The 115,026-nt window shown below is 74.2% G+C and carries 99 protein-coding genes (2 of these 99 running past the window's edge); 41 read left to right on the top strand and 58 right to left on the bottom strand.

Annotated features, from left to right (window positions below; all coding sequences use genetic code 11):
* A protein-coding gene (locus I4I81_RS02155) for an isopenicillin N synthase family dioxygenase (protein WP_218602854.1) crosses the window boundary here: on the top strand, window positions 1–954 show its 3' portion. The gene continues 63 nt to the left of window position 1, outside the view; only the last 954 of its 1,017 coding nucleotides appear in the window; its start codon lies off the left edge, out of view; its stop codon occupies window positions 952–954.
* A gap of 80 nt (window positions 955–1,034) precedes the next feature.
* Here the strand turns inward: I4I81_RS02155 and I4I81_RS02150 are convergent, their stop codons facing one another.
* The 6 genes from I4I81_RS02150 to I4I81_RS02125 are packed head-to-tail and all read right to left on the bottom strand — an operon-like array spanning window position 1,035 to window position 7,548.
* Entirely contained in the window at window positions 1,035–2,015 is a 981-nt protein-coding gene (locus tag I4I81_RS02150) for a 5-oxoprolinase subunit C family protein (protein WP_218602855.1), read from the bottom strand.
* Window positions 2,012–2,884 (bottom strand): 5-oxoprolinase subunit B family protein, encoded by an 873-nt coding sequence (locus tag I4I81_RS02145; RefSeq protein WP_218602856.1) that lies wholly within the window; start codon window positions 2,882–2,884, stop codon window positions 2,012–2,014. The genes I4I81_RS02150 and I4I81_RS02145 overlap by 4 nt, the downstream gene beginning before the upstream one ends.
* Window positions 2,881–4,215: an acetyl-CoA carboxylase biotin carboxylase subunit gene (locus I4I81_RS02140; protein WP_218602857.1), complete on the bottom strand. Its 1,335-nt coding sequence runs from the start codon at window positions 4,213–4,215 to the stop codon at window positions 2,881–2,883. Before I4I81_RS02140 ends, I4I81_RS02145 begins: the two co-directional genes overlap by 4 nt.
* A complete protein-coding gene (locus tag I4I81_RS02135; protein WP_218602858.1) occupies window positions 4,212–4,454 on the bottom strand; it encodes an acetyl-CoA carboxylase in 243 nt (80 codons plus the stop codon). Before I4I81_RS02135 ends, I4I81_RS02140 begins: the two co-directional genes overlap by 4 nt.
* Before the next feature lie 8 nt (window positions 4,455–4,462).
* Window positions 4,463–5,182 carry a LamB/YcsF family protein gene (locus tag I4I81_RS02130; RefSeq protein WP_218602860.1) on the bottom strand — a complete coding sequence of 240 codons (720 nt, stop codon included), beginning with the start codon at window positions 5,180–5,182 and terminating at the stop codon, window positions 4,463–4,465.
* The gene (locus tag I4I81_RS02125) at window positions 5,182–7,548 is read right to left on the bottom strand and encodes a xanthine dehydrogenase family protein molybdopterin-binding subunit (protein ID WP_226363697.1); all 2,367 of its coding nucleotides are present in this window, start codon (window positions 7,546–7,548) and stop codon (window positions 5,182–5,184) included. Before I4I81_RS02125 ends, I4I81_RS02130 begins: the two co-directional genes overlap by 1 nt.
* 215 nt (window positions 7,549–7,763) lie before the next feature.
* Here I4I81_RS02125 and I4I81_RS02120 point away from each other — a divergent pair, with 215 nt between their 5' ends.
* Window positions 7,764–8,234, top strand: a complete 471-nt coding sequence (locus I4I81_RS02120; protein ID WP_218615766.1) for a DnaJ family domain-containing protein — start codon at window positions 7,764–7,766, stop codon at window positions 8,232–8,234.
* A 72-nt stretch (window positions 8,235–8,306) separates the two neighbouring features.
* Here I4I81_RS02120 and I4I81_RS02115 read toward each other — a convergent pair whose 3' ends face one another.
* From I4I81_RS02115 to I4I81_RS02100, 4 genes are read right to left on the bottom strand one after another with little or no spacing between them, the layout of a single operon-like run.
* Window positions 8,307–9,236: an EamA family transporter gene (locus tag I4I81_RS02115; protein ID WP_218616513.1), complete on the bottom strand. Its 930-nt coding sequence runs from the start codon at window positions 9,234–9,236 to the stop codon at window positions 8,307–8,309.
* 2 nt (window positions 9,237–9,238) lie between these two features.
* A complete protein-coding gene (locus tag I4I81_RS02110; protein WP_218603449.1) occupies window positions 9,239–9,676 on the bottom strand; it encodes a GlcG/HbpS family heme-binding protein in 438 nt (145 codons plus the stop codon).
* Window positions 9,673–10,101: a nitroreductase family deazaflavin-dependent oxidoreductase gene (locus I4I81_RS02105; RefSeq protein ID WP_226363696.1), complete on the bottom strand. Its 429-nt coding sequence runs from the start codon at window positions 10,099–10,101 to the stop codon at window positions 9,673–9,675. The genes I4I81_RS02110 and I4I81_RS02105 overlap by 4 nt, the downstream gene beginning before the upstream one ends.
* Window positions 10,102–10,109: 8 nt before the next feature.
* Window positions 10,110–10,808: a M50 family metallopeptidase gene (locus tag I4I81_RS02100; RefSeq protein ID WP_218603450.1), complete on the bottom strand. Its 699-nt coding sequence runs from the start codon at window positions 10,806–10,808 to the stop codon at window positions 10,110–10,112.
* 61 nt (window positions 10,809–10,869) lie between these two features.
* Between I4I81_RS02100 and I4I81_RS02095 the strand changes: the two genes are divergently transcribed.
* A complete protein-coding gene (locus I4I81_RS02095; RefSeq protein WP_218603451.1) occupies window positions 10,870–11,754 on the top strand; it encodes a helix-turn-helix domain-containing protein in 885 nt (294 codons plus the stop codon).
* A gap of 10 nt (window positions 11,755–11,764) precedes the next feature.
* On the opposite strand, the gene I4I81_RS02090 is transcribed toward I4I81_RS02095, so the two are convergent.
* From I4I81_RS02090 to I4I81_RS02050, 9 genes are all read right to left on the bottom strand, one after another.
* Window positions 11,765–12,403, bottom strand: coding sequence for a LysE family translocator (locus tag I4I81_RS02090; protein WP_218603452.1), 639 nt, complete (start codon window positions 12,401–12,403; stop codon window positions 11,765–11,767).
* Between the two features lie 32 nt (window positions 12,404–12,435).
* On the bottom strand, window positions 12,436–15,459 hold the full coding sequence (locus I4I81_RS02085) for a bifunctional [glutamine synthetase] adenylyltransferase/[glutamine synthetase]-adenylyl-L-tyrosine phosphorylase (protein ID WP_218603458.1): 3,024 nt from the start codon (window positions 15,457–15,459) through the stop codon (window positions 12,436–12,438).
* On the bottom strand, window positions 15,447–16,592 hold the full coding sequence (locus I4I81_RS02080) for a glutamate-cysteine ligase family protein (protein WP_226363695.1): 1,146 nt from the start codon (window positions 16,590–16,592) through the stop codon (window positions 15,447–15,449). The genes I4I81_RS02085 and I4I81_RS02080 overlap by 13 nt, the downstream gene beginning before the upstream one ends.
* Window positions 16,593–16,656: 64 nt before the next feature.
* Window positions 16,657–18,066, bottom strand: a complete 1,410-nt coding sequence (locus I4I81_RS02075) for an RNB domain-containing ribonuclease (protein ID WP_218603453.1) — start codon at window positions 18,064–18,066, stop codon at window positions 16,657–16,659.
* 162 nt (window positions 18,067–18,228) lie between these two features.
* The gene (locus tag I4I81_RS02070; RefSeq protein ID WP_226363694.1) at window positions 18,229–18,942 is read right to left on the bottom strand and encodes a maleylpyruvate isomerase family mycothiol-dependent enzyme; all 714 of its coding nucleotides are present in this window, start codon (window positions 18,940–18,942) and stop codon (window positions 18,229–18,231) included.
* Window positions 18,939–19,766: a fumarylacetoacetate hydrolase family protein gene (locus tag I4I81_RS02065; RefSeq protein ID WP_218603454.1), complete on the bottom strand. Its 828-nt coding sequence runs from the start codon at window positions 19,764–19,766 to the stop codon at window positions 18,939–18,941. Before I4I81_RS02065 ends, I4I81_RS02070 begins: the two co-directional genes overlap by 4 nt.
* Window positions 19,767–19,849: 83 nt before the next feature.
* The gene (locus I4I81_RS02060; RefSeq protein WP_218603455.1) at window positions 19,850–21,004 is read right to left on the bottom strand and encodes a serine hydrolase domain-containing protein; all 1,155 of its coding nucleotides are present in this window, start codon (window positions 21,002–21,004) and stop codon (window positions 19,850–19,852) included.
* 267 nt (window positions 21,005–21,271) lie between these two features.
* Window positions 21,272–21,508: a hypothetical protein gene (locus I4I81_RS02055; protein ID WP_218615765.1), complete on the bottom strand. Its 237-nt coding sequence runs from the start codon at window positions 21,506–21,508 to the stop codon at window positions 21,272–21,274.
* 33 nt (window positions 21,509–21,541) lie between these two features.
* Window positions 21,542–23,887 carry a xanthine dehydrogenase family protein molybdopterin-binding subunit gene (locus I4I81_RS02050; protein WP_218615764.1) on the bottom strand — a complete coding sequence of 782 codons (2,346 nt, stop codon included), beginning with the start codon at window positions 23,885–23,887 and terminating at the stop codon, window positions 21,542–21,544.
* 182 nt (window positions 23,888–24,069) lie between these two features.
* On the opposite strand from I4I81_RS02050, the gene I4I81_RS02045 reads away from it, so the two are divergent.
* Window positions 24,070–25,722 (top strand): fumarate hydratase, encoded by a 1,653-nt coding sequence (locus tag I4I81_RS02045; RefSeq protein ID WP_218605421.1) that lies wholly within the window; start codon window positions 24,070–24,072, stop codon window positions 25,720–25,722.
* 9 nt (window positions 25,723–25,731) lie between these two features.
* Here I4I81_RS02045 and I4I81_RS02040 read toward each other — a convergent pair whose 3' ends face one another.
* On the bottom strand, window positions 25,732–26,385 hold the full coding sequence (locus tag I4I81_RS02040) for an aldolase/citrate lyase family protein (protein WP_226363693.1): 654 nt from the start codon (window positions 26,383–26,385) through the stop codon (window positions 25,732–25,734).
* A gap of 238 nt (window positions 26,386–26,623) precedes the next feature.
* On the opposite strand from I4I81_RS02040, the gene I4I81_RS02030 reads away from it, so the two are divergent.
* Window positions 26,624–26,887, top strand: a complete 264-nt coding sequence (locus tag I4I81_RS02030; RefSeq protein WP_225924460.1) for a hypothetical protein — start codon at window positions 26,624–26,626, stop codon at window positions 26,885–26,887.
* Between the two features lie 52 nt (window positions 26,888–26,939).
* Window positions 26,940–27,515, top strand: a complete 576-nt coding sequence (locus I4I81_RS02025; protein WP_218615763.1) for a hypothetical protein — start codon at window positions 26,940–26,942, stop codon at window positions 27,513–27,515.
* Between the two features lie 6 nt (window positions 27,516–27,521).
* On the opposite strand, the gene I4I81_RS02020 is transcribed toward I4I81_RS02025, so the two are convergent.
* Genes I4I81_RS02020 through I4I81_RS02010 form a run of 3 tightly spaced genes read right to left on the bottom strand, consistent with a single transcriptional unit; the run spans window position 27,522 to window position 32,355 of the window.
* Complete coding sequence (locus I4I81_RS02020) at window positions 27,522–30,254, bottom strand: bifunctional acetate--CoA ligase family protein/GNAT family N-acetyltransferase (protein WP_218615762.1); 2,733 nt, start codon at window positions 30,252–30,254, stop codon at window positions 27,522–27,524.
* A gap of 26 nt (window positions 30,255–30,280) precedes the next feature.
* Complete coding sequence (locus I4I81_RS02015; RefSeq protein ID WP_218615761.1) at window positions 30,281–31,453, bottom strand: acetoin utilization protein AcuC; 1,173 nt, start codon at window positions 31,451–31,453, stop codon at window positions 30,281–30,283.
* Complete coding sequence (locus I4I81_RS02010; RefSeq protein ID WP_226363692.1) at window positions 31,450–32,355, bottom strand: sulfurtransferase; 906 nt, start codon at window positions 32,353–32,355, stop codon at window positions 31,450–31,452. Before I4I81_RS02010 ends, I4I81_RS02015 begins: the two co-directional genes overlap by 4 nt.
* Before the next feature lie 90 nt (window positions 32,356–32,445).
* Between I4I81_RS02010 and I4I81_RS02005 the strand changes: the two genes are divergently transcribed.
* Together I4I81_RS02005 and galE are read left to right on the top strand one after the other, a co-directional pair.
* Window positions 32,446–33,153 (top strand): iron-dependent transcriptional repressor DtxR, encoded by a 708-nt coding sequence (locus I4I81_RS02005; RefSeq protein WP_185718924.1) that lies wholly within the window; start codon window positions 32,446–32,448, stop codon window positions 33,151–33,153.
* Between the two features lie 51 nt (window positions 33,154–33,204).
* Window positions 33,205–34,167, top strand: coding sequence for a UDP-glucose 4-epimerase GalE (gene galE / locus I4I81_RS02000; protein WP_218615760.1), 963 nt, complete (start codon window positions 33,205–33,207; stop codon window positions 34,165–34,167).
* Between the two features lie 5 nt (window positions 34,168–34,172).
* On the opposite strand, the gene I4I81_RS01995 is transcribed toward galE, so the two are convergent.
* On the bottom strand, window positions 34,173–35,168 hold the full coding sequence (locus tag I4I81_RS01995) for a DUF4192 domain-containing protein (protein WP_218615759.1): 996 nt from the start codon (window positions 35,166–35,168) through the stop codon (window positions 34,173–34,175).
* Between the two features lie 197 nt (window positions 35,169–35,365).
* Here I4I81_RS01995 and sthA point away from each other — a divergent pair, with 197 nt between their 5' ends.
* Window positions 35,366–36,790: a Si-specific NAD(P)(+) transhydrogenase gene (gene sthA, locus I4I81_RS01990; protein WP_226363691.1), complete on the top strand. Its 1,425-nt coding sequence runs from the start codon at window positions 35,366–35,368 to the stop codon at window positions 36,788–36,790.
* Between the two features lie 55 nt (window positions 36,791–36,845).
* On the opposite strand, the gene I4I81_RS01985 is transcribed toward sthA, so the two are convergent.
* From I4I81_RS01985 to I4I81_RS01960, 6 genes are all read right to left on the bottom strand, one after another.
* On the bottom strand, window positions 36,846–37,634 hold the full coding sequence (locus tag I4I81_RS01985; RefSeq protein ID WP_226363690.1) for a M23 family metallopeptidase: 789 nt from the start codon (window positions 37,632–37,634) through the stop codon (window positions 36,846–36,848).
* A gap of 538 nt (window positions 37,635–38,172) precedes the next feature.
* Window positions 38,173–41,598: an indolepyruvate ferredoxin oxidoreductase family protein gene (locus tag I4I81_RS01980; RefSeq protein ID WP_218605163.1), complete on the bottom strand. Its 3,426-nt coding sequence runs from the start codon at window positions 41,596–41,598 to the stop codon at window positions 38,173–38,175.
* A 56-nt stretch (window positions 41,599–41,654) separates the two neighbouring features.
* Window positions 41,655–42,509, bottom strand: a complete 855-nt coding sequence (locus I4I81_RS01975; RefSeq protein WP_225924458.1) for an IclR family transcriptional regulator — start codon at window positions 42,507–42,509, stop codon at window positions 41,655–41,657.
* A 51-nt stretch (window positions 42,510–42,560) separates the two neighbouring features.
* Window positions 42,561–43,613, bottom strand: coding sequence for a histidine phosphatase family protein (locus tag I4I81_RS01970; RefSeq protein ID WP_218605164.1), 1,053 nt, complete (start codon window positions 43,611–43,613; stop codon window positions 42,561–42,563).
* Entirely contained in the window at window positions 43,610–44,539 is a 930-nt protein-coding gene (locus I4I81_RS01965; RefSeq protein ID WP_218605165.1) for a catechol 2,3-dioxygenase, read from the bottom strand. Before I4I81_RS01965 ends, I4I81_RS01970 begins: the two co-directional genes overlap by 4 nt.
* Window positions 44,536–45,465: a catechol 2,3-dioxygenase gene (locus I4I81_RS01960; protein ID WP_218615758.1), complete on the bottom strand. Its 930-nt coding sequence runs from the start codon at window positions 45,463–45,465 to the stop codon at window positions 44,536–44,538. Before I4I81_RS01960 ends, I4I81_RS01965 begins: the two co-directional genes overlap by 4 nt.
* 114 nt (window positions 45,466–45,579) lie before the next feature.
* Here I4I81_RS01960 and I4I81_RS01955 point away from each other — a divergent pair, with 114 nt between their 5' ends.
* The 6 genes from I4I81_RS01955 to I4I81_RS01930 all read left to right on the top strand — a co-directional run bounded on the left by I4I81_RS01955 (window position 45,580) and on the right by I4I81_RS01930 (window position 49,429).
* The gene (locus I4I81_RS01955) at window positions 45,580–46,278 is read left to right on the top strand and encodes a hypothetical protein (protein WP_226363689.1); all 699 of its coding nucleotides are present in this window, start codon (window positions 45,580–45,582) and stop codon (window positions 46,276–46,278) included.
* Window positions 46,279–46,402: 124 nt separating this feature from the next.
* Window positions 46,403–47,191, top strand: coding sequence for an IclR family transcriptional regulator (locus tag I4I81_RS01950; protein WP_218615757.1), 789 nt, complete (start codon window positions 46,403–46,405; stop codon window positions 47,189–47,191).
* Window positions 47,192–47,279: 88 nt separating this feature from the next.
* Window positions 47,280–48,062, top strand: coding sequence for a 2-keto-4-pentenoate hydratase (locus I4I81_RS01945; protein WP_218602133.1), 783 nt, complete (start codon window positions 47,280–47,282; stop codon window positions 48,060–48,062).
* On the top strand, window positions 48,059–48,799 hold the full coding sequence (locus I4I81_RS01940) for a 2-keto-4-pentenoate hydratase (protein ID WP_218602134.1): 741 nt from the start codon (window positions 48,059–48,061) through the stop codon (window positions 48,797–48,799). The genes I4I81_RS01945 and I4I81_RS01940 overlap by 4 nt, the downstream gene beginning before the upstream one ends.
* Window positions 48,693–49,076, top strand: coding sequence for a 2-hydroxymuconate tautomerase (thmT, locus tag I4I81_RS01935; protein WP_218602135.1), 384 nt, complete (start codon window positions 48,693–48,695; stop codon window positions 49,074–49,076). Before I4I81_RS01940 ends, thmT begins: the two co-directional genes overlap by 107 nt.
* Window positions 49,073–49,429 (top strand): Rieske (2Fe-2S) protein, encoded by a 357-nt coding sequence (locus I4I81_RS01930; RefSeq protein WP_218602136.1) that lies wholly within the window; start codon window positions 49,073–49,075, stop codon window positions 49,427–49,429. Before thmT ends, I4I81_RS01930 begins: the two co-directional genes overlap by 4 nt.
* Window positions 49,430–49,691: 262 nt before the next feature.
* On the opposite strand, the gene I4I81_RS01925 is transcribed toward I4I81_RS01930, so the two are convergent.
* Window positions 49,692–49,919 carry a hypothetical protein gene (locus I4I81_RS01925; protein WP_218602137.1) on the bottom strand — a complete coding sequence of 76 codons (228 nt, stop codon included), beginning with the start codon at window positions 49,917–49,919 and terminating at the stop codon, window positions 49,692–49,694.
* A 159-nt stretch (window positions 49,920–50,078) separates the two neighbouring features.
* On the opposite strand from I4I81_RS01925, the gene I4I81_RS01920 reads away from it, so the two are divergent.
* Entirely contained in the window at window positions 50,079–51,548 is a 1,470-nt protein-coding gene (locus tag I4I81_RS01920) for a phosphatase PAP2 family protein (RefSeq protein ID WP_218602138.1), read from the top strand.
* A 130-nt stretch (window positions 51,549–51,678) separates the two neighbouring features.
* Here the strand turns inward: I4I81_RS01920 and I4I81_RS01915 are convergent, their stop codons facing one another.
* Window positions 51,679–52,956 carry a Rieske 2Fe-2S domain-containing protein gene (locus tag I4I81_RS01915; protein ID WP_218602139.1) on the bottom strand — a complete coding sequence of 426 codons (1,278 nt, stop codon included), beginning with the start codon at window positions 52,954–52,956 and terminating at the stop codon, window positions 51,679–51,681.
* Between the two features lie 72 nt (window positions 52,957–53,028).
* On the opposite strand from I4I81_RS01915, the gene I4I81_RS01910 reads away from it, so the two are divergent.
* Complete coding sequence (locus tag I4I81_RS01910; protein WP_218602140.1) at window positions 53,029–53,790, top strand: IclR family transcriptional regulator; 762 nt, start codon at window positions 53,029–53,031, stop codon at window positions 53,788–53,790.
* 235 nt (window positions 53,791–54,025) lie between these two features.
* On the opposite strand, the gene I4I81_RS01905 is transcribed toward I4I81_RS01910, so the two are convergent.
* Both I4I81_RS01905 and I4I81_RS01900 read right to left on the bottom strand, forming a co-directional pair.
* Window positions 54,026–55,105, bottom strand: a complete 1,080-nt coding sequence (locus I4I81_RS01905) for a PEP/pyruvate-binding domain-containing protein (protein WP_225924457.1) — start codon at window positions 55,103–55,105, stop codon at window positions 54,026–54,028.
* Between the two features lie 14 nt (window positions 55,106–55,119).
* Window positions 55,120–56,868: a PEP-utilizing enzyme gene (locus I4I81_RS01900; protein WP_218602142.1), complete on the bottom strand. Its 1,749-nt coding sequence runs from the start codon at window positions 56,866–56,868 to the stop codon at window positions 55,120–55,122.
* A gap of 169 nt (window positions 56,869–57,037) precedes the next feature.
* Between I4I81_RS01900 and I4I81_RS01895 the strand changes: the two genes are divergently transcribed.
* From I4I81_RS01895 to I4I81_RS01875, 5 genes are all read left to right on the top strand, one after another.
* On the top strand, window positions 57,038–58,276 hold the full coding sequence (locus I4I81_RS01895) for an aromatic ring-hydroxylating dioxygenase subunit alpha (RefSeq protein ID WP_218602143.1): 1,239 nt from the start codon (window positions 57,038–57,040) through the stop codon (window positions 58,274–58,276).
* A complete protein-coding gene (locus I4I81_RS01890; protein ID WP_226363688.1) occupies window positions 58,273–58,437 on the top strand; it encodes a hypothetical protein in 165 nt (54 codons plus the stop codon). The genes I4I81_RS01895 and I4I81_RS01890 overlap by 4 nt, the downstream gene beginning before the upstream one ends.
* Window positions 58,437–59,090, top strand: coding sequence for an HAD family hydrolase (locus I4I81_RS01885; RefSeq protein ID WP_218602145.1), 654 nt, complete (start codon window positions 58,437–58,439; stop codon window positions 59,088–59,090). The genes I4I81_RS01890 and I4I81_RS01885 overlap by 1 nt, the downstream gene beginning before the upstream one ends.
* Before the next feature lie 82 nt (window positions 59,091–59,172).
* Window positions 59,173–59,898, top strand: a complete 726-nt coding sequence (locus I4I81_RS01880; protein WP_218602146.1) for an SDR family oxidoreductase — start codon at window positions 59,173–59,175, stop codon at window positions 59,896–59,898.
* A gap of 65 nt (window positions 59,899–59,963) precedes the next feature.
* Window positions 59,964–61,373 carry a Dyp-type peroxidase gene (locus tag I4I81_RS01875; protein ID WP_218602147.1) on the top strand — a complete coding sequence of 470 codons (1,410 nt, stop codon included), beginning with the start codon at window positions 59,964–59,966 and terminating at the stop codon, window positions 61,371–61,373.
* Here the strand turns inward: I4I81_RS01875 and I4I81_RS01870 are convergent.
* Window positions 61,366–61,776, bottom strand: coding sequence for a tautomerase family protein (locus tag I4I81_RS01870; RefSeq protein ID WP_218602148.1), 411 nt, complete (start codon window positions 61,774–61,776; stop codon window positions 61,366–61,368). The genes I4I81_RS01875 and I4I81_RS01870 overlap by 8 nt on opposite strands.
* Before the next feature lie 63 nt (window positions 61,777–61,839).
* Window positions 61,840–62,298, bottom strand: coding sequence for a MarR family winged helix-turn-helix transcriptional regulator (locus tag I4I81_RS01865; protein WP_218602149.1), 459 nt, complete (start codon window positions 62,296–62,298; stop codon window positions 61,840–61,842).
* Window positions 62,299–62,362: 64 nt separating this feature from the next.
* On the opposite strand from I4I81_RS01865, the gene I4I81_RS01860 reads away from it, so the two are divergent.
* The 4 genes from I4I81_RS01860 to I4I81_RS01845 all read left to right on the top strand — a co-directional run bounded on the left by I4I81_RS01860 (window position 62,363) and on the right by I4I81_RS01845 (window position 66,249).
* Window positions 62,363–63,451, top strand: coding sequence for a substrate-binding domain-containing protein (locus tag I4I81_RS01860; RefSeq protein ID WP_225924456.1), 1,089 nt, complete (start codon window positions 62,363–62,365; stop codon window positions 63,449–63,451).
* A gap of 101 nt (window positions 63,452–63,552) precedes the next feature.
* On the top strand, window positions 63,553–63,801 hold the full coding sequence (locus I4I81_RS01855) for a zinc ribbon domain-containing protein (RefSeq protein ID WP_218602150.1): 249 nt from the start codon (window positions 63,553–63,555) through the stop codon (window positions 63,799–63,801).
* A gap of 81 nt (window positions 63,802–63,882) precedes the next feature.
* Window positions 63,883–65,136 (top strand): formamidase, encoded by a 1,254-nt coding sequence (gene fmdA / locus I4I81_RS01850; RefSeq protein ID WP_218602151.1) that lies wholly within the window; start codon window positions 63,883–63,885, stop codon window positions 65,134–65,136.
* 9 nt (window positions 65,137–65,145) lie between these two features.
* The gene (locus I4I81_RS01845; protein WP_218602152.1) at window positions 65,146–66,249 is read left to right on the top strand and encodes an urea transporter; all 1,104 of its coding nucleotides are present in this window, start codon (window positions 65,146–65,148) and stop codon (window positions 66,247–66,249) included.
* Here I4I81_RS01845 and I4I81_RS01840 read toward each other — a convergent pair.
* The 9 genes from I4I81_RS01840 to I4I81_RS01790 all read right to left on the bottom strand — a co-directional run bounded on the left by I4I81_RS01840 (window position 66,239) and on the right by I4I81_RS01790 (window position 79,218).
* Window positions 66,239–68,200: a cyclic nucleotide-binding and patatin-like phospholipase domain-containing protein gene (locus I4I81_RS01840; protein WP_218602153.1), complete on the bottom strand. Its 1,962-nt coding sequence runs from the start codon at window positions 68,198–68,200 to the stop codon at window positions 66,239–66,241. The genes I4I81_RS01845 and I4I81_RS01840 overlap by 11 nt on opposite strands.
* Window positions 68,197–68,952, bottom strand: a complete 756-nt coding sequence (locus I4I81_RS01835) for a MinD/ParA family ATP-binding protein (RefSeq protein WP_218615756.1) — start codon at window positions 68,950–68,952, stop codon at window positions 68,197–68,199. Before I4I81_RS01835 ends, I4I81_RS01840 begins: the two co-directional genes overlap by 4 nt.
* Window positions 68,949–69,674 (bottom strand): response regulator, encoded by a 726-nt coding sequence (locus I4I81_RS01830; RefSeq protein WP_218615755.1) that lies wholly within the window; start codon window positions 69,672–69,674, stop codon window positions 68,949–68,951. The genes I4I81_RS01835 and I4I81_RS01830 overlap by 4 nt, the downstream gene beginning before the upstream one ends.
* The gene (locus tag I4I81_RS01825) at window positions 69,671–69,847 is read right to left on the bottom strand and encodes a hypothetical protein (protein WP_218615754.1); all 177 of its coding nucleotides are present in this window, start codon (window positions 69,845–69,847) and stop codon (window positions 69,671–69,673) included. Before I4I81_RS01825 ends, I4I81_RS01830 begins: the two co-directional genes overlap by 4 nt.
* Window positions 69,848–69,857: 10 nt before the next feature.
* Window positions 69,858–72,893: a hybrid sensor histidine kinase/response regulator gene (locus tag I4I81_RS01820; RefSeq protein ID WP_218615753.1), complete on the bottom strand. Its 3,036-nt coding sequence runs from the start codon at window positions 72,891–72,893 to the stop codon at window positions 69,858–69,860.
* 199 nt (window positions 72,894–73,092) lie between these two features.
* The gene (locus tag I4I81_RS31120) at window positions 73,093–75,780 is read right to left on the bottom strand and encodes a helix-turn-helix transcriptional regulator (RefSeq protein WP_218601595.1); all 2,688 of its coding nucleotides are present in this window, start codon (window positions 75,778–75,780) and stop codon (window positions 73,093–73,095) included.
* A gap of 83 nt (window positions 75,781–75,863) precedes the next feature.
* The gene (locus I4I81_RS01800; protein ID WP_218601596.1) at window positions 75,864–77,282 is read right to left on the bottom strand and encodes an aldehyde dehydrogenase; all 1,419 of its coding nucleotides are present in this window, start codon (window positions 77,280–77,282) and stop codon (window positions 75,864–75,866) included.
* Entirely contained in the window at window positions 77,282–78,316 is a 1,035-nt protein-coding gene (gene dmpG / locus I4I81_RS01795; RefSeq protein ID WP_218601597.1) for a 4-hydroxy-2-oxovalerate aldolase, read from the bottom strand. The genes I4I81_RS01800 and dmpG overlap by 1 nt, the downstream gene beginning before the upstream one ends.
* Complete coding sequence (locus I4I81_RS01790) at window positions 78,313–79,218, bottom strand: acetaldehyde dehydrogenase (acetylating) (RefSeq protein WP_218601598.1); 906 nt, start codon at window positions 79,216–79,218, stop codon at window positions 78,313–78,315. Before I4I81_RS01790 ends, dmpG begins: the two co-directional genes overlap by 4 nt.
* Window positions 79,219–79,332: 114 nt before the next feature.
* On the opposite strand from I4I81_RS01790, the gene I4I81_RS01785 reads away from it, so the two are divergent.
* Both I4I81_RS01785 and I4I81_RS01780 read left to right on the top strand, forming a co-directional pair.
* On the top strand, window positions 79,333–79,869 hold the full coding sequence (locus I4I81_RS01785; RefSeq protein ID WP_218601599.1) for a YbhB/YbcL family Raf kinase inhibitor-like protein: 537 nt from the start codon (window positions 79,333–79,335) through the stop codon (window positions 79,867–79,869).
* A 41-nt stretch (window positions 79,870–79,910) separates the two neighbouring features.
* Window positions 79,911–81,086: a hypothetical protein gene (locus I4I81_RS01780; RefSeq protein WP_218601600.1), complete on the top strand. Its 1,176-nt coding sequence runs from the start codon at window positions 79,911–79,913 to the stop codon at window positions 81,084–81,086.
* Between the two features lie 270 nt (window positions 81,087–81,356).
* Here I4I81_RS01780 and I4I81_RS01775 read toward each other — a convergent pair whose 3' ends face one another.
* Both I4I81_RS01775 and I4I81_RS01770 read right to left on the bottom strand, forming a co-directional pair.
* On the bottom strand, window positions 81,357–82,295 hold the full coding sequence (locus tag I4I81_RS01775; protein WP_218601617.1) for an NADP-dependent oxidoreductase: 939 nt from the start codon (window positions 82,293–82,295) through the stop codon (window positions 81,357–81,359).
* Window positions 82,296–82,359: 64 nt separating this feature from the next.
* Window positions 82,360–82,767, bottom strand: a complete 408-nt coding sequence (locus tag I4I81_RS01770) for a YkvA family protein (protein WP_226363687.1) — start codon at window positions 82,765–82,767, stop codon at window positions 82,360–82,362.
* A 43-nt stretch (window positions 82,768–82,810) separates the two neighbouring features.
* On the opposite strand from I4I81_RS01770, the gene I4I81_RS01765 reads away from it, so the two are divergent.
* The 3 genes from I4I81_RS01765 to I4I81_RS01755 all read left to right on the top strand — a co-directional run bounded on the left by I4I81_RS01765 (window position 82,811) and on the right by I4I81_RS01755 (window position 85,702).
* Entirely contained in the window at window positions 82,811–83,278 is a 468-nt protein-coding gene (locus tag I4I81_RS01765; protein WP_218601601.1) for a hypothetical protein, read from the top strand.
* 6 nt (window positions 83,279–83,284) lie between these two features.
* Complete coding sequence (locus tag I4I81_RS01760) at window positions 83,285–84,868, top strand: thiamine pyrophosphate-binding protein (protein ID WP_218601602.1); 1,584 nt, start codon at window positions 83,285–83,287, stop codon at window positions 84,866–84,868.
* Window positions 84,869–84,985: 117 nt separating this feature from the next.
* Entirely contained in the window at window positions 84,986–85,702 is a 717-nt protein-coding gene (locus I4I81_RS01755; RefSeq protein ID WP_218601603.1) for a PadR family transcriptional regulator, read from the top strand.
* Between the two features lie 87 nt (window positions 85,703–85,789).
* Here the strand turns inward: I4I81_RS01755 and I4I81_RS01750 are convergent, their stop codons facing one another.
* From I4I81_RS01750 to I4I81_RS01740, 3 genes are all read right to left on the bottom strand, one after another.
* On the bottom strand, window positions 85,790–86,179 hold the full coding sequence (locus tag I4I81_RS01750; protein ID WP_218601604.1) for an SCO5389 family protein: 390 nt from the start codon (window positions 86,177–86,179) through the stop codon (window positions 85,790–85,792).
* A 9-nt stretch (window positions 86,180–86,188) separates the two neighbouring features.
* A complete protein-coding gene (locus I4I81_RS01745) occupies window positions 86,189–87,142 on the bottom strand; it encodes an ATP-binding protein (protein ID WP_218601605.1) in 954 nt (317 codons plus the stop codon).
* A 474-nt stretch (window positions 87,143–87,616) separates the two neighbouring features.
* Complete coding sequence (locus tag I4I81_RS01740; protein WP_218601606.1) at window positions 87,617–88,936, bottom strand: MFS transporter; 1,320 nt, start codon at window positions 88,934–88,936, stop codon at window positions 87,617–87,619.
* A 100-nt stretch (window positions 88,937–89,036) separates the two neighbouring features.
* Between I4I81_RS01740 and I4I81_RS01735 the strand changes: the two genes are divergently transcribed.
* The gene (locus tag I4I81_RS01735; protein WP_218601607.1) at window positions 89,037–89,978 is read left to right on the top strand and encodes a proteasome assembly chaperone family protein; all 942 of its coding nucleotides are present in this window, start codon (window positions 89,037–89,039) and stop codon (window positions 89,976–89,978) included.
* A 64-nt stretch (window positions 89,979–90,042) separates the two neighbouring features.
* Complete coding sequence (locus I4I81_RS01730; RefSeq protein WP_218601608.1) at window positions 90,043–91,314, top strand: patatin-like phospholipase family protein; 1,272 nt, start codon at window positions 90,043–90,045, stop codon at window positions 91,312–91,314.
* A 7-nt stretch (window positions 91,315–91,321) separates the two neighbouring features.
* Here the strand turns inward: I4I81_RS01730 and I4I81_RS01725 are convergent, their stop codons facing one another.
* Window positions 91,322–92,404 carry a calcium-binding protein gene (locus tag I4I81_RS01725; RefSeq protein ID WP_218601609.1) on the bottom strand — a complete coding sequence of 361 codons (1,083 nt, stop codon included), beginning with the start codon at window positions 92,402–92,404 and terminating at the stop codon, window positions 91,322–91,324.
* 139 nt (window positions 92,405–92,543) lie between these two features.
* The gene (locus tag I4I81_RS01720; RefSeq protein WP_218601610.1) at window positions 92,544–94,808 is read right to left on the bottom strand and encodes a thiamine pyrophosphate-binding protein; all 2,265 of its coding nucleotides are present in this window, start codon (window positions 94,806–94,808) and stop codon (window positions 92,544–92,546) included.
* Window positions 94,809–94,906: 98 nt separating this feature from the next.
* Between I4I81_RS01720 and I4I81_RS01715 the strand changes: the two genes are divergently transcribed.
* Window positions 94,907–95,368: an Lrp/AsnC family transcriptional regulator gene (locus I4I81_RS01715; RefSeq protein WP_372453532.1), complete on the top strand. Its 462-nt coding sequence runs from the start codon at window positions 94,907–94,909 to the stop codon at window positions 95,366–95,368.
* 153 nt (window positions 95,369–95,521) lie between these two features.
* Entirely contained in the window at window positions 95,522–97,246 is a 1,725-nt protein-coding gene (locus I4I81_RS01710; RefSeq protein WP_218601612.1) for a BCCT family transporter, read from the top strand.
* On the opposite strand, the gene I4I81_RS01705 is transcribed toward I4I81_RS01710, so the two are convergent.
* A complete protein-coding gene (locus I4I81_RS01705) occupies window positions 97,243–98,199 on the bottom strand; it encodes an NADPH:quinone oxidoreductase family protein (RefSeq protein WP_218601613.1) in 957 nt (318 codons plus the stop codon). The genes I4I81_RS01710 and I4I81_RS01705 overlap by 4 nt on opposite strands.
* A 70-nt stretch (window positions 98,200–98,269) precedes the next feature.
* On the bottom strand, window positions 98,270–98,572 hold the full coding sequence (locus tag I4I81_RS01700; RefSeq protein WP_218601614.1) for a hypothetical protein: 303 nt from the start codon (window positions 98,570–98,572) through the stop codon (window positions 98,270–98,272).
* An 82-nt stretch (window positions 98,573–98,654) separates the two neighbouring features.
* Between I4I81_RS01700 and I4I81_RS01695 the strand changes: the two genes are divergently transcribed.
* Entirely contained in the window at window positions 98,655–99,233 is a 579-nt protein-coding gene (locus I4I81_RS01695) for a class I SAM-dependent methyltransferase (protein WP_226363686.1), read from the top strand.
* A 52-nt stretch (window positions 99,234–99,285) separates the two neighbouring features.
* Window positions 99,286–100,944, top strand: a complete 1,659-nt coding sequence (locus I4I81_RS01690) for a hypothetical protein (RefSeq protein ID WP_218601615.1) — start codon at window positions 99,286–99,288, stop codon at window positions 100,942–100,944.
* A gap of 21 nt (window positions 100,945–100,965) precedes the next feature.
* Here the strand turns inward: I4I81_RS01690 and I4I81_RS01685 are convergent, their stop codons facing one another.
* A complete protein-coding gene (locus I4I81_RS01685; protein WP_218615752.1) occupies window positions 100,966–102,444 on the bottom strand; it encodes a serine/threonine-protein kinase in 1,479 nt (492 codons plus the stop codon).
* 70 nt (window positions 102,445–102,514) lie between these two features.
* Here I4I81_RS01685 and I4I81_RS01680 point away from each other — a divergent pair, with 70 nt between their 5' ends.
* Complete coding sequence (locus I4I81_RS01680; RefSeq protein ID WP_218606271.1) at window positions 102,515–103,498, top strand: alpha/beta fold hydrolase; 984 nt, start codon at window positions 102,515–102,517, stop codon at window positions 103,496–103,498.
* Here the strand turns inward: I4I81_RS01680 and I4I81_RS01675 are convergent.
* The 3 genes from I4I81_RS01675 to I4I81_RS01665 all read right to left on the bottom strand — a co-directional run bounded on the left by I4I81_RS01675 (window position 103,419) and on the right by I4I81_RS01665 (window position 107,667).
* On the bottom strand, window positions 103,419–105,011 hold the full coding sequence (locus I4I81_RS01675; protein ID WP_226363685.1) for a serine/threonine-protein kinase: 1,593 nt from the start codon (window positions 105,009–105,011) through the stop codon (window positions 103,419–103,421). The genes I4I81_RS01680 and I4I81_RS01675 overlap by 80 nt on opposite strands.
* 6 nt (window positions 105,012–105,017) lie before the next feature.
* The gene (gene pgm, locus I4I81_RS01670) at window positions 105,018–106,643 is read right to left on the bottom strand and encodes a phosphoglucomutase (alpha-D-glucose-1,6-bisphosphate-dependent) (RefSeq protein WP_218615751.1); all 1,626 of its coding nucleotides are present in this window, start codon (window positions 106,641–106,643) and stop codon (window positions 105,018–105,020) included.
* 526 nt (window positions 106,644–107,169) lie between these two features.
* On the bottom strand, window positions 107,170–107,667 hold the full coding sequence (locus tag I4I81_RS01665; RefSeq protein ID WP_218615750.1) for a hypothetical protein: 498 nt from the start codon (window positions 107,665–107,667) through the stop codon (window positions 107,170–107,172).
* 197 nt (window positions 107,668–107,864) lie between these two features.
* Between I4I81_RS01665 and recC the strand changes: the two genes are divergently transcribed.
* The 3 genes in view from recC to recD are tightly spaced (each overlapping or abutting the next) and all read left to right on the top strand, a layout consistent with a single transcriptional unit that may run on beyond the window.
* Window positions 107,865–111,086, top strand: coding sequence for an exodeoxyribonuclease V subunit gamma (recC, locus tag I4I81_RS01660; protein WP_218602240.1), 3,222 nt, complete (start codon window positions 107,865–107,867; stop codon window positions 111,084–111,086).
* Window positions 111,083–114,385, top strand: coding sequence for a UvrD-helicase domain-containing protein (locus I4I81_RS01655; RefSeq protein ID WP_218602241.1), 3,303 nt, complete (start codon window positions 111,083–111,085; stop codon window positions 114,383–114,385). Before recC ends, I4I81_RS01655 begins: the two co-directional genes overlap by 4 nt.
* Window positions 114,382–115,026: the 5' end (the start) of an exodeoxyribonuclease V subunit alpha gene (recD, locus tag I4I81_RS01650; protein WP_226363684.1), read on the top strand. It continues 1,161 nt past the right edge of the window; the window shows 645 of its 1,806 coding nt (coding positions 1–645); it begins with the start codon at window positions 114,382–114,384; its stop codon lies off the right edge, out of view. The genes I4I81_RS01655 and recD overlap by 4 nt, the downstream gene beginning before the upstream one ends.

The raw sequence follows: 115,026 nt of genomic DNA, 5'->3' as shown, positions 1-115,026 counted from the left end.
CCCGGCTTCCTCGACGGCCTGCGCGGCCCCCTGCACGAGGTCGGGTTCCTGCAGCTCACCGACTTCGGGGCGGCGCCGGGGCAGGTCCAGGAGCTGACCGCGCTGTGCGACCGCTTCTTCGCGCTGCCGATCGAGGACCGGCTCGCCCTGGACAACCGGCACTCCCCGCACTTCCGCGGCTACACCCGGCTGGGCCACGAGATCACCGCGGGCCACCCCGACGCGCGCGAGCAGCTCGACTTCGCCCCCGAGCAGCCGGTACGCCCGCCCGGGTCGTGGGACGCGCCGTTCCGGCTGCTGGAGGGCCCCAACCAGTGGCCGTCCGCGCTGCCGGAGCTGCGGCCCGCGGTGCTGGCGTGGACCGACCTGCTCGGCCGCGTCGGCGTCGAGCTGACCCGCGCCCTCGCCGTGTCCCTCGGGCTCGCCGAGGACCACTTCGACGCCCTGTTCGCCGGTGACCCGCACTGGTTCGGCAAGGTCATCCGCTACGTCGGCGGCACCGGGGACGCGCAGGGCGTCGGGCCGCACGCCGACTGGGGCTTCCTGACGCTGCTGCTGCAGGACGGCACCGGCGGCCTGCAGGCGCGGCTGCCCCGGACGCGGGAGTGGGTGGACGTGCCGCCGCTGCCCGGCGCGCTCGTCGTCAACGTCGGGGAGATGCTGGAGGTCGCCACCCACGGCTATCTCGCCGCCACCGTGCACCGGGTGCTGCCGTGCGCCCCCGGCGCCACCCGGCAGTCGGTCGGGTTCTTCTGGTCGCCGCGCCTGGACGCCGTGCTGGAGCCGGTGCCGCTGACCCCCGAGCTCGCCGCCCGCGCCCCCGGCGTCACCGAGACGGAGCAGAACGCCCTGCTCCCCCGGTTCGGTGACAACGCGTTGAAGGGCTGGCTCCGCTCCCACCCCGAGGTCGCCGCCCGGCACCACCCGGACCTGGTCGGTGCGCCGGAGCGGTAGCCCACCCGCGCGCACCTTCCCGCATCCCGCGCACGCCCGGACGTGCGCGAGGCACGAGTAGGTGCGCGGAACCGGCCGCCTCAGGCCAGCGCCTCCCGCAGCCGCCCGTCCCGGGCCCGCCGCTCGGCCCGCAGCGCGAGGGCGCCGTCGAGGTCGACCTCCACGAACCGGGTGCGGGTGCCGGGTGCCGACTGGGCGACCACGTCGAGGTCACCGGACAGCACGGTCGCGACCATCATGTAGCCGCCGCCGGACACCGCGTCGCGGTGCAGCACGATCGGCTCGACGCTGCCCGGCACCTGGATCGACCCGATCGGGTACGGGGCGTCGACGATGTTCGACGGGTCCTGCCCGGCCCCGAACGGCGGCTCGCGGTCGACGGTCTCCAGCTCGGCGCCGGAGTAGCGGAAGCCGATGCGGTCGGCGACGGGCGTGAGCTTCCAGGTGGTGTCCAGGAACGTCGCGCGGCCGCCCGCGGTGAGCCGGTGGTCGTAGAGGCCCATCATCACCCGCACCTCGACGTCCTTCGAGTACGTCGTGCGCAGGTCGGCGGGCACGCTCCGCCCGGCCACGACCTCAGATCCAGGGCCGGACCCGGAGCCGACCGGGAGCACGTCCCCGGCGGCCAGCGGCCGCCCGGAGAACCCGCCGAGCGCGCCGAGCCCGTAGGTGGAGCGGCTGCCCAGCACCACGGGCACGTCGACGCCGCCGGAGACCGCGACGTAGGCCCGCGCCCCACCGGTGAGGTAGGCGAAGGACAGCACGTCCCCGGCGTCGACGGCGAAGGACTCCCACTGCGGGCGCTCCTCCCCGTTGACCTTCGGCACCATCGCCGCACCCGTCACCGCGACGACCGCGGCGGCGGTGAAGACCAGCTCGGGGCCCATGTAGACGCACTCGAGCACCGCGTCGCCCTCGGCGTTGCCGACGAGCAGGTTGGCCGCGCGCAACGAGTACTGGTCGAGCGCGCCCGACGGCGGGATGCCCAGGTCGTAGTAGCCGGTGCGGCCGGCGTCCTGCACCGTGGTCGACAGACCGGGCTTGCGCACCTCGATCGTCATGCGAGCACCTCCAGCAGGCGGGCGTTGTAGCCGTCGGGGTCGTCGAGGAACGGGGCCAGCGCGAACTCCACCGGCGCCTGCCGGATGCGGAACGTGCCCGCCTCCACCTCCGCCAGCTGCGCGTCGTACTCGTCGCGGTCGATCGGCCGGAACTTCACGATGTCGCCGGGGCGGAAGAACACCATGAAGTCGGTGAAGTCCGGCAGCGACTGCGTGGGGTCGTAGATCGGGGCCGCCGTGATGCCGAACATCTGGTAGCCGCCGGCGCCGCGCACCGAGTAGATGCAGGAGAAGCAGCCGCCGTAGCCGACCGTCTGCTTCGGCGTGTCGGTGCGCGGGCGCAGGTACTTCGGCACCACGATCTGCCGGTCCCGGGGCACCATCTGGTACTTGAACGGCAGGCCCGCGACGAACCCGACCATCGAGGTGAACCACGGCGACCCGGAGTGGGCGGCGATGAACTCGTCCTCGGAGGCGTAGCCGTTGATCCGCGCGGCGTAGGAGATGTCGGTGCCGTCGGGGTCCTGGTGGCGGTCGCGGAACCGCATCAGGGTCTCGGTCGTCCACGGGTCGCGGTAGAGCACCGGGATCTCCAGCACCCGGGTGGGCAGCGCGACGTCGGACGCGTCGCCCACCTGCTCCTCCAGCTCCTGGAGCTGGGCCATCAGTGCGTGCGGGTCGAGCACGTCCGGGTCGTAGCGCACCTGGTAGGAGGCGTTGGCCGGGCAGATGTCGACCAGCCCGTCGGGGCGCTGCTCGCGCAGGGCGTTCGTGATCGCCATCGCCCGGAAGTTGGCCTGCAGGCTCATCTCCTCGGCGAGCTCGACGAAGACGAACTCGTCGCCGCCCCAGCTGTAGCGCGCGCTCATAGCCACTCCTCCAGCGTTCCGGTGTGGAACTCCCCCGCGGCGAACCACGGCTCGTCCAGCAGTGCCCGGTGCATCGACGTCGTCGTCGGCACCCCCTCGACCTCCAGCTCGGCCAGCGCGCGGCGTGAGCGGCGGATCGCCTCGTCGCGGTCGGCGCCCCAGACGATGACCTTGGCCAGCAGCGAGTCGTAGTACGGCGAGACGGTGGAGTCGGACTCCAGCCAGGTGTCGCTGCGCACCCACGGACCGGCCGGCAGGTGGACCCGCCCCACCTTCCCGGGCTGCGGCAGGAACCCCTTGTCCGGGTCCTCCGCGCAGATCCGGAACTCGATCGCGTGCCCGCGCGCCACGACGTCGTCCTGGGCGAGCCGCAGCGGCTCCCCCGCGGCGATCCGCAGCTGCTCGGCCACCAGGTCGACGCCCGTGACGAGCTCGGTCGTCGGGTGCTCCACCTGGATGCGGGTGTTCATCTCGATGAAGAAGTACTCGCCCGTCTCGTCGTCGACGAGGAACTCGACGGTGCCCGCGCTGCGGTAGCCGCACTCGGTGGCCAGCCGCACCGCGGCCTCGGTCATCGCCGCGCGCACGTCGTCACCGATCCCGGGGGCGGTGGCCTCCTCGACGACCTTCTGCCTGCGGCGCTGCAGCGAGCACTCGCGCTCGAACAGGTGCACCGCCGACCCGCCGTCGCCGAGTACCTGCACCTCGACGTGCCGCGCCCGGCGGACGAACCGCTCCAGGTACATGCGGCCGTCACCGAACGCGGTGGACGCCTCGCGCGACGCCTGCGGGAAACCCTTCCGCAGCTCCGCCTCGTCCTCGACGACCCGGATGCCGCGCCCGCCCCCGCCCGCGGCGGCCTTGAGCATCACCGGGTAGCCGACCTCGTCCGCGGCCGCGACCGCGGCGTCGACGTCCTCGACGCCACCGGGCGTGCCCGGCACGGTCGGGACGCCCGCGTCGCGCGCGACCTCGCGCGCCGCGACCTTGTCGCCCATCCGCTCGATCGTCGCGGCGTCGGGGCCGACGAACGTCAGCCCGGCGTCGGCGACGGCCGCCGCGAACGACGCCCGCTCCGAGAGGAACCCGTAGCCGGGGTGCACCGCGTCGGCGCCGGACTCCTTCGCCGCCTCGATCAGGCCCTCGATGACGAGGTAGCTCTTGGACGCCTGCGCCGGTCCGATCGCGACGGCCCGGTCGGCGCGCCGCACGTGCGGCGCGTCGACGTCGGCGGCGCTGTGCACCGCCACCGTCTCGATGCCGAGGTCACGGGCGGCGCGGACGATCCGGACGGCGATCTCGCCGCGGTTGGCGACGAGCAGCCGCCTCACGCCTCGATCACCGCCACGGCCTGCCCCGCGTCGACCTCGGCCTCGTTCTCCACCAGGAACTCCACCACGGTGCCCGCCGCACCGGCCGGCACCTCGTGGAAGGACTTCATGACCTCGACCAGGCCGACCGGGTCGTCGGCGCCGACGGTCTCCCCGGTGTCGGTGAACAGCGGGCTGTCCGGGTCGGGGCGGCGGTAGAACACGCCGGGGATGGGTGAGACGACCTCGTGGCGGGCCATGGGATCTCCTACAGGTGGGGGGCGAGTGCGGAGCGGACGGCGGTGGCCAGCTCGACCGCGTTGGGGGTGTCGGAGTGCACGCAGACGCAGTCGGCGCGGACGGGGATCTCCGAGCCGTCGACGGCGGTCGCGACGCCGTCGGTGACGGCCCGCACCGCCCGTTCGGCCGACCGGGCCGGGTCGAAGGCGTCGTGCTTCCGGGTGATGATCAACGAGCCGTCGGGGCGGTAGTCCAGGTCGGCGTAGTACTCGGAGATGAACCCCGCGTCGCGCTCGCCCCAGACCTGCTCGTGGACCGTGCCGGCCATGCCCATCAGCGGCACGCCGAACACGTCGGCGGCGTCGGCGATCGCGCCGGCCACCTCCTCGTCGCGGGCGGCCATGCCGTAGAGCGAGCCGTGCGCCTTGACGTGGTGGAGCTCCATGCCCTCCGCACGCAGGAACGCCGCCAGCGCCCCCACCTGGTAGAGCACGGCCGCGGTGAGCTCGGAGCGGTCCATCTTCATCTCGCGGCGGCCGAAGCCCTCGCGGTCGGGCAGCGACGGGTGCGCCCCGACCCGCACCCCGTTGGCCTTGGCGAGCTTCACCGTCGACGCCATCACCGACGGGTCGGAGGCGTGGAACCCGCACGCCACGTTGGCCAGCGTGATCAGCGGCATGAGGCCCTCGTCGTCGCCGCAGCGGTAGATCGAGAACGCCTCGCCCATGTCGCAGTTGATGTCGACCATCACCGCGCCTCCTTCAGCGCCCGCCACACCTTCTGCGGCGTGGCCGGCATGTCGATGTGCGTCACCCCGAGGTGGGCCACCGCGTCGATCACGGCGTTCACCACGGCGGGCGACGAGCCGATCGCCCCCGACTCCCCGATGCCCTTGACGCCCATCGGGTTCGTCGGCGACGGCGTGACCGTAGCGCCGAGCTCGATGTGCGGCAGGTCGGAGGCCGCGGCGAACTGGTAGTCGGCGAGGGTGGCCGTGGTCGGGTTGCCGTCGGCGTCGAACGTGGCCTCCTCGAACATGGCCTGCCCGATCCCCTGCGCGATGCCGCCGTGCAGCTGCCCGGCCACGATCTCCGGGTTGACGACGTGCCCGCAGTCGTCGACCGCGACGAACCGGCGGATCCGCGAGAACCCGGTCTCGGTGTCGACCTCCATCACGCAGATGTGCGTGCCGAACGGCCACGTGAAGTTGGGCGGGTCGAACGCGTTCTCCGCGGTGAGCAGCGGCTCCATGCCGTCGGGGAGGTTGTCGGCGAGGTAGGCGGCCATCGCCACCTCCTGGATCGTGATGCCCGCGTCGGTGCCGCCGACGGCGAACCGCCCGTTCTCGAACGACAGGTCGTCCTCGGAGGCCTCGAGCAGGTGCGCGGCGATCGTCTTCGCCTTGTCGACGACCTTGTGCGCGGCCAGGTGCACCGACACGCCGCCGACGGGGAGGCTGCGCGAGCCGTAGGTGTCACGGCCGAACGGGGCGATGGCGGTGTCGGAGTGCAGGACCTCGACGTCGTCGGGGTGCACGCCGAGGGCGTCGGCCGCGATCTGCGACCACGCCGTCTCGTGCCCCTGCCCGTGCGGCGACGTGCCCGTGACGACCTCGACCTTGCCGCTGACCAGCATCCGGACCGTCGCGGCCTCCCAGCCGCCGCTCTGCAGACGCACGCCCGCGGCCACCTTCGACGGCGACAGCCCGCCGCTCTCGGTGAAGTTGCCGATGCCGATGCCGATCTGCACCGGGTCGCCGGACTCGCGGCGCTGCTTCTGCTCGGCGCGCACGGCGTCGTAGTCGACCAGGCGCATCGCCTCGCGCATGCAGGGCTCGTAGTCGCCCGAGTCGTACAGGACGCCCGAGGGGACGGTGCGCGGCTCGAGGAACTTCGGGTGCAGGTTGATCAGCCGCACCTGCGCGGCGTCCATGCCCAGCTCGCGGGCCAGGTCGTCCATGATCCGCTCGTGGGCGTAGGCGGCCTCGGAGCGCCCGGCGCCGCGGTAGGCGTCGGTCGGGGTGAGGTTGGTGAACACGCCGCGGCAGGTGAAGGAGTAGGACCCGAAGTCGTAGAGCCCGCAGTAGGTGAACGCGCCGAACACCGCGATGCCCGGGGTGAGCAGCTGCAGGTAGGCGCCCATGTCGGCCAGCAGGTCGACCTTCATCCCGAGGATCTTGCCCTCGCGGGTGGCCGCCACCGACATGCGCTGGACCTGGCCGCGGCCGTGGGTGGTGGCGATGTGGTGGTCCGAGCGCGACTCGGTCCACTTCACCGGCTTCTTCAGCCGCCGCGCGAGCGCGAGGGCCAGCGCCTCCTCGGCGTAGACGTTGAGCTTGGCCCCGAACCCGCCGCCGACGTCGGGGGCGATCACCCGCAGCTTCGAGTCGGGCATGCCGACGACCATCGCGCCGATGTCGCGCAGGAAGTGCGGCACCTGCGTCGAGGAGTAGATCGTGAACCCGCCGCCGACCGGGTCGGGGCTGACGAGGACCGCGCGCGGCTCCATCGGCGAGGGCAGCACGCGCTGCTGCAGGTAGCGGCCCTCGACGACGACGTCGGCCTGCGCGAACGCCGCGTCGACGTCGCCGGTGGCCAGCGGCCACGTGTAGCAGTGGTTGGTGCCCAGCGCCTCGTGGACGAGCGGGGCGCCCGGCTCCAGCGCGGCCTCCACGTCGAACACGGCCGGCAGCGCCTCGTAGTCGACCTCGACCAGGCCGAGCGCGTCCTCCGCGATCGCCGCGTCGGTGGCGAGCACGACCGCCACGCCGTCGCCGACGTGGTTGACCTCGTCGACGGCCAGCGGCGGGTGCTCGGGGATCTTGATGTCCTCGGTGACCGGCCAGCCGCAGGGCAGCCCGATCGCGAACTCCGAGGCCAGGTCGGCCCCGGTGAACGCGGCGACGACGCCGGGGAGGGCGAGTGCGGCGGTGAGGTCGACCGAGGTGATGCGGGCGTGCGCGAGCGGGCTGCGCAGGACGGCCAGGTGCAGGGCGCCGGGCATCGCGATGCCGTCGGTGAACGTGCCCTGACCGGTGATCAGGGCGGCGTCCTCGCGCCGCAGGATGCTCTGGCCGACGAACTTCTCTGTGGACTTCTCGGTGGTCGCGGTCACGTGTGCGGCTCCCTCGGACGAGGCTGCTGACGGGTGGGACGTTGACGGTTCTCCGCGGTGGTCGTTCGGGATGGTCCCCGACGCTAGCGGCCGCGGAGGATGTCCGGAATAGTCCGATGATCCGGAAGATCACGACTCGGATCGCGGGACGGAACCGTACCCGCGGCCCGGATGCCCGTGGCACGACGCCGGTGCGGCCACTACCGTCGGACAGCGTGGCGCAGGTGCGGGACGGGGAGCGGCCGTACGAATCGGCGATCGACCGGGCCGTCCGGGAGGGGGCGGAGCGGGGTGCGTTCGAGAACCTGCCGGGCCGCGGCAAACCGCTCCCGCATCTCGACGACCCGTCGGAGGACTGGTGGCTGCGCCGCTACCTCGACCGCGAGGGGATCTCGCGGGAGATGTTGCTGCCACCGTCGGTGCAGCTGCGCAAGGCGATCGACCGGCTGCCGGAGACCCTCGCCGCGCTGCGTACCGAGCGCGCGGTGCGCGACGCCGTGGCCGAGCTGAACGTCCGCATCGTCGAGCACCTGCGGTTCCCGAGCGGCCCGCGGATCAGCGTGCAGCGGATCGACGCCGACGCCGCCGTGCAGCAGTGGACCGACGCCCGCACGCCACCCGCTCCGCCGGAGCCACCCGCCGCTCCCCCGCCCGCACCGCGGCGGCGGGGATGGAGGTGGTGGTGACGCGCACCCCGACCGCAGGAAGGCCACCTGCACGCCATCCGGTTGCGTGGAGGTGGCCGTCCTGCGACCCGATCAGCCCGGCTCCGCCAGCGCCGCGGGCCGCGCGGTGTTCGTCAGCGCCACCCCGGCCAGGATCAGCGCCCCGCCCACCGCCTGCACCGGGGTCAGCAGCTGCCCGAGCAGGAACCAGGATGCGACCGCGGAGACCAGCACCTCCAGCAGAGCGACGAGCGACCCGCGCGTCGCCCCGATCCGGCGCAGCGCGGCGACCCCGGTGAGGTAGGCGACCACCGTCGAGACGACGACGAGCAGCCCCGCCGCCACCGGCCACCCGACGTCCACGCCGGCCAGCACCACCCCCGTCACCGACGGGTCGACGAACACCGGCAGCACCCCGACCAGGCCGAGCACCGCGATCAGCACGGCGCCGACCGTCATGCCGACGCCCGCGAGGACGAGCGGCGGGGTGGCGTTGCTCGCGCGGTCGGCGACGAGGAAGTACGCGGCCTGGCAGACGGCGGCGACCAGCCCCCAGACCAGCCCCTCGACGCGCAGCGCGGCACCCGACCAGATCTGCACGACCAGGGCGAGCCCGACGAGGGCGACGCACGCCCCGAGCACCGTCCGTGGCGTCGGCGGGGACCGCCGCACCAGCCACACCCAGGCGATCACGAGGATCGGCCCGAGGTACTCCAGCAGCAGCGCGATCGCCACGGGCAGGTACTGCAGCGCACTGAAGAACGCGAGCTGCACCCCGGCCATCGCGAGCACGCCGTAGAGCAGCAGCGCGGGGGCGTCGGCGCGGATCGCGGCGAGCATCCCGGGCCGGGTGACGGCGAGCAGGACCACCAGGATCGCCGCCGCACCGCCGAGGCGCACCAGCACCGCGCCGGATGCCGACCAGCCCGCCGCGGTCAGCGCTCCGGCGAACGGCCCCGAGAGCCCGAAGGAGACCGCCGAGGCCAGCGCGAGCCCGAGGCCCGCGCCGGCCCTGCCCGGCAGGGTCAGTCCTCCGCCCCGGTGCGGGCGACGAGCCCGGCCGCCGCGATCCCGGCGAGCGCCGCGGCCTCGTCGTTGGCCGAGGCGTCACCGGTCACACCGACGGCGCCGAGCAGGGCGCCGCCCGCGTCGTGCACGAACACCCCGCCGGGAGCCGCCACGACCTTGCCGCCGGTCAGCGTCGCGAGCGTGGTGAAGAAGTCCGAGTCGTCGGCGACGCGGGCGGAGATCGCGCGGTTGGTCATGCCCAGTGCGAGCACGCCCGACGCCTTGGCCGTGGCCAGGTCGGGGCGCAGGAAGCCGGAGCCGTCCTGCCGCGCCAGGGCCACGAGTGCTCCACCGGGATCGAGCACGGCCACCGTCAGCGGTTTGAAGCCCTGCTCGGTGCCGTGCGCCAGTGCGGCGTCGACGATGCTGCGGGCCTGGTCGAGGGTGATCGTCACGCGGCGGAGTCTAGGCGGGAGAGCACGATCAGGGGGATCGTGCGGTCGGTCTTGCGCTCGTAGTCGGCGAAGCCGGGGCTCTTGGCCTTGATCGCCTCCCAGACACCCGCGCGCTCGTCGCCGACGATCTCGGACGCCTCGACGGGGTAGGTCTCGGTGCCCACCTCGACGGCGAACCGGGGGTTGGCCTTGACGTTGTGGTACCAGTCCGGGTTGGTCGGCGCACCCGCCTTCGACGCGACGATGACGGTCCGGCCGTCGGCCTGCGGGAAGTGCACCAGCGGGGTCACGCGCTCGATGCCGCTCTTCGCGCCGACGTGGTGGACCAGGATCATGTCCGCGCCCTCGAAGGGGCCGCCGACCCGGCCCTCGTTGGCCCGGAACTCCTCGATGATCTTCGCGTTCCAGTCGTTCATGTCGCTCATCGCGTTCCTCATCCCAGTAGCACCCATGCCGCGGTGATCACCGCCACGCCGGAGATCAACCAGAACAACCCGGCCCACATTCCGCCCGCGACGCCCGTCAGCCGGGCGAGCATGTCGGCGTCGGACGAGCCGCGGCGTCCGCGGCGCCGGCTGCGCTGCAGCTCCCGCACCGCCCGCAGGCCGCCGAACAGCAGGAACCAGCACAGCGCGGTGGCGAAGCCGTCCTGCAGGCGTGGGCTGCCGGCGAACGAGACGACCGCGACGAGCACCCCGGTGGCGACCACCGAGATCACCCCGAAGAGGTTGCGGACGTGCACGAGCGTGGCCGCGAGCAGCACCAGCGCGATCCACAGCGCCCACTCGGCGCGGTCGGCGGCGACGAGCACCGCCCCGCCCAGCCCGAGCAGCCCCGGCGCCGGGTAGCCGCCCAGGAACGTGAACACCAGCCCAGGCCCGGCCGGGGCGCCGGTGGACACGGTGAGCCCGGAGGTGTCGGGGTGCAGCCGGATGCCGGTCAGGCCGCGCCCGGCCAGCACCGCGGTGATCGCGTGCCCGCCCTCGTGCGCGATCGTGACGACGGTCCGCGTCCAGCGCCACGACGTGGACCACAGCACCGCGACCAGCGCGAGGACGAGTGCGAGGAGCACCGTGGGCCGCTCGTCGATCAGCCGCGTGACGACCGCGGTGGCCTCGTCGATCAGCTCCATGCCGCCATCCTGCCGAATCGGGTTTGACCCTCCACCGGGTGGAGGGTCCAGGCTCACCGGCATGACGAAGCTGACCATCGGGCAGCTCGCCGCCCGGTCGGGCGTGCCGGTCCGCACGATCCGGTTCTGGTCCGACGAGGGCGTGCTGCCCGAGACCGACCGCACGGACGGCGGCTACCGCCGCTACGACGCTCAGGCCGTCGCCCGCCTCGACCTGGTCCGGACGCTGCGCGAGCTGGGCATGGGCCTCGACGAGGTGCGGCTGGTGCTGGACCGCCGCCGCAGCGTCGAGGACGTGGCCGCCGCGCACGTCCGGGCCATCGACGACCGCATCCGTGTCCTGCGGACCCAGCGCGCCGTGTGCACGCTGCTCGCCCGCGGGGCCCCCTCCCCCAGGAAGGCCGCCCTGATGAACGACCTCGCCCGCCTCTCTGCCGCCGAGCGCCGCCGGATGATCGACGGGTTCGTCGACGCCGCGTTCGCCGGCACCGACCCCGCCTCACCCGGGGCCGGCATCGCCGACGCCATGCGGACCCTGCCCGCCGAGCTGCCCGACGACCCGAGCACCGAGCAGGTGGAGGCGTGGGTGGAGCTGGCCGAGCTGGTCGCCGACCCCGCGTTCCTGGCGCGGGTGCGGGAGATGACCGTCGCCGGGTCCGCCGCGGAGCGCCCCGAGGGCATCGACCCGGCCCTGGTCGCGGAGCACGCCGGGGCGGCGCTGGCCGCCGGTACCGCCCCGGACTCCCCCGAGGCCAGCGCGGTCGTCGACCGGCTCTCCCCGCCCGGCTCCGACCGGGCCGGGCAGGCCGCGGTGATCGACACCTTCGCCGACCGCCGCGTCGAGCGCTACTGGACCCTGCTCGGTGTGCTCAACGGCTGGGACCCGTTCCCGCCGCAGGTCCCGGCGTTCGAGTGGCTGGCCGCGGCCCTGCGCGCCCACCCCTGACCCGCGTGGGTCAGTCCTTGCGGCCACTCACGGCCAGTCCGACGCCCATCGCGATCATCGTGAGGCCACCAGCCCCGCCCAGGCGCCGCAGCCGGGCCGGGGAGGTGGCGAACCAGTCGCGGGCCGTGCCGGCGGCGAGCCCCCACATCGCGTCGAGCCCGGCGGCGATCACCGCGAACAGCAGGCCGAGCACCAGCATCTGCGTGGTGGCGTCGCCCGCGCCGGCGTCGACGAACTGCGGCAGCACCGCGGCGAAGAAGATCAGCACCTTCGGGTTGGTGGCGCCCACGACCACGCCCTGCCAGTACAGGCGCCGGTCGACCGCGCCCGACGCGGCGCCGCCGAGCGCGGCCGCGAGGTCACCGCGGTGCCGGAACGTCTGGACCCCGAGGTACACGAGATAGGCCGCACCGGCCAGCTTCAGCACGGTGAACACCGCGAGCGACTGCGCCGCGAGCGCCCCGAACCCCAACGCCACCACGACGACGACGAGCGCGGCGCCCGTCGTGTTGCCGGCCACGCTGGTCAGGGCGGCGCGACGGCCGTGGGCCAGCGCGCGGCCCACGATGAACAGCACGCTCGGTCCGGGGATCACGACCAGGACGATCCCCGCGAGCGCGAACGTCACGAGGGTCTCGACGGAGGGCATGCGCCCACGCTACGACGGCCGTCACCCCGATATCACCAGCCGTAGAACACCCGCTCCACCACCGCGCGCGTGCGGCGGGTGACGCGGCGGTAGTCGTCGAGGAAGACCCCGGAGTCGCCGTCGGACGGGTACCCCAGCGCGGCGGCGACCGCGGCCAGCTCGCGGCCCGACCGCGGGAGCTGGTCGCCGGGCTTGCCGCGCACCAGCATCACCGCGTTGCGGGCCCGGGTGGCGGTCGTCCACCCGGCGGTCAGCGCGGCCACGTCGTCGGCGGTGAGCAGGCCGGCCTCCCCCGCCTCGCGCAGCCCCTCCAGGGTCGACGTGGTGCGCAGCTCGGGCAGGTCGCCGGCGTGCTGGAGCTGCAGCAGCTGCACCGTCCACTCGACGTCGGCGAGCCCGCCGAGCCCGAGCTTGGTGTGCAGGCTGCGGTCGGCGCCGCGCGGGAGCCGCTCGGCGTCGACGCGGGACTTGATCCGGCGGATCTCGGTGACCGCGGCGTCGGACAACCCGTCGGCCGGGTACCGGATCGGGTCGATCAGCTCGACGAACCGGCGCCCCAGGTCGGCGTCGCCCGCGATCGGGCGCGCCCGCAGCAGCGCCTGCGCCTCCCACTGCTCCGACCAGCGCGCGTAGTAGGCCGCGTAGGAGGCGAGCGTGCGCACCAGCGGGCCGGAGCGGCCCTCGGGACGCAGGTCGGCGTCGACGACGAGTGCCGGGTCGGGGCTCGGCGACCCGAGCCGGCGCCGCACGGTCTCGGCGACCGTGGTGGCGTACTTGACGGCCTCCTGGTCGCTCGCCCCCTCCACGGGTTCGCAGACGAACAGCACATCGGCGTCGCTGCCGTAGCCCAGCTCCGCACCACCGAGGCGGCCCATGCCGATCACGGAGATCCGGGCGGGGCGGTCGGTCGGGCCCAGTGCCCGCTGCACCGACGCGAGCGTCGCCTCCAGCACCGCGACCCAGATGCTCGACAGCGCGGCGCACACCTGCTCGGTGTCGAGCTCGCCGAGGAGGTCCGCGCACGCGACGCGGAGCATCTCGTGGCGGCGCGTCGAGCGGGCGGTGGCCGCGGCGGTGTCGGGGTCGCTCTGCCTGGCCACCGACGTGCGCAGCGACGCGGCGACCTCCGCGGGGTCGCGGGTGAGCTCGTCGGCCCGGCCCGCCGACGGTGCGGCGAGCAGGCGCAGCACCTCCGGGGCGCGCACGAGCAGGTCCGGGACCAGCGCGGAGGTGCCGAGGAGCTTCATCAGCCGGGAGACGACGAGCCCCTCGTCGCGCAGCAGGCGCAGGTACCACGGGGTGGCGGCGAGCGCCTCGGAGACGCGGCGGTAGGCCAGCAGCCCGCGGTCGGGGTCAGGGCTGCCGGAGAGCTCCTCGAGCAGCACCGGCAGCAGCGTGTGCTGGATCGACGCGGCGCGCGAGACACCCGCCGTCAGCGCCCGCAGGTGGCCCAGCGCCCCCTCCGGCGACGCCCAGCCCAACGCCGCGAGCCGGGCCTTCGCCGCGGGCTCGGACAGCCGCGCGGTGTCGGCCGGGAGCCGTGACACCGCCGTGAGCAGCGGGCGGTAGAACAGCTTCTCGTGCAGCCGGCGCACCCGGCGCGCATTACGCGTCCACTCGGCGAGCAGCACGCCGACGACGTCACGACGGCCGTCGGGGCGCAGCCGTGCGGCGCGGGCCAGCCAGCGCAGCCCGTCGGTGTCGTCGGTGGCGGGCAGCAGGTGGGTGCGGCGCAGCTTCTGCAGCTGCAGCCGGTGCTCGAGCAGGCGCAGGAAACGGTAGGACGCGGCGAGGTTCGCGCCGTCGTCGCGGGCGACGTACCCGCCGTCGGACAGGGCGGCCAGCGCCTCCAGCGTGCAGGGCGAGCGCAGCGCCTCGTCGGTGCGGCCGTGGACGAGCTGCAGCAGCTGCACCGCGAACTCGACGTCGCGCAGTCCACCGCGGCCGAGCTTCAGCTCGCGCTCGGCGATCTCGGGCTTGACGTGGTCCTCGACCCGGCGGCGCATGGCCTGCACGTCGGCCACGAAGTCGTCGCGCTCGGCGGCCTTCCACACCATCGGCGCGACACCGTCGAGGTAGGCCGCGCCCAGCTCCGGGTCGCCCGCGATCGGACGGGCCTTGAGCAGCGCCTGGAACTCCCAGGTCTTGGCCCAGCGGCGGTAGTAGGACACGTGCCCGTCGAGGGTGCGGACGAGCTCGCCGTTGCGTCCCTCCGGGCGCAGGTTCGCGTCGACCTCGAAGCACGCCTCCCCCGCCACCCGCATCATCCGGGCGGCGAGCTTCGCCGCGCGCGCGTCGGCGGGCTCGGCGACGAACACGACGTCGACGTCGCTGACGTAGTTGAGCTCGTGCCCGCCGCACTTGCCCATCGCGATGACGGCCAGGCGTCCCTCGCCCGCGTCGCCCCGGTTCGGGAACGCCTCGGCCGCGGCCACGGCGATGGCGGCCTGGAGCGCGGCGGCGGCGAGGTCGGACAGGTGCGCGGCGACCTCGTCGACCTCCAGCACGGGCAGCTCGGGCTCCCCGACCGCGGCGAGATCGGACCCGGCGAGCACCAGCAGCTCGTCGCGGTACGCGGTGCGCAGCGCCTCGATCGCGGCCGGGCCGGTCAGCGACGCGCGCCCGCCCTCGGCGGAGCCCGCGGGCGGCGCGTCCGGGTCGGCCCCCACCGCGGTGAGCAGCGCCGCCGGGTAGGACGCGGGGTCGGGCCCGGAGCCGCCGACGAGCCGGTGCCAGCGGTCGGGGTGGGTGATCAGGTGGTCGGCGAGCGCGGTGGAGCTGCCGAGGAGCCCGAACAGCCGCCCGCGGAACGCCGGGTCCTCGCGCAGGGCGGCGTCGAAGGCGGGTCGGTCGGTGAGCTCGGCGGCGAGCCGCTCGGCCGAGCGCAGCGCGAGGTCGGGGTCGGGGCTGCGGGCCAGCGACCACATCACCCGCTCGGCCCCCGCCACCGGCTTGTCACCCGCCCACCACCCCAGCTCGCCGAGGGTGGCCTCGGCCCAGGGCTCAGTGAGCCCGAGCCGGGCGAGGGAGGTGCCGGTGCGCGTCACAGGGCTGATCCTGCCTCACGGGGGCCGACCCGTGCCCGGCCCGCGTCGCAGCTCGGCCGGCTCCGACGCAGCCCCACCACCGGCTCCCCCGCCTCCCAGCACGCCAGCAGGTCCAGCGCCGGGCACCACCGCCGCTCCCACCGCTCCCGCAGCGACTCCACCCGGTCCAGGTCGGCCGGCCGCCCCGCCAGCGCCCGTGACGCGGCGTCGAGCAGCGCCCCGGTGCCGGCGTGCACGGCGTCGTCGGCCAGCCCGACCTCCGCGACGTGGCGGTGGGCGGCCGCGTCGGGAGTGGTACGCCTGTTCCGGAGCGTGTCGTCGAGGGCCAGCCCGGTGAGCAGGCTGAGCAGCTCGCCGTAGAGGTCGAGGTCGGGGCAGGCGTCGAACGCCTTGAACTCGATGCGCCCGATCTCGGCGGGCAGGCGCGCCACCTGCGTCAGCGACGGGTCGCTGGGCACGTGCCCGACCTCGGAGGCGAGGAACACCAGCGCCGCGGGCCGGGCACCGGTGCGCAGGTGCGTGCGGGCCGACAGCCCTCCCCACGGCCTGCCGTCGCGGAACGGTGAGGAGAACGACAGCGGCACCAGCCACGGGCTGTAGTGGGTGAGCTTGCGGGCGAGGTCGACGGGATCGGCGATCTCGTCGCCCGACAGGTTGAGGTCGGGGCCGTAGGTGAGCATGTGCAGGTGCGCCGTGCGCTCCTCGGGCGAACCCTGCCGGTGCTTCTCCTCCCACGGGTTCAGGGGCGGCTCGATCGCGTAGTCCGACCGCACCGGGTTGAACGCGACGACGCACGTGCGCAGGTCGCCGTCCGCCAGTGCGGCGTCGAGCAGGTGCTGGTCGGCCCGCAGCGCGGCGACGGTGTCCTCGACGCTGTCGTGGATACGGGTGCGGATCTCCAGTCCCTTGGGGTCGCAGCGGACGAGCTCGCCGCCGTCGTCGAACCGCTCGTAGCCCTCGACGTACCACCGCTTGTGCTTGATCCCCTGGTCGCCGACGCGCAGGTCGGGGTAGTCGGCCGCGTCCTCGGGCAGCCCGTCGACGACGGACTGCACCTCGGTGTACGCGACGTCGGTGAAGTCGGCGAAGCGGCCGTCGGCGCGCAGCAGCGCGACCTCGTGCTCGATGCCGTAGCGGAACACGCGCGGACCTCCGGATCCTGGCGGACCCTCGTACCGCCGAGGTGAGGGTACGCTCAGTCACCGGTCAGCTACGTGCGGCCGAGAAGGTGATGCGCCCGGTGGCGGGGTCGGCCTCGGTCAGCCGGACGGACGCCGTGACGCCCGCCCGCAACGGTCCCTCGCAGCGCGCGAGCACCGGCGGGTCGACGAGGTACACCTCGCCCGCCGCGCCGTCCTCGGCCGACGGCCGCAGCACGATCACCTCGAACACGTCGCCGATCCGCCCCGCGAGCAGAGCGGCCTCGGTGCGGTCGACGCAGGCCCGGTCGACGGCCGCGGCCGTGGCGTCGGACGCGCTCATCACCTCCGGCAGCGTCGGCAGGGCCGCGCGCAGCCGGCCCGGGAGGTCCTCCCCCGCGGCGAGTGCGAGGCAGACCTCGGTGCCGAACCGGTCGACCAGTCGCCGCAGCGGCGCGGTGACGTGCGCGTACGGCGCCCCGATCCCACCGTGCCCGGGGTCGGCGGGCGCGGCGACGCCGTCGCCGAAACCCGTGTAGCCCGCCCCGCGCAACAGCGTGGTGGCCGCGCGGCGCAGGGCCAGCGCCGGGGCGTCGTCGTGCGGGAGCCCGGCCAGCAGGGTCGCGACGGCGTGCACCGTCGGCTCCACGGTGAACCCCAGCCCGGCGGCGGTCCTCGCGAACGACCCCAGCGCACCCTCGTCGGGCGCGGGCAGCGTGCGCAGCAGACCCACCCCGCCCTCCAGCATCATCGCGCCGGCCGCCATACCGATGAGCAGGGAGATCTCCGCGTTCCAGTCCTCGACGTCGACGCGCCGACGCACCTGCACCGTCCAGCCGCCGTCGCCGTCGGGCAGCACCTCCTGCTCGGGGAGCTCCAGCTCGATCGCGCCGCGCGCGACGGCCAGCGCGCGTCGCAGCGGCCCCAGCTCGGGCAGCGCGGCGATCGCAGGGTGCACCCGCCCGCTGTCCACGTCCGCCTGCACGCCCGCGTAGTCCAGCCGCGCAGCCGAGCGGACGACCGCGCGCCGCACGTCGACCGAGGTCACCTCGCCCACGGCGTCGAGCCCGATCGTCCACAGCACCGCGGCGCGCGGGCCGTCGGGCAACAGGCTCGCGGCGTCCTCGGACAACACCGTCGGGTGCAGCGGCACCGAACCGTCCGGCAGGTACATCGTCTGGCCGCGGCGCAGCACCTCGCGGTCGAGAGCACCGCCCGGCTCCACGACGGCGCCGAGATCGGCGATCGCGTAGTGGACGCGGAAGCCGTCGCCGTCGCGGGCGACGCCCACCGCCTGGTCGAGGTCCTTCGACCCCGGGGGGTCGATCGTGACGAGCAGCAGGTCGGTCGCGTCGAGCCGGCCCGGCGACGGCGGACGCGCCGCCGCCCGGGCGGCCTCGGCGAGCACCGCGGGCGGGAACACGTCCGGGAGACCGAACTCGGCACGGACGGCGGCGAAGTCAGGACGGGCGGTCACTCGGGCAGCCTGCCACGGCCGGGTGCGGCGCGACTCGCGGGCGGGAATCCCGCGACTCGCGGGCCGGAATCCCGCGACTCGCGGGCGTGGGAACCGCGACTCGCGGGCGTGGGAACAGCGACTCGCGGGCGTGGGAACGGCGACTCGCGGGCGCGGCGGCGGTCAGAGCCAGCGCGGCAGGACCGGGGGCTTCTTCCCCTCCGACGTGCGCAGGTCCTTGCCGCGCGAGCGGCCCAGTGCCCAGGCCGCGAGCGAGGCCGCGGGCCCCTTCAGCTCGGGTCCGCTGCCGTCGCCGAGGGTCCACCCGTGCTCGGCGTCGGAGGCGACCAGCCGCAGCGGCGGGCAGTTCGGCTTCGCGCCGACGACCCGCACGACGTCGCCGACGAGCTCCACCAGCATCGGGACCGGGAGGTCGGTGAGCGAGGCCCCGACGTCGAGGTCGACGGCGTGGATCCACATCTCGCGTGCGCGCAGCCACGGGATGTCGGTGGCCGGGATCTCCACGCCCTGCACGTTCTTCACGTGCGCCGACCAGGCCTGCTTCGGCATCTCGCGCACGGCCAGCGCGAGCCGGTCGGAGGAGTCGACGACGTCGTCGCGGATCGCCGCGGGGCTGCGGGTCGCGCCGGCCTCGATGTCGGCGTTGCGCGCCTCGACGCTCGCGTACGCCGGGGTGGGCACCCCGGTGCGCGCCCACGTCAGCAGGTTGATCATGCCGTCGGCGTTGCGGGCGACGTGGGTCAGGACGTGGGCGCGGCTCCAGCCGGGCAGGCCCGACGGGGCGGCGAACGCGTCGTCGCCCATCCGGGCCATCAGCCCGCGCAGGTGGGCCGCCCCGTCGCCCGCCCAGGCCAGCGTCTCGTCGAGACGCGTCACCGCTTCTCCTTGCGGCAGGTGTTGCGCAGCTCGCCGACCCCGGCGATGGAGGTGACCAGCTCCGCGCCGTCGGTGAGGTAGCGCGGGGGCTTGCGGGCGTGGCCGACGCCGCCGGGCGTGCCCGTGGCGATGACGTCGCCGGGGTTGAGGGTGAGGATCGCCGAGAGGTACACGACCAGGTCGACCGCCCCGAACACCAGCTCCGAGGTCGAGGAGCTCTGCATCGTCTCGCCGTCGAGCGTCGTGGAGATCGCCCAGCCGCCGTCGGGCAGCTCGTCGGGGGTGACCAGCCACGGCCCGATCGGCGTCGAGTGCTCGAACGTCTTGCCCTGCAGGAACTGGCTGCTGCGACGCTGGAAGTCGCGCACGCTGACGTCGTTGACGACGGTGTAGCCGGCGATCGCCGCCTGCGCCTGCTCGCGGTCGGCGTGGCGCACCGGGGTGCCGATGACGACGGTCAGCTCGGCCTCCCAGTCGACCTTCTCCGACGCCGCGGGCAGCACGATCTCGTCGTGCGCGCCCACCAGCGACGGCGCGTACTTGGCGAACAGCGTGGGGTACTCGGGCAGCTCGTTGCCCATCTCCAGCACGTGGTCGCGGTAGTTCAGGCCCACGCAGACGATCTTCTCCGGCGACGGGACCAACGGCGCGTAGTCCAGGCCCGCGACGTCGTGGGACGGGCCGGCGGCCGCCGCGGCGTGCGCGGCCCAGTCCGGGCGCTCCAGCAGCGCGCGGACGTCGGCGTCACCGGTCTCCACCGCCGTCGTGTCGTCCACCCGCACCGCACGGTGCCCCGTGGCGGTGCGGATCGTGGCCAGCCTCATCGTGTCTCCTCCGTCGCGGGTGTCACGCCGGAAGTCTCGCCCAGCCCGCCCCCGGGGTGCATCCGGGGGCGGGCGGAGACCGGTCAGAGCGAGGCGTAGAGGGCCTTCTCGTAGTCCGCGTAGAGCTGCAGCGCCTCCGGCGGGACGAACGGGAGGAAGTTGGAGTAGATCGAGCCGCAGATGCCGGTGGTCGGGTCCACCCAGAAGTGGGTGTTGCACAGACCCGCCCACGCCCCGCTGTACGCGCGGCGCATGCCCGGGACGTCCTGGGTGTTGAGCAGCAGCCCGAGGCCCCACTTGTAGCCGGGTCCCGCGTTGAACTCGTACGTCGAGGCCGGGTCGGCCGTCGGGATCGCGGCCGGGAAGTCGAGGTCGCCGATCTGGTTGGTGAAGGCCTGGTCGACGGTGGCCTGCTGCAGGATCCGCACGCCGCCGAACTCGCCGCCGCCGAGGAGCGCCTGCTGGAACTTGATGTAGTCGCGCGGCGTGGAGTACAGCCCGTGGCCGCCCGCCCAGTACTCCGGCGTCTGGTTCAGCTCGATGCCCGAGTCGATCCACTTCCCGTCCTCGCCCTTGACGTGGACCGGCGTCGTGGAGTCCTTCCAGCCCTCGTTCAGCGCGAACGCGGTCTCGTTCATCCCCAGCGGGCCGGTGATCCCGTCCTTGATCGCGACATCGAGCGTGGTGCCGCTCGCGGCCTCGACGACCTTGCCCAGCCAGTCGGTGTTGATGCCGTAGATGTAGGCGGTGCCCGGGTCGGCGAGCAGCGGTGCGGTGAAGACGACGTTGGCGCCGGAGAGCACGTTGGGCGTGGAGGTGGCGGCCTCCCACTTGACCAGGTCCTCGCTCCAGAACCAGTAGCCCAGGCCCGAGGTGTGGGTGACGAGCTGCTTGACCGTGGCGGCGCTGGCGGGCGCGCGCAGCCGAGGGGTGTCGCCGTCCCAGCCGTCGAGGACCTGGACGTCGGCGAACTCGGGGCAGTAGTCGGCGATCGGGGCGTCGAGGTCGAGCGTGCCCTTCTCGACCTGCTGCAGCGCGGCGGTGGTGGCCACCATCTTGGTCATCGACATGATCCGGAAGTGGGTGTCGACGGTGAGCGGGTCGTCGCTGCCGGCCGCCTTCGGGCCCGCCGCGCCCTCGTAGATGACGCCGTTCCGGTCGGCTGCGATCGCCGCGACGCTCGGTACGGCTCCGGCGTCGACGGCGTCCTGCAGGACCTTGTCGATGGACGAACTCACGGGATCGACTCCTCATGTGGACTGCGTGTGGGTCGCGTCACACCCTTCTGGAGCCACCGCGACGCGTCAATGAGCAGCCACCCGATCGCGGTCCGCACCTGGCGGAACGGAGGGGGTCACCCGCGCTGTAGCGCCGCATCGCCTCGGCGACGCCGCGCAGGTAACGGACGACGACCGCGGCCTCGGCGCCCACCGCCCAGGAGCTCGGCTCGGCGCTGGGCATCGCGGTGCTCGGGTCGGTGCTGTTCACCGAGCCGGGCCGGAGCCTCACCGCACGGCTCGGCGCGGCGCGGCACGGTCGGGCCCGTCGACGCCGTGCGGGAGAGCGGGCGGGGCCGTCGCCGGGCTCGCCCCCGACCCGGCCACCGCGGCCGTCGCCGCCCTCGCCGACGGGGCCCGCACCGCGGCGCGGACGGCCAGCGCGTTCCTGGCGCTGGGCCTGGCGGCGAGTCTGCGTCTGCGCTCGGGCTCCCCCCGCGACGCCGCCGCGTCGCCGTCACCCACGTGCTGACCCCGCTCCACCGCCGCGGCCCGCCCTCAGATCTCCCCGCCCTCCGGGGCCGCGGCCCTTCCCCCGCGGACCGGGAGCGTCGCGAAGATCGCCGGAGGCTCGCGCCACGGGTCGGGCAGGGTGCCCGCACGGGCGTCCTGCACCGCCCGCCAGACCCGCTCCGGGGTGCACGGCAGGTCGACGTGCCGCACCCCGAGCGGGGTGAGCGCGTCGACGACGGCGTTCTGCACCGCCGGGGTGGCCCCGACCGTCGCGGACTCGCCGATCCCCTTCGCCCCCAGCGGGTTGAGCGGCGTCGGGGTCTCGGTGTTGGCGGTCTCGAAGGTGAACAGGTCGGCCGCGGTGGGCATCCGGTAGTCGGCGAGCGTGGCCGTCAGCGGCTGGCCCTCGGCGTCGAACACGACCTCCTCGTAGAGCGCCTGCGCGACGCCCTGCGCCAGCCCGCCGTGCTGCTGCCCGGTGACCAGCAGCGGGTTGAGGATCCGCCCGCAGTCGTCGACCGCGACGTGGCGCAGCGGCGTGACCTTCCCGGTGTCGGTGTCGACCTCCACGACCGAGACGTGCGCGCCGAACGGGAACGTGGCGCCGTCCTGGCGGAAGTCGAGGCCGGCGTGGATCTCCTCGCCCGCGCTCGCGACCTGTGCCCAGGTGACCGTGACGCTCGGGACCCCGGCGACGCCGAACTCGCCGTCGGGCGTCAGCTCGACGTCGTCCTCGGCCGCCTCCAGCAGGGCTGCGGCGCGGCTGCGGGCCTGCTCCAGGACGTCGTCGGCCGCGACGAGCACCGCGTTGCCGCCGAGCTGCAGCGACCGCGAACCCCCGGTCCCGCTCCCCCGCGGCACCAGCGCGGTGTCGGACTGGACGAACGTGAACTTCTCCATCGGGATGCCGAGGCGGTCGCTCGCGAGCATCGCGAACGCCGTCGGGTGGCCCTGGCCGTGCCCGGACGTGCCCGCGGAGATCGTCGCCGTGCCGTCGGTGTGGATCGTGACGGAGCCGAACTCCGATCCCCCGCCGCCCGCGGTGATCTCGACGTAGACGCACACGCCGATGCCGAGCTGCACCGGGTCGCCGCTCTCCCGGCGGGCGGCCTGCTCCTCGCGCACCTTGTCGACGTCGACCAGACGCAGGGCCTCGCGCAGCGGCAGGTCGTAGTCGCCGACGTCGTAGCGCGCTCCCGAGAGCGTCGTGTGCGGGAAGGCGGCGGGATCGAGGAAGTTGCGGCGTCGCAGCTCGACCGGGTCGATGCCCAGCTCCACGGCCGCCATGTCCATGATCCGCTCCAGGTGCGCGGTGGCCTCCGGGCGCCCGGCGCCGCGGAACGCACCCATCGGCGTGGTCGTCGTGAGCGCGGCGGCGGCGTCGTAGCCGATCGTCGGGATGTCGTAGACACCCTGGCTCATCGTGTACGTCGGGCCGAGCGCGAGCGCGCCGCCGAACCCGGCGTACGCCCCCGAGTCGGCGACGACGCGCGCGCGCAGGCCGGTGATCCTGCCCGCGCGCGTCAGCCCCAGCTCGTAGTAGGCGATCTGGCCGCGGCCGTGCGGCATCGAGACGAGGTTCTCCGAGCGGGTCTCGACCCAACGCACCGGACGGCCCAGCGCACGGGCGACGGCGATGGCCGTGGTGTGCTCGGCGAGCACCCCGGCCTTGCCGCCGAACCCGCCACCGACGTGCGGCGCGATCACCCGCACCCGCTCGGGCTCCAGCCCGAACAGTGCCGCGACCTGGGTGCGGAACCCGTGCGGCATCTGCGTGGACACCCAGATCGCCAGGTCCTCGCCGTCGGGGCGGACCGCGATCGCGTTGCCCTCCATCGGCATGACGGCCAGGCGCTGGTTGACCATCCGGGCCCGCACGACCACCTCGGCGTCGGCGAGCGGGTCGGCGTCGCTGCGGGCGCCGCCGGCCAGGTTGTCGGTGCGGCCGGGGTACTGGATCGGGGCGTCCGGGGCCAGCGCTTCCTCCGGGTCGACCGCGGCGGGCAGCGGGTCGTAGTCGACCTCCACCAGCTCCGCGGCGTCGACGGCCTCCGCCTGCGTGCCGGCCACCACGACCGCGACGGCCTCGCCGACGAACCGCACGCGGTCGGTGGCCAGCGGCGGCCGGGGCAGGTCGGGGTTGAGCACCATCAGCCCGTGGTGCGCGGGGAGGTCGAGATCCGCGGCGGTGTACACGGCGACCACACCGGGGGCCTCCGCCGCGGCGGCGGTCTCGATCCCGGTGATGCGGCCGTGAGCCAGCGGGGAGCGGACGAAGGTGAGGTGCAGCATCCCGTCGAGGACGAGGTTGCCGACGTAGGTGCTCGCTCCGGTGAGGAGGTCGATGTCCTCGACCCGCCGAACGGACGTACCGAGAATCGATCCAGGCATGAATCCCACGCTAACGCGTCGTCGACCCGGTCGCTCCCTGTTGACGGGACCTCCCCGTTCGGGGAGGGTCTCCACCCGGAGACCCCGCGTCGAGGGACCTCACGGTCCCGCTGCGCGTTCCCCGGGGGGTCGGACTGGTCGGGGGCCGGTCCGGCCTCCCGACCAGTTTGTAGGGTGGTCGTGTGACCGAGTTCCGCCACACCGAAGTGCTCCCGCTCGGCCCGGACTCCACGGAGTACCGGCGCCTCGACCTCCCCGTCGGGGAGGTGGTGACGGCTGCGGGGCGTACGTTCCTCGAGATTCCGCCGTCCACCATCACCGCACTGGTGCGCGAGTCGGTGCACGACATCCAGCACTACCTGCGCTCCTCGCACCTGCGACAGCTCCGCGCGATCGTCGACGATCCGGAGGCGTCGCCCAACGACCGGTTCGTCGCCACCGACCTGCTGCGCAACGCCTGCGTCTCCGCGGGCGGGGTGCTGCCGATGTGCCAGGACACCGGTACGGCGATCGTCATCGGCAAGCGCACCGAGACGGTGCTGACCGGCGGCGAGGACGAGGAGGCCGTGTCCCGGGGCATCTTCGAGGCCTACGACACGCTCAACCTGCGGTACTCGCAGATGGCGCCCACCTCGTTCTGGGACGAGCGCAACACCGGCACCAACCTCCCCGCGCAGGTCGAGCTGTACTCGGTGCCCGGGCAGGCGCCGAAGTACGAGTTCCTGACGATGGCCAAGGGCGGCGGCAGCGCCAACAAGACCTTCCTCTACCAGGAGACGAAGGCGCTGCTGAACCCGAAGAAGCTGGCGTCGTTCCTCGACGAGAAGCTCCGCTCGCTCGGCACCGCGGCCTGCCCGCCGTACCACCTCGCGGTCGTCGTCGGCGGGATGTCGGCGGAGTACACGCTCAAGGTCGCGAAGCTGGCCTCGGCCCGCTATCTCGACAACCTCCCCGCCGCGGGCTCCGAGCTGGGGCACGCGTTCCGTGACCACGACCTGGAGAAGCAGGTACTGGAACTCACCGCGCAGTTCGGCATCGGCGCGCAGTTCGGCGGCAAGTACTTCTGCCACGACGTGCGCGTGGTCCGGCTCCCCCGCCACGGTGCCTCGCTGCCCGTCGGCATCGCCGTCTCGTGCTCGGCCGACCGCCAGGCCAAGGCCAAGATCACCCCCGAGGGCGTGTTCCTGGAGCAGTTGGAGCGCGACCCGGCGCAGTTCCTGCCCGAGGTGAGCGACGAGGGCCTGTCCACCGACGTCGTGCGGGTCGACCTCAACCGGCCGATGAACGAGATCCGCGAGCAGCTCTCCGCGCTGCCGGTGAAGACCCGCCTGTCGCTGACCGGCCCGCTCGTCGTCGCCCGCGACATCGCCCACGCGAAGATCGCCGAGCGGCTCGACGCCGGCGAGGAGATGCCCGGCTACCTGCGCGACCACCCCGTCTACTACGCCGGACCGGCCAAGACCCCCGAGGGTTACGCGTCCGGGTCCTTCGGGCCCACGACGGCGGGGCGGATGGACTCCTACGTCGCGCAGTTCCAGGCCGCGGGCGGGTCACTGGTGATGCTGGCGAAGGGCAACCGCAGCCAGCAGGTCACCGACTCCTGCGCCGCGCACGGCGGCTTCTACCTCGGCTCGATCGGCGGACCCGCCGCCCGCCTGGCCCAGGACTGCATCCGCAAGGTCGACGTCCTGGAGTACGCGGAGCTGGGCATGGAGGCGGTCTGGAAGATCGAGGTGGAGGACTTCCCCGCGTTCGTCGTGGTCGACGACAAGGGCAACGACTTCTTCTCCGAGGTCAGCGCCCCCACCCTGCAGATCGGGTTCCGCCGCTCCTGACCGGGCGGGTCAGGGGGGCGGGGCGCGGCCGAGCGTCACCTGCGCCATGCGGACGTGGACGTCGTCGACCATCTCGCCGTCCACCATCCCGTCGCCCTGCTCCGAGGCCACCGGCACGGGCGTGGGCGGGCTCGGTCTCGGCCTCGGTCGGGGTGAACGCCTCGTGGGCCAGCGCCACCTGGGCCGGGTGGATGCACAGCTTGCCAGGTAGCCGAGGTCGCGGCCCTGCGCGGCGTCGCGGCGGAACGCGTCGTCGTCGCGCACGGCGGTGACGACCTCGTCCAGCGCGGCGACGGCCGCGAGGCTCGCCGCCGGCACCACCCGGCTGCGGGCGTAGAGCACCTCAGAGCCCGCGGCGGTGCGTCGCCCGCCCAGGTCGGCGATGCAGTCCTCGACGCCGACGTAGGCGGCGACGTAGGCGGCGACGTAGGCGGCGACGAGCCCGCCGGTGGCCCCGGCCGACAGCAGCGACCGCGCGTCGGCCACCCCCGCGGCCGACTCCAGCCCGCCGACGATCACGGCGTCGTCGTGTCCGCGCGCGTTCAGCTGCGACCTCAGCTCGACGAGCTCGATGGTGCGTTCCGGCTTGGGCAGCACCACACCGTCGGCGCGGGTCTGTGCCACCGCGGCGACGTCGTCGAGGAACCATCCCACCACTCCCACGCGGGCCGACGCCCCCAGCGCGCCCGTGTCCTCGCCGCGTCCGTCGAGATCCTCGGCACGCGCGGGTACCGGGCCACGTCGACGAGGTCGCGGCCGGTGTCGGGCTGTCGAAACCGACGCTCCACCACTACTTCCGCGACAAGGAGGAGCCGCTCGTCCGGGTCTACTCCGACGTGCTCGACGGGAGCCTGCGGATGGCTCGGGAGACCGTGGCCGCCGCCCCACCCCGCTCGACGGGTTGCACGACCTGCTCGTCTCCCGCGTGGTGCACACCTGCGAGAACCGCGAGCTGCTCAAGATCTGCTTCGAGGAGGGGGACGAGCTGCGGCGGCGCCTGTTCGAGGACGTGGCCACCTCGACGCTGGAGAGCCACCTCGCCGCGCACCCGCAGGTGGAGCCCGCGATGTCGCCGAAGGTGTTCGTCGACATGTGCCTCGCCGCGGTGAACTGGACCTACAGGTGGTTCCGCCCCACCGGCCCCCGCTGGGCTCATCAGAACTGATGATGTACCGCCGAACGGAGTAATGGGCCCGTCGGCGGGGCGATGACCGGGCATGACCGCTGACCTCGCCGGACCCGGCGCCCCGCTCGACCCGCCCACCGTCCACATCCCCGCGCAGCGCTCCGCGTCGTTCGCGGGTACCGCATCGCGGTCCGGGATGCCCTCCTTCACCGCGCCGACCGGACTCCCGCCCGCGCCCTCGCCGCGGCGCGGCGGCGCCCGGGTGGTCGGCATGGGCGTCGCCGCCGCGGCCGTGGTCCTCGGTCTCGGGGTGGCACTCGCGTCGGTGGCCGGCACGATCTCCTCGGGCGGCTCGTTCGCGCTGACCGGCGAGCTGAACCTGGCGGGCGAGGGCGGCCACGGCTCCGGGAGCTGCGCCGGCTACGGCGGCTACTCCGACATCGGGGCGGGCACGTCCGTCACCGTCGCGGACGCGACCGGCACGGTCGTCGCCACCGGCCGGCTGGACTCCGGGCGGAGCAGCGCGGGCGACTGCGTGTTCCCGTTCTCCGTCGCCGAGGTCCCCGGCGACAGCGACTTCTACCGCGTCGAGGTGAGCCACCGCGGCGAGGTGACCTTCAGCCGCGACCAGCTCGACACCGCCGGGGCGCTGCTCAGCCTCGGCTGAGGTCGATCAGCCCAGCCGCCGGGGCCCCCCGTCATCGCGGGTGGGTGGGGGTCCGAGCACGATCCGGGCGCCGGTGACGAACGCGCCCGACGCCGAGGCCAGCACCGGGTCGAGTGCGAGCGACCGCACCTCCGGCAGCTCCTCCGCGATCTTCCCGACCCGCAGGACCAGCTGCTCCAGCGCGGCGAGGTCGGTGGGTTCGCTGCCGCGATAGCCGGCCAGCAGCGGCGCCGCCCGCGGGCTGCGAACGAGCGCGGCGGCGTCGACGTCGGAGACCGGGACCACCCGGAACGCGCGGTCGCCGAGCAGCTCGGTGGCCACCCCGGACAGCCCGAAGGACAGCAGCGAGCCGAACGACGGGTCCTCGACGACCTCCAGCACGCACGACAGCCCCTTGGTGGCCATCCGCTGCACGTAGACCTCGTCGTCCCCGGTGAGGGCGACCAGGTCGTCGACGGCCCGGCGCACCCCCGGCCTGGCGCCGATGTCGAGACGCACGCCGACGAGGTCGGTGCGGTGCCGCCACCGGTCGCCCACCGCCTTGATCGCCACCGGGTAGCCCAGCTCGTCGGCCGCGGCCACCGCCGCGTCGGCGCCGCGCACCCGGCGGAACGGGGTCACCGGGATGCCGAAGCAGTCGAGCAGGGTCACCGCCGACTCGTCGTCGAGCCGCCCGGTGGGCAGCGTCGCGACGAGCTCGCGGGCCCGCTCGATGTCGAGCCCGTCGGGCGTGACGAACTCCCCCACCGGCCGCGAGCGCCAGCGGGCGTAGCGCGAGACGCGGGCGAGCGCCGCCACCGCCCGCTCGGGGCTCGGGAAGCTCGGCACCGACCCGGCCCCTGGCGAGCCGTCCGGACCCGGCAGGGCGAGCTCCGCCGGTACCCCCTCGACCGCCAGGAAGACCGCGACGACCGGCTTGCCCGAACCCTCCACCGCCGCCCGAAGCGCGCGGGCGTACTCCGCACCCGGGGTGGCGATCGGCGGGACGAAGACCGCGACGAGCGCGTCGCACTGGTCACCCTCCACCGCCGCCGCGACCGCCGCGGCGAACTGCCCGGGGGTCGCGGCCGCCCCGACGTCGACGGCCCCGCCCGCCGGGTCGAGCCCCGAGTCGAGCAGCCCGTCGGTGACGAGCAGCCCGAGCGCGGTGGAGTTGCCGACGACCGCGACCCGTGGGCCGTCGGGCAGCGGCTGGTAGGCCAGCAGCAGCGCGGTGTCGAACAGCTCGGAGAGGGTGTCGACCCGGATCACGCCGGACTGCTCGAACAGCACCTTGACACTGGCGTCGTCGATCGGGGCGGAGACCTCGGCGTGCGCCGCGATGGGCGCCGAGTGCCGCCCGCTCTTGACCGCCACGATCGGCTTGGTGCGGGCCAGCCGGCGCGCGAGACGGCCGAACTTGCGCGGGTTGCCGAAGGTCTCCAGGTAGAGCAGCACGACGTCGGTGGCCGGGTCGGTCTGCCAGTACTGGAGCAGGTCGTTGCCGGACAGGTCGGCCCGGTTGCCCGCCGAGACGAACGTGGAGAGCCCGAGTCCGCGCTCCTTGGCCGCCGCGAGGATCGCGATGCCGAGAGCGCCGGACTGGGAGAAGAAGCCGACGCGCCCGCGCCCGGGCAGGGTGGGCGCCAGCGTGGCGTTGAGGCGCACGTCGGGATCGGTGTTGGCGACGCCGAGCGCGTTGGGCCCGATCACCCGCATGCCGTGCGCGCGCGCCTCCTCCACCAGTCTGCGCTGCGCGCCGGAGCCGTCGACCCCGGCCTCGGCGAACCCCGCGCTGACCACGACGAGCGCCTTGACCCCCTTCGCCAGGCAGGAGTCCATCACCTCGTCGACCCCGGCGGCGGGCACCGCCACCACCGCCAGGTCGACGTCGTCGGGGATGTCGGTGACCGACGGGTAGGCGCGGACCCCGCGCACCGAGCGGGCCTCGGAGTTGACCGGGTAGACCGGGCCGGTGAAGTTGCCGCGCAGCAGGTTGGAGAACACCGCGTGGCCGATCTTGGACGGGTCGGTGGACGCTCCGATCACCGCGACGGACGTGGGGCGCAGCACGTTGTGCACGCTGCGGGCCTCGGCGCGCTGCTCGCGGGAGTCGCGCACCGCCAGCGACTTCTCCGTGGGGTCGATGTCGAACTCCAGGTGCAGCACGCCGTCGGCGAACGCCCGGCTCACCTGGTAGCCGGCCTGCCGGAACACCCGCACCATTGTGTGGTTCTCGACGAGCACCTCGGCCTCGAACCGGCGCAGCCCGTTCTCCCGCGCGGCGGCGGCGAGGTGCTCGAGCAGGATCGACCCCAGCCCGCGGCCCTGGTGGGTGTCGCGGACGACGAACGCGACCTCTGCGGTGTCGATGGCCGCTGTGCCCGTCGTGCCGCCCGGCCCGCCGTCGCCGGGCAGCCCCTCGTACCGGCCGACGGCGATGATCTCGTCGCCGAGCAGGCAGATGAACGCGACCCGCGCGTGGTGGTCGACCTCGGTGAACCGCTTCAGGTCGCGCGGCGCGATGCGCGGGTAGGGCCCGAAGAAGCGCAGGTAGCGGGTGCGCTCGGAGAGGCTGTCGTGGAACCGCAGCAGGGCGTCGGCGTCGGCGGGCATGATCGGGCGCAGGTGCACGATCCCGCCGTCGGAGGCGACGACGTCGGCCTCCCAGTGCCGGGGGTAGCCGGGTACGGGAGGGCCGAGGTCGGAGGGGGGCAGGGCTTCCGCATCGGTCGGCGGGGCGCCCGGGGAGCGGGTCATTGCGGGGTCCTGTCCGGTGGGCCGCGTCAGTCGCGCGGATCGTCGGGATCGAGGCCGTGCAGCGGGAACACCGCACGGCGGGTCTCCAGGATCGCCGAGTCGACCCGCTCGGCGACGTCGTCGCCCCACGGTGTGAACGACGGATCGTGGCCGTCGGTCATCGCCGTGGGCAGCGGGTGGCGGGTGAGTCCCGCGGCGTGCGCGACCCAGTCGGCGGGCAGCGGACGGGCCGGGTCGACGTCGCGGTCGAGGGCGGTGGCGAGCAGATGGGTCCACGAGCGGGGCACGACGCGGAACAAGGAGTAGCCGCCCCCGCCGAGCACCAGCCACTTGCCACCGGCCGTGCGCTCGGCGAGGTCGCGCAGGGAGTGGTAGATCGCCCGCTGGCCGTCGATCGAGAGCTCCAGGTTGGCCAGCGGGTCGTCGGAGTGGGTGTCGGCACCACACTCGGTGACGAGCACCTGCGGCCGGAACGACTCCAGCAGCGAGGGCACGACGGCGTGGAACGCCCGTAGCCAGCCGGCGTCACCGGTGCCGGGCGGCAGCGGCACGTTCACCGCGTAGCCCGCGCCGTCGCCCTTCCCGTACTCCCCCGGCCAGCCGGTGCCCGGCCACAGCGTGAGCGGGTGCTGGTGCATCGAGATGGTCATCACGCGCGGGTCGTCGTAGAACGCGGCCTGTACGCCGTCGCCGTGGTGGACGTCGACGTCGACGTAGGCGATGCGCTCGTAGCCCTGCTCCAGCAGCCACGCGATCGCGACCGAGCAGTCGTTGTAGACGCAGAACCCGGCCGCGCGGTCGGCCATCGCGTGGTGCAGCCCGCCCGCGAGGTTGACCGCGCGGTCGGCCCGGCCCTCGGCGATCGCCCGCGCCGCGAGCACCGAGCCGCCCGCGATCAGGGCGCTCGCCTCGTGCATGCCCAGGAAGATCGGGTTGTCGTCGGTGCCCAGACCGTGCCCGACCCCCCACGGCTCGTGCGGCGCACTGCGCACCGCCGTGAGGTAGGACGGGGTGTGGACGCGCGTCAGGTCCTCGTCGGTGGCCGGCTCGGGCGCGAGGGTCTCGACGCCGTCGAGCACGCCGAGCTGCGTGGCCAGGCGCATCGTGAGGTCGAGGCGGACGGGGTTGAGCGGGTGGTCGTCGGAGAGCTGGTAGCTCAGGAAGTCCGGCGTCCAGACCACCGAGGTGCGGGGGCTCATGAGTCACGACCGTAGGCGGGTGCGCCGCCGGTGGCCACCGGCCGCCCGAGCGCGCACCAGTTCGACCACGACCCGACGTAGAGCGCCGCCGGGTCGGTGGCCGGGCGCGCCCCGGCGTGCTCGGCGGCGAGCACCAGCGACGCGGCCGTGACACCCGACCCGCAGTACGCCGCCACCGGCGCCCCGTCGCGGACCCCGAGCGCCGCCAGCCGGGCCGCCAGCTCCGTCGGCGACGGCCAGAACCCGTCCGCCCCGAGCAGCTCTGCGGCCGGCAGGTTGACCGCGCCGGGCACGTGCCCGGCCACCGGATCGAGCGGCTCGGTCTCACCCCGGAAGCGCGGCCCCGAGCGCGCGTCCACCAGCACCCCGCCCGCGTCGACCACGGCGACCGCGCCGTCGGCGTCGAGCACGGGCATGCCGCCGGGCCGCACCACGATGTCACCGGCGACCGGCGGCGTCGGGTCGGCGGTGACCGGGAGGCCGGCCCCGACCCAGGCCGTCCAGCCGCCGTCGAGCACCTGCACACGCTCCGCGGGGAGCCCGGCCCACCGCAGCAGCCACCAGGCGCGCCCGGCCATCGTGGCGTCGCCGTGGTCGAGGACCACGACCCGGGAGCCGTCGCGGACCCCGGCGCCGCGCAGGGAGTCCTGCAGGCGGCCCGCGGCCGGGAGCGGATGGCGCCCGCCCGGGCCGGGTGCGGACGCGAGATCGGTGTCGAGGTCGAGGTACACCGATCCCGGGACGTGCGCGGCCTCGTACTCCTCGCGCCCGGGCGGGCCGCCCGGGCCGGCCACGGGCGGGCGGCGGACGTCGATCACCACCGGACGCGCGGCCTCGGACGGGGCGCGGAGGAGGGCGGCCAGCTCGGCGGGGCGGATCAGCGGGCTCGTTGCTGCAGGCACGGGCCCATCCTGCCCCGCGGGCGGTCCGGGATGCGGAACGACCGCGGGAGCGTTGCCCGGATAGACTGGCCGACGACGAAGGGGCCGAGTGTGAACGAGCTCATCGATACCACCGAGATGTACCTCCGCACGATCTACGAGCTGGAGGAGGAAGGCGTCGTGCCGCTGCGGGCACGGATCGCCGAGCGGCTGGGCCAGAGCGGCCCGACCGTGAGCCAGACCGTGGCGCGGATGGAGCGCGACGGCCTGGTCGTGGTGGCGGGCGACCGCCACCTGGAGCTCACCGACGCCGGCCGCTCGCGCGCCGTGGCCGTGATGCGCAAGCACCGCCTGGCCGAGCGCCTGCTCACCGACGTGATCGGGCTGGAGTGGGAGCTGGTGCACGCCGAGGCGTGCCGCTGGGAGCACGTGATGAGCGACGCCGTGGAGCGCAAGCTCGTGGCCCTGCTCGACAACCCCACGATCTCCCCCTACGGCAACCCGATCCCGGGCCTCGACGAGCTGGCGCAGCACCGGTCGGCCCCCGGTGGCCCGCCCACCCTCGAGGTGGGGCTGCAGCGCCTCGACGAGTTCGCGCGGCGCGGCGGCGGCACCGTCGAGGTGCGCCGGATCGCCGAGCACGTGCAGATGGACGCCACGCTGATGGCGGAGCTGAAGGGTTCGGGCATCGTGCCCGGGCACGACGTGCAGGTGCACTCCATCTCCCGCTTCGGCGACGCCGTGCCCGTCACCTCCGAGGGCGAGGGGTCGTCGGTGGCACCCCTCATCGCGCACGCGGTGCTGGTGCGGGCGAGGTAGCCCGGTCGTGGGACGGTGTGCGCGCCCCGACCCCGTCCCAGGAGGAGTCCCGTGAAGCTGCTCGTCACCGGTGGCGCCGGCTACATCGGCAGTGTGTGCGCCGCTCACCTGGTCACCGCAGGCCACGACGTGACCGTGCTCGACGACCTGTCGACCGGCCACCGCGACGCGGTTCCCGACGGTGCCGCGTTCGTCGAGGGTGACGTCGGCGAGGCGGCGGGCGACGTGCTCGCCGCCGGGTTCGACGGCGTGCTGCACTTCGCGGCCCGGTCCCTGGTGGGCGAGTCGGTGCAGCGTCCCGAGCTCTACTGGACGGGCAACGTGGTGGCCTCGCTGCGGCTGCTGGAGGCGATCCGCACCCACGGCACCCCGCGGTTGGTGTTCTCCTCCACCGCCGCCACCTACGGCGAGCCCGAGCAGGTGCCGATCCGCGAGGACGCGCCGACCCGGCCGACCAACCCGTACGGCGCCAGCAAGCTGACCATCGACCACGCCATCACCTCCTACGCCGCCGCCCACGGGCTGGCCGCGGTGAGCCTGCGGTACTTCAACGTGGGCGGGGCGCACGGGCGCTACGGCGAGCGCCACGGCACCGAGACCCACCTGATCCCGATCGTGCTCCAGGTGGCGTCCGGACAGCGGGAGTCGGTGCAGGTCTTCGGCACCGACTGGCCCACCCCCGACGGCACCTGCGTCCGCGACTACGTGCACGTCGACGACCTCGCCGCCGCGCACCTGCTCGCGCTCGACCACGCGTCGGCCGGCACCCACGCGGTCTACAACCTGGGCAGCGGCACCGGCTTCTCGGTGCGCGAGGTCATCGACGCCTGCCGCGAGGTGACCGGCCGCCCGATCCCGGCGGTGACCGCGCCCCGCCGCGACGGCGACCCGGCCGTGCTGGTGGCCTCCAGCGAGGCCATCACCGAGGAACTCGGTTGGTCGCGCGCCCACACCGGCCTGCGGTCGATCGTGGCCGACGCGTGGCGCTTCGCGCAGGACCGGCTGCCCGTCTGACGGGCTCACGGCCGGCCCCCGAGCAGGGCCTCGCGGACCTCCGCCGGCCGCAACGGCACCGACGCCGCCGAGCGCAGCAGCCGGGTGAGGCGGTGTCCGGGCCAGCTCCGCTGCGCCCGGTCGAGCGCGACGTTGGCCAGCGCCCCCTCACCGCGCAGCAGCGCGGTGGCCGCGAGCAGCGCGGCGGGTTCGGCGGCCTCGGGGTCGGGCAGTTCCCGGCACAGGGCCGCCCACAGCGTCTCGGCGCCGGGGAGGCCGCCGGGCTCCCCGGCGCACCGCAGCAGCACCGCGTCGCGCACGGTCGGGCGGGTCAGCGCCGCGGCGAGGGCCACGGCACGGGTGTCGTCGATCTCGCAGCGGCCCGCGGCGGCGTCGGCGAGCGCGGCCTCGAGCGCGGCGAGGTGGCCGGCGTCCTCGTCGGGGACGGACTCCTGCTCCGCCGCCGCGATGAGCAGCCGTTCCCGGCGACGGATCGCGACCCCGTCGACCGGCTCGACGAGCCGGTGCAACTCCTCGCGGCTCCCCCGCAGGACCGCGCCGGCGAGTACCGCAGCCGCGGCGAACTCCGTGCCGGCCGGGTCGGGCAGCACCCCGGTGCACGCGCACCCGCCGAAGCAGCCCCAGCGCCCGCCGCCGTCGGTGTGCTCGGCCCACACGGCGGTGTGCACGGACACGCCGTGGTCCTCGAGCACGTCGACCGCGGCGTCGACCACGTCGGTGCGCCGCTGCGCCCGCGCCCCCACGACGACCACGGCGGCACCGGCCGGGTCGTCGGAGCACAGGGCGGCCACGGCGTGCTCCACGACGTCACGGACGTGCGGCGGCGGTGGCAGGTCGACCCGCAGCGTCAACCCGATCCGGCACCCGGACGGCCCGCCGGTGGCCACGAGCACGAGGGACTCCCGGGGACGGAACCCGAGCATCACGGGCACCGCCGCGACGAGGTCGGCCGGCTTGCCGAGGCGCAGGAGGGTGGGGGCGTCGACGGGGGTGGAGGTCATGGCGCCAGCGTCGGGACCGGGGGCCGGGACGGCCAGAGCATGATCGACATCCTGTGGACGGAGCCGGGCCGGGCGGGCGGTCCGGGGCCCGTACCGGCCGGTTGTGGACAGCTGGACCGCGAACTCGTCGGACTGTCGTCGTGCACTGTTAACGTGCCCGGCTTGCCCGCCGGACGCCCGGCGGCGACGCTGGGCCCGTGACCGAGGAGACCGCCGTGTACGACTACGACCTGCTGGTGATCGGATCCGGTCCGGGAGGCCAGAAGGCGGCGATCGCGGCGGCCAAGCTGGGCAAGCGCGTGGCGGTCGCCGAGCGGCGCCACATGATGGGCGGCGTCTGCGTCAACACGGGCACCATCCCGTCCAAGACGCTGCGCGAGGCCGTCCTCTACCTGACCGGATTCGCCCAGCGCGACATGTACGGCGCGAGCTACCGCGTGAAGTCCGACATCACCATCGCCGACCTGCTCGCGCGCACCTCGCACGTCGTGGGGCGCGAGGTCGAGATCATCCGCAACCAGCTCATGCGCAACCACGTCGACCTGCTCGGGGGCACCGCGCGGTTCGTCGACGGGCACACCGTGACCGTCGAGGGCGAGGTCCGCGGCGACCACAGCACCGTCACCGCGGCGAACATCGTGATCGCCACCGGCACCCGGCCCGCACGGCCGCCGCAGGTGGAGTTCGACGACGACCACGTCATGGACTCCGACGGCGTCCTCAACATGCAGCGCGTGCCCGGCTCGCTGGTGGTCGTCGGTGCGGGCGTCATCGGCATCGAGTACGCGTCGATGTTCGCCGCGCTCGGCACGCGCGTCACGGTCGTCGAGCGGCAGCCCCAGATGCTGACCTTCTGCGACCCGGAGGTCGTCGAGTCGCTCAAGTTCCACCTGCGCGACCAGGCCGTGACCTTCCGCTTCGGCGAGGAGGTCGAGAAGGTCGAGATCACGGCCAAGGGCACCGTCACCAGCCTGGCCAGCGGAAAGCGGATCGCCGCCGACATGGTCATGTACTCGGCGGGTCGCCAGGGCGTGACCGACGAGCTCGACCTGGAGAAGGCCGGGCTCTCCGCCGACAAGCGCGGGCGCATCACCGTGGACGAGCAGTACCGCACGTCGGTGCCGCACATCTTCGCCGTCGGCGACGTGATCGGCTTCCCCGCCCTCGCCGCCACGAGCATGGACCAGGGGCGGCTCGCGGCGTACCACGCGTTCGACGAACCGGCTCGTGAGCTGCAGGAACTCCAGCCCATCGGGATCTACACCGTTCCCGAGATCTCCTACTGCGGCAAGACCGAGGAGGAGCTGACGAGCGGCTCCGTCCCGTACGAGGTGGGCATCTCGCGCTACCGGGAACTCGCCCGCGGCGCGATCGTCGGCGACTCCTACGGGATGCTGAAGCTGCTCGTCTCCACCGAGGACCGCACGCTGCTCGGCGTACACGTGTTCGGCTCCGGCGCCACCGACCTCGTACACATCGGGCAGGCGATCATGGGCTGCGGCGGCACCGTCGACTACCTGGTCGACACGGTGCTCAACTACCCGACGCTCTCGGAGGCCTACAAGGTCGCCGCGCTGGACGTCACGAACAAGATCCGGGCGCTGGAGGCGTTCTCGAGCTGAGGCGTGCCTCCCGGACCTGCGCCGCGCGCGCGGCTGGAGAGCCGGGAGACCGACCTCAGGTGAGGCCGATCCCGCGCTCGTCGATCCACGGGCGCGGGTTGACCTTGGAGCCGCCCGGAGTGATGACCTCGAAGTGCAGGTGGGGGCCGGTGGAGCGACCCTCGTTGCCGACCTCCGCGATCACGTCGCCCGCGGCCACCGACTCGCCCACGCGGACCAGCGAACGGCTGATGTGACCGTAGACGGTGATCGTGCCGTCGTCGTGGCGGACGCGGACCCACTGGCCGAAGCCGCTGGCCGGGCCCGAGTCGATCACGGTGCCGTCCAGCGGCACGTGGATCGGGGTGCCGATCGGGGCGGCGATGTCGAGCCCCTGGTGCGAGGTGCCCCAGCGGGCGCCGAAACCGGAGGTGATCCGGCCGACGACCATCTGCACACCACCGGTGGCCGACACGGCGGCGGTGGCGGCCAGGCGCGCCTCCTCGGCGGCCCGCGCCTCCTCGGCGAGGCGGGCCTCCTCCGCGGCGCGGGCGGCCTGCTCCGCGGCGATGCGCTGGACCTCGGCGGCCTTGACCAGGTCGGCCGCGCCGACCACCTGCGGCTCGGCCGCGATCGGCGCGAGGGCCGAGACCTGCTGGGCGGCGAGCGGGAGGGCGGCCTCCGCGACGGGGGCGCCGGGGGTCAGGACCTCGCCGAGGCCGATGCGCAGCACGTTCGCACCCTCGGCGGCGGCGGGCAGGGCCTGCGACAGCGCCATCTGACCGGCCGCGACGAGCGTGCCGCCTGCGACGAGCGCGCCGACGAGCCGTGCGGCGCCGGACGGGCCGGACACGGAGTCCAACACGGAAGGGAGCGTGAAGGAGCGACTCGCCGCCACACCGGCTCCCGCTGCCACCGGGGAGCTCGGCAGCGGGAGCGCGAGGTGTGTGCGACGGCCCTGGGGGGAGCGGTGCCGTGACACAACCTTTTCCTTCCGGATCTTCTCGGCCCGGGGACGTTCCCGTCGGGGGGCGGGCGGACCGCTGGGGAGTGCGGTCCGTCGTCCGGTTCTGTGACCGGGCCGTTATCGATCGGTGACGACGTTAACCGAGCCGACCGGCAAGTGACGGTGGACGAACCGGCACTGAGGCCATCGGGCTGCCGGGCGCGCCGAGCGGCAGGAACGGCGTGTCCGGCTCGACACGCCGCGTGAACGCCCACCCGTTCACCGCAGGGCCGGAGCCCGTCCCCCGCCCACACCCCGCCACGGCACGGACGAGCGGGTCGGGACGTACCGGTACCGGCGAACGGAGCAGTCACCTGCCGCGCCCACCCGCGGCGGGCGGACCCGGGCCGGTGACCGGGTGCACGGCCCGGTGCGCGTCAACCCCCGGCCGCGGACGTCACAGCCCGAGTTCGGCGATCCGCGTCCGGTACCGCTCGACGTTCGAGAGCTTGACGCCCTCGTACCCGCGCACCAGGTCGGCCGCCTGCGCCGCGGCGACGGCCGTGGCGTGGTTCTCCGCCGTGAGCCCGGCCGCGAGGGCCCGGACCATGGACCGGTAGCCGTCGCGCAGCTCCCGCTCCAGACGCCGGATCTCCGTGCGGCCGAACGGGTCGAGCGGGGTGCCGCGCAGGACCTTGCCGCGGGCCAGGTTGGCCAGCACCGGGCGCATCCACGGCCCGAACGCGATCTTCTTCTGCCGCCCCATCGACTTGAGCACCGGAGGGTGCAGCCGGTAGCGCCGCTTCGCCCCGCCCGGGACCTCCGCCGCCAGGGTCGCCTCGAACGCGGGGTCGGTGAGCAGCCGAGCGACCTCGTACTCGTCCTTGTAGGCGGTGAGCTTGTGCAGCCCGTGCGCGACGGCCTCGCTGAACGAGGTGTCGTCGCCGAGCGCGCGCTCGGCCCGCCAGGCCGTCGTCACGTCGGCGACGTAGGCCCGCGCCGTGCGGACGCCCTGATAGCCGACGAGCTGCGCCGCCCGGATCCCCGCGAGGCGACGGGTCTCCCCCGCCAGCTCGCCGAGGTCGTCGAAGACGGCCGGGGCGGGAGCGGCGACGGACCCGGTGGCCGACGCGAAGGCCACCGGATCGGCGACGGCCACACGGCCCCAGCGGAACGCGGCCGTGTTGACCGCGACCGCGACGCCGTTGAGCTCGATCGCCCACTCGATCGCCTCGGCCGTGAGCGGCAGCGCGCCGGACTGGTACGCCGCGCCCACGACGAGCAGGTTGGCCGGCATCGCGTCGCCGAACAGGGCGTTCGCGGCGGCCTGGGCGTCGAGCGGAACGACCGCGCGGGTCGTGCCGGCGATCCGGGCCACCAGCGCGTCGACGTCCGGCGCCGACACCGACGCGTCGCGGACCATCGCCCCGGTCGGCACCGCGCTGGTGGAGACGACGGCGAGCGTCTGCTCGGCGGAGGCGTAGGAGAGGTAGCGGGCGTCGGCACCGACGAGGGCGTCGAAGGCGAGGTAGCAGCGGGCCGTGCCCACCCCGACGCGGTTGGCCGGGCCGAGCGCGGCGGCGTCGGCGGCGATCCGCAGGTGCGAGGTGACCGGGCCGGCCTTCTGCGAGAGACCGGTCTGGTCGACGCCGTGCACCGCGCGCCCGTCGCGGACGGCGGCGGAGCCGAGCACCTGGTTGACGGTCACGATCCCGGTGCCCCCGATGCCCGCGAGGAACACGTCACCGGACGCCGGACCGGTCACGTCGGGGACGGCCGGGGGCTCGCGGCGCTCTGGACGCGCCGTGGAGGCCCCCTCGGGCAGCTCGACCGTCACGAACGACGGGCAGTCGCCGTCGAGGCAGGAGTAGTCGGTGTTGCAGGAGGTCTGGTCGATGCGGGTCTTGCGCCCGTACTCCGTGTCGGTGGGCTGCACCGAGAGGCAGTTGCTCTTGACGCCGCAGTCGCCGCAGCCCTCGCAGACCGCCTCGTTGATGACGACGCGGGTCGGCCGGATCGCCAGCGTGCCGCGCTTGCGCAGCCGCCGGGACTCCGCGGCGCAGCGCTGGTCGTAGACGAGCACCGACACGCCCGACACGGAGGCGAGAGCCGCCTGGGCCTCGTCGAACCGGTCGCGGTGCCACAGGTCGACACCGGCCGGCAGCGCGGCGAGATCGCGGTACCGGGACGGCTCGTCGGCGCACACGATGATCTTCGAGACGCCCTCGGCCAGGAGCTTCGCGGCGAGTGCGGGCACCTCCAGGCCACCCTCGGCGTCCTGGCCGCCGGTCATCGCGACCGCGCGGTTGTAGAGGAGCTTGTAGGTGATCGACACCCCGGCCGCGACACACGCCTGCACCGCGAGCTGCCCGGAGTGGGCGAACGTGCCGTCGCCCATGTTCTGGTACATGTGCGTGGCGTCGGTGAACGGCGACTGGCCGATCCACTGCGCGCCCTCGCCGCCCATCTGTGTGATCGACGTGACCTCGCTCGACGGCCGGTGCGTCAGCGCCACCATCGCGTGGCAGCCGATCCCGCCCCCCGCGACCGCGCCCTCGGGCATCACGGTGGAGCGGTTGTGCGGGCAGCCGGAGCAGAAGTACGGCGTGCGCGCGACGGGCAGCAGCTCGAGCTTCGGGGGCTCGCGGCGCTCGGGGGCCAGCTCGACGCGCCCACCCAGGACGCGGCGCAGCGGCCCGACCAGCGCGCCCGCCGTCAGCTCCCCCGCCTCCGGGACGAGCGGGCGGCCCTCGGCGTCGGCCGACCCGAGGACGGCCGGGGCGTCGGGCGTCCCGTAGAGGACGTCGCGCACCGCCGACTCGACGAACGAGCTCTTCTCCTCCACCACGAGGACCGTGTCGAGGCCGCGCGCGAAGTCGCGCAGCAGGCCCTTCTCCATCGGGTGGACCATTCCCAGGCGCAGCAGGGAGATGCCCGCGCGGCGGCAGCCGTCGTCGTCGAGTCCGAGGTCGGCCAGGGCCTGCCGGACGTCGGTGAACGCCTTGCCGGCCGCGACGATCCCGATCCGCGCATCCGGCGCCGCCAGCTCGACCACGTTGATCGGGTTCGCCGCCAGGAACGCGCGCAGCATCGCCCAGCGTGGCCCGTACATCTGCGCCTCGGCCTCCAGCGACGCGGGCGGGGCGAGCATCGGGATCTGCCGGTACTCCCACGGCCGGCCCTCCCACTCCAGCTCGGGCACGGTGATGTCGACGTCGCCGCAGGACCCGTCGACGGTGAAGATGCCGTCGGCGACGTCGGCGGTGATCTTCATGCCGACCCACATGCCCGACGCCCGCGACATCGCGACGCCGTAGCGGCCCAGCCGCACGACCTCCTCGGCCGTACCGGGGTACAGCACCGGCAGGCCGAACCCGGCGAGCGTGCGCTCGCTGATGCACGGGATCGTCGAGGACTTGCAGCTCGGGTCGTCACCGGCGAGCACCAGCACGCCGCCCCGGGGGTGCGCGCCGCACATGTTGCCGTGCCGGAACGGGTCCCCCGCCCGGTCGACGCCGGGGGCCTTGCCGTACCAGACGCCGACGGCCCCGTCGACGGTCCGCGCATGGCCGGGCACCTCCACCTGGCTGCCCCAGACGGCCGTGGCCGCGAGCTCCTCGTTGATCCCCGGCACGAGCGTGAGCCCGGCGTTCTCCTTCAGCTCGGCCGCCTTGGCCAGCGTCTGGTCGAGCCCGCCGAGCGGGCTGCCCTGGTACCCGGAGACGAACGACGCGGTGCGCAGGCCCGCCGCGGCGTCGGCGGCGTGCTGCTCCACGAGCATCCGCGCGATCGCCTGCACCCCGGTCAGCAGGACGGGCCCGGCACCGGCGCGATAGCGCGAGGCGAGCTCGAAGTCGACGGGTCGGGAGTCCTGCAGCGTCATGGTGTTCCTCTCGTCGTGCGCGGAAAGGGGCCGGGGCCGAGGTTTCCGCGCACGGCCTACTCCTGGGACCGCTCCAGCGCCGCGGACACCGACGCCGCAGCCCTGCGGACACTCTGCACGACCGCGACCTTCCGCGCTCCGAGCACGCGCGAGGTCCCGCCGACCACGGAGATGGCCGCGACCGCGACCGTCCGCTCGCCGCGGCGCAGCACGATCGGCGCCGCGACCGACGACATGCCCATCGTGTGCTCCTCGCGGGAGGCCGCGAAGCCGTCGATGTGGACCTGGCGCAGGACCTGCCGGTACCGGTTCGGGTCGACGATCGTGAACGGCGTACGCCGCACGAACCCGCGCTCCAGGATCGCCCGCGCCATCGACGGGTTGTACGCCGCGATCGCCTTCGCCGAGCTGGACGAGTGGCCCGGCCCGCGGCGGTAGAGCTCGGTGTGGAACATCGTGCCCGCGCCGCTGTGCTCCAACCGGTCGACGAACAGCACGTCGGCGCCGACGGGCACGGCGAGCTGCGCGGTCTCCCGCAGCACCTCGCGCAGCTCGCCGAGCACCGGCAGCGCCAGCTCACGCAGCATCAGCCGGTCGACGGCGAGCTGCCCGATCTCGAACAGCCGCAGGCCCAGCCGGTAGCGGCCGCTGCGCGAGCGCTCCAGCATCCCCGACGCCGCCAGCGCGGACAGCATCCGCGACGCCGTGCTCTTCGCGACGCCCAGCTCGGCGGCCACACGGGTGGCGCCGAGCTCGGGCTCCCGCTCGAAGCAGCCGAGCACGGCCATCGCGATGGAGACCGAGCGCAGCGGGCCGTCGCCGACGGCCTCGGTGTCGGGCTCCAGCACCGGGACGTCGGGCGCGAGCAGGGCCGGGTCCAGGATCGCCTCGTCGCGATCCATGATCGTCATGGGCTCAGGACTCCCCGACAGTCATGATTCCCACTGTCACGACTCCCACTGTCACGACTCCCACTGCGGGAACTCGTCCGGCGGCGGCACGTTCACCTCGGTGACCCGGTTGCGGTAGGACACGAACGCGGTCTTGCCGCCCTCCCGCAGCTTCACCCGGATCTCCTCGGTGTTGAGCGGCTCGCCGGGGTCGTAGCCGTGCGCCCAGGTGGCGAACGCGCGCATCGGGCCGGAGTGGGTCGCGGCGAGGATCCGCTGGTCGCCCGGATTCTCGGCGATGAGCCGGTGGAACCCGCGCCAGAACCGGCGCACGCACAGCGCGGGCGGCTCGAAGTACATCAGCGGGATCGTCAGCCAGGTCTGGATCGGGTCGCCGCCGCCGAGCTGCACCCGGTAGAACCGGTCGATCTCGACGAGCCAGCGCGGCCGGTCGCCCGCGGCCATCCGCTCCAGCTTCTCCATCGTCGACTGGTACTGCCGGAACGCCGACGTGACGTCGCGCAGGCCGTCCGGGGTCCAGACGCCGAAGTTGCGCAGCTCGGGGATCGGCGTGGGCTCGGTGAGGGTGATCTCCTTGCCCCACATCGCCATGCCGTCCTGCGCCCCGTTGTAGAGCTGGATCGCGGTCTGCCGGGCGCGGTTGGTGTCGGCGTGCACCAGGCGCACCGTGTCGCCGGAGTCCCAGCGCCGGGCCAGCTCGTGGCCGCGGCGGTGGGCCTGCCAGCCGCCCATCGGCGTCAGGCCGGCGTCGGTGGAGTACCCCTGCGTGATGCCGTGGCGGATGATCGAGATCTCGCAGACGAACTTCTCGCTCGCCCGCCGCTCCGGCGGCGCCGCGATCTCCTTGCCGCGGGTGGCCTCGGCCAGCGCGGGGGTGAACGTCGCACCCTCGAACTCGACGGACGGCGCGGGCGGGGCCGCGGTGGCCCCGCGCTCTCGGAACCGGCGCAGGTAGAGCGGGGTGTCGTCGACGGTGGTGGAACCGTTGCCCGCCCCGTTGCCGTTGCGGGCGCCGTTCGCCGCCGGCGTCGCGTTCTGCCGGTCGCGGTACTTGGCGAGGTAGTTGGGCGCCTCGTACCGGTCGAGCCTGCGGGGGTCGGTCATGAGTGCACCGTGAAGAACCGCTCGTTGACCTGGCGGTGGTAGTAGAAGATGGCGCGTCCCATCTCTTCCTCCGTCCACGTGATCGGCTCGAAGTCGGGGTCGACCCAGTAGCCGCCGGTGAACAGCTCGTTGCGGTTGCCGACGGGGTCGAAGAAGTAGGTGGTGTAGCCGCGCGTGACGCCGTGGCGCGTGGGGGCCACGTCGATGTCGACACCGTGGTAGGCGAGTGTGTCGGCGGCGTCGCGGATGGCGTTCCACTCGTCGACCCAGAACGCGAAGTGGTGCAGCGCCCCGTTCGGGCCGGTGATCACCGCGATGTCGTGCGGGGTGTGGCTGCGCTCCAGGAACGCCGCCAACTGGTGCCCGTCGTTGGCCACGATCTGCTCGGTGAGCCGGAACTCCAGCACGTCGATGAAGAACGCGGAGAACGCCTCGACGTCCTCGGCCATGACGAACACGTGGTCCAGCCGCGGCGGCGCGATCCCGACCATGTTCTCCGGGCGGGGCGGCGGGTTCGTCCGCGGCAGCATGTTGCCGAGGCGCTCCATGCCGTGCACCAGCTCGACGAGGTGCCCCGACGGGCTCTCGAAGCGGATCGCCTCGCCCCAGCCCGGGCCCAGTTCGCGGGCGGCGTAGCGCTTCACCGGCACGCTGACGGCCTGCAGCTTGTCGGTGAAGTAGTCGAGGTCGCCCTGTTCCGCGACCTTGAACGACATGTGGTCGAGACCGTAGGTCGGGGCCTGGCGCAGGACGACCGAGTGGTGCTCGTGCTCGTCCCAGCACTTGAGGAACACCCGGTCGACGCCGTCCTTGACGTCGCGCGCGGTCTCGATGAGGCCGAGCACCTCGGTGTAGTAGGCGGTGCACAGCTCGAGATCGGGGACCCGGATCTCGACGTGCTGGAGGCGAAGGATCCGATCGCTCATGTGTGCATCCTCAGGAAGCGCTGGCTGATGAGGTTCTCGTAGTAGAAGAGGCCCTTCCCGAACTCCTGCTCGGTCCAGGTGATGATCTCCTGGTCGGGATCGACCCAGTACCCGCCGGTGAACACCTCGTTGCGGATGCCCAGCGGGTCGAAGAAGTAGATGGTGTTGCCCCGCGTGACGCCGTGCCGCGTGGGGCCCTGGTCGATCTGCACGCCGTTGTAGGCGAGCGTGTCGGCGGCCTTGCGGATGTGGTCCCAGTCGTCGAGCCAGTACGCCCAGTGGTGCAGTGCGCCGTTCGGGCCGTTGACGATCGCGATGTCGTGCGGCGAGTTCGTGCGTCCGGCGAGCCAGACGCCGAGCTGGTGACCGTTGCCGTCGAGCACCTGCTCGGTGAGGCGCAGGCCCAGGACCTCCTGGAAGAAGCGCGCGGACTCCCCCACCTCCTCGGCGTTGACCAGCATGTGGTCCATCCGGGGTGGGGCGATGCCGGGCAGGTCCGGCGGCGGCACCGGGGGCGGGTTGTGCTTGCCGAGCATGTTGCCGGTCTTCTCGACGTCCCAGACCAGTTCCATGATCTGGCCCGAGGGCACCTCGAACCGGATCGACTCGCCCTGCCCGACCGCCTCCCCCTTGGAGACGCGCGAGACCTGGCAGCCGTAGTTCGCGAGCTTCTTCTCGAAGTCGTGGAGGTCGTCCTCGGCCTCGACGCGGAAGGTGAACGAGTCCATCCCGGTGCGCGGGTTGTAGCGCATGCGCAACGAGTGGTGGTCCTCCTCGTCCCAGCACTTGAAGTACACGGTGTCGCCCAGCTCGGGGTCGACACTGCGCTGGACCTGCTGCAGGCCCATGACCTCGGTGTAGTAGGCGGTGGCGAGATCGAGGTCCGGCGTACGGACGTCGATGTGGGCGAGGCGGAGGATGCCCATGCTGTGTGCTCCCTGTGTCCGGCGAGCTCCCGGTTCCCTTGACGCCCCGACGCTAGCCCGAATAGCGTTCCGCAAGGAAGACAGTGCGTTCCGCATATCAGAACGGAGGCGGTCGTGACGGATCCCCTGGACATGCGCTCGGCCGTGGCCGAGTACGTCACGGCGCTGCACCGCGCGTACCTGGCGCAGGCCGACACGTTCGCGCCCGCCGTGCGGGGGCGGATGCCGCTGTTCGGGTCCGGGCCGCTGACCGTCGCCGCCGTCGGGGCCCGCAACCTGCACCTGATCGCCACCCGCGAGGCGTTGGGCCCGCTGCGCGGCCAGGAGGTGTCCCTGCCCGGTGAGCTCCCGGGCCTCGACTGGTCGCTGCGCTTCTACGACCCCGTCGTCGTGCCGTCGCTCGGGCTCGTCGACGAGCGGGAGGAGCCGGCGTACGCCGAGGTCAAGCACGCTCTCGGACTGACGACCGTCGTCTACCACGTGGTGGCCCAGCCCGGTTCCGGGCTCACCGGGCACCACGCCGGGCACGTCGGCTCCGGGCTCGCCGCGCAGCACTCGTCGGCGGCACGGGACTTCGAGGCCATCCGGGCGCGGGTGCGCGGCCGGGAGGGCCTCGTCGACGAGCTGGTGGGTGCCGCGTCCGCGGGCCTGCCCCGCGCCCAGGCACTGCTCGCGAAGGCCATCGCCCCGCACAACGCCGGGGTCGCGGCGGCGGCCGACGCCGCCCGGCCCGACCCGGACGCGATCCGCAGGGCACTCCTGGAGTCGGTCGGCGGTCGCAAGGACTGGACCCCGAAGGCCCCTCCCACATGACCCCGTTCCTCCCACCCCCGCGAGTTTGCCGATCACGTACGGAGTCTTGGCCGTTCGTGCTCGCGGCGGCGTACGTCATCGGCCAACTCGGCGGGCACCGGGGGAAAACTCGCGGGGTGGGGCGGTGACCGACGCGACCCTGTCCACCGTCCGCAACGCCGCCCGGCTGCTCAAGGCGTTCCTGAGCCGGGAGGAGTCGATCGGGGTCTCCGAGCTGGCGCGCCGGCTCGACCTCGGCAAGTCCAACGTCCACCGCCTGCTCACCACGCTCCTCGCCGAGGGCCTCGTCGAGCAGGACCCCCGCACCGGCGGCTACCGGCTCGGCATCGTCATGTTCGAGCTGGGCGAGGCGGTCAAGGTGCACCTCGACCTGCACGCCGCCGCCGGGCCCGTGCTCGCGCACCTGCGGGAACAGACCGGCGAGTCGTCGCAGATCGGGGTGCTCGACGGCGACGAGGTCGTCTACGTCGACCGGCTGGAGAGCGCGCATTCGCTGCGCCTGTTCACCGAGACCGGACGGCGGGTGCCCGCGCACTGCACGTCCAGCGGCAAGGTGCTGCTGGCGCACTGCCCGGAGCCCGACCGCGAGGCCTTCCTGACCCGCCCGCTGACCCGCCTGACGGCCCACACGATCGTCGAGCCGGACGCGCTGCGCGGCGAGCTCGCGACCGTGCGCGCGCGGGGCTGGGCGGAGGCGGTCAACGAGCGCGAGATCGGCGTCGCCAGCATCGCCGCCCCGATCCACGACATCCACGGCGACGTCGTGGCCGCGATCAGCATCGGCGCCCCCGTGGCCCGCTTCGGCGCGGTGCCCCGGCGGCGCTTCGCGCGGGCACTGGTGGAAGCCGGGGAAGCGGTGAGCCGGCGGCTCGGCTGGAACCCCGAGCTCACGACGAGAGGTCGGGAGGCGTGAGGCGTTCCGGTGGGCGGAACGCGCCCCGTGACCCGCCGACCGCATCCCGACACGATCAGATCCGGACACCGACGACTGGGAGCACCACATGCCCGTGACCGACGCACCGGCGAAGGCCCGGGCGCTCTACGACGCCCGCCGCACCCGCGTACCCATCCCGCCCTTCACCGACGAGGACCCGACCCTCGGGATGGCCGACGGCTACGCGGTGCAGCGCGAGCTGATCGAGCTGCTGCTCGCCGACGGCGACCGGATCATCGGCCACAAGGTCGGCCTGACCAGCAAGCCGATGCAGAAGATGGTGGGCGTCGACTCCCCCGACCACGGCCCCGTCCTCGCCTCCACGGTCTACCGCGACGGCGACACGATCCCGCTCGACCGCTTCATCGCGCCCAAGATCGAGGCCGAGATCGTGTTCGTGCTCGGCGAGCGGCTGCAGGGTCCGGGCGTGACGCTCACCCAGGCGCACGCGGCGATCGCGGGCGCCGTCGCGGCGATGGAGATCGTCGACTCCCGGATCGCCGACTGGCGGATCAAGCTGGCCGACACCGTCGCCGACCTCGCCTCCAACGGCGCCATGGCCACGTCGAGCCGGATCGTGCCGCTGGACGGCATCGACACCCGCCTGATCGGCATGACGCTCACCCGCAACGGCGAGCTGATCGACACCGGGGCCGGGGCGGCCGCGCTGGGCGACCCGGTCGCCGTCGTCGCCTGGCTGGCCAACGTGCTCGGCGAGAACGGCGTGGCACTGGAACCCGGCCACCTGATCATGACCGGTGCGCTGCACGCCGCCGTCCCGATGACCGCGGGCGACGTCTTCCGCGCCGAGTTCGACCGGCTCGGCCCGATCACCGTGAGGGTGGCATGAGCGACTACGCGATCCAGCTGCAGAAGGCGGTCGCCGACCGCACCGCCATCGACGCCCTCGACGTCCCCGACCTCCCCACCGCCTACGCCGTGCAGCGCGTCCTGCGCGACGCGGCCGGCCCGCTGGTGGGCTGGAAGCTCGGCGTCACCAGCCGCGCCAAGCAGGCGCAGGTCGGCGTGAGCAGCCCCGTCTACGGCTTCCTCGCCGGCGCGAACGCGCTCGACATCGGCGAGCCGCTCGAGACCTCCGAGCTGATCCAGCCGCGCTGCGAGCCGGAGATCGTGTTCGTGCTCGGCCGCGACCTCGCGGGCCCGCACGTCACCGCGGCCGACGTCATCGCGGCGTCGTCCGGGGTCGCCGTCGGCATCGAGGTGCTCGACTCCCGCTACCGCGACTACAAGTTCACGATGGCCGACGTCGTCGCCGACAACACCTCGGCCGGCCGGTTCGTCGTGGGCACGCCCGTGCCACCGGCGGGTATCGACCTGCGTCTGGTCGGCGTGGTGCTGGAGAAGAACGGCGAACTCGTCGCCACGGCGTCGGGTGCGGCGTCACTGGGCCACCCGGCCGCCGCGGTCGCCTGGATGGTGCGCACGATGGCCGCCGACGGTGAGGGCCTGCGCGCGGGTGATGTCGTGCTCTCCGGCGGGCTCACCGCGGCGGTCCCGGTCGCCCCCGGCGACGTCGTGGTCGCCTCGATCGACCGCCTCGGCACGCTGGAACTCGGCTGCCGCTGAACCCCCTCGTGCGCGGAGACCGTGGCTCCGGCCACCGTTTCCGCGCACGGGCCGACGAAGGAGGCCCAACCCCGTGCCACTGGTCCAGATCACCCTCGCGAAGGGCCGCACGCCCGAGCAGCTCGCCGCGCTCGGGGAAGCGGTGACGGCCGCCGTCCACGAGTCGATCGGCGCCCCCACGGAGAACGTGCGGGTCGTCGTCACCGAGTGCGAGCCGGACCTGTGGTTCGTCGGCGGGGAGTCGCTGTCGGCGCTGCGGGCGTCCGGCAAGCGGTGACGCTGGTCCCGCTCGGCGACGGGGACGGTCCGCGGATCGTCTCCGCGGCCGACGGGCGCCGCTTCGCGGTATTCCCCGTCGACGACGGGCTGCGCGTGACCGACGCGGTGTGCCCGCACAACGGGGGTCCGCTGGAGCAGGGCTGGCTGCGCGACGGCCGCGTGGTCGTCTGCCCCTGGCACTGGTACCGCTTCGACCTCGACACCGGCGAGTGCGAGACGGCCCCGCAGCACCGCCTCGGCACCTACCCGGTCGTCGTCCGCGACGGGATCGCCTGCGCCGACGTCGGCGAGCCCACGGTCGAGCTGTCCTGGGCGGAGCGGCTGCGCGCCCACTCCCGCGGGGAGAGCTGACCGCACCGTCCGCGGGCGGCTCGCTCCCGGCGTTCGGTTCCCGGCGTGGCGACCAGGAGGCCGGCAGGTTCCCCACCCGGCTGGGCCGCCCCGCGACCCGTGCGCTGGCCGCACACGGCCACACGAGCTGGGAGCGGCTCACCCGCGTCGCCCCCGCAGACCTGCTCGCGCTGCACGGCGTGGGACCGAAGGTGATCCGGATCCTCACCGAGGAGCCGGCGCGGCGGGGGCTCGCGTTCGCCGGGGCGTGCCCCGTGCGGGGTCACGCGGCGACGATGACCTCGTCGACCACCCCGTCCTGGTCGTGGTCGTAGTAGGCGGTGTCGTCGAGGCCGTCGGCGTTCGTGTCCTCGATGGCGAAGTCGAAGCAACCGTCGTAGTCGGTGTCGTAGGCGGAGCCCTCGGCGTACCCGTCTCCGTCGGCGTCGTAGGTGTAGGCGTCGATCCGGCCGTCGTGGTCGGCGTCGTAGATGTCGACGATGGCGCTCATGATGATCTCCCCTGCGTGTCGGCCGGCGGGTCCGGCCTGGTCATCAGGAAGGAGTCCGCCGGGGGCCGCCGGGTTACGGCGCATCCGGGATCTCTCCGGGATGAGCCGTTCGGCGCAGCACGGCGGGCGGCCTCGGATCGGTCGCGCCATCCTTTCCCGATGACCGATCCTCCTTCCACGATCGTCGCAGCGGACGACGTCCGAGCCGGCCGACGGTTCGTCGCCGACAGCGCGACGGGCCTGATCGCCGTCATCGGGGTCGGCCTGGGGCTGGCCGCGGTGCTGTGGTTCCTGGCCGGCCCACTCGTCGAGCTCGACGTGGCGGTGGCCCGCGCGGCCAACGATCTCGTCGCGCCGCGCCGATGGCTCGTGGCTGGCCTGACGGCGGTCACGACGCTGGGCGCCGACCTCACCGCCGCGCTGGTCCTGGGGACCCTCGTCGTCGCCCTGCTGGTCCGCCGGCGACGGGCGCTCGCGCTCTACGTCGTCGTCGCGGGGGCGGGCGGAGCGGTCCTCGCCCCGGCGATCAAGGGACTGGTCGGGCGGCTGCGGCCCGTGGTCGACGTGCCGGTCGCGATGGCGCCGGGGTCGAGCTTCCCCAGCGGGCACACCCTGACCGTCACGTACTGGGTCGGCATCGTGCTGTTCGTGGCGCTGCCCGCCGTCCCGCTGCGGGCACGCCGGGCCGTGGTCGCGGCGGCGGTCGCGGTCGTCGTGTCCGTCGGGCTGACCCGGGTCGGCCTCGGCGTCCACTACCTGACCGACGTCGTGGCCGGGTGGCTGCTCGGCACGGCCTGGCTCGCCCTCACCGCCGCCGCGTTCCGCGGAATGCTCGTTCCCGCGACCGGCCCGGGTCTCGACCCGCACGCCGCGGCCGACCTGCGGCCCGCGTCGGCGCACGATCCCCCGGAGCACCGGTGGGGCGTCGCCGCGCGGCTCCTCGTCGTGGCGGTGCTGCTGATCGGGGTGCTGCTGGGCATCGGGCAGCTGGTCACCACGGTCGCCGCGGGCACCCCGGTGGCGGCTGCCGACCTGGGGCTCGTCCGGGCCTTCGCGACCCTGCGCACCCCGCTGCTCGACGCGGTGTCGGTGCCCGCGGCGGAGCTGGGCAACACGCTGGTGGTCGTCGTGGGTGCCGCCGTCGCGGCCGTGCTCGCCGTGGCGGTGCTGCGGCGGTGGCGCCCGGCCGTGCTGCTCGTCGCGGCGGTGGCGGGCGAGACGCTGATGTTCATGGTCGTCGCGTCGGCCACCGGCCGCACCCGCCCGGCGGTCGAGCCGCTGGACGCGCAGCTCCCGCCGACGTCGAGCTTCCCGTCCGGGCACACCGCTGCCGCCGTGGCGCTCTACGGCGGGGTCGCGGTGCTCGTCCTCGGTGCGACGCGGGCGTGGTGGCGGTGGCTCGTCGTCGCGCTGGCCGTGGTGGTCGTGGTGCTGGTCGCCGCGGCCCGCCTGTACCGCGGCGCCCACCACCCCACCGACGTGCTCGGCAGCGTCCTGCTCACCGTGCCGTGGCTCTACGCCCTCGACCGGATACTGCCCGGCGCTCAGTGCTCCGGCTCGTGCCCCGTCGCCACGTCCCCGGTCGGGGTGATCTCCCCCGTCCAGCCGCAGCCGGTGCAGGAGCAGTAGAAGCGCCGCTCGTCGGCCTCCCAGAACTCGGTGGCCATGCCGAGTCCGACCGCGCACCCCGGGCAGAACCGGGGTGCGTCCCGGCGGTGCGCGGCCGCATCCGCCGCGAACCGCCGGTCGACGGGGGTGCTCATCCCTGCGCCGCGGCCTTCTCCGACGCGATCTTGTCGGCCGCCGAGATGTGGATCTTCTTGATGGCGTCGAGGACGGGCGAGAAGCGGGTGGAGCCCATGTCGCAGAAATCGAGCGCGAACTGCGCACCCCCGGCGTGGAACTTGTCCTTCTCGCACGGCAGGTCGATGCGCTCGTGCTTCTCCCGGATCGTGCCGAGCGGGTCGCCCCCGTTCGCGACGACGTCCATCTGCTCGCGGAACATCTTGCGCAGCATCGCCACGCCGATGTCGGAGCGGCCCAGGTGCTCGGTGGTGCGGTCGGTGATCGCGCCCTGCGTCACCCACGCCATCATGTCCTGGCCCTCGACGTAGTTGGTGACGTGGCGGCCGCCGGAGTCGAACACCGGCACCTGGTAGTCCGGGATCTGCGGCTGGTCGACGTGCTCGTACCCGTCGGGGCTGTGCACGGTGTAGAGGATGAACCGGGTGGTGGTGCGGTTGACCGGCACCCGGATCTGCATCTGGTGGATGCCGCCGCCGCCCACCCGCATGTTGTACGGGAAGACCAGCGGGTGGCCGACCTTCCAGTCGTCGTTCTCCTCGCTGGCACCCTTGAGCACGCGGCGCTTGATGATCCCCCACTCGAACGGCGTGAAGCCGATCTTCATGTGCTCCTTGCCGAACGACGCCGGCGCGGTGAAGCCCTCGTGCTTGCCGACGAACTCGAAGTAGCGCCCGTGCAGGAACTCCACGTGGTGCGGGTCGACCGCGTTCTCCATGATCTGCACGTAGTTGCAGGGGAGGTCGGCCCAGCCGATGTCGCGGAAGCCGTCCATCACGTAGGTGTCGAAGCGCGGCAGCTCGGGCGCGGGGTTCTCCGCGGAGTGCGGGCCGACGTAGGCCCAGACCAGCCCGCCCATCTCCTCGACCTTGCCGGCCTGCGCGCGCACCCGCTCCTGGAACTGGGTGTTGTCGCGCTCGGCGGGCTGCTCGGTGCACGCGCCGGTCGCGTCGAACACCCAGCCGTGGTAGGGACAGCGGATGCCGTCGGCCTCGACCACGCCGTAGGCCAACGACGCCTTCCGGTGCGGACACGCCTCCGGGACGATCCCGTAGCGGCCCGACGGGCTCTTCCACAGGGCGAAGAACTCGCCGAGGAGCTCCACCCGCTTGACGGGGAACTCCTCCAGCTCCCGGGTGAACGCCACGGGATACCAGTAGCGCCGCAGCACCTCCCCCATCGGCGTCCCGGCCTCGACCTGGGTCAGCTGCTCGTTCTGCTCGGCGGTCAGCATGGAATCTCCCCGTTGTGGTGGTACATCCGACGGTAGGTAGCGGGTCGCACCGGAACAAGGGATCCTTCCCGCATGGAGGGAAGGCCCAGCTGGGAGCTGACGTCGGTGCGCAACGCCGCCCGCCTGCTCAAGGAGTTCTCCCGCACCGACCGCGAGTTGGGCGTCTCCGAGCTCGCGCGACGCCTCGGCCTCGCGACGTCCACCGTGCACCGGCTGCTGGCGACGCTCGCCGCCGAGCGGCTCGTCGAGCGCGTGCCCGGGGGCTACCGGCTGGGTATCGCGCTGTTCGACCTCGGCGCCAGCGTCTCCCCGCACCTGGACCTGCACGAGGCCGCGATGCCCGTCATGGCCACCCTGCGCCACACGACGGGCGAGACCGTGCAGCTCGCCGTGCTCGACGGGATGGAGTCGGTCTACATCGACCGCCTCGAGAGCCCGCACACCGTCCGCATCTTCTCCCGCGTCGGCACCCGCCTCCCGGCGACGACGACGAGCACCGGCAAGACCCTGCTCGCCGCGCTCCCCGCCGCCGAGCTGGACCGGCGGCTCGCGCACTGGGTGCCGCGGCGGCACACGCCCTTCACGATCGTCGACGAGCCGACGCTGCGCACCCGGCTGCGCGAGGTCGCCGAGCGCGGGTGGGCGGAGAACCGGGAGGAGAGCCGCGTCGGTGTCGTGTCGGTGGGGGCGCCGGTGCGCGGCGCCGACGGGGACGTGATCGCGGCGCTGTCGGTCGCCGCCCCCACCGACCGCGCGGCCCCCGCGACACTGCACCGCATCCGGGTCGCGGTGGTCGACGCCGCGGCGGTGGTGAGCAGGCGCCTCGGCGGGTGATCGCGGGCGGGTCTCGCGCGGTGGGGGTGCAGCACCGCCAGGTGATCCACGGGAGGTCGACCGTCACCCCGGAGGCACGCCGGACCTGCTGCGCGGCCTCCCCGCGGTGGTACGTGCCGTCCGGCGGATTCGGCCCGCCCGACGGGCCCCGGAGGGCTCCGTCGGGCGGGTGCGGGTCGACCGGATCGGCGGGGTCGGGCCCCGGACCGGGTGAGGCCGGTCCAGGGCCGCAGCACTACCGCCCCGGGATGGGCTTCCCGCTGAACACGAACTTCTGCGCGAGCGCCACCGGGTCGTAGCCCGACGCCGTGGGCGCCGCCGCCGTGACCGTCACCGGCCGCGACTGCACGATGCACACCGGGTCGCCCGCCCGGCGGTGCCGGGAGATGACCCACTCGACGTCGACCGGGTAGCCGTAGTGCTCCTCGATCGACGTCACGGCCGCGGCGACGGCGGCGATCTGCTCGTCGTCGAGAACCTTGCGGTCGGCGAGCTTGGCCGGCATGTCGATCTCGGTGACGCGGCCGTCGGCGAAGTCGAACGCGGACACCACCGTCTTGTGCGCGACGTCGTACTTGAGGATGCGGCCGTCGGACTTGCCCACCTCGACGTGGTCGGGGTTGACCAGTCCCTGCACGATCGCCTCACCCCAGCCCCAGCTGGTCTCGATGACGATCCGGTCCGGCTTGCCGGTGACCGGGTGCACCGAGAACGCGACGCCGGACGCGCGGGCGTGGATCAGCTCGATCACGCCCACCGCGATCGGCATCGCGTGGTGGCTGATGTTCTTGCGCAACCGGTAGGACAGCGCCCGTCCGGTGAACAGCGAGCCCCAGCACTGGCGCACGGCGTCGAGGACCCGGGCGGCGCCCGCGACCCCGAGGTAGGTGTCGAAGATCCCCGCGAACGACGCGTCCGCGGCGTCCTCACCGGTGGCCGAGGACCGCACCGCCGTCGGCACGTTGACGTCGACGCAGCGCAGCGACAGCTCGTCGTAGGCGTCGGTGATCTCCGCGGCCAGCGCGTCGGACATCGGGGTGGACTCGAACAGCGCCCGGATCCTCGCCGACGCGTCCTCCACCGCCGCGTCGGCCGGATCCGTGCCCAGCCACTCGATCACCTCGTCGATCCGGGCGTCGAGTCCGGACTCGGCGCAGTGCCGCCGGTAGGCCTCGACCGTGACGGCGAAGCCCTGCGGCACCTCCACCCCGGCCAGGTGCAGCTCGGTGAGCCGCCCCATCTTCGATCCCGCCAGTGCGACCGCCTGCTCGGGATCGACCGCGTCGACCCAGACCACCGATGCGGTGTCCGCCATGACTACCCCCGCTGTCATGCGCCCGCCAGATCCGCCGCGCGCTTGAGGATGGTGACCCGGCCGTTGGTGCCGTCCACCTCGATCTCGTCTCCGTCCTTGATCGCCATGGTGGCGATGCCGATGGCCGTGACCGTCGGGATGCCGTACTCCCGCCCGACGATCGCGGCGTGGCTGAGCATGCCACCGCCGTCGCACGCCGCACCGGCGATCTTGCCGAAGGCCGCCGTCCAGCTCGGTGACGTCGACTCGCACACCAGGATCGAGCCCGGCTCCAACCGGTGCATGTCGTCGCTGCTCTGCAGGACGCGCGCGATGCCGGTGGCCACGCCCTTCGCGGCGGCGACGCCGGTCAGCACGGTCTCCTCGGCGGCGTTCGGGTTCTGCATCGCCCGGATCGACGACGGGTTCAGGCCGAAGATCTCGATGAGCACCGGGTCCTCGACGGTCTCCGGGATCGTGCCCAGCACCTTCGGCATCTCGCCGCGCTTCGCGCCCCAGTGGTCGAAGTACTGGCGACGGTCCTTGACCAGGTCCTTGAGACCGGGCTGGTACGCCCCGGCCTCGGCGACGGCCTGCAGCTCCGGCCAGAACAGGTAGAGCAGGTCGTCCTTGTGGTCGGCGTTCACGCGGGCGGCGAGCTCCTGGGAGATCTTCCGCAGCGGGATCATGACCTTGAGGTCGATGTAGTAGTTGTGGTCGTCCTGCCACCAGCTGAAGTTGGCGTCGAGGTTGGACTGCAGGCCGGCGTCGAACACGGCCTGCTCCTCCTTCGTCAGCCCGGAGCGCGCGGTGTCGATCGCGGCCTCGCGCTCGGCCAGCGCGTTGCGCGACGCCGCCTCGAAGTCGTGGTCCTCGTCCTTGAGCACGAAGCTCTTGATCATGTCGAGCGGGATCGTGTTGTCCTCGAGCCAGCTCGGGACGCCGACGTCGCAGGTGGCCTCCTGGCGGTGGCCGTAGACCTGCAGGAAGTCGTCGAAGTCGGTGAGCCACTGCGACGCCGAGCCGCCCTGGCCCGACAGCGCGGTGCGGATGGCGGTGCCCGAGTTGTCCTCGAACGCCGGCCGCAACCCGGCCGCCTTGGCCTTCTTCGCCAGGTCGGCGAGGCCCCGGTCGGTCTCCATGATCTTCGTGTCCTCGCCCTGGAGGAACTTGCCGATGTCGGCGGTGTTGATGCCCATCTCGGCGCAGGCCCCGTAGAAGCCGAGGAAGTTGACCAGCAGCGGGTACATCACGCCGAAGTGGATCTCCATCGACCGCTGGTGGTAGCGGCGGGCCTGGCCGAGCAGGCCGCCGAGGTCACCCGTCGGCACGGCGGCCAGGTCGATGCCCTGGAAGTAGTCCCAGGTGGCCTCGAGCTCGTCGCGGCCCTGCTCCCACGTCGACTGGTAGTTCTGCAGGAAGCGCGGGAGGTTGGTGCCGAGACGGTTGGCGCGCGCGCCGATCTCGCGGGGGTCGGACTCCGGGATCGCCGAGCCGTAGAGGTGGGTGCCGGCGAAGCGCGAGGTGACGCCGCGACCGGGGGGCAGCGGCAGGTTCTCCGCGGCGTGCTGGGTGCCCCAGCAGTAGCCGTCCTGGCCCCACGCGAACGCCGCGAGCGGGGTCATGCCGCGCGACCAGTGGAAGTCGAGGAACCAGAACTTGTCCTCGTCCTCCGGGGTGAACGGACCAGTGCCGTCGACGATGAAGGGGGCGGTGATGAACTCGGGCTTGAACCCGGGGTACCACTCACCCGTGTACGGCGCGACGGGGACGACGTTGGCCATGAAGTAACTCCGCTTCTCCGGGGTGGTTCCCGGGACCGTGTCAGTGGTCACATGCCGTCGGCAAGCGGGGCGTTCCCGCCTGCCGAACACGCGGCCCCGTCGACGGCGCGTTCGGCGGGCGCGAACCGCGCACTTCCCCTGGTCACGGGCCCGGCCTAGCGTCGCGCCCATGCTGAGCGCCGAGAAGAACGAGCGCCTGACGCGGGTCGGGCCGGGCACACCGATGGGTGAGCTGCTGCGCCGCTACTGGTGGCCGGTCGCCACGCACGACATGGCGACGCGGGTCCCGGTGAAGCGCCGCCTGCTCGGTGAGGACCTGGTGCTGTTCCGCGACGGGAGCGGCACCGTCGGCCTGCTCGCGGAGGCGTGCCCGCACCGCCGGGCCGCCCTGTGGCTGGGCTGCACCGAGGACGAGGGGCTGCGCTGCGGTTACCACGGCTGGCGCTTCTCGGCCTCCGGCGAGTGCCTGGAGCAGCCGGGCGAACCCGCGGACTCCACGTTCAAGAACCGGATCCGCGCCACGGCGTACCCGGTGCAGGAGCTGGGCGGGCTGGTCTTCGCCTACCTCGGCCCGCTGCCCGCGCCCGAGCTGCCGCGCTATGACCTCTTCGTCTGGGACGACGCGTGGCGCGACATCGGCCACGCCGAGCTCCCCTGCAACTTCGTGCAGATCATGGAGAACTCCGTCGACCCCTACCACGTGGAGTGGCTGCACGGCCGGTACGGGAACTTCCTGCGCGAGATCGGCGGGAAGCAGGCGCCGCTGCCGGTCGTGAGCAAGAAGCACGTGAAGGTGGCGTTCGAGGTCTTCGAGCACGGCATCCTCAAGCGCCGCGTGCTGGAGGGACACACCGAGGAGGACGAGGACTGGAAGGTCGGGCACCCGCTGGTGTTCCCGCACATGCTGCGCGTCGGTGCGGCGGGGCTGGCGACGTTCCAGATCCGGGTGCCGATCGACGACGAGAACACCTGGCACGTCTGGTACCAGACCTACCGTCCCGAGGGCGGGGCCCCGCCGCAGGAGTCCGTCCCGACCTACGAGATCCCGTTGTACGACGAGCGGGGCGAGTACCTGCGCGACTACGTCGACGGGCAGGACATCGTCGCCTGGATCACCCAGGGCCGGATCTCCGACCGGACCAAGGAGCACCTCGGCCGCTCGGACCTGGGGGTGATCCTGCTGCGCAAGCTCTACGCCGAGCAGATGGACGCCGTGGCGCGCGGGGAGGACCCGCTGTGCACCTACCGCGAGCCCCACGACGTCATCGACCTGCCGATGGAGAAGGACAAGTTCGGCTCGGCGATGGAGTTCCGGCAGCTCTGGACGCGGGAGAGCTCGGTGCGCTACTCCCCCATCAAGGACGAGGTGCTGGAGCTGTTCGGGGACCCGGTGCCCGCGTGGACGTGAGTTTCTGCCCCGGTTGCGGCAGCGCGCTCGGCGACGCCGCGTTCGTCCAGGAGTACTGGGTGGCCGCCGACCGGCACGTCGTGTGCTGGTGCCCGTCCTGTGCGCTGCTGTGCACGGTCGTGCTCGCGGCCGCGCTGGTGGGCACGGAGCCCGAGCACTGATGCGTGCGCTCCTGCTCGACCTGGGCGGCACCGTCTTCCGCTCGGGCAACGAGATGCTCGCCCTGCTCGGCGAGGCCGAACCCGCCACGGCAGCGGTCGTCGCGCGGCGCGGGCCGCTCGGCACGGAACCGGACCCGTCGTGGGACGCCATGATCCGCCGGGAGATCACCGAGCGGGAGTACTGGGCGCTGCGCTCCGACGAGGTGGGCGCGGCACTGGGCCGGGAGTGGCCGATCCAGGAGTTCATGCACACCCTCTACGCGCTGGTCGGCGACGACATCATCCGGCCCGCCGCCGCCGAGCTGATCGCCGACGCCCGCGCGGCCGGGCACCGGATCGGCGTGCTGACCAACGACCTGCGCGCGTTCCACGGCGAGACGGCGATGGCGTCGCACCCGGTGCTCGCCCAGGTCGACGCGCTGGTGGACGCGTCGGTCACCGGCATCCTCAAGCCCGACCCCCGCGCCTACGCCCTCGCCGCGGCGGAGCTGGGCACGGCGCCGGGTGACATCGTGTTCGTCGACGACATGCCGTGGAACGTCACCGGCGCCCGCGCGGCGGGCATGATCGCGGTGGAGCTGGACCTGACCGACCCGGACGCCGCCTTCGCGGTGGCGCGCCGGGAACTGAACCTGGACGCGGAGGCGGCATGAGCCCCACTCGGAGTCGCAGCATGGCCACCTTCACGCCGTCTGCGTGCGTGAAGGTGGCCGTGCTGCAATCGGGGGGCGGGGCGTGAGCGCCGGGGTCGCCGTCGTCGTCGGGGCCTCCGGGGCACTCGGCGGCGCGATCGCCCAGCGACTGCGCGGCGAGGGGCTCACCGTCGTCGCGGTGGCCCGGACGGCGGGGCCCGGGATCTGCGCGGCCGACATCGGGTCCGACTCCGCGGTCGACGCCGTCGCCGCCGCGCTCGGCGAGGTCGAGGGTCCGGTGCGGATGGTCGTGCAGGCCGCGGGGCTCCCTGCGGCCGGGCCGCTGGAGACGATCTCGCCCGACGCGCTCGGGCACGCCGTCGCCCTCAAGTGCGGCGGGCTGCTGCGCCTGGTCCGGGCCGTCGACGACCGGTTGGAGCGCGGGTCGCGGATCGTCGCGCTCGGCGGGCACTACGGGATCGAGCCCGCCCCCTACGCGTGCGCGGCAGGCGTCACGAACGCGGCGCTGGCCAACCTGGTGCGCCAGCTCGCGATCTCCTACGGCCCGCGCGGGGTCACCGCGCACCTCGTGGCCCCCGGACCCGCCGACACCCCGCGGCTGCGCGGGCTCTCCGAGCAGGCGGCGCAACGCCGCGGCGTGCCGGTGGAGCAGGTGCTGGCCGAGCGGGCCGCGGAGTCGCCGCTGGGCCGGCTCGTCACGCCCGGCGAGGTGTCGTGGGCCGTCGCGACGCTGCTCGCCCCCGAGGCCGACGCCCTGCACGGCTCGACCCTGGGTCTCGACATGGGGGCCCGCCGCGGCGTGTTCTGACGTATCACCCGGGCGGGTGGGGGCCTCGACGTGACATCTGGTCCCACCACTCCCGGAGACACCCGATGCCACTCGCGCTGAACCGTTCCCTGTCCTGGACGTCCGCCACCGGAGCCGACCGCACGCTGCTCGACGAGCTCCAGCCGAACATCCTGCGCCCGCACGTCCGCGAGCACCTGACGATCCTGCTCCTGCGCTTCGACGACCGGGTCACGGCCGCCGCCTTCCTCGGCCCGCTCGTCACCCTGATGAAGTCGACCCGGACCCACCTCGAGGAGGTGGAGGCGTTCCGGGCCGACGGCACCCCCGGCAGCCCCTACGTCGGGGTCGGTCTCACCGCGGGCGGCTACGCCCTGCTCGACGTGCCGGAGGCGGCGCGGCCGGCGGACGCACGGTTCCGCGCCGGGATGAAGGCGTCCCGCGGCGCGCTGCACGACCCGCCCGTCGCGGTCTGGGAGCCGCCGTACCGCGAGGACGTCCATGCCGTCGTCCTCGTCGGCGACGCCACCGACGCGGCGATGTCGACCCGGCTGAACGAGGTGCTCGACCTGGTCCCGGACAGCGGCGTCACCGTGGTCGGGCAGGAGACCGGCCGCGGGCAGCACAACGCCGCGGGCGACGGGATCGAGCACTTCGGCTACGTCGACGGCCGCAGCCAGCCGCTCTTCCTCGACGAGGACGTCGCGAAGGAGGGCGACGGGACCGTCGGGGCGACGGTCTGGGATCCGCGGTTCACCCTCGACCGCGTGCTCGTGCCGGACACCGCGGCGCCCGACCCCGGCCTGCACCACGGCAGCTACCTCGTCCTGCGCAAGCTGGAGCAGGACGTCCGCCGGTTCAAGGAGGCCGAGCAGGCGCTGGCCGACGAGCTGGGCCTGGTCGGCGAGGACCGCGAACGCGCGGGCGCGATGATCGTCGGACGGTTCGAGGACGGGACGCCGGTGACGACCGACCGCGAGGCCGGCGCTCCGCTTCCGGTGACGAACAACTTCCGTTACGACACCGACGACCGGGGCGCACGGTGCCCCTTCCAGGGCCACATCCGCAAGACCAACCCGCGCGGCACCGGCGGCTTCGAACAGCCGCAGGACGAGCGGCAGCACATCATGGCCCGACGCGGCCAGACCTACGGCGAGCGCCTCGACGACCCCGGGGGCGACGTCCCGCCGTCGGCCCGGCCGACCGGCGGCGTCGGTCTGCTCTTCATGGCGTTCAACGTCGACATCGCCGACCAGTTCGAGTTCACGCAGCGGTCGTGGGCCAACAACCCGGGCTTCCCGAAGGTGCCCGGTGACCGCTTCGCCCCGGGACTGGACCTGGTGATCGGCCAGGGCCGGCGCCCGGAGGCCGGATGGGGCCCGGTGTGGGGTGCGGACGGGCAGGCGGCGGCCGATCCCGCCGCGCAGGCCGTGACGCTCCGGGGCGGCGAGTACTTCTTCATGCCCTCGCTGGCCTTCCTGCGCGGCCTCAGCTGACCGCGCCCGCCGCCCGATCCGCGATCTCCGCGCGGCGGGCGGCACTGGCCGGCTGCCCGGCGATCCCCCAGTCGTCGGGATCGACCTGGATGATCCGCCCGCGGACCACCCCCCGGTCGACGCCCAGCACGTCGACGACGATGTCGGTGAACGAGGCGAGCAGCCGGTGCCGCTGCTGCGCGGGGCGCCCGGTCAGCACGATCGCGGTGAAGTACGGCGCGGTGACGCCGGGCTCCCCGCCCGCCGTCCAGTGCTCGGGGCGGTGCAGCGTCAGGTACGCCCGGATCCGCGGCAGCGGTGAGTCGAGCACCTCGGCGTACCGGGCGCTGAGCGCGGCGAGCAGCGCGGAGTGCTGGGCGGGGGTGTGCGCCCCCTCGACGAGATGCACCTCGACGATCGGCATGCGGTCACCGTAGGGAGCAGCGCGGTGTCCGCCAAGCGGCGCGTTCCGCGGCGGGGACCGCCGTCAGGACGTCGGGACGGAGGCCGGGCTGCGGGTCAGCCCGTGCGCCAGGCGCCCCAGCAGGTCGTCGAGCAGTGCGGCGTCGGGACCGAGGAGGTCGCGGAACTCCTGCCGCACCGCCGCCGAGGCGGCGTCCCACGCGGCCAGCGCCTGGCGCCCGCGCGGGGTGACGGCGATGAGCACGCGCCTGCGGTCGTGCTCGTCGGTGCGGCGCAGCACGAGGTTGGCCGAGACCATCCGGTCGACGAGCTTGCTCAGCTTGGGGGCCAGGAGCAGCGCGTGGTCGGCCACCGCGTTCATCGGGCAGCCGCCCCGCTCGGCGAGCAGGGACAGGATCCGCCACTGGTCGATGTCGCCGTCGTGGGCCCGCAGCGCGTCGTCGAGCCGCTGCGAGACGGCCCGCTCGACCAGGGAGAGCAGCCGCAGCGGGTCGGGAGTGGAGCGCTCCGGGGCGGCGGCCATCGCGCGATGATATCCCTGCGATCGGAGTAGCGGCAGCGCGGCGATCCGTGACTAGCGTGTCGCCATGAGTCCGACGCCCCTGCGGGTCCCGCCGCCGTCGGGAAGCGGCGTGCTCAACATGGCACTGGTCGTGCCGCTGCACGGGCCAGCGGGGATCTTCGGGCCGTCGTGCGAGAGCTGCGCCGCGCTCGCCGTCGAGGAGATCAACGCCGACGGCGGGGTGCTGGGTCGCGAGCTGAACCTCGTGCCCGTCGACGGCGGGAACGCCCCCGACGTCGTCGCCACCGAGGTCGACGCGCTGATCCGGGCCGGTGCGGTCGAGGCCGTCACCGGCTGGCACATCTCCGCGGTCCGCGAGGCGATCGCCCCGGTGATCGCCGGGCGCATCCCGTACGCGTACACCGCGCTCTACGAGGGCGGCGAGAACCGGCCGGGCGTGTTCATGACCGGCGAGACCCCCGACCAGCAGCTCGGCCCGTCGCTGGACTGGTTCGCCGACGCCGTCGGCGTCCGGACGTGGACGATCGTCGGGGACGACTACGTGTGGCCGCGACGCTCCGCCCGGGTCGCCCGCCGGTACCTGCGGAGCATCGGCGGCACCGTCTGCGACGAGATGTACGTGCCGCTGGGCACCTCCGAGTTCTCCGACGTCCTGCACCGGGTCGAGGCGAGCGGCTGCGACGCCGTGCTGATGCTGCTCATCGGCGACGACGCCGTCGCGTTCAACCGGGCGTTCAGCGCGTGGGGCCTCGACCGCGACGTCCTGCGCTTCAGCTCGCTGATCGACGAGAACGTCCTGCTCGCCTCGGGCGCGGGCAGCACCCGCGGTCTGATGACGGCCGCGGGGTTCTTCGACGACCTCCCGACGGCGTCGGGCCTCGACTTCGCCGCCACGTACTCGCGGCGGTTCGGCCCGGACGCGCCGGTGCTGAACAGCCTGGGCGAGTCCTGCTACGAGGGCGTGCGGTTGCTCACCGAGCTCATGCGCCGCGCGGGATCGGTCGACGTCCCACCGATGACGGCGGTGGCCGAGGGGCTGTCCTACGAGAGCCCGCGCGGCACCGTCGAACTGCGCGACCGGCACCTGCGCCAGCGGGTGTTCCTGGCCGCGGCCGACGGGATGGTCTGGGACGTGCTGCAGCAGCTCCGTTGACATCCGGTGTGACCGCCACTACTTTCCCAGGAAACTGTTTCCGGCGCTCACCTGGGGATTCGATGGCGACGTACACCTATCGCTGCACGGCTGACGGGTCCGTGGACATCGGTCTCCCGATCGGCACGGCGCCGGAGACGATCCCCTGCCCGGCCTGCGGCACCTCGGCCGGGCGGGTCTTCACCGCGCCGATGCTCGGGCTCGCCGACCGCCGCCGGACGGCCGTGCTCGACCACACCGAGGCCTCGCGGTCGGCGCCGCCCGTCGTGACGTCGCTCCCGACGTCGACGGCCCGCCGCGCCCCGGCTCCGCGGCTCGACCCGCGCACCGCCCGGCTCCCCCGGCCCTGACCCGCTCCACGACCGACCCCGCTCCACGACCGACCCGCTCCACGACCTCCGCTTGTCACCGATGAGGAGTGCTGATCCGCCATGCCCGAACTCGTGTTCCCGCTCGACTCGACGAAGTCCTTCACCGACCAGGCGATCGTGGGCCACAACCGCTGGCACCCCGACATCCCGGCGAAGGTCACGGTGAAGCCGGGCGACTCGTTCCGGGTGCACTGCCGGGAGTGGTTCGACGGCGCGATCCACAACGACGACTCCGCCGACGACATCCTCAACGCCCCGCTGGCGGGCGTGCACGTGCTCTCCGGCCCGATCGCCGTCGAGGGGGCGCAGCCCGGTGACCTGCTCATCGTCGACATCCTCGACGTCGGCCCGATCCCGCAGGAGGACTCCGGCCCGCTCGCCGGGCAGGGCTGGGGCTACACCGGTGTGTTCGCGACGCGCAACGGCGGCGGGTTCCTCACCGAGCAGTTCCCCGACGCCTACAAGGTGGTCTGGGACTTCACCGGGGGCGTCGCGACCTCGCGGCACGTCCCGGGCGTCGCGTTCACCGGCATCGTGCACCCCGGCCTCATGGGCACCGCCCCGTCGGCCGCGCTGCTCTCGCGGTGGAACGCCCGCGAGCAGGCACTGATCGACACCGACCCGCAGCGGGTTCCGCCGCTGGCCCTGCCCCCGCTGCCGGACTCGGCGATCCTGGGCGACCTCACCGGCGCGGAGCACGACCGCGTCGCGGCCGAGGCGGCGCGGACGGCACCACCCCGGGAGAACGGCGGCAACCAGGACATCAAGAACCTGACCAGGGGGTCGCGGGTGTTCTACCCGGTCTTCGTCGACGGCGCGAAGCTGTCGATGGGCGACCTGCACTTCTCCCAGGGCGACGGTGAGATCACGTTCTGCGGCGCGATCGAGATGGGCGGGTTCATGGACCTGCGCGTCGACCTGATCAAGGGCGGGATGGAGACCTACGGGGTGTCCGAGAACGCGATCTTCATGCCGGGCCGGACGGACCCGCAGTACAGCGAGTGGCTCGCGTTCTCCGGAACCTCGGTGACGCTCGACGGGGAGCAGCGCTACCTCGACTCGCACCTGTCCTACCAGCGCGCCTGCCTGCACGCGATCGACTACCTGCAGAAGTTCGGCTACAGCGCCATCCAGGCGTACATGATCCTGGGTGCCGCCCCGATCGAGGGCCGTCTGTCGGGTGTGGTGGACATCCCGAACTCCTGCTCCACGGTCTACCTGCCGACCGAGATCTTCGACTTCGACGTCCGGCCGGGCAAGAACGGCCCGCACCAGGTCGACCCGGGCATGGGCGTCCCCATGTCCGCGGGCTGAGGCCCGGCCGTGACGGGCGGGAGCCGGGCCGCCGGCTGGGTCGACGGGACGGCGCCGCTGGTCCAGGAGCGCCTGGCGGCACTACCGCCGCTGGCGTTCGTGGAGTCCTGCCTGCGCGGCGTCGGGCAGGTCATGTTCATGAACAACCCGTTCACCGGGCTGCTCGTGCTGCTCGCGGCCTGGATCCACGACCCGTGGCTCGGGTTCGGCGGCACGCTCGGCGTCGCGGTCTCCACCCTGGTCGCGATCGCGATGGGGTTCGACCGCGACGCCGTCCGGGCCGGGCTGTTCGGCTTCAACGGGGTGCTGTGCGGGCTGGCGCTGGCCACGTTCCTGTCCCCGCCGTGGGACGGCGTGTCCACGGTGTGGATCGTCGTCGTCAGCGCCGGGTCGTCGCTCGCGATGGCGGGGCTGGCCGCGCTGTTCGCGATCTGGGGCGTGCCGCCGTTCACGCTGGCGTTCAACATCTCCGTGCTGCTGTTCCTCGTCACCGGTCTGAACGTGGCGCGCGGCAACGTCGGGGAGCTCGTCTCCCCCGCCTCGCCCGCCGTCACCGGCCCGTCGGTGTCGACCGTGCTGCGCGAGTCCGCCGACGCCGTCGGGAGTACGGACGCGCTCGCGGTGCTCAACGCGGTGTTCCGCGGCATCGCGCAGCTGTTCTTCGTCAACAGCATCCTGGGCGGGGTGATCGTGCTCGTCGCGATCGCGGTGTGCTCGCGGATCGCGGCGCTGTTCGCCGTGGCGGGGTCGGCGGTCGGGATGCTGGTCGGGATGGCGCTGGGCGCCGACGGGGTCGCGATCTACAACGGGTTGTGGGGCTTCAACTCCTACGACGCCTGCCTCGCGATCGCCGGTGTGTTCTACGTGCTGAGCTGGCGCTCGGCCCTGCTCGGGCTGGCCTGCGCGGGGTACACCGCACTGCTGTTCGGGGCGATCGGGTCGTTCCTGGGGCCGTGGGGGCTCCCGGCGATGACGCTGCCGTTCTGCCTCGGCGTGCTCACCTTCGTGATGCTCCGCGACGCGGCACCGCACCGGTTCACGTGGGTGCCTCCCGGGGAGATCACGACGCCGGAGGAGCACCGGCGTCGCGACCGGGAGGCGGTCAGGGGCTGACCGCCGCGTGGTTCTGCGCCAGCGCCTCGACCGCGTACTCGTAGGCGGGCCCGACCAGACCCGGGCCCGCGGCGAAGTCCAGCAGTCCCGACCGGCCGACCGGGGGCGTCAGCAGCTCCACCGACCGGCTGCCGAGGCGGTCGCGCTGCAGGCGGGCGGTCGACAGCGACATGCTGCGGACGACCACGTCGCCGATCCGCGGCACGCGCATGCGCGGGGTGAACGGGTTGAGTCGCGACGCCAGCACCCGCCAGCCGGACACGGAGAGATCGAACTCCGCGGGCGGCCTCCGGCCGCCGCCGGTCGGTTGCAGGTTGACCGCGACGATCGGGCCGTCGCCGACCACCCCCGCCATGACGTCGACGGGCAGGTTGTTCATCACCCCGCCGTCGACGAGGAGCTGGGTGCCGTCGTGCACCGGCGGGTAGACACCGGGGATCGCGATGCTCGCCCGGATCGCACGCCAGGTCGGGCCGCTGTCGTGCACGACCTCGCGGGCCTGGCTCAGCGACGCGGACACCGCGAAGTAGGGCAGCCACAGGTCCTCGATCAGGCCGGCGAACGACGGCTCCTCCCGCAGCAGGCGGGTCACCTTGCGCCCCGAGGACATCGCCACGAACGGCGGGGTGAACCCGACCATCGACCCCTGCTCCACCATCGCCGCGCAGGCCTGGCGGACCCGCTGCTCGTGGTCGAGCCCGTCGGCGTAGAACCCGGCCATGAGCGACCCGATGCTCGCGCCACCGACGGCGTCGACGGGAATGCCCGCCTCGTCGAGGGCCTGCATGACGCCCAGGTGGGCGAACCCGCGCACGCCGCCCCCGGCCAGGACCAGACCGCGCGCGGCGCCGGAGAGGAACCGGGCCACCCGCGCCGTGTCGCGCGGGTCGCCGTGCCGGACGTGGTGGTGCCGGGTGATCCCCCGGTCGGCCAGCCACGCCGCGGTCCCCGACGGCGCCGACGTGCCCGCGGGGTGCAGCAGCACCAGATCACGCCGCCGCTCCCCCGCGACCTGGGCCAGCGCCCGCTCCGCGGGCCCGGTGGCGGGGTCGTCCCCGGCGTGCGCGACCAGCACCACCCGGTCGGCCTGGCGCACGCAGCGCCGCGTCCACTCGGTGTCGCCGTCGTCGGCGCGGTAGAGGACGAACCGGTGCGCCGCCTCGACCCGCTGGAGCCAGGCCAGCAGCCGGCCGTTGCGCGGGTCTGCGGGCTCGGTGCCCGACGCACCCGGTCCGACGGCCGCGTCGACCGACGCCGAGGACACCTCGATCGCCTCGGACCCCCTCCCCCGGCCGAGCGCCGTCACCAGAGCGGCGACCAGCTCGTCGGGAACCCGGCCCGATCCGGCCGGGAGCAGGACGATCGTGGTCCCCGGAGCGGGCGACCCGGCGGCCGGCACGTCGACCGCTCCCCCCTCGGCGCGCAGCAGGGCCCGGCACAGCCCGAGCAGCGACGCCGGGTGCGCCGCGGCGAACCGCTCGAACCCGGCCACCCCCATGCGCAGCACGAGCGAGTCGCGCACGGCGTGCACGTGCGTGCCGGTCGGCGTGTCGGCCTGCAGCAGCGCTGCGGCCCCCACGACCTGCCCCGGGCCGATCTCCCGGGTCCCGTTCCCGGACCGCACCGCGAGGCGTCCGTAGGCGACCAGGTGCAGCGCGTCCGGTACCCCGGCGGCGTCGAGCACCACCTCCCCGGCCGCGACGTGCACCGGGTCGAGCACGACGAACAGCTCCCGCAACGCGACCCGGTCGAGCCCGCCGAACACCTCGGTGCCGGCGAGGAAGTCGAGCACCTCGCTGCGTGGTTCGGAACTGCGTGGTTCGGAACTGCGTGGTTCGGAGCTGTCCGGCTCGGTACCCGACCAGCTCTCCGTCAGCAGCAGCAGCGGGCGGCGGCGGCGGGTGGACCCGACCCCGGCCGCGATCCGCTGCCGGTCGAAGAAATCGGTCATGCCCGCACCCCGACCAGCTGGTCCGCCAGCTGCGCGTAGAGCGCGGCCACCGGGTGGTCCGGGTGGTGCAGGACGAAGATCCCGCCGCTGGAGAGCACCATCAGCTCTTCGGAGTGCGGGACGACCGCGGCCACGGGTGTGTCGTAGGCCCGCGCCACCTGCTGCGCGACCTGCGCGGCGTCGAACGACTCCGGTGTCTTGTTCACCACCAGCACCGTGCGGGGCACGGCGAGCCTGCGCGCCACGCTCACCGTGACGTGGGTCCCCTCGTAGTCCTGGTGGTCCGGGCGCAGCACGATCGCGAGCGCGTCGGACATCGCGATCGACAGCAGCGTCTCCTCGTTGAGCCCGGGGTGGGTGTCGAGCAGCAGCACGTCGAGCTCCAGGTCCACGGCCAGCGACCGGACCCCCTCGCCGAGCAGCCCGACGTCGTAGCCCTCGGCCATGATCCGGGCGATGTCGTGCGGCGCGACGCTGGACGGGACCAGCCAGATCCGGCCCGGCACACCGGGCGGGGTCACCTCGCGGGCCGCGTCGCGCAGCGGGTGGCGGCCCCACAGGAAGCCGTCCAGGTGGTGGTCCAGCCCGTCCTGGTCGACCCCGAAGAGCACGTGGATGCCCGGGGAGAGGATGTCGAGGTCGACCACCCCCACCCGCAGCCCACGCCCGGCCAGCACCGCCGCGACGTTCGCGGTGGTGTTGGACTTTCCGGTGCCGCCCCGGAAGGAGTGGACGGACACGATGGACGTCATGGGGTTCCCCCGTTCTGCCGGCCCGGCCCCGAGCGCAGGTCCGCGGCTCGGCGTTGCAGGTCGGCGAAGTAGTCGGTCTCGGTGATGGCCGCGACGGCCCGCGCCGAGCGGGCCTCGTCGATCTCGATGCGCAGGGCGCCGACCTGGGCGCGCAACCGCTGCTCGCGCTGCGCGACCTCGTGCGCCATCCGTCCGAACACCCGGGCCAGCAGGCCGAGGGCGTCGCCGCGGTCGGCGACACCGTCGAGGCTGCCGACCCGGAACTCCCCGCGCTCGACGTCGGCGGCCGCGTCGACGACGTGCCCGACCTGCTCGCGGTACTCCCGCTCCAGATCAGCGAGGCGCTTGCGGGCCAGCCCGGACCGCAGGCGCGCGCGCAGCACCGCGGGGTCGAACGGCTTGGGCAGGAAGTCGTCGGCCCCGAGCTCGATGCAGCGCACCACGCCGTCACGGTCGTCGGACCCGGAGATGACGACGACCGGCAGCGCCGCCGTCGCGGGGTCGGCCCGCATCCGCGCCAGCACCGCGTAGCCGTCGAGGACGGGCATGACGATGTCGAGCAGCACCAGGTCGAACCCGCCGCCCGAGACCAGCTCCCAGCCCTGCCCGCCGTCGACGGCGACCTCCACGTCGAGGCCCTCCCGCTCCAGTGCACGGCGCAGCAGCAGGCGGTTCATCGGGTCGTCGTCGACGACGAGCACCCTCCCCCGCAGGTCGCTCATCGGGTGACCGCGTCGGGGGTGCGGGGTTCGAGCAGCCGCAGCAGATCCATCCAGCCGGAGAAGGGCACGGGATCGGCGCTGCCGGGACGCCCGACCGTGCCCACCACCCGGCCGTCCGGGGTGGGGCGGATCTCGACGACGAACCGCTCGCCCGCCGTGCTCTCGATCTCCATCGGTCCTCCCCTACACGGCCGGCTCGGCGGCCGGCAGCTCGCGCAGCACGGCAGCGACCCGGGCGCCGATCTCCTCGACGAGCGCTCCTTGCGGCCCGCCGGACTCCAGCGCGCGGCAGGCGTCGGCCAGGCGGACGGCGCCGAGCGTCGCGGCGTTGGAGCGCAGCGTGTGCGCGACCATCCGGACCTCCCCGGCGTCCCCCGACCGCAGGCGGGTCACCAGTTTCGGCAGCTCGTCGACCGCGGCGGCCACCAGCTCGGCGACGACCTCGGCACCATCCGCCCCGAACGACCGGGCGAGCTCCGCGAGCACCGCCGGATCCAGCTCCGGCGCGGTTGCCGGACCGGGGACCCGCCGCAGGATCTCCGCCAGCCCGTCGAGCCGGATCGGCTTGGCCAGGTAGTCGTCCATGCCCGCGGCCAGGCACATCTCGCGGTCACCGTCCATCGCGTTGGCGGTGACGGCGACGAGCCACGGGCCCCGTCCGGCGCCCGCGCGGATCCGGCGGGCCGCCTCCAGCCCGTCCATCTCCGGCATCTGGACGTCGAGCAGCACGGCGTCGTAGGGGCGGGCGGCGACGGCGTCGAGAACCTCCCGCCCGGTGGCGGCGACGTCGGCGGTGTGCCCGAGCTTCGCGAGCATGGCGAGGGCGAGCGTGCGGTTGACGGGGTTGTCCTCGGCGAGCAGCAGCCGCAGACCCGACGCCGGGGTGGGCGCGGCCGCGGGGGCCTCGGCGGGGGAGGCCGGTGTCCCGAGCAGCGTGCAGAGCACCTCGGCGAGCCGGGCCCGCTTCACCGGTTTCCTCACCCACGCCTCGACCGCGGCGCCGTCGCGCGCACCACCCAGCGACGACAGGCAGGCGACCGGGGGCCCGCCGTGCGCGCGCAGCCGCGTCGCGAGGGTGCCGCCGTCCATCTCCGGCATGACGTGGTCGAGCAGCGCGACGTCGTAGAGCTCACCCCCGACGACCCGCGCCAGCGCGTCGAGCGGCGACCCGGTGTCGTCGACGGCCATCCCCCAGGACGCGCACTGCGCGGCGAGGATCCGCCGGTTCGTCGCGTTGTCGTCGACGACGAGGACGCGGCGCCCGGCCAGGCTCGCCGGTGTCACCTCGGCCGGGACCGGTGCGGTCGGTACCGCCACGGCGAACCCGAACGTCGTGCCGCGCCCGACCTCGCTGTGCACCCACACCCGCCCGCCCATCAGCTCGGCGAGCCGCCGGGAGATCGCGAGGCCCAGCCCGGTGCCGCCGTGGCGACGGGTCGTGGAGACGTCGAGCTGGCTGAACGAGCGGAACAGGCGGTCGAGCCGGTCGGCCGGGATACCCGGGCCGGTGTCGGTGACCTCCACCGACAGCCCGTCCGGCTCCACCGTCACCCCCACCACGACCTCGCCGCGCGCAGTGAACTTCACCGCGTTGCCGACGAGGTTGACCAGGATCTGCCGCAGCCGCGTCGGGTCGCCGAGCACGGCCTGCGGGACGTCCGGCGCCACCGCGCAGACCAGCTCGATCCCCTTCTCCGCCGCCCGCGGGGCCAGTAGGTCGAGCGCGCCCTCGACGCAGTCGCGCACGTCGAGCGGCACCGACTCCAGCTCCAGGCGGCCCGCCTCGATCTTCGAGAAGTCCAGGATGTCGTCGATGATCGTCAGCAGGCCGTCGCCGCTCTGCTCGATGACCCGGGCCAGCTCCCGCTGCTCGGCGTCGAGGTCGGTGGTGAGCAGCAGCTCCGTCATCCCGATGACGGCGTTCATCGGGGTCCGGATCTCGTGGCTCATGTTGGCCAGGAACGTGCTCTTGGCCGCGTTCGCGGCGTCGGCGGCGGTGCGGGCCTCCTGCGCCTGCTCGTGCAGCCGGGTGCTCTCGATCGCCCCGGCGAGTTGCCCGGCGACGGTCTCGGCGAGCGCCAGCTCGGCCGGTGTGAACTGCCGGCGGCGCTCGACGGACTCCGCGACGACCATCCCGATCACGTGCCCGCCGCGTCCGAGCAGCGGCGCGACCATGAACCCGCGGACCCCCCGCGCGGCGAGCAGCGCGCGGGTGGCGGGGGCGAGGGTCACCGCGTCGGGGTCGGCGACCGCGACCGCGCGGCGCAGCGCGACCGCCCGCTCCGTCGGCCCTCCGGTGGTCAGCGGGATCTCGGTGCCGACCTGCGAGGGCGCCGGGCCGTCGACGGTGTGGTCGGCGCGGATCACCAGCCGCCCGGCGGCGTCGGACCCGGCACCGTCGGACCCCACCTCCTCGGGCCCCGCCACCTCGGACCCCGCCACCTCGGACCCCGCCACCTCGGACCCCGCCACCTCGGACCCCGCCACCTCGAACCCCGCCACCTCGAACAGCGCCACCGCGGCCCACCGCACCCGGAACAGCGCGGCGATCCGCCGCGCCGCGCCGTCGAGGACGTCCTGCACCGACCCGGCCGTCGCGACCGTCCGGGTGATCGAGCTGAGCGCGGCGAGCTGCTCCCGGTCGCGGGTGAGGCTCTGCGCGATCACCCCGGCGACCGCGGCGATGATCAGGCCGATCCCCATCCGGAAGGTGATCGACACGACCAGGAACGGGTGCCCGTAGACGAGCGTGCCGAACACCTCGCGCAGCGTGTACGCCACGGTGAGCAGCCCGATCGCGACCATCGCCCCGCGCAGCTGGAACCGGACCGCGGCCTCCATCGGCAGCACGTAGAGCACCGCCCAGATCGCGGTCTCGGTGTCGAAGGTGAAGACGAAGACCAGCCCGAGGAACACCGTGCCGTTGAGGACCAGGGCGGCGACACCCGTGCGGCGGGCCCGGCGGACGGTCGTCATCCGCGGGATCAGCGGCCAGATCACCAGGTTTCCGACGGCCAGCAGCGTCAGCAAGCCCAGCGCCAGCTCGAGCATCCCGGGCGGATAGGGCAGGTAGTAGGTGAGGACCTGGGCGAGCCCGAACACGAACCCGCCCCAGCGGATCCGCAGCATCGCGCGCTCGGCGCGGACGAGCCGGGCCAGCTCGGCGGTCGCGAGCGTCTCGAACTCGGCGGACGTGTCGGGTTCGTGGCCGGTCGCCATCGCCAGCCCGCCGCTCCCCCGGGCCGACGAACGGCCCCGACCCGACGAACGACCCGGCGGGCGGCCGGGACCCGGTGACCCGGCCGAGCCCCAGTGCATCGCCACTCCGCCCCCTCGGTCACCGGGTGCCCCCGACCGTGATCGACCCTGGCAGGGCGGGCACCGTGGCGCGCCACGGTGCTCCGTGGGATGCGGTGGGTCAGCCGTCGTCCGCCCCACGGAGCGCCCCACGGAGCTGGGCGCGTGAGCGGATCCCGAACTTGGCGTAGACGTTGCGCAGGTGGAACTCCACGGTGTTCAGGCTGACGATCAGCTCCGCCGCGACCTCGGGGTTGCTCATCCCGGACGCCGCTAGCCGGGCCACGCACAGCTCGCGCGGGGTGAGGGCGCCGGGCTCCCGCGCCGTGCGGCGGGTCGGGGTGAGTCCGCACGCCGCCAGTTCCTCGTCGCAGCGCTCCAGCGCGGGCCGGGCGCCGAGTCGGTCGAGCACCGCGCGGGCCGCACCCAGCGCGTCGGCGGCGGCCCGGCGCCGCCCCGACCGCCGCAGCAGTGCGCCGTGGGTCAGCGCGGTGAGCGCGACGTCGATCTCGGCGCCCGCGCCGCGGGCGTGGTCGGCCGCGTCCCGCAGCGCCCGCTCCGCCCCGATGACGTCGCCGCGCGTGGCCAGCACGCGCCCGCGGACCCGGCCGGCCGCGGTCAGCGCGACCCGGCGCCCCAGCTCCGCTGCGCGGCGCTCGAAGGGGGCCAGCACCCGGTCGGCGTCGTCGGGGCGGCCGAGGTGCACCAGCGCGTCGGCCAGCATGCACGGCCAGTTCGAGACGCCCGGCTCCCCCGCCCGCCCCGCGGCGCGCTCGGCCAGCGGCCCGAGCAGCTCGACGACCCGGGTGTGCGCCCCGCGGGCGTCGGCGACGTTCGCGGCGGCCACGGTGGCCCCGACCCGGTCCAGAGGCAGCCCGGTCGCGGCGGCCGCCGCCGTCGCCGCCGCGACGTGGGCGTCGGCGCGGTCCCACTCGCCGCGCGCCGCGTGCGGCATCGCGGCGTAGGAGTGCAGGCGGGCGAGCATCCAGTCCTGCTCGGCGTCCTCGGCGAGCGCGACGGCCTCCGTCGCGTCGGCGACGGCGCCGTCCCACGCCCCCATCCGGTGCTGCGTCAGCGCGAGGTAACCCTGGGCGTGCAGGCTCGCCACGAACATGCCGCCAGCCCGCAGCGCGGTGACCGCGCCCGCCAGCTCGGTGCGCGCGCCCGCGTGGTCCTCGGTCCACAGCAGCCGGGCGCCCCGGGCCACCGCCGTCGCGAGTTCCGCGGTGGGCGCGATGGACCGGCCGGCCAGCGCCAGGCTGGTGACCAGCGAGACCGACTGTCGCGGGTCCACCGCGAGCGCCCGGTTGCCCCACTCGACGGACTCCGTGGTGCGCAGCTGCAGGTAGTAGAGGTGGCACAGCGCGTCGCAGACCCCGGCCCGGAACCCGGGGTCCGTGTCGTCGGCGACCGCCCACGCGGCCAGCAGCAGCTGCTCGGCCTCGGAGGTGCGCCCCGCGGTGAACGCCAGCAGGCCCCGCACGAAGCGCTCGTGCGCGGACCGCCCACCGGGCACCGCCCTCGCCAGCTCCGTGGCCCGGGACCGCTCGCCCGCGAGAACCAGCAGCTCGACCGCGTCGAGCAGGCCGCGGGTGCGGTCGGCCGCGTCGGGGTACAGCCCCGCCGCGGAGATCAACGTGGCGGCCGCTCGGGACCGCTCGCCCCGCTCGACCTGCTCCCCGGCCAGTGCGCGCAGCTCGTCGGCGAGTCCCCGGTCGCTGCCGCCCGCCGCCGCGACCCGGTGCCGCAGCACCTCGTCGGGCGCGTCGACGATCCGGGCGGCGCGGGCGTGCAGCGCCATCCGGTCGGCGAGGTCCAGGTCGTGGTAGACCGCCGCGCGGATCAGCGCGTGCGGGAAGCGCAACGCGGTGCCGTCGGGGGCCGGGCCGATGGTCACGAGCTTCGCGGTGACGGCAGGGGCGACGACCTCGGCGCCGGTCTCCCCCGCGAGGTCGACGGCGTCGGTGAGCCGGCTGCGCTCCCCCAGCACCGCGGCGGCGGCCACCACCGCCCGGGCGCCCGGCGGGCACTGCGAGAGCCGGCCCAGCACCAGCACGGCGTAGGACATCGGGGACGGGAGCGGGCCCTCCATCGACCGCAGGAGGGCCGGGTCGACCTCCTCGAACAGCGCCCGCGCGTGCAGCGGGACGCCCCCGGTGTGGGCGAGGAGGCGCTGCGCGGCCGGGGGCGGCAGTTCACCCGCCCCGAGCGCCCGCCCGAGCGCGACCAGTCCGTCGACGCCGAGACCGCCCAGGCGCAGCGTCCTCCCGCGGTCACCCGACGCGAGGCCGCGCAGCCGGTCGATCCGGCCGCCGTCGTGCGGGCGGGCGGCGACCAGCGTCAGGACGCGGTCGGAGCCCAGGCGGCGCAGGGCGAAGACCAGGGCCTGCACCGAGGGCACGTCGGCCCAGTGCCCGTCGTCCACGACGACCACGACCGGCCCGCCGCGGTCGCGCAGCCGGTCGAGCAGGGCGACGAGGACGGCCCCGACCACCGGCGGTTCGTCGGCGGGACGCACCTCGACGGCGGGCCCGGCGTCCCCGACCCGGTCGACGGCCCGGGCCAGCTGCTCGACGACGCCGTAGGAGACCAGCTCCTCGGCCTCCTCGCCGCTCGCCCGCAGCACGCCCGTGTTCGGATCGAGGCCGTCCAGGAACGCCTGGACCAGCGCGGTCTTGCCGGAACCGGGGTCGCCCTCGACGACGACCACCTGCGAACGGCCCGCCCGCGCGAGCGCGAGGTGCCCGGCCAGCACCGACAGCTCGCGGTCGCGCCCCACGAACGCGGGTGGATCGGCCAGGACCTCCATGCCGGCGATCATGGCACCGCGGCGACCCATTGACCCACATGGCTGCACAAGGCTAGCCCGAACGACGCATGGAGGGGCAGGGTCTACGGCCGGATCGCCATCACCACGGCCTTCGGCTCCGTGAAGAACTCCCGGCTGAAGTTGCCGCCCTCGCGGCCCCAGCCCGAGTCGGCGAACCCGCCGAACGGGGCCCGCAGGTCGCGGACGAAGAAGCAGTTGGTCCAGATCGTGCCCGCCCGCAGCTGCGCGGAGACGCGGTGCGCACGCGAGAGGTTCTCGGTGAACACCATCGCGTTGAGGCCGTAGGGCGAGTCGTTCGCGACGCGCACGGCCTCCGCCTCGGAGTCGAACGGCGTCACCGTGACGACGGGCCCGAACACCTCCTCGCACATGATCGGCGAGTCGGCCGGGGCGTCGACGACGACGGTCGGCTTCACCGTCCAGCCGTCCCCGAGCCCGCCGGTGAGGACCTTCCCGGCGCTGTTCTCGACGTAGCCGCGCACCTTCTCGTAGTGCGCCTGCGAGGCCAGCGGGCCGATCTGGGTCGCCGGGTCGCGGGGGTCACCGATCACGAGCCTCTCCGCCGCGGCGACGAACCGCGCGAGGAACTCGTCGAGGATCGGGCGCTCGACGTAGAGCCGCGAACCCGCGAGGCAGACCTGCCCCGCGTTGGTGAAGATCGCCTTGATCGACCAGTCGACCGCGTTGTCCAGGTCGGCGTCGGCGAAGACCAGGTTGGCGCCCTTGCCCCCCAGCTCCAGGCTGACCGGGGTCAGGTTCCTCGCCGCGGCCCCGGTGATGATCCGGCCCGTCCCGGACTCGCCGGTGAAGGTGATCCGGTCGACCCGGGGGTCCTCGGTGAGCGCGGAGCCCGCCGAGTTGGGGCCGTAGCCGTGCAGGACGTTGAGCACGCCCGGCGGGATACCGGCCGCACGTGCGAGCCGGGCCAGGATCGTCGCGGACGCCGGGGTGTCCTCCGCGGGCTTGAGGACCACGGTGTTGCCCCAGGCCAGCGCGGGCGCGACCTTCCAGGACTCCAGCATCAGCGGGAAGTTCCACGGTGCCACCGCGGCGACGACGCCGGCCGGCTCGTAGCGCGTGTAGGCGTGGTGGCCGCTGTCCATCGGCAGCGTCTCGGCCATGGCCAGGCGCGCGTGGTCGGCGAAGAAGCGGAAGTTCTGCGCCGTGCGCGGCACGTCCTTGCCGAGTGCGTCGGCGAGCGGCTTGCCCATGTCGCGGGAGTCGGCCAGCGCCAGCTCCTGCGCGTGCTCCTCGATCAGGTCGGCGAGGCGGTGGATCAGCGCGCCGCGTTCGGCGAAGCCCATCCGCGGCCACGGACCCTCGTCGAACGCGCGGCGCGCCGCGGAGACGGCGAGGTCCGCCTCCGCCGCCCCGCCGAGCGCGACCGTCGCCCACGGCTCCCGCGTCCACGGGTCGACCGAGTCGAACGTGGGGCCCGGCGTGATCTCCTCGCCGTCGATGACGTGCCCGAAGTGATCCATCAGCCCTGCTCCCCCTCGGCCGCCAACTGCAGCGCCACGTCGATGATCATGTCCTCCTGGCCGCCGACCAGCCCGATCTCCCCGCAGCGGCGCAGGATCGCGTGCGCGGGCACCTTGTAGCGCTCGGCCGCGGTCTCCGCGTGCAGCAGGAACGACGAGTACACCCCGGCCCAGCCCTGCACGATCGCGTTGCGGTCCATCTTCGGCCAGCGGTTCAGGTACGGGCGGACGACGTCCTCGGCGGCGTCGATCAGCGCCATCGGGTCGACGCCGGTGGAGACGCCGAGCCGGTCGAACACCGCGGCGAGCACCTCGGTGGGCGAGTTGCCCGAGCCCGCACCGAGCGCGCACAGCGAGCCGTCGATGTAGCGGACACCGACCTCCTGCGCGATCACCGAGTTCGCGATGCCGAAGCTCAGGTTCTGGTGGCCGTGGTAGCCGACCCACGCCTCGTCCCCGACCTCCGCGACCAGCGCCTCGAACCGCGCCCGCGCCTCGTGCATGAGCAGTGCGCCCGCCGAGTCGGTGCAGTACGGGGCCTGGCAACCCGCGTCGACCATGATCCGCGCCTGCTTCGCCAGGTCCTCCGGCGACGTGCGGTGCGCCATCATGAGGAACCCGGCGGTCTCCATGCCGAGCTCCCGCGCCGCCGCGAAGTGCTGCGGCGAGACGTCGGCCTCGGTGCAGTGGGTGGCCACGCGCACCATGTCGGCGCCGGCGTCGCGGGCGCGCTTGAGGTCGTCCACGGTGCCGATCCCGGGCACCAGCAGCACCGCGATCTTCGCCTGCTTCGCCTCGTCGCGGGCCGCCGCGATGAGCGTCATCTCATCGGTGTGGGAGAAGCCGTAGTTGAAGCTTGATCCGCCGATGCCGTCGCCGTGGCTGACCTCGATGACGCCGATGCCGGCCCCGTCCAGCGCGCGGACGGTGTCGCGCACCTGCGCCTCCGTGAACTGGTGCGCCATCGCGTGGCTGCCGTCGCGCAGGGTGGTGTCGACCATGCGGACGTCGTGGGCGAGATCGGGGCGGCTCATGCCGGCACCTCCAGCTTCCGCGCCGCCATCAGCTCGCCCACCCGGGCGGCCGCCGCGGTCATGATGTCGAGGTTCCCGGCGTACTCCGGGAGGTAGTCGCCGTTGCCCTTGACCTCGAGGAACACGGCCACCCGGCCGTTGCCACCCCAGGAGGGACGGGGGTCGTCGAACTGTGGTTCGGCCCGCAGCGAGTACCCGGGCACGTACTCCTGCACCTGCGCGACCATCTCGTGCACCGAGCGCGTGATGGCGCCGTGGTCGGCGTCGGGGCCGGTCATGCAGAACACCGTGTCGCGCATGATCATCGGCGGTTCGACGGGGTTGAGGATGATGATCGCCTTACCCCGCTCCGCACCACCGACCTCCGACACCGCGCCGGAGGTGGTGTGCGTGAACTCGTCGATGTTGGCGCGGGTGCCCGGTCCGGCCGACCGCGAGGACACCGACGCCACGATCTCCGCGTACGGCACGGGGGTGACGCGCGAGACCGCGTGCACCATCGGGATCGTGGCCTGGCCGCCACAGGTGATCATCGAGACGTTCGGGGCGTCGACGTGGTCGTGCAGGTTCACCGGCGGGCAGACCATCGGGCCCAGGTGCGCGGGCGTCAGGTCGACGGCCTGGATCCCGGCCGCGGCGTAGCGCGGGGCGTTCGCGATGTGGGCGGCGGCCGACGTGGCCTCGAACACGATCTGCGGCAGCGGGTCCTGGCGCAGCAGCCAGTCGACGCCGTCGGCGGACGCCGCGATGCCCTGTTCCCGGGCACGGCGCAGGCCGTCGGACTCGACGACACCCACCATGTATCGGACGTCGATGACGTCGCTGCGCTGGAGTTTGGCCAGCAGATCGGTGCCGATGTTGCCCGGCCCGACGATCGCGGCGGGGACTGGTCCGGAGCTCATGGTGTCGAGCCTGACGTGCGGGCAGCCGCCGGGGAACCACGACGTTCCGACCAGCGGAACGCCCCTGCCGCAACTAGGTTCGTACCCGTTCACCGACCCACGAAGGAGCAGAGCATGGCGACCCCCGCCGACCCGTACACCTTCCTCCCCGAGGTGCCGACGTTCACCGTCACGAGCACCGACGTCGAGGACGGCAAGACCCTCCCCGCCCCGCACGCGAGCGGCGCGTTCGGTGTGCCCGGCGGCGAGGACCGCTCCCCGCAGCTGAGCTGGTCCGGCGCCCCCGAGGGCACGAAGAGCTTCGCCGTCACCGTCTACGACCCCGACGCCCCCACCGCGTCCGGCTTCTGGCACTGGGCCGCGTTCAACCTGCCCGCGTCGGTCACCTCGCTGGACGCGGACGCCGGTGCGCAGGGCGGTGCGAACCTCCCGTCCGGTGCGGTGCAGCTGAAGAACGACGGCGGCTTCGCCGGGTACATCGGCGCGGCCCCGCCCGCCGGGCACGGCCCGCACCGCTACTTCGTCGTGGTGCACGCGGTCGACGTCGAGGAGCTCGAGGTTCCCGAGGACGCCACCCCCGCGTTCCTCGGCTTCAACCTCTTCTCCCACACCCTCGGCCGCGCGACGATCACCCCGGTCTTCGAGCAGTAGACGGGTAGGTTGGACTCGTCCAGCGCACGGAGGGAGCCGGGTTGTTCCGATGGTCCGACCGGGGCTCCCCGGACGCGGCACCCGACGACCGCGCCCTCGCCGCCCGCAACGCCGCCACGCAGGCCTTCCTCGCCCTCGACGACGAGCAGCGGGCCACGGCCACCGCGGTCGACGCCGCGGATGAGCTGGGCACGGCCCGACGCCTGGGTGACGCGTGGCGGCAGGTCGCGGTCCTCGGCGACCACGCCACCGAGGCCTACCTGAACGCCACCACCGACACCCCGGCCGGACCCGCGACCCGCACCGCCGACGAGCGGGCGACGACGGAGATCGAGCGGGCCCGCGAGGCGATCCGCCGGTTCCGCTCGTCGCACGCCCGGGTACTGGACGAGGCCGCGCACCTGGTCACCGGCCTGCCGCGGTCGATCCACGAGGCGCGGGTCGCGCTCGTCGACGCACGGGCCGCCGTGGCGGGCACCGCCGGGGTCCGGTCGCGGCGGGCCGAGGAACGGCTCGCCGAGGCCGAGCTGTCCGCCGCCCGGCTCGACTCCCCCGGCCTGCGCGAACGCCGCGACGCCGTCGCCCGCACGCTGGAACTGGCCCGCGAGGCCCACACCCTCGCCGCCGACGCCCCGCGCACCGCCGCCCAGGTGCGCACTGCGCTGTCCAGCGTCACCACGCGCCGGGCCGCCGCGCAGACCCGCACCGACCGCATCCCGCCCGCCCTGTCCTCGCTGCGCCGGGAGTTCTCCGAGAAGTGCTCCCGCGACCTCGACGACGCCGAACGCCGCGCGCAGGCCTCACTCGTCGCGGCCGACACCGCCGTCACCGCCGCCCGTGCGCAGGCCGACGCGGGCGACTGGGACGACGCCGCCGACCAGATCGCCGCCGCACGTGCCGAGCTGGCCCGCGCCGAGGAGCGCGCCGACGCCGTCACCGACCGGCTCGCGGAGCTGCGCGACGTCCGCGCCGACCCCGCCCGCCACGCCGCCGACGCCCGGTTCGTCGTCCGCGACGCCCAGCGGCTCGTCGTCGACCGGGGGGTCGTGGCCGAGTTCGGGCCCGTCCTCGACGCCCAGTCGGTGCGGCTGCAGAACGCCGTCGAGCGGCTCGACGGCGTCCATCCGGACTACTGGTTCCACCTCACCGAGCTGCGCGGGGTCCGCGAGCGCGTCCAGCAGGTCGTCGAGCGGGTCCGGGCGGCCGCGGGCCGCTGACCGCACCCCCGCGGGTCGGGGTCCCGCGGCCGATCATCACTTGGCCGTGGCCGTTCGTGATCGCCGGGGCCGCGGCCCCGCCGAGGGCTCCGACGTGCGGATCGCACCGATCCCGGCCGCCACCCTCAGCCCCTGATCGCTCCCGACGCACGCTGCGGCCGTCCGCAGGGCAGTGGGGCGAGCGCGATCACGCCGGGCCGAGGTCCGAGCCGGGCGGGAACGGCGCGGCCGAGCGGCCGACCGGTCGGCCGCGGCCCCCGAGGGACCGGGTCAGGGGGTGAGCACCAGCTTCCCGGTGGTGCGCCCCAGCTCGCCGGCGCGGTGGGCGTGCGAGGCGCGCTCCAGCGGGAACGTCTCGGCGACGATGACCCGCAGGTTGCGCTGGTCGACCATCCGGGCGAGCTCGTCGAGGCCGTCGCCGTCGGGCTCGACGATCATCCCGGTGGCGCGCAGGCCGCGCTCCCGGGCGGCCGCGAGCGCGTCGGCGGCGGCGGCGGAGGGCAGGCAGATCATCAGGCCGTCGGGGCGCAGGACATCGAGCGAGCGCAGGGCGACGTCGCCGCCGATCAGGTCGTACACGACGTCGACGGGGTCGACGACCCGCTCGAACGCCTCCCGCCGGTAGTCGACGGCCTCGTCGACACCCAGGTCGTGCAGCAGGTCGTGCTTGCCCGACGACGCGGTACCGATCACGTACGCCCCGCGCGACTTCGCGATCTGCACGGCGAGGTGGCCGACCCCGCCCGCCGCGGCGTGGATCAGGACCCGCTGGCCGGGCTGGACGGCGGCGATGTCGACGAGGCTCTGCCACGCGGTGAGCCCGGCCAGCGGCAGCGCGGCGGCCGCGACCTCGCTGAGCCCGGCGGGGCGGTGTGCGAAGTGCCGCGACGGGGCCGTGACGAACTCCGCGTAGGCGGCGGCCTGGCGCGGGAACCAGGGCATCCCGAACACGGTGTCGCCGACGGCGAAGCGCGTGACTCCCGGGCCGACGGCGTCGACGGTGCCCGCGACGTCCCAACCGACCGTGAACGGCAGCGGCCCGAACACCTTCGACATCCCCGCACCGGAACGGGTCTTCCAGTCCACCGGGTTCACCCCGGCGGCGGCCACCCGCACCCGGATCTCGGTCGGCACCGGCTCGGGCACGGGGGCCGACCCGAGCACGAGCACCTCGGGCCCACCGAACGTCCGCTGCGTGATCGCGCGCATCGTCTCCACGGGCGGTTCCTACCAGGGCGCACGCGACGACGCCGGGCCGGCCGGCGCAATCGGTTCAGCGGGGCGGTGGCTGGTCGATCACCGTCGGTCGGCTGCTATCGGTACCGGCCGTGCGCTCCCAGGACAGGAAGCGGTCGGTCTCGGAGAGGAAGGCGCCCGCGATCCACAGCGCGACCACGGCGTCGTCGCCCAGCCCGATCAGCCCCAGGAGCAGCTCGGGCACGAGATCGACCGGTGACACCAGGTACGCCAGCCCGAGGACGATCAGGACGAGCCGCCCGCGGGCCTCCGGGAAGCGACCGGACGCCGCGGCGGTGACGAGGCGGGGCAGGGCCGTCAGGCGGTCGCCGATTCCGGGGGCGCCTGGCCGGCCGCCACGGGTGAGGGCCTTCCACAGAGCGGTGAAGGCGGCGATGCGGCGCGGTCCGAGAGTGGGCACATCGGACACAACGACGACGGGCACCCACACGTTCCCCAGACCGGGCCCCCTCTATCCTGCGCCCATCATGAACCGCGCACGACTCCTGCCGGCCGCACTGCTGGTGCTGGCCCTCGCCGGGTGCGGCGGGTCGGTCGCCGACCGCGACCGCCCCGATCCCGCCCGCGAACGGGCCGCGCCCGCGTCGCCGTTCTGCGCCGCGGTCCTGACGACCAACACCGCGCTCGCCCCGCTCAGCTCCCCCACCGCGCAGGGGATCCCGGCCGAGCAGCTGACCAACACCGCCGAGGCCGTGCGCGCCGGCACCGCCCAGCTGCTCGACACCGCGCCGGAGGAGATCCGGGCCGACGTCGAGCGGTACGTGCGGGTCGTCGACCTCCAGCTCGACGCACTGGTCGCCAACGGAGGCGACAGCGCGGCCCTCGCGGGCGACGCGGAGTTCACCGCGCAGGTCGACACCCCGGAGAACACGACGGCGAGCCAGCGGGTCCGCGACTATGTCGCCCGCAACTGCGTGGCGGGCGCGGCGGGCTGACGGGCGGTGGACACGACGGTTGCGGGCCAGGTTCTCGACGTCGCGCGGCGCCACGGTGCCGACACCGTGTTCGGGCTGCCCGGCGTGCACAACCTGGCGTTCTGGAACGCCGGCACGGCCCCGGTGGTCGTACGGCACGAGCAGACCGCGGTGTACGCCGCGGACGGCTGGGCGCGTACCACCGGTCGGCTCGGCGCGGCGGTCGTGACGACCGGGCCCGGGGCCGCCAACGCGGTGGCGGCGTTCGGTGAGGCGGCCGCGGCACACTCCCCGGTACTGCTGGTGGCCTCGGAGATCCCGCAGGCCCTGCACCGCGACGGGCGGGTGCGCGGCGTGCTGCACGAGTCGCGCGACCAGGCCGCGCTGTTCACCCCGCTCGCGAAGGCGGTGTTCACCCCGCGCACACCCGCGGAGGTCGCGGCGGTGATCGGGGAGGGCGCGGCGACGGCGCTCGCCCACCCGCGCGGGCCGGTCTACCTCGACGTGCCCGCGGACGTGCTGGGGCAGCCCGCGGGCCCGCTGCCGCCGGTGCCGGACCCGCCCGTCGCCGCGGTGACCGGGCTCGACGACGCCGCGGCCGTGCTCGCCGGCACCCGCGTCGTGCTGTGGGCGGGTGGTGACGCGGCCGACCACGCCGACGCCGTGGCCGCGCTGGCCTCGCACCTGGGCGCACCGGTCGTCACGAGCTTCCGGGGTCGCGGCGTCCCGCCCACCGCCCACGCCACCGCGCTCGGCCTGCCGCCGCACGAGCCCGAGCCCGCCGCGCTGATCGCCTCCGCCGACGTCCTGCTCGTCGTCGGCGGGGACCTCGACGGCATGAACACCCGGAACTGGACGATGCCCCGGCCGCCGCGACTCGTCGTCGTCGACGCGGCCGCGCCCGTCGACCCGCCGGAGTGGGCGGCGGACGCGACCGTCACCGGGCCCCTGGACGCCGCACTCCCCGGCCTGACCTCCCGCGTTCCGGCGGCGACGGCGTGGGCCCCGACCGGGATGCGGGCCGCCGTGCTCGACCGGCTGCGCACCGATCCCGCCACCGCCGAGGCACTGGCGCTCCTCGACGCCGTCGACCACGCCCGCACCCCCGACACCGTGCTCGTCTGCGACATGGCCGTCGCGGGCTACTGGGTCGGCGGGTACGCCCCCGCACCCGCACCGCGGCGGCTCGCCTACCCCGTCGGTTGGGGCACGCTCGGGTTCGGGCTGCCCGCCGCGCTCGGCGCCGCGGCGGCCGGGCACCCGGTGATCGCGGTCTGCGGCGACGGCGGCCTGATGATGGCGCTCGGCGAGCTCGCCACGCTGGTGCAGGAGCGGCTGCCGGTCACGGTCCTGGTCGTCGACGACGGCGGCTACGGGATGCTGCGCTACGACCAGCAGCGCGCCGGGCACCCCGAGCGCGGCGTCGACCTCGTGACTCCCGACTTCCCCGCCCTCGCCGCCGCGTTCGGCCTGCCCGCCACCGCCGTCGCGTCGGTCGCGGAGCTGCGCGAACCGCTCGCCGCCGCGGTCGCGACGGGCGGCCCGCACCTGCTGCGCGTCCCGGCCGTCCTCACGCCGCCCCGCACGACCTCCCCACGCTGGGCGGAGTAGCTCCAGATCTGTGATGCAGAGCACAGTGTCGTCGGAACAGTTGCGATATATCGTGATGGCACACGAGCTACTCAGTGCTATCGGAGCAGGAGGCTCGCAACGTCCAGGAGACGCGACATGAACAGCCCACGATTCCGGGGACACCCCCGGCACCCGCGCTTCGGCGCACCCGAGACGGCCGGTCCCGGCCCGTTCGCCCGGCCTTCGTTCGCCCGGCCCCCGTTCGGCGGACCGGCCGACGACGACACCGACGGACCCCGACGGCACGGCGGCCCCCGCGGCCGACGGCACGGCGGCGGCCCCCGCTTCGGCGGCCCGGCCTTCGGCCCCGGCTTCGGCCCGGGCGGGCGCGGCGGCCCCTTCGCCGGCGGCCCGCGCGGCCGTCGCGGACGCCGCACCTCGCGCGGTGACATCCGCGCTGCCGTACTGGCTCTGCTCTCCGAGCAGCCGCGGCACGGCTACGAGATCATCCAGGAGATCGCCGAGCGCTCCGGTGGCACCTGGCGCCCGAGCCCCGGCTCGGTGTACCCCACCATCTCCCAGCTCGAGGACGAGGGCCTGGTGTCGGTCGAGAAGACCGACGGCCGCCGGGTCGTCTCACTCACCGGGAGCGGCACGACCTACGTCGCCGAGCACCGCGCCGAGCTCGACGCGGTCTGGGAGCAGGTCGGGGCCGAGGCCGACAGCGAGGCCGGCGAGCTGTGGGAGCAGCTCGGCCAGCTCCACGCAGCGGCGCAGCAGGTGATGGGCGCCGGCACGCCGGAGCAGATCACCGCCGCCACCGCGGCCCTGACCGAGGCCCGCAAGACGATCTACCGGCTGCTCGCCGAGTAGTCGGCCCCGGTCCCGAACTGCAGTAAAGCCACCTTGCCGCCACGTGATGGCGGGAAGGTGGCTTTACTGCGATCAGGGGCAGGTGTCTCAGCAGTCGCGCAGCTCCGGGCTCTGGTTGAGCACCTGACCCCGGGGACTGATGAACTCGCGGTAGATCGCCGAGTCCACGTCCGCCGGGGCGAACGCCGCCACCCGGTGACAGTTCTGGAACGCGAGCACCACGCCGAAGTGCCGCTCCAGCGCCCCGCGGATGGCGTTGCTGGCCAGCGCGCGCAGCAGCTGCCCGCGCTCCTGCTCGGACGGCGGCGGCACCTCGTGCTCGCCGAACGGGCGGCCCGGGGCCTGGTCCGCCACGGCGGCCGAGACCGTCGACCAGGCGTAGGGCAGCGAGTCGCGGACGACGGCGACGAACTGCGCGTCGTCCATCTCGCCGCGGGCGGCATCGTCGAGCACGGAGGTGGGGACGTCGAGCGACATGCGGTTCTCCTAGCGGGTGGCGGTGGACAGCACCCCGGGCACGAAGCCGGGGTCGATCTGGGCGGCGAGGTCGGCGCCGACGGCCTTGTCGCCCCAGGCGCGGGCGTTGCGCAGGTGGAACTCGACGGTGCCGCGGTGGTAGGCGGACCAGTCACGCTCACGGGCGTCGAGGGCGGACCGCACGGCGGCGAGCGCGGCGAGGTTGGCCGGCTCCAGCGCGGAGACCGGCTGGACGCTCCCCCGCTCCGCCGCCCGCACCCACGACGACTGCTCGAACCAGCCGATCAGCGCGTCGCCGACCTGCTCGCGCAGGTACGCGACGTCGGCGTCGTCGGCGACCTTGTTGCCCAGCACCGCGAGCGCGACGCCGTGCCCGGCCGCGTGCTCCGCGTACTGGCGGAAGACCCCGACCCCGCGCCGGGTCGGTTCGCTGACCAGCACCGTCAGGTCGAACCGGGTGAACAGTCCGGATGCGAAGGCGTCGGCCCCGGCGGTCATGTCGACGACCACGTACTCGCCGGGACCATCGATGAGGTGGTTGAGGTAGAGCTCCACCGCACCGGTCTTGGAGTGGTAGCAGGAGACGCCGATGTCCGCCTCGTCGAACTCGCCGGTGACGAGCTGCTGCACCCCGGCGACCTCGACGGAGTACCGAGCGAGCAGCTCGCCCGCGGGGTCGAGGTCGAGCATCCGCGACCCGGGGCCCGGCGGCGTCGTCTTGATCATCGTCGCGGCCGAGGCGATGCGCGGGTTCGTGCCACGCACGTGGTCCTTCAGCCAGGTCAGGTCCGAGCCCAGCGGCCGCGGCGGCTCCCCGTCGTGGCCGAGGGCCTGACCCAGGTGCTGGTTGATGTCGGCGTCGATCGCCAGCACCGGGTGCCCCTGCTCGGCGAGGTACCGGCTGAACACCGCCGCCGACGTCGTCTTCCCGCTGCCGCCCTTGCCGACGAACGCGATGCGCACCCGGCCTCCCCTCACTCGTCCGACCCTGCCAGAACGGTGATGATAAGCGTTGTCACTATCGGGTGAGGGCGGTGGGCGGGCGCGCCGCGGAGGGTGACGACCATGATCAGCGACTCGGAACGCCCAGCGGGTCGGGCCCCGCACCCCGTACCGAAACGTCGATCACCCCCGTACCCCACCGGGCCGACCGCGGTGGTGGCGAGCAGGTCACCGCGCTGCGCTCCATGATCGGCGTTCCGGCACGGGCAGCGGGCCAGAGCCCGCACCCGGTTCCGGAACGTCGATCATGGTCCGGAAGCAGGCGCTCACCGGCCGGACCCACCGCATCCGCCGCCCGGACGGCGCGTCACGCACGACGATCACCACCGGCCACCGGCCACCGGCCACCGGCGGCTGCGGGCCGGCGCAGCCGGGTCAGTGGCAGCCGGGTCAGTGGCAGCCGGGTCAGTGGCAGCCGGGTCAGTGGCAGCCGGGTCAGTGGCGGCGGCGCGCCAGCACCTCGCGCAGCGGAGGCACCACGACCCCGTCGGCGGCCAGCTTGCGCCGGGCCCGCCGCCGCGCGACGAGGATCCCGACCGTCGCGAACGCCCAGATGACGTACTGCACCGTCCACGCCGCCCGGAACGCCTCCGGCGAGTACCCGCCCGCGCTGAGCCCCAGCACCACCCCGACCGCCTGCGCGACCAGCAGCGACGCCAGGAACCCGCCGATGTTGACGATGCCGACCGCGGTGCCCTGGCGGTGTCCGGGGTTGAACGTGCGCGCGTAGTCGAAGCCGATCATCGACCCCGGGCCGCCGAGGGCCAGGACGACGACGAGCACGACCAGCAGCCAGTGCGGGGCGGGTGGCGGCACGAGGAGGACGACCGTCCACGTGGCCGCGGTCAGCCCGATGACGGTGAGCACCAGCCACGAGCGACGTAGCGGGTGGCGGGCGGTGAACTCGCCGAACAGCGGCCCCGCGACGATCCCGACGCCCACGAACAGCGTCAGCAGCGCGCTCGCCTGCCCGGAGCTGAACCCCTGCCCGGCGACGAGGTACGGCACGCCCCACAGCAGCGCGAACACCGTGCCGGAGAACTGGGTGCCCATGTGCGTCCAGAGCCCGAGCCGCGTGCCCGGTTCGCGCCAGGACTTCTTCAGCCCGTCGACGATCTCCCGCGGCGACGGCGCCGGGGGCGGCGGGGCGGCCCCCGGCGGGCGGTTGCGGACGACCAGCAGCACCGCGATCGCGACGAACACCCCGAGCCCCGCGGCGGACAGGAACGCCGTCGACCACCCGGGCCCGTACAGCAGCGCGGCGAGCGGCAGCGCGGAGAGGACCTGGCCGAGCTGACCCAGCAGGCCCGTCAACTGCGTCATCAGCGGGACCCGGCGCACCGGGAACCACGCGTTGACGACGGCGAGCACGGAGATGAACGTCAGCGCGTCGCCGGTACCGACGAGCACCCGCGCGAAGATCGCCAGCGGCAGACCCGTCGCGAGCGCGAGAGCGACCTGCCCGGCCGCCATCGTCAGCGCCCCGACGACGACGAGCCGCTTCGCCCCGAACCGGTCGAGCAGCACCCCGACGGGGATCTGCAGGCTCGCGTAGACCAGCAGCTGGAGCACCACGAACCCGGACAGCACGGCGGGCGCGGCACCGAACCGGTCGGCCGCCTCCAGCCCCGCGACGCCGAACGAGGTGCGGTGCATGACGCCGACGAGGTAGGCGGACAACGCGACCACCCACACCACCCAGATGCGGCGGGAGGGCGTCGGGGCGGGCGTCGATGCCGGGGAGATCGCTTCCATGTCGGTACCCATGGTGCGCGATCGGGTCCCGGAACGGGATGCTGTGCGGGCAGGTTCACGTTGAGCCGGTGGGACGCAGTCGGAAAGCAGGAGGTGCGCGGTGCTGGAACCGGCCGAGCTGTACGAGATCGTGGACGACGCCCCGGCACTCGAGGAGCCCGTGCTGATCGTGGCGCTGGACGGTTTCGTCGACGCCGGCAACGCCGGACGACTGGCCCTGGAGGCACTGGAGACCAGCGGGAGCTCGTCGAGGACGATCGTGAGGTTCGACGTCGACCAGCTCGTCGACTACCGGTCGCGGCGGCCCCCGCTGCGCTTCGAGTCCGACCGATGGGCGGCCTACCACGGCCCGGAGCTCGACATCGTCGCGCTCACCGACACCGCGGAGACGCAGTTCCTGCTGCTGTCGGGTCCCGAGCCGGACACCCAGTGGGAGCGCTTCTCCGCCGCGGTCGAGCAGCTGGTGCAGCGCCTCGGCGTGCGATTGGTGATCAACCTCACCGCGATCCCGATGGCCGTGCCGCACACCCGCCCGATCGGGGTCACCGTGCACGGCACCCGCCCGGAGCTGACCGAGGGGCACGAGGCCTGGTTCGCCACCGCCGAGGTGCCCGGCAGCGCCGTCGCGCTGATGGAGTTCCGGCTCGGCGAGGCGGGGCACGACGCGATGGGGTTCGCGGTGCACGTGCCGCACTACCTCGCGCGCTCGGAGTACCCGCAGGCCGCACGCGTGCTGCTCGACCACGTCGGGCTCGCCGCCGGGCTCTACCTCCCCACCGAGTCGCTGTCGGCCGCCGCCGAGCGCGCCGAGGCGGAGATCGCGGAGCAGGTCGCGGGCTCGGAGGAGGTCGCGCAGGTCGTCTCCGCGCTGGAGCGGCAGTACGACACCGTGTCCTCCGGGCGCGGCGAGCGCGGCGGGATGGGCCTGTCCGGTGAGCTGCCCAGCGCCGACGAGCTGGCGGCCGAGGTCGAGAAGTTCCTCGCCGACCAGGACGACGAGAAGGGCGGCAAGGGCGACCCGGGGCCGATCACCCCGGGCTGACCCGCGCCTGCGAGCTGCGACTCACTCCAGGTACGGGCGCGGTGGCGGCGAGTAGGACGGGCGCATGACACCAGCGCCCGTCCGCGTCGCCATCGCCTGCCAGGGCGGCGGCAGCCACACCGCGTTCACCGCCGGTGTGCTGTCGCGCCTGCTGAGCTCCCCCGAGCTGGCCGGCCGGGAGGTCGTCGGGATCAGCGGCACCTCCGGCGGGGCCATCTGCGCGACGGTGGCGTGGGCGGCGCTGCGCGAGGGCCGACGTCACGAGGCCGGCGCGCGCCTGACCGCGTTCTGGGAGGACAACTCCGCCCGGTGGCCGCTGGACAAGCTGCTCAACGCGACGCTGGTGTCGACGGCCCTGTGGCAGAGCGTGGGTCTGCTGCCGTCGGTCAGCCCGTACCTGGTCCCGCGGTGGCTCGACGGGTCCGGGACCTTCACGCGGCTGCTCCGCAAGCACATCGACTTCGACGCGCTGAGCGTCGACCGCGACGGCGTCGAGCCGATGCTCGCCCTCGGGGCGGTCGACGTCGTGTCCGGGAGGTTCCGTGCGTTCTGCAACCGGCGCGAGCGGATCACCCCGGACATGGTGCTCGCCTCGGCCGCGATCCCCCAGTTGTTCAAGGCCGTGCACATCGGCGACGGCGTCTACTGGGACGGACTGTTCTCGCAGAACCCGCCCACCGCCGACCTGCTCGAGGCCGCGCCGGACGAGCTGTGGGTCATCCAGATCAACCCGAGCGAGAGCCGCGAGCCCCGGACGGTGCTCGACATCAGCGACCGCCGCAACGAGCTCGCCGGCAACATCTCGCTCTACCAGGAGCTGAACTCGATCGAGCGCGTCGACCAGCTGCTGGAGAGCGGGATGCTGTCACCGGGCGCGGGCTACAAGAAGGTCCGGGTGCGGGTGATCGAGCTGTCCCGCTCGGTCCTGCCCCGGTGGCTCGGCTCGGCGTCCAAGACCGACCGCAGCCCGCGGTTCCTGCGCCGCCTGATCGCGCACGGCGAGGAGCGGGCCGACCGCTTCCTCGCTGCGCTGCGCTTCGAGCAGGCGTGGCGCGACGGCGACCTCGGCGCCGTCGGCTCGATGTTCACCGACGACGCCGAGCTGATGAGCAGCTACCCGTTCCCCCGGTCCGGCACGGATCTGCGCGGCTACGTCGCCCGCTGGTTCGACGGCCCGATCACGGTCGACAGCGACCGCAAGCAGGTCGCCGGCGACGACGTCATCTGGACGGTGCGGCTCCCCGCCGGTGACGACCGACCGATCACCTACGGCCGGGCGACCGCGACGTTCGACGGGGACCGCGTCTCCGCGCTGCGCCTGGGCCCGATGGACTGAGACCCGGTCAGAGACGCGTCTCGCAGTTGCGGAGCACGTCGGCGGAGTCGGCGCGCACGGTGTCCACACCCCCGCCGCAGTCGACGACGTCGACCTCACCGTCGACGGCGGACACCTCGTCGTCGCCCGCGCCGGCCGACACGGTGTCGCGCCCCGCCCCGGGGTCGACGACGTCCGCTCCCGCACCGGTGTCGATCGTGTCGGCGTCGGCCCCGCCCAGCACCTCGTCGCCGCCGTCACCGCTGCGCAGGACGTCGCGACCGGCGCCGCCCAGCACGCAGTCGTTGCCGCCGAGGAGGTCGGCGGTGTCGTTGCCGGCGAGCAGGTCGACGCGGTCGGCGCCCGCCGTGCCCCGCAGGACGTCGGCACCCGCGGTGCCGGTCCGGCCAGGGGTGGGTGCGGTGTCGCACGCGGTGACCGGGACGGGCTCGAAGTCGTAGGTCGTGGTGAGGCCCGCCGAGGAGATGCGGACGGTGTCGAAGCCCCCGGCGATGCCGGCGTCGTTGGCCGAGGTGTCGCCCGCGTTGAGCGCGAGGAGGAACGCGGTGCCGCCGGCGGGCAGGTCGTCGAGGGAGTCGCCGCAGGTCAGGCCCTCGCGGGTCTGGACGGCTGTCGCGGTGGTCGACGGTCCGAGGGTGAGCGTGTGCCATCCGTCCCCGCCGACCGTCGCCACGTAGTCGTAGCGGCACTCGTAGAAGCTCGCAGGCGGCGTCGCGTCCTGGGCGCTGTCGACGTAGACGTTGACGTAGTACTGCTCCGGCGCCTTGTTCCCCGCCGCCGGGTCGATGTAGTAGTCGACGGCCAGCCCGAGCGTCGCGGTCGGCGACGTCGCCACGCGCTGGATGATGAACTTGCTCGCCGCCGGGCTCGCCGCGATCGGCCCGAACCGCACCGCTCCCGCGCCGCTGGTCGACGGTCCGGCCTGGAACGCCGTGGTCGTGTCGTTCGGCGCCGGCGCGATCGACCAGCCCTTCAGGTCCTCCGGCGTGACGACCACCGTGGTGGCGGCCTGGGCCGCCGTCGCCGGTACGAGCAGGAGTGCGGCGACAGCGGTGGTGATCAGTCCGGTGCGAGCTCGGGTCGAGAGCATGGCGGTGACTCCAGGTGACGGGGCGGCGACGACGTGTCGACCTGGATTCGAGGCGATCATGCAGCCTGTTACGACTGAGCGGCTCAGTTCACTCGCCTGAATGGCCCCCATTGACAGACCTTGATCACTCCCTGACGTCTCACTCCACGACGTCGAGCGCGGCGCCGACGATGCTGTCGGCGTCGAGACCGTGGTGGCGGAACACCGACTCCAGGTCACCGGACTGGCCGAACCGGGAGACGCCCAGGTGCGTGGCGGGGACGCGGTTGATCCCGGCCAGGAACGCGAGCGTGTGCGGGTGCCCGTCCAGGACCGTCACCAGCGGTGCGGCGCGACGGGCCGGGAACGCCGCGTCGAGGATCCAGGTGTCGGCGTCACCGCGTCCCGCGCGCGCCTGCACGGCATCGAAGACGAGCCCGGGGCTCGTCACGCAGACGACGTCGCAGGGGTGGCCCTGCGACTCGAGGCGCTCCGCCGCGGCGAGGGCCTCGGGCACGACCGCGCCCATCACCGCGATCGTGACCGCGGGTGTGGACGCGGCGCGGCGCAGCGGGTAGGCCCCCGCGACGACCTGGCGGCGGCGGCGCTCCCGCGCGGCCGCGTCGGAGGGCATCGCGGCGAGCGACTGGTCGACCGGGCGCGTGGAGAGCCGCAGGTACGCCGAGCGCCCGCCGGGGCGGCCGAGCCGGGCCAGCGACGCCAGCAGCGTCCACTCGACGTCGATCGCGAACGCGGGCTCGTAGCTGGTGCAGTCCGGCTGCTCCAGGCCCACCGACGGCGTGGTGATCGACTGGTGCGCCCCGCCCTCCGGTGCGAGCGCGACCCCGGACGGCGTGCCGACCAGGATCGACTGCCCGCCGGCGTACATCCCGAACGACCACGGCTCCAGCGCGCGCTCGACGAACGGGTCGTAGAGGACCCCGATCGGCAGCAGCGGGGTGCCCCAGCGGCTCCACGTGGCACCCAGCTCACCGAGCAGCCCGACCAGGTTGGTCTCGGCGATGCCCAGCTCCAGGTGCTGGCCGTCGGGGCGCTCGCGCCAGTGCAGGATCGTCTCGGGGTCGTCGGCGAACCAGTCGACCTGTTCGCGCGCGGCCCACACGCCGACCTTGTTCACCCAGCCGCCGAGGTTCGTCGAGCTCGACACGTCCGGGCACAGCGTGACGACCTGCTTCGCCGCCTCCGGGGCGGCGCGGGTGAGGTCGAGCAGCGCACGCCCGAGCGCGGCCTGCGTGGTGGCCGTGCCGGACGGGGTGCGCCCGATGTCGGTGGGCAGCGGTGGGACCGCCGCGACGGTGACGGGCTCGCGCCGCAGCCGCTCCCCCACCTCCGCGCACATCTCGGCGGCCGCACCGGCGGGCAGCGGGGCCCACGGTGCGTCGACGTCGGCGCCGACCGAGGCGGCCAGCTCCGCGAACTGCTCGTGGGTGAGCAGCGAGGAGTGGTTCTGCGGGTGGCCCTCACTCGCCAGGCCGTGCCCCTTGACGGTGTAGGCGAACACGACGGTGGGGCGGGTGTCGTCGATCGCGGCGAACGCGGTGCGCAGCGCACTGAGGTCGTGGCCGCCGAGGTTGCGGATCGCGGCGTGCAGCGTGGGGTCGTCGAGGCCGGCGACGAGCTCCGCGAGCTTCGCGTCCTCACCCGGGAGCCGTTCGCGCAGCTGGGCGGGGGTGCAGCGCAGCAGTCGCTGGTACTCCGGGTTGGGCATCTCGTCGATCCGGGCGCGCAGCACGTCACCGCCGGGGCGGGTGAACAGCTCGTCGAGCAGGGCGCCGTACTTGACGGTGAGGACCTGCCAGCCCGCGGCGTCGAACATGCCCTGCAGGCGGGTGGCGCCGATGTTGGGGACGACGCGGTCGAGGCTCTGCCGGTTCAGGTCGACGATCCAGACGACCTCGCCGAGCTCGCCGACCATCGGGTCGAGGACGGCCTCCCAGCAGGCGCCCTCGTCGAGCTCCGCGTCGCCGACCAGGGAGTACTGGCGGCCCTCGCCTGCGCGGACGTAGCGGCGGGCGATCGCGCCCCAGATCGGGGCGGTCGCGCCGATGCCGACGGACCCCGTGGAGTAGTCGACGGGGTCGGGGTCCTTGGACCGGCTCGGGTAGCTCTGCAGGCCGCCGAACTCGCGCAGCGTCTCCAGCTTCTCCGCGGACAGCTCGCCGAGCAGGTGGTTGATGGCGTGCAGGACCGGCGAGGCGTGCGGCTTGACCGACACCCGGTCCTCGCGGCGCAGGTGCTCGAACCACAGCGCGGTCATGATCGTCACCATCGACGCGCTCGACGCCTGGTGCCCGCCGACCTTCAGCCCGCCCGGGTTGGGCCGCACCCGGTTCGCGTGGTGCACGATCGCGGTGGCCAGCCACAGGACCCGCTGCTCGATGGTGCGCAGGACGTCGTCGCTCATCCGTCCACTGCACCACCGGGGCGAGGTGTGCACAACCCAGGCCGTTCACGCCGAGCAGAATGCTCGCTTCCGACTCGATACCGGGCAGAATGCCCGGTATGGATGCCACCGACGCCCGCCTGCTGCAGGCCCTCACCGAGTCCCCCCGCGCCTCGGTGCTCGCGTTGGCGCAGCGGCTCGGGATCTCCCGCAACACCGTGCAGGCGCGGCTGGCCGGGCTGGAGGCGCGCGGCGTACTCGGTTCCTTCGAGCGGCGGATCGACCCGTCCGCGCTCGGCTACCCGCTCACCGCGTTCGTCTCGGTGCAGCTGGTGCAGCAACGACTGGCCGAGGTGGCCGACGCCCTGGAACGGGTCCCCGAGGTCGTCGAGGTGCTGGGACTCTCCGGCGAGGCCGACCTGCTGTGCCAGGTCGTCGCCCGCGACGCCGACGACCTCTACCGCATCGCCGGACAGCTCCTGGCGACCGACGGGGTGGAGCGCACGACCACGTCGCTGGTGATGCGCCGGCTCGTGGAGCACCGGCTCGGACCGCTGCTGGAGCGGATCAGCGGCATGTGACAACCGCGCGGCGATCCTGCTCCTGCGGTTGACGCTTCCGGTGACCGGGGCGGACCGTGTCGTGAACGACCGAATGGTCCGTCCGGGAGACTCCGGACGGGCGCAGGACACGAGCTGTGAGGGGGAGGCCCCGTTCCACCGGGGCCGACGACGATGACCATTCAGGAGACACCGCACAGCGAGGAGCCCGTCTCGGACGGGCCACCCTCCGACACCCCGGCGACCGCGGCCGCCGACCAACGCCACCCCGTCGACCGCGTGATCTTCGGCATCGCCGCCGTGCTGGTGATCGCGTTCATCGTCTGGGGCGCGTCGTCCACCGACACGCTCAGCGCCGTCGCCTCGAACGTCCTCACCGGCATCATGAACGCCGGCGGCTGGGCGTTCGTGCTGGCCGCGAGCGGGTTCGTGGTGTTCGCGCTCTACCTGGCGTTCAGCCGGTTCGGCAAGATCCCGCTGGGCCGCGACGACGAGGGGCCGGAGTTCCGGACCGTGTCGTGGATCGCGATGATGTTCAGCGCGGGCATGGGCATCGGCCTCATGTTCTACGGGGTGAGCGAGCCGCTGTCGCACTTCACCTCTCCCCCGCCCGGCACGGTCGCCGCGGGTGACCCGGCGGCTCTCGACATCGCCATGGCCACCACGCTGTTCCACTGGACGCTGCACCCGTGGGCCATCTACGCCGTGGTCGGTCTCGCGATCGCCTACTCCACGTTCCGCCGCGGCCGCCGCCAGCTGATCAGCTCGGCGTTCGCGCCGCTGCTGGGCGAGAAGCGCACCGAGGGCCCGCTGGGCAAGGCCATCGACGTCCTCGCGATCTTCGCGACGCTGTTCGGCTCGGCCGCCTCGCTCGGCCTGGGCGCCCTGCAGATCGGCGCGGGCCTGCAGATCAACGGCTTCCCCGTCCCCGACGCGATCAAGCCGCTGCTCGTGGGGATCATCGCGGTGCTGACGATCGCGTTCGTCTGCTCGGCCGTCACCGGTGTCGCGAAGGGCATCCAGTGGCTGTCCAACATCAACATGGTGCTGGCGGGCGTGCTCGCCGTCGTCGTGTTCGTCGGCGGCCCGACGATCCTGATCCTCAACCTGCTGCCCACCGCGATCGGCGACTACGTCGGCAACCTCTCCGAGATGGCCTCGCGCACCGCGGCCAACGGCGGCGACCCGACGGCCGAGTGGCTGGCCGGCTGGACCGTCTTCTACTGGGCGTGGTGGATCTCCTGGACGCCGTTCGTCGGCATGTTCATCGCCCGGATCAGCCGCGGGCGCTCGATCCGCCAGTTCGTCACCGGCGTCATCCTCATCCCGAGCGCCGTGTCCCTGGTCTGGTTCGCGATCTTCGGCGGGGCGGCGATCGACCAGCAGCGCTCCGTCGACCCGACCGGCACCCTCGGCCTCGCGTCGCAGTCGACCGAGGGCCAGCTGTTCGGGCTCCTCGGCTCGATGCCGGGCGGCAGCTTCCTCAGCATCCTCGCGATGGTGCTGATCGCGATCTTCTTCGTCTCCGGGGCCGACGCCGCGTCCGTCGTCATGGGCACGCTGTCCTCGCGCGGCTCGATCGAGCCCGCCCGCTGGGTGGTGATCTTCTGGGGCATCGTGATGGGCGGCATCGCGATCATCATGTTGATCGTGAGCCCGGGCAACGAGGCACTGCAGGGCATCCAGAACATCACGATCATCATGGCCGCGCCGTTCGCGATCGTGATGGTGGCGCTGTGCGTCGCACTCACCAAGGACCTGCGCAACGACCCCCTGATGCGGCGCGACGTCCGCTCCCAGGAGGCCGTCGAGCAGGCGGTGGACTACGGCACCCAGAACTACGGTGACGCCTTCCACCTGTCGGTGAAGAAGCTGCCCGCCGACAAGGCGGAGAGCTAGAGCTCCAGCACGACCTTGCCGGTGACGCGGCGCTCGTCGATCGTGACGAGCGCCGCGTCCGCCTCGTCCAGGGGGAACCTCGCGCTGATGATCGGGTCGAGCGCGCCGGAGCGCAGGTGCGGCTCCAGGTCGGCCCACTGCTCCGCGACGTAGCCGGGACGGCCGAGGGCGAACGCACCCCATCCGACGCCGACGACGTCGACGTTGTTGAGCAGCAGCCGGTTGACCTTCACCGTGGGGATGTCCCCCGCGGTGAAGCCGACGACGAGCAGCCGGCCCTCGGGGCGCAGGCAGCGCAGGGAGTCGGTGAAGCGGTCGCCGCCCACCGGGTCGACGACGAGGTCGACGCCGCCGAGCTCCTTGACCGCGTCGCGGAAGCCCTCGACGAGCACCGCGTGCGTCGCCCCGGCCGCGCGGGCGACCTCGGCCTTCTCCGGCGTCGAGACGACGGCGACCACCTCGGCACCCAGCGCGGCCGCGAGCTGGACGCACGCGGTGCCGACGCCGCCCGCCGCGCCCTGCACGAGCACCCGCTGCCCGGCCTCGAGGTGGCCACGGCGGCGCAGGGCGAACTGCGCGGTGAGGTAGTTCATCGGCAGGCACGCGCCCGCGGCGAAGGTGACCTCGTCGGGGAGCGGGAAGACGTGACCGGCGTGCACGGCCGCCACCTCGGCGAACGCGCCGATGGTGGTGAACGCCGACACGCGGTCGCCCGCCCGGACGGAGGCCCCGTCCGGCGCCTCGCGCACGACCCCGGCGATCTCCGAGCCCAGGGTGAACGGCGGGTCGGGCTTGTACTGGTAGAGCCCCTTGCTCTGCAGGACGTCGGGGAAGTTGACGCCCGCGGCGCGCACGTCGATCAGGATCTGGTCGGCCCCGCGCTGCGGCTCCGGGACCTCCCGCACCTCCACCGCCGCCGGACCCTCCAGCCGCACCACCTGCACTGCACGCACGCGCCACCTCCGCTTCGTCGACGGCCATCCCACCACAGCACGGGGGCCCGCCCACGAGTCGTGCGGGACCTCAGGCGGGGACTCCGTCGCCGTAGTGGGCGGAGTGGCGGGAGCGGGTGAGTTCGTCGACCAGCGCGATCACCCAGCCGTCGACGCGCTGCTGGACGCGTTCGAGGCCGTCGAGCTCGCACGCGAGGTCCAGGGCGTGCCCCTCTCCCCCGTCGAGGGCCCGGCGCAGGTCGCCGCGCACGCGTTCGATCCGGGCGCGGCAGCCGTCGGCGGTCTCGACGTGGGCGTCGAGGCGGGTGCGCTGGTCGTCGGAGATCCCGGACGGGACCGAGGCGACGAGCTGCTCGAGGCGGTGTGGGTGCACGGATCTCCCCCTGCTGTGATCGTGGACACAGCAGACGCTAGACACCCCCGGCCGTTCACGGAAGGCCCCTACCGTCCGCGCCGTGGCGTACCTGAACGACACCGCCCTGTTCCTCCGCGAGTTCGCCCGCGACCCACTGCACACCGCCGCGGTGGCGCCCAGCTCGTCGGCGCTGGCCAGGGCCATGGTGGCCCCCGTCCCCGCGGACGCGACGGTGGTCGAGCTCGGCCCGGGCACCGGCGCGTTCACCCGCGCGCTCCGGGAACGGGATCCCGCACGGCACGTCGCCGTCGAGCTCAACCCGCGCTGGGCGAGGTTGATCACACGGCGGCACCCGGGCGTCGACGTCGCCCTGGCCGACGCCCGCACGCTGCCCGCGCTGCTCGCCGAGCGGGGCATCTCGAGGGTGGACGCCGTGGTCAGCGGCCTGCCATGGGTCGCCTACGCCGACGGATCACTGCACCGGGTGATCGCCGACGCGCTCGCCCCCACGGGTGTGTTCACCCAGTTCGCCTACTCCGCGACGCGCTGGGCCCCGCCCGCCCGGCGACAGCTCGCCGACCTCCGGACGCACTTCGCGCAGGTCGTCACCACGCCGGTCGTCTGGCGGAACCTGCCGCCCGCCGTGGTCCACGAGGCACGCACGCCGCTCCGCCGATGAGTCACCCCACCCCCGTCGATCGGCCCGACGGGGCAGTGCCAAGGTGGGTCGAGTGCGACTCGTATTCGGCCCGGAGGACGTGGAGGTCTACGCCGCTGCCCGCGACCGGCTGCGGCTGCACATCGTCGCCTGGGCGCGGCGCCGGAGCATCGAGGTCGAACCCGCCCTCGTCGCGGCCGCACTGGACCACAAGCACGGCGTCGACGGCCGGCTCGGCCACTGGACCCGCGCCCACGTCGCCGATGCGCTCGCCGTCTGGTTCCCCCGCACGGTCGCGCTGCGCGACGACGACCGCGACGCCGTCCCCGTGGCCCTGCACGCCCTGATCGGTTTCCTCGCCGAGCACGACTGGCTCGACTCGCGCTCCGCCCCGGCCGCGGAGCTGCACGCGCAGGTCGACGGGTCCACCCCCGCCCTGCACGACGCCCTGGACGACGAGCGCAACCACGACCTCGGCACCTTCTGGGCCGTGCAGATGCTGCGCCACGACGTGCCGACCGGGGACGCGTCGGCCGTCACCCGGTTCCTGGAGCAGGTCGACCGCGGCGAGCTGGAGATCGACCGGGCCGCGCTCGCGGAGATCACCAGCCGCCAGCGGATCCCCGAGCAGACCCCGCCGCCCCCGCTGCTGCCGGTGCTGCTGCCCGGGGCGGCGCAGCTGCTCGCCGCGGCCGACTCCTCGGTCGCGCTGTCCCGCCTGCGCGCGTTCACCCGCTGGGTGCGGGCCGGGCGAGCGGTCACCCGCGAGGGGCGGCTGCTGCTCGGCGACGCCCGCTCCGTCGCCGAGCAGCTCGACCTCGACCACTTCTCCCGCGCCCGCGCCCGCACCAGCGACGACCTCCCCGAGATCACGCTGCTGCTGACGTGGGCGAAGCAGGCCCGGCTGGTGCGCGTCGTCAACGGGCGGCTGGTGCAGGTCAAGAGCGCGGCCCCGCTGCTGAGCAGGCCGATCGAGCTGTGGCGCCGCGCCTTCGAGGCCGTCGGGCGGATCGGTGAGCACTTCGGCGGCAGCAACGTGTTCGGCGCGCCGTCGCTGTTCGGGATGAGCCTGGGCGAGGCGCTGCCGATCCTGCTGCACCAGCTCTACGCGGCGGGCGGTGACCCGATCCCGGTCGAGCGCTTCCACAAGGCGGTCCGCGAGACCGTCAACCGGCGGATGGGGTGCGTCGTCGACGACCTGGCCGGTGACGTCGAGCAGCGGCTGTGGCGCCGCGACGTCACCGCCCTGCTCGACGCACTGGAGCTGCTCGGCGCCGTACACCTCTCGGAGAGCCTCGACACCGACGACCACGAGGAGCTCGCGGAGCTCGCCGGCCGCGACGACCCCGACCCGACCTGGGTGGAGCTGACGCCGATCGGGCTGTGGGCGGTGCACGAGGTGCTCGTCGACTCCGGGGTGCACGTGCCGCTGGTCGGCGAGCTGGCCGACGAGGACGTCGAGTACGTCTGCGTCCGGATGGCCCGTGCGCGCCCCGAGGTGGCCGACGCCGAGCTGGCCGCGTGGGTCACCGCCCGGCCGGGGCGGGCCGCCGCGCAGGAGCTCATGCGCTTCCTGAACCGGGTGGAGGAGCCGCGGCACCGGGACCTGGCCCTGCGGGCACTCGCCCGCACCGGCAGCCCCGCCCGCGAGCGCAGCAGGCGCGCGCACCGGCCGGTGGCGACCGGCACCCAGCCGCGGGTCGAGTGCGACGCGCGGGCGCGCCGACCCTGATCCCTGACCCGGCGCGCCGGGTCAGGGGCGCCCGGTCGTCCGGCGGGTCCGACGCCGCCAGAACGTGAGCGCCCACAGCCCGTAGACGCCGAGCGTGGCGACGACGATCGCCGTGCCCGACTCCGCGAGGCCGAGCCCGAGCGCCACCAGGAACACCGCCACGAGGACGACCGGGAGGGTGAGGACGAGCAGGGTCGTGGTGCGGCCGGAGCCCCAGCGGCGCGGACGGAGCGCACCGGCCGTCAGCGTGCCGAAGAGGGTGCCGCTCAGCGTCCAGAACAGCAGGCCGGTCTCGAAGGAGACGTTCTCCAGCACCAGGACGTGCGCGAGCGCCCCGAGCACGAGGGCCCCGGCCAGTACCGCGCGGCGGGGACGGGGTGGTGGGGTCTCCTCGACGGGCTCCGGGGCCGGCTGCGGCCACGGCGCGCCGGGGTCGGGGATCGAACGGCTCTGGAGAGGGCGGCTCCGCATCGAACGGTCCTGGGCCGGGATGCTCGGGGCCGGGAAGCTCGGGGCCGGACCGCTCGGGACCGGGTGGCCGGCGGCCTGCCCGTTCGGGATCGGGTGGTACGGCGCCGGACCGTCCGGTCCGCCGTCGTGCACGGCCCGACCGGCCGGGGGCGGGGCGGGGTTCCGGGGCGGTCCGGCGGCCGCCGCCACGGGCACCGTCGCGGCGTCCGGCACGGGTGCCGGGTCCAGCGCCGCGCGGGCGTCGGCGGCCAGCGCCCCCGCGGTGGCGTACCGCTCGGCCGGGTCCTTCGCCATCGCCCGCGCCACCACGGCGTCGAGCCCGGCCGGGGCTCCGTGCTCCGACGGGCGCGGCGGGGTGTCGTGCACGTGGGCGTTCATCAGCGCGGCGGGCTCGAGGTCGGGGAACGGGCGGCGTCCGGTCAACGACTCGAACAGCAGGCAGCCGAGTGCGTAGACGTCGGACCGGCCGTCGACCTCCAGGCCGCTGAACCGCTCGGGCGCCATGTAGTCGAGCGTGCCGACGGTGGCGCCGCTGGCCGTGAGCGAACCGCCCGAGGTCTGACGGGCGATGCCGAAGTCACCGAGGTAGGCGAACCGGGGCGTGCTGGGCCGGTCGCGGGTGAGGAACACGTTGGCGGGCTTGACGTCGCGGTGCACCAGACCCGCCTCGTGCGCGGCGTCCAGTGCGCTCGCGACCTGCCCGGTCATCGCGACGGCGGACCCGACGTCGAGCGGTCCGGAGCCGGAGAGGACCGCCGCGAGGTCGTCGCCGTCGACGAAGCGCATGTCGAGGAACAGCTGCCCGTCGATCTCACCGTGCTTGTGGATCGGGACGACGTGCGGGTCGGTGAGCTGCGCGGCCACCAGCGCCTCGCGGCGGAACCGCTGCCGGTACTCCGGATCCGCGGAGAGGTCGACGGTGAGCACCTTGAGGGCGACCGTGCGGGCCAGGTCGGTGTCGAAGGCGCGGAAGACCCGGCCCATCCCGCCCTGCCCGAGCAGGCCGTCGAGCCGGTAGGGACCGAACATCTCCGACACCCCGTGCCTCCGTCCCCGAACCGCCCGGTGGAGCCTACCCGCGCGGGTGCATGATGGCCGGATGCCGCGGATCGATCATGGATTCCCGATCGACGGCGACACCTGCGCGGCCTGGCTGTACCGCCCCGACGGCGACGGGCCGGTCCCCTGCGTCGTGCTCGCGCACGGGTTCGGGATGACCCGCGACTGCCGTCTCGACGCCTGGGCGCAGCGGTTCACCGCAGCCGGGTTCGCCGCGCTGGTCTTCGACTACCGCGGCTTCGGCGACTCCGGCGGCCGGCACCGCCAGGTCCTCGACATCGCCGCACAGCGGGCCGACTGGCGCGCCGCCGTCGCGCACGTCCGGGCCACCGAGGGGGTGGACCCCGACCGCGTCGCGCTGTGGGGCACCTCGTTCAGCGGCGGGCACGTGCTCTCCGTCGCGGCCGACGATCCGCGGATCGCCGCCGTCGTGGCGCAGGTGCCCTTCGTCGACGGTCCGGCGCTGCTGCGCGGGGCAGGAGCGCGCCGCGGGCCACGGGAGCCCGGCGCCCTCGCCGCCCGCGTCCGGCACACCGCCCGGCTGGTCGCGGCCGCCGTGCGCGACGAGCTGCGCGGCCGGCTCGGGCGCGACCCGCTGCTGGTACCCGTGGCGGGCGAGGTCGGCAGCGGGGCGGTGATCGCCGGGCCCGGCGCGGAGCGCGCGATCCGCCATCTCGTGCCCGAGGGCGTCGCGTGGCGCAACGAGGTGGCCGCGCGGATCGCGCTGCGCGTGCCGCTGGACCGGCCGGGGCGCCGCGCGTCGGAGATCGGGTGCCCGCTGCTGGTCGCGGTGTGCGACGGCGACACCGTGACCCCGCCCGGCCCGGCTCTCGCGGTGGTGGCCGCGGCCCCGCGCGGCGAGACCGTCCGGCACGCGTTCACGCACTTCGAGGCCTACGTCGGCGCCGGGTTCGAGGTGCTGTGCACCCAGGAGGTGGAGTTCCTCAGCCGGCACCTGATCGGGCCGGCCGGAACCACAGCGACGCCGCCCACAGCCCGTAGACCACCAACGCCACCACCGTGAAGACGATCCCGGCCGAGGCGTTGTCGGGCGCGTCGCTGGAGTATCCGGTGGGCAGCGCGCCGATCACCAGGGCGAGGAACACGCCGATCGCTACGACCGGGACCGCGACGACGACCAGGGCCACCCGCTGCCCGGGGCCCCACGACGGCTTCCGCCGGTTGTCCACGGCCAGCGTGCCGAACACGATCCCGGACAGCCACATCATCACGAGGATCCCGTTGAGTTCGAACGTGGCCAGTACCAGCAGGTGCAGCAGCGCGCCGATGCCGATCCCGACGATCACGGGCGTCGACGGGGCACGGCGACCCGGCGACCCCGGCCCGAACGACCCCGGCCCCGAGCTCCCGGGCCCCGACGACCGGGCGTCCAGCGGACGGGAGAGACCGGCCGGCGCGGCGTACGCCACCCGGTGCACCGAGCCGAGGGCGTCGCCGGAGCGCACCACCGAGCCCGGGCCGACACCGGGCGTGACCAGCAGCCCGGCCTGCGGGTCGGCGACCGGTCCGCTCCGCCCGTCAGGCATCCGCACGACCATCACGACGGTGCCCGCGACGTAGGGCTGCCCCGGTGCGACGAGCCACCGCTCGACCTGCCCCACCCCGTCCGGGACCTCGAGGCGCAGGGGTTCGGCGCCGCCCGCGGTCGGCGGCGCGGGCGGGGACTTGTCCAGCCGCACGGCCGGCACCTGCCCCGACAGGGCGGCACGGGCCGACTGGGCCAGCTCACCCGCCGTGGCGTAGCGCTGCCCCGGGTCCTTGGCCATTCCGCGTGCGACGACCGCGTCGAGGGCACCGGGCACCGGCCGCGTCGCGGACGGCCGGGGCGGCGCGAGGTTGAGGTGGGCGTTCATCAGTGCGGGCAGCTCGTCGCCGGAGAACGGCTTGCGGGCGGTCAGCGCCTCGTGCAGCAGGCAGGCGAGCGCGTAGACGTCGGCCCGGGCGTCGATCTCGCGGCCCAGGAACCGCTCGGGGGCCATGTAGTCGAGCGTGCCGAGCGTCGTGCCGGTGGCCGTCAGCGTCGACGAGGACGCGCTGCGGGCGATCCCGAAGTCGCCGAGGTAGGCGAAGCGCGGCCCGCCGGGGCGGCCGCGGGTGAGGAACACGTTGGCGGGCTTGACGTCGCGGTGCACCAGACCCGCCTCGTGCGCCGCGTCCAGTGCGCTCGCCACCTGCTCCACGACGCGCACGGCGGACTCGGCGTCGAGCGGGCCGTCGCGGCGCAGCACCTTCGACAGGTCGTCGCCGTCGACGAGGCGCATGTCGAGGAACAGCTGCCCGTCGATCTCTCCGTGGCGGTGGATCGGGACGACGTGCGGGTCGGTGAGCTGCGAGGCGACCTTGGCCTCCCGGCGGAACCGCTGCCGGTACTCCGGGTCGGCCGAGAGGGCGGCGGGCAGCACCTTCAGCGCGACGGGCCGGTCCTGGTCGGTGTCGAACGCGCGGTAGACCCGCCCCATCCCGCCCTGTCCGAGCAGCCCGTCGAGCCGGTACGGCCCGAACATCTCCCCCTCCACGGGGAGTCACCCTAGTGCGGCGGCGACCACTTCCTGGGCCTCGCCCTGGATCGCCGCCAGGTGCTCGGAGCCGCGGAAGCTCTCGGCGTAGATCTTGTAGACGTCCTCGGTCCCCGACGGACGCGCGGCGAACCAGCCACCCTCGGTGACGACCTTGAGCCCGCCGAGCGCCGCTCCGTTGCCGGGGGCCTCGGTGAGCCGGCCGGTGATCGGCTCGCCGGCCAGCTCGGTGGCCGTCACGTCCTCCGCGGAGAGCTTCCCGAGTCTCGCCTTCGCCTCCGGGGTGGTGGCGACGTCGATGCGCGCGTACTCGGGCGCGCCGAAGCGCTCGGTGAGCTCGCGGTAGCGCTCGCTGGGCGTCTGCCCGGTGACGGCGAGGATCTCCGAGGCGAGCAGCGCGAGGATGAGGCCGTCCTTGTCGGTGGTCCAGACACCGCCGTCGCGGCGCAGGAACGACGCGCCCGCACTCTCCTCGCCGCCGAAGCCGAGCGAGGCGTCGATCAGGCCGGGCACGAACCACTTGAACCCGACGGGCGTCTCGACGAGCGTACGCCCCAGGTCGGCGGCCACCCGGTCGATCATCGAGGAGCTGACGGCGGTCTTGCCGATCCCCGCGGCGGCGGGCCAGCCGGGGCGGTTCGCGAAGAGGTGACCGATCGCGACGGCGAGGAAGTGGTTGGGGTTCATCAGGCCGTCGGCGGTGACGATGCCGTGGCGGTCGGCGTCGGCGTCGTTGCCGGTGGAGATCTGGAACGCGTCGCGGTTCGCGACGAGCGACGCCATCGCGTACGGCGACGAGCAGTCCATCCGGATCTTGCCGTCCCAGTCCAGGGTCATGAACCCGAACTGCGGGTCGACGTCCGGGTTCACCACGGTGAGGTCGAGGCGGTGACGCTCCGCGATCGCCCCCCAGTACGCGACGCTCGCCCCGCCGAGGGGGTCGGCGCCGATGCGGACGCCCGCGGCGCGGATCGCGTCGAGGTCGACCACCTGCGGCAGGTCCTCGACGTAGGCGCCGAGGTAGTCGTAGCGGCCCAGGTTCCCGCGGTCCAGCGCCGTGCGGCGGACGCCGTCGAGCTTCGCGGCCAGCAGGGCGTTGGCGCGGTCGGCGATCCACCTCGTGGCGTCGGAGTCGGCCGGGCCGCCGTGCGTGGGGTTGTACTTGAAGCCGCCGTCGGCGGGCGGGTTGTGCGAGGGCGTCACGACGACGCCGTCGGCCAGACCGCTCACCCGGCCGCGGTTGTGGGTGAGGATCGCGTGCGAGACGGCCGGGGTCGGGGTGAAGCCGTCGTCGGCGTCGGCGAGGACGTGCACGTCGTTGGCCGCGAACACCTCGATCGCGGTGATCCACGCCGGCTCGGAGAGCGCGTGGGTGTCGCGCCCGATGAACAGCGGCCCGTCGATCCCCTGCCCGGCGCGGTACTCGCAGATGGCCTGGCTGGTGGCCGCGATGTGGTCGTCGTTGAACGTGGTGAGCAGCGAGGACCCACGGTGCCCTGACGTCCCGAACGCCACGCGCTCCGCCGGGTTGTCCGGGTCGGGCCGGCGGTCGGCGTAGGCGTCGAGCAGGGCTCCGACGTCGACGAGGTCCTCTGCTCGGGCGGGGGTGCCGGCGCGGGGGTGGGTCGACATCGGGGGCGCTCCTTCAGGTGCGGGACGGTCGGGGACCACCCTGCCGTGTCGGGGCCCGCCGCGCTGCACCGGTCGGCGATCCCGGCCCGGTCGCAGCGGTGATCGCCGTGGGTGGTGCGTCGGCGACCTCGCGGGGGCCGTGGCGTGCGGCTGGGACCGATCACCGCACGGACCCCGGCGGGTGCGGGCGGTGGCCGACCGTCGCGTCGCCGGGCGATGGTGATCGCCACGAATCGCACGTCAGCGACCTGGTGGGGGCCGTGGCGTGCGGATCGGACCGATCACCGCACGGACCCCGGCGGGTGCGGGCAGCCGCCGATCGACGTGTCACCGGGCGATGGTGATCGCCACGAGCCGTGCGTCAGAGACCTCGCCGGGGCCGTCACGCACGGCCGGGACCGATCACCGCGCGGACCCCGGCGCGGTGCGGACAGCAGCCGACCGTCACGTCGCCGGGGCGGCGGTGATCGCCGCGAGCGGTGCGCCAGCGGCCCCCGGCAGGGCCGTGGCGCACGGATCGGAGCGATCAGGCGGAGATCCGGCCCTGCTGCTGCGGGATCCGGGCGTGCACCTCGGCCGCGGTGAGGGGGCGGCTGCTGTCGGTGGCCAGGTGGAAGTGCCCGCTGCGCGAGCGGCCGCACAGGTAGGAGCGCAGGTGGCGGGCGCCGAGGACCTCCAGCTCGCGGGCGGCGGACTCGGCGTCCTCGCGGGTGGAGTAGATGACCTTGCCGTCGGTGCCGCGGCCCTGGCGCAGGGCGACGACGCCGGCGATCTCGGCCTGGCTCGGGGTGCAGAACACCGGGCGGCCGCTCTTCGTCAGCCGGGCGTGCCGGTGCAGGACCTCGCTGCGCGCGGCGTCGCGGATGCCCTGCGCGGTGCTCGGCTCGACGATCGCGAACGGCACCGGGGTGTGCCGGACGGGGGTGATCGGGGCGCGCTGGGCGGGGATGTCGCGCGGGCTGGGAACGGCGCGGGGGCCACGCTGGGCGGGGATCGCGGTCCGTCCGGGGATGTCGGCGTGCATCTCGGCCCTCCTCGAAGTCGTGGTGTGTTGTCCACCAGATCGCGTGGAAGACACTCTGCCGTTATCCGGACGGGAGCGGGATCGCTCGATCGTGTCGACTATCGCTCAGGGTGACCGAACGTGACCGTCGCGGAGCCGCATCCGGAACTGTCGGACCCCCGCTCTAGCGTGTGGGCATCCGATCGGGAGGGGTCACCGTGCTGCACGTCCACCGCGCCGAGCGCGCCGACGCCCTCGCCGAGGCTCTCGCCGACGTCCTGCGCACGCCGCTGGAGGACCCCTTCGCCACCGAGGTCGTCGCGGTGCCGGCCCGGGGCATCGAGCGGTGGCTGGCCCAGCGCCTGTCGCACCGGCTGGGCACCGACACCGGGGGCGGCGTGTGCGCGGGCGTGGAGTTCCCGTCCCCCGGGCGGGTGCTGGCCGCGGCCGTGTCCGGGGCCGTGGGCGTGGATCCCGCCGAGGACCCGTGGCGCCCGGAACGCGTGGTGTGGCCGCTGCTGGAGGAGCTCGACGCCGCGGCGGGTCAACCGTGGTGCCCCGATCTGCGCGCCCACCCGCGCTGGGCCACGGCCCGCCGCATCGCCGCCCTGTTCGCCGCCTACGCCGAGCACCGCCCCGCCATGCTCGAGGACTGGCGCACCGGGGCCGACGCACCGGGCGACCTGTCGTGGCAGTCGGAGCTGTGGCGCCGCGTCCGCGCCCGGATCGGCACCCCGGGGCCCGCCGAGCGCCTGCGCACCGCGGTCGACGCGCTGCGCGCCGACCCGTCGCTCGCCGACCTGCCGCCGCGGCTGTCGCTGTTCGGGCCCACCCGGCTGAGCACGGAGCAGCTCGTCCTGCTCGACGCGCTCGCCGCCCACCGCGAGGTGCACCTGTGGCTGCCGCACCCCTCCCCCGCGCTGTGGGCCGCCGTCGCGGAGCGGGCGCCGTCGGCGGTGCCGCCGCGGGCGGCCGACCCCACGGCCGCGGCCGTCACGCACCCGCTGCTGTCCTCGCTGGCCCGCGACGTGCGGGAGCTGCAGGTCCGGCTCGTCGGGGCCGCCCCGGGTTTCGCCGACCACCACCATCCCGCGGCCGATCCCCCGTCCACGCAGCTCGGCCGGCTGCAGCGGGCGCTGCGCGACGATCGGCCCGCCGACGTCGGCGCGGCCGACGGGTCGGTGCAGGTCCACGCATGCCACGGCGCGCACCGGCAGGTCGAGGTGCTGCGCGAGGTGGTGGTCGGGCTGCTCGCCGCCGACCCCACCCTGGAGCCGCGCGACGTCCTCGTCATGTGCCCCGACATCGAGACGTTCGCCCCGCTGATCTCCGCGGCGTTCGGGCTCGGCGAGCTGGGCACGGCGGTGCACCCCGGCCAGCACCTGCGGGTGCGCCTGGCCGACCGCGCTCTCCGCCAGGTCAACCCTCTCCTCGACACCGTCGCCGCGCTCCTGGATCTGGCGTCGGCCCGCCTCACGGCGTCGCAGCTGCTCGACCTGCTGGCCTCCGAGCCCGTCCGCACGCGCTTCCGCCTCGACGACGACGACGTCGTGCGGATCCGGGAGCTGGTCGTCGCCTCCGGGGTGCGGTGGGGGCTCGACGCGGCGCACCGCGCGCCGTTCCACCTCGACGGCTTCGGGCAGAACACGTGGGCCGCCGGGCTCGACCGGCTGCTGCTCGGCGTCACGATGTCGGGCGACTGGCTGGGCACGGCGCTGCCGCTCGACGTGGAGTCCGGCGACGTCGAGCGGGTGGGGCGGCTCGCCGAGTTCGTGCACCGGCTCAGCGGCGTGCTCGCCCGGCTGCGCACGCCGCAGCCGCTCACCGACTGGGTCGACGCCCTCACCGCCGGCCTCGACGCCCTCACCACCACCTCCGTCACCGACGAGTGGCAGGCCGGCCAGGCCCGCGGCGAGCTGGCCGAGGCACTGCGCACCGCGGGGCCGCACGGGGCCGCCACGCCGCTCGGGCCCGTCGACGTCGCCGGTCTGCTCGACGAGCGGCTGCGCGGGCGCCCGAGCCGCGCCAACTTCCGCACCGGCACGCTCACCGTCGCCACGCTGGTCCCGATGCGGTCCGTGCCGCACCGTGTGGTCTGCCTGCTCGGCCTCGACGACGGCGTGTTCCCCCGCGCGGGTGTCCCCGACGGCGACGACGTGCTCGCCCGCGCCCCGCTCGCCGGGGAACGCGACGCCCGCAGCGAGGACCGCCAGCTGCTGCTCGACGCGGTGTGCGCGGCCACCGCGCACCTCGTCGTCGTGCACTCCGGGGCCGACGAGCGCACCGGAGCGCGGCGCCCGCCCGCGGTGCCGCTCGGGGAGCTGCTCGACGTCGTGGGGGCGCGTCCCTGGCCGGACGGGGTGGTCGTCCGGCATCCGTTGCAGCCCTTCGACGCCCGCAACTTCACGGCCGGCGCGCTCGGCGTCGACCGTCCCTTCAGCTTCGACCGCGCGGAGCGGGCTGGGGCACGCGCCGCGGTCGCGGTGAAGGCGCCGCCCGCCCCGTTCCTGGCCGACCCGCTGCCCGACCGCGACGAGCCGGTGATCGCCCTCGACGACCTGGTGGCGTTCGCGGAGCACCCGGTGAGGGCGTTCCTCAAGCAGCGCGTCGGGCTCTCCCTGTTCACCCGCGACGACGACCCCGACGACGCCCTGCCCGTCGAGCTCGACGGGCTGGAGCAGTACCGGATCGGCTCCCGGCTGCTGGCCGACCGGCTCGGCGGGCACGACCTCGCCCACTGCCGGGCCGCGGAGTGGCGCCGGGGCGACCTGCCTCCGGGGCCGCTCGGAGAGGCCCTGCTCGCGCGCGTCGTCGACGGGGTGGAGCCACTGGCCGCCGCGGCGGAGAGGCTGCGCGTCGGAGAGCCCGGGTCGCGCGACGTCGACGTGGAGCTCGCCGACGGCACGCGGGTCGTCGGCACGCTCGACGGGCTGCACGACCGCACGCTGCTGCGCGTCGAGTACTCCCGGCTCAAGCCCGCGCAGCGGGTGCGGGCGTGGGTGCGCCTGCTCGCGCTCACCGCGGGCACCGGCGAGAGCTGGCGGGCGGTGAGCCTCGGGCGCGCGTCGCGGGACGGGATCGCGCGGGCCACCCTCGCGCCGGTCACCCCCGAGCACGCCCGCGGGGTGCTCGCCGGGCTCGTGGCCCTGCGCCGCGAGGGGTTGCGGGCGCCGCTGCCCCTGGCCACGCAGACCGGGGCGGAGTACGCCCGTCGCCGCCTGGGCGGGGCCGAGCCCGGCATCGCGCTGGTCGACGCCCTGCGCAGCTGGACCGGCGGCATCGGCGAGTGCACCGACGAGGCGCACGTGCGCGTCTGGGGTGCGGGGGCCGACCTGGCCGTCGAGGACGGGCCGCCCGGCGGGGAGCCGACCCGGTTCGGCGAGCTGGCGATGGGGCTGTGGGCCCCGCTGCTCGCCCAGGAGGGGGTGGACTTCCCGTGACGGCCGTACTGGCCCCGTCGGCGTTCCTGGTCACCGGCCCGCTGCCCACCGGCACCACCGTGCTGGAGGCCAGCGCCGGCACCGGCAAGACGTTCACGATCGCCGCACTCGCCGCCCGCTATGTCGCCGAGGGCCTGGCCACGCTGCCCGAGCTGATGCTCGTCACGTTCGGCCGCGAGGCCACCACGGAGCTGCGCGAGCGGGTGCGCGGCCGCCTGGTCGACGCCGAGCGCGGCCTCGCCGACCCGGTGGCGGCCCGCGCGGGCGACGACGAGGTGCTCGCCCTGCTCGCCGACGCCCCGCCGGAGGAGATCGCGGCCCGGCGCGCGCGGCTCACCCGCGCACTCGCCGGGTTCGACGCCGCCACGATCGCCACCACCCACCAGTTCTGCCAGCAGATGCTCGCCGGGCTCGGGGTGGCGGGCGACACCGACCCCGGTGCGGAGTTCGTCGAGTCGATCGACGACCTGATCTCGGAGGTCGTCGACGACTTCTACGTGCGCAAGTACGGCGCGCGCGGGGCGGGCAACCCGGCGTTCGGCCGCGTCGAGGCGGGAAAGCTCGCCCGGGCCGCGGTGCTCGACGGCCAGGCGCGGCTCGAACCGGCGCACGCCCCCGACGGCTCCCCCGCGCAGGTGCGCCACCGGTTCGCCACCGCGGTGCGCGGCGAGGTGGCCCGGCGCAAGCGGGAGCGCCGCCTCTACACCTACGACGACATGCTCACCCGCCTGTCGGCGGCCCTGCACGACGCCGACGGCACGGCCGCGCGGCGGCTGCGCGCCCGCTACGGCGTCGTGCTCGTCGACGAGTTCCAGGACACCGACCCGGTGCAGTGGCACATCCTGCGCACGGCGTTCCACGGGCACACCACGCTCGTCCTGATCGGCGACCCCAAGCAGGCGATCTACGCCTTCCGCGGCGCCGACGTCGTCAGCTACCTCGACGCCACGACCACGGCGGACCGGCACGCCACGCTGGCCCGCAACCACCGCAGCGACGCCCCGCTGCTGCAGGCGCTCGACACCGTGTTCGACGGCGCCGCGCTGGGCGACGACCGCATCCGCGTGCACACCGTCGAGGCCGCGCGCCCCGTCCCACGGCTCGCGGGCGCACCCGTCGACACCCCCGTCCGGATCCGGGTGCTCGGCCGCGACGGGCTCCCGCAGTCCGGGCGCAAGCTCGCGCTCGCCGGGCCCGCCCGCGCCCGCGTGGCCCGCGACTGTGCGGCGGAGATCGCCGCGCTGCTGGCCAGCCCGGCCCGGCTCGACGGTGAGCCCGTCCAGCCGGGTGACGTCGCGGTGCTCGTGCGCACCAACGACCAGGCGTCGGTGGTGCGGGCGGCGCTGGGCCGGGTCGGGGTGCCCGCGGTGTCGTCGGGCACCGCGAGCGTGTTCGGCACCCCGGTCGCGACGGAGTGGCTCACGCTGCTGGAGGCCCTCGAGCAGCCGCGTGCGTTCCGGGTACGGGCCGCCGCCCTCACCTGCTTCGTCGGCGCCACCGCGGCGCAGCTGTGCTCGGCCGGGGCCGACGACCTGCTCGACCACCTCGGCGGCACCCTGCGCGACTGGGCCGCCGTGCTGCACCGGGGCGGGATGGCGGCACTGCTGGAGGCGGTCACCGGCACCGAACTCCCGGAACGCATCCTGGGCTCCGCCGACGGCGAGCGCACGCTCACCGACCTGCGCCACGTCGCGCAGTCGCTGCACGCGTCGGCCACCGCGCAGCACCTCGGGCCGTCCGCGCTGGTCGACTGGCTGCGGCACCGCATCGCCGACGCCGCCACCGACGTCGGCTCCGAGCGGAGCAGGCGGCTGGAGTCCGACGCCGCGGCGGTGCAGATCATCACCGTGCACCGCAGCAAGGGGCTGGAGTTCCCGGTCGTGCACGTGCCCTTCGCCTGGGACCGCTTCGTCGGCGACCCGCAGTTCCCGCTGCTGCACGACGAGCGCGGCGCGCGGGTGCTCGACGTCGGCGGCCCCACCGGAGAGTCCTGGGCCGCCCACTGCGACCGCCACCGCGCCGAGGAGGCCGGCGAGGACCTGCGCCTGCTCTACGTCGCGCTCACCCGCGCCCGCAGCCAGGTCGTCACGTGGTGGGTGCCGGCCACGACGGTCGGGGCGTCGCCGCTGCACCGGGTGCTGTTCGGGCGCGGGTCCGGCGGCACGCTCGCCGAGTCCTACAAGGTGCCCGCCGATCCGATCGCGCTCCACGCGCTGCAGGCCGTGGAGTCGTCGACGATCGCGGTGGAGGCGGTCGGCCCGCCCGCCGACCCGGTGTTCGTCCCCGACGAGCGCACCGCCGCGGAGCCCGCGGTGGCGGCGTTCGACCGCGTGCTCGACACCGCGTGGCGGCGCACCTCCTACACGGCGCTCACGGCCACGGCCGGGCACCACGCCCCGACCGCGCTCACCGAGCCGGAGGAGGCCGGCACCGACGACGAGCCGGAGCTCGAACCCGTCGACGGCGTCACCGGGCCCGCCGACCCCTCGCCGATGGCCGCGCTCCCGCTCGGGGCCGCGTTCGGCACGCTCGTGCACTCGGTGTTCGAGGCGGCCGACCTCACCGCACCCGACCTCGTCGCCGAGCTCACCGCGCACGCCGCGGAGCAACTCGCGTTCCGCCCGATCGCCGGGCTCGACGGCGCCACCCTCGGCGCCGCGCTGCTCCCGGCCGTGCGGACCCCCCTCGGGCCGCTCGCCGACGGCCTGCGACTGGCCGACGTCGCGCCCCGCGACCGCCTCGCCGAGCTCGACTTCGAGCTGCCGCTGGCCGGGGGCGACGACGCGGCCGGTCCCCCGCTCACGCTCGACGCGCTGGTCCCCCTGCTGCGGACGCACCTGCCGCCGACCGACCCGCTGCACGCCTACGCCGACGACCTCGCCGCACTCGAGCCGTCGCCGCTGCGCGGCTACCTCACCGGCAGCATCGACGCCGTGCTGCGCCTGCCGTCGGGCCGGTTCGCGATCGTCGACTACAAGACCAACTGGCTCGGCGCCCCCGGCGAGCCGCTCACGGCCGCGCACTACACCCCGCCGCGGCTGGCCGTCGCGATGCGCGGCGCCCACTACCCGCTCCAGGCGCTGCTCTACGGCGTCGCCCTGCACCGCTACCTGCGCTGGCGGCTGCCCGGCTACGACCCGGAGCACCATCTCGGCGGGGTGCTCTACCTGTTCGTCCGCGGCATGTGCGGGCCCGCCACGCCCGTCGTCGACGGGATGCCGTGCGGCGTCTTCGGCTGGGCTCCCCCGCCCGCGCTCACCGTCGAGCTGTCCACGCTGCTGGAGCGGGGTGCGCCGTGACCGCTCCCGACACCGATCTGCACGACGCGCGCTTCGTGCTCGACGCGTCCGGCCTGCTGGCGGAGTTCAACGCGGTGGGGGTCCTCGACGCCGCCGACGTGCACACCGCCGAGCGGGTCGGCCGGCTCGGCGGGGAGCCCGACGAGACGGTGCTGCTCGCGCTCGCGCTCGCGGTGCGCGCGGTCCGGCTGGGGTCGGTCTGCGTCGACCTCGCCAAGGCCGACCGCACCGTCCTGGGTGAGGGCGACGAGCTCGTCGACGTCTCCACTCTGCCATGGCCCGAACCCGGCCCCTGGCACGATGCGTGCCTGCGCAGCCCGCTGGTGGCCGACGGTGCCGACGCCCCGGCCGGGCGGCCGCTGCGGATGGTCGCGGGACAGCTCTACCTGGAGCGGTACTGGCGCGAGGAGGAGCTGGTGCGGCTCTCGCTGCGCGAGCGCGCCGCCGCCGCACCACCGGCGCACGACCTCGCCGCGCTGCGCTCCGGGCTCGACACGCTGTTCCCCGATCCCCGCGCGCTGCGCCAGCGCCAGGCCGCCGCGGTGGCGTCGCTGCGCCGGGTCACGGTGCTCGCCGGCGGGCCCGGCACGGGCAAGACCACCACCGTCGCCGCGCTCCTGCAGCTCCTGCTCGACCAGCCC

This window comes from Pseudonocardia abyssalis (genome assembly GCF_019263705.2).
GTDB lineage: Bacteria > Actinomycetota > Actinomycetes > Mycobacteriales > Pseudonocardiaceae > Pseudonocardia > Pseudonocardia abyssalis.
The sequence above is the reverse complement of the archived record's forward strand: the minus strand, read 5'-3'. Positions and strand labels throughout refer to the sequence as shown.

Excerpts from the sequence above, each read along its gene's own strand:
- I4I81_RS01920 (WP_218602138.1), top strand. The coding sequence starts at position 50,079 with ATGACCGATCCTCCTTCCACGATCGTCGCAGCGGACGACGTCCGAGCC.
- I4I81_RS01965 (WP_218605165.1), bottom strand. The coding sequence starts at position 44,539 with ATGAGCGATCGGATCCTTCGCCTCCAGCACGTCGAGATCCGGGTCCCC.
- thmT (WP_218602135.1), top strand. The coding sequence starts at position 48,693 with ATGTCGTGCTCTCCGGCGGGCTCACCGCGGCGGTCCCGGTCGCCCCCG.
- I4I81_RS02025 (WP_218615763.1), top strand. The coding sequence starts at position 26,940 with ATGACCGCTGACCTCGCCGGACCCGGCGCCCCGCTCGACCCGCCCACC.
- I4I81_RS01765 (WP_218601601.1), top strand. The coding sequence starts at position 82,811 with ATGAACCGCGCACGACTCCTGCCGGCCGCACTGCTGGTGCTGGCCCTC.
- I4I81_RS01940 (WP_218602134.1), top strand. The coding sequence starts at position 48,059 with ATGAGCGACTACGCGATCCAGCTGCAGAAGGCGGTCGCCGACCGCACC.
- I4I81_RS01980 (WP_218605163.1), bottom strand. The coding sequence starts at position 41,598 with ATGACGCTGCAGGACTCCCGACCCGTCGACTTCGAGCTCGCCTCGCGC.
- I4I81_RS01915 (WP_218602139.1), bottom strand. The coding sequence starts at position 52,956 with ATGCTGACCGCCGAGCAGAACGAGCAGCTGACCCAGGTCGAGGCCGGG.
- I4I81_RS01870 (WP_218602148.1), bottom strand. The coding sequence starts at position 61,776 with ATGCCGATCGTCGAGGTGCATCTCGTCGAGGGGGCGCACACCCCCGCC.
- I4I81_RS01910 (WP_218602140.1), top strand. The coding sequence starts at position 53,029 with ATGGAGGGAAGGCCCAGCTGGGAGCTGACGTCGGTGCGCAACGCCGCC.
- I4I81_RS01830 (WP_218615755.1), bottom strand. The coding sequence starts at position 69,674 with ATGAGCGACCTGCGGGGGAGGGTGCTCGTCGTCGACGACGACCCGATG.
- I4I81_RS01900 (WP_218602142.1), bottom strand. The coding sequence starts at position 56,868 with ATGGCCAACGTCGTCCCCGTCGCGCCGTACACGGGTGAGTGGTACCCC.
- I4I81_RS01905 (WP_225924457.1), bottom strand. The coding sequence starts at position 55,105 with ATGGCGGACACCGCATCGGTGGTCTGGGTCGACGCGGTCGATCCCGAG.
- I4I81_RS02135 (WP_218602858.1), bottom strand. The coding sequence starts at position 4,454 with ATGGCCCGCCACGAGGTCGTCTCACCCATCCCCGGCGTGTTCTACCGC.
- I4I81_RS01685 (WP_218615752.1), bottom strand. The coding sequence starts at position 102,444 with ATGTTCGGTCCCTACCGGCTCGACGGCCTGCTCGGGCAGGGCGGGATG.
- I4I81_RS01785 (WP_218601599.1), top strand. The coding sequence starts at position 79,333 with ATGGCGACCCCCGCCGACCCGTACACCTTCCTCCCCGAGGTGCCGACG.
- I4I81_RS02090 (WP_218603452.1), bottom strand. The coding sequence starts at position 12,403 with ATGCCCTCCGTCGAGACCCTCGTGACGTTCGCGCTCGCGGGGATCGTC.
- I4I81_RS02020 (WP_218615762.1), bottom strand. The coding sequence starts at position 30,254 with ATGACCCGCTCCCCGGGCGCCCCGCCGACCGATGCGGAAGCCCTGCCC.
- I4I81_RS31120 (WP_218601595.1), bottom strand. The coding sequence starts at position 75,780 with ATGGAGGTCCTGGCCGATCCACCCGCGTTCGTGGGGCGCGACCGCGAG.
- I4I81_RS02105 (WP_226363696.1), bottom strand. The coding sequence starts at position 10,101 with ATGAGCGACATGAACGACTGGAACGCGAAGATCATCGAGGAGTTCCGG.
- I4I81_RS01975 (WP_225924458.1), bottom strand. The coding sequence starts at position 42,509 with ATGACGATCATGGATCGCGACGAGGCGATCCTGGACCCGGCCCTGCTC.
- I4I81_RS01840 (WP_218602153.1), bottom strand. The coding sequence starts at position 68,200 with ATGACCGATTTCTTCGACCGGCAGCGGATCGCGGCCGGGGTCGGGTCC.
- I4I81_RS02100 (WP_218603450.1), bottom strand. The coding sequence starts at position 10,808 with ATGGAGCTGATCGACGAGGCCACCGCGGTCGTCACGCGGCTGATCGAC.
- I4I81_RS01680 (WP_218606271.1), top strand. The coding sequence starts at position 102,515 with ATGCCGCGGATCGATCATGGATTCCCGATCGACGGCGACACCTGCGCG.
- I4I81_RS01925 (WP_218602137.1), bottom strand. The coding sequence starts at position 49,919 with ATGAGCGCCATCGTCGACATCTACGACGCCGACCACGACGGCCGGATC.
- I4I81_RS02145 (WP_218602856.1), bottom strand. The coding sequence starts at position 2,884 with ATGAGCGCGCGCTACAGCTGGGGCGGCGACGAGTTCGTCTTCGTCGAG.
- I4I81_RS01790 (WP_218601598.1), bottom strand. The coding sequence starts at position 79,218 with ATGAGCTCCGGACCAGTCCCCGCCGCGATCGTCGGGCCGGGCAACATC.
- I4I81_RS01835 (WP_218615756.1), bottom strand. The coding sequence starts at position 68,952 with ATGACGTCCATCGTGTCCGTCCACTCCTTCCGGGGCGGCACCGGAAAG.
- I4I81_RS01740 (WP_218601606.1), bottom strand. The coding sequence starts at position 88,936 with ATGGAAGCGATCTCCCCGGCATCGACGCCCGCCCCGACGCCCTCCCGC.
- I4I81_RS01720 (WP_218601610.1), bottom strand. The coding sequence starts at position 94,808 with ATGAGCGACGACGTCCTGCGCACCATCGAGCAGCGGGTCCTGTGGCTG.
- I4I81_RS01825 (WP_218615754.1), bottom strand. The coding sequence starts at position 69,847 with ATGGAGATCGAGAGCACGGCGGGCGAGCGGTTCGTCGTCGAGATCCGC.
- I4I81_RS01865 (WP_218602149.1), bottom strand. The coding sequence starts at position 62,298 with ATGGCCGCCGCCCCGGAGCGCTCCACTCCCGACCCGCTGCGGCTGCTC.
- fmdA (WP_218602151.1), top strand. The coding sequence starts at position 63,883 with ATGCCCGAACTCGTGTTCCCGCTCGACTCGACGAAGTCCTTCACCGAC.
- I4I81_RS01710 (WP_218601612.1), top strand. The coding sequence starts at position 95,522 with ATGACCATTCAGGAGACACCGCACAGCGAGGAGCCCGTCTCGGACGGG.
- I4I81_RS02065 (WP_218603454.1), bottom strand. The coding sequence starts at position 19,766 with ATGAGGCTGGCCACGATCCGCACCGCCACGGGGCACCGTGCGGTGCGG.
- I4I81_RS01995 (WP_218615759.1), bottom strand. The coding sequence starts at position 35,168 with ATGACCTCCACCCCCGTCGACGCCCCCACCCTCCTGCGCCTCGGCAAG.
- I4I81_RS01800 (WP_218601596.1), bottom strand. The coding sequence starts at position 77,282 with ATGGATCACTTCGGGCACGTCATCGACGGCGAGGAGATCACGCCGGGC.
- I4I81_RS02050 (WP_218615764.1), bottom strand. The coding sequence starts at position 23,887 with ATGCCTGGATCGATTCTCGGTACGTCCGTTCGGCGGGTCGAGGACATC.
- I4I81_RS01960 (WP_218615758.1), bottom strand. The coding sequence starts at position 45,465 with ATGGGCATCCTCCGCCTCGCCCACATCGACGTCCGTACGCCGGACCTC.
- I4I81_RS01755 (WP_218601603.1), top strand. The coding sequence starts at position 84,986 with ATGAACAGCCCACGATTCCGGGGACACCCCCGGCACCCGCGCTTCGGC.
- I4I81_RS01665 (WP_218615750.1), bottom strand. The coding sequence starts at position 107,667 with ATGCACGCCGACATCCCCGGACGGACCGCGATCCCCGCCCAGCGTGGC.
- pgm (WP_218615751.1), bottom strand. The coding sequence starts at position 106,643 with ATGTCGACCCACCCCCGCGCCGGCACCCCCGCCCGAGCAGAGGACCTC.
- I4I81_RS01885 (WP_218602145.1), top strand. The coding sequence starts at position 58,437 with ATGCGTGCGCTCCTGCTCGACCTGGGCGGCACCGTCTTCCGCTCGGGC.
- I4I81_RS01750 (WP_218601604.1), bottom strand. The coding sequence starts at position 86,179 with ATGTCGCTCGACGTCCCCACCTCCGTGCTCGACGATGCCGCCCGCGGC.
- I4I81_RS01875 (WP_218602147.1), top strand. The coding sequence starts at position 59,964 with ATGCCACTCGCGCTGAACCGTTCCCTGTCCTGGACGTCCGCCACCGGA.
- I4I81_RS01945 (WP_218602133.1), top strand. The coding sequence starts at position 47,280 with ATGCCCGTGACCGACGCACCGGCGAAGGCCCGGGCGCTCTACGACGCC.
- I4I81_RS02130 (WP_218602860.1), bottom strand. The coding sequence starts at position 5,182 with ATGGTCGACATCAACTGCGACATGGGCGAGGCGTTCTCGATCTACCGC.
- I4I81_RS01715 (WP_372453532.1), top strand. The coding sequence starts at position 94,907 with ATGGATGCCACCGACGCCCGCCTGCTGCAGGCCCTCACCGAGTCCCCC.
- I4I81_RS02150 (WP_218602855.1), bottom strand. The coding sequence starts at position 2,015 with ATGACGATCGAGGTGCGCAAGCCCGGTCTGTCGACCACGGTGCAGGAC.
- I4I81_RS01895 (WP_218602143.1), top strand. The coding sequence starts at position 57,038 with ATGCTGAGCGCCGAGAAGAACGAGCGCCTGACGCGGGTCGGGCCGGGC.
- dmpG (WP_218601597.1), bottom strand. The coding sequence starts at position 78,316 with ATGAGCCGCCCCGATCTCGCCCACGACGTCCGCATGGTCGACACCACC.
- I4I81_RS01860 (WP_225924456.1), top strand. The coding sequence starts at position 62,363 with ATGAGTCCGACGCCCCTGCGGGTCCCGCCGCCGTCGGGAAGCGGCGTG.
- I4I81_RS01970 (WP_218605164.1), bottom strand. The coding sequence starts at position 43,613 with ATGACCGACCCCCGCAGGCTCGACCGGTACGAGGCGCCCAACTACCTC.
- I4I81_RS01775 (WP_218601617.1), bottom strand. The coding sequence starts at position 82,295 with ATGCGCGCGATCACGCAGCGGACGTTCGGTGGGCCCGAGGTGCTCGTG.
- I4I81_RS02095 (WP_218603451.1), top strand. The coding sequence starts at position 10,870 with ATGACGAAGCTGACCATCGGGCAGCTCGCCGCCCGGTCGGGCGTGCCG.
- I4I81_RS01730 (WP_218601608.1), top strand. The coding sequence starts at position 90,043 with ATGACACCAGCGCCCGTCCGCGTCGCCATCGCCTGCCAGGGCGGCGGC.
- I4I81_RS01820 (WP_218615753.1), bottom strand. The coding sequence starts at position 72,893 with ATGGCGACCGGCCACGAACCCGACACGTCCGCCGAGTTCGAGACGCTC.
- I4I81_RS01725 (WP_218601609.1), bottom strand. The coding sequence starts at position 92,404 with ATGCTCTCGACCCGAGCTCGCACCGGACTGATCACCACCGCTGTCGCC.
- I4I81_RS02015 (WP_218615761.1), bottom strand. The coding sequence starts at position 31,453 with ATGAGCCCCCGCACCTCGGTGGTCTGGACGCCGGACTTCCTGAGCTAC.